The organism is Lactobacillus kimbladii (assembly GCF_014323605.1).
Taxonomy (GTDB): Bacteria; Bacillota; Bacilli; order Lactobacillales; family Lactobacillaceae; genus Lactobacillus; species Lactobacillus kimbladii_B.
In genome coordinates this window covers 173,014-271,692 of record NZ_SCMB01000003.1, presented here as the reverse complement: position 1 = coordinate 271,692, position 98,679 = coordinate 173,014, and the positions used below count along the sequence as shown (strand labels likewise).

The window sequence follows — 98,679 nt, the reverse complement described above, 5'->3', positions numbered from 1 at the left end:
GACGGGCGACCTGCCACGACAATGCGGCCTGCGAGAGTCTCTTTCACATCATGAAGGTTGAGCTAGACTACTACACCTATACCTATCCTACTAAGAAGGCGCTGCAGGAGGCCATGGAAAAATGGATCAAATACTACAATCAAGCTAGAATCAGGCACACGCTAAAAGGCCGCACCCCGATTGAATATCGGAATACGGCCTTAGCAAACATGAATTAATGTTAACGTCCAATTCTAGGGGTTAACTTCAAGGAATCGGCTTTTTTATTTTTGTCAAAATAACTTTTTATGCTAGAATAAAAAAAGATACTTTTTACGTTGTGATCACATGATCCATAAATAACAACTGAATAGCAAATTAAAGAAAAGGAAATATAATGACTGATCAAGTTAAAATTATGATTTTGAGCGGCGTTCGTGAACAAGGAAAAGACATGTTCGCTGTTCAAGTTAATGATGAAATTTTTGTTCTTGATGCTGGTCTTAAATATCCTGACAGCACATTGTTTGGAATTGATCTGGTTATTCCAGATCTAGACTTTTTTGAGCAATATGGTGATCAGGTGGTCGGCATCTTTTTAACACACGGACATGCTGATTCGATTGGAGCTTTGCCTTATATTTTAAGAAAGTATGATATACCTGTTTTTGGGTCACAACTTACAATTGAACTGGCAAAAATAACAGTTAAAAGGGAAAATAAGCGCTGTAAAAACAGTCTCTTCCACGTGATTGATGCTGAAACAGAGATTGATTTTAAAAATGCCAATATTTCATTTTTCCCGACCACTCATTCTATTCCTGATTCACTGGGAATAGATGTACATACTCCTGCAGGAGAAGTTGTTTATACTGGAGATTTTAAGTTTGATCCCTCAGCGGCTCCTAAATACCGTACGGATTTAGACCGCTTAGCAGAAATTGGACAAAAGAAAGTTTTAGCACTTTTAAGTGACTCTTCAAATGCTGAGGCATCTTTGCCCAATGTTGCCGAACAGGAGATTGGGGACTATGTAACAAATGTTTTTCGGAATGCCAAGGGCAGAGTAATCGTCGCTGCCAAAGCATCTAATCTGATTAGAATTCAGGAAGTCTTAAATGCCGCTTATAAAACTGGCAGACGCATTTTGCTGACGGGCAGAGACTTGGCTAAAATAGTCCGTACTGCCATGAATCTTGGTTATTTGAATGTTCCTAAAGGCTTGTTGATGCGTGTTAAAGATTTAAAAGAAACTCCTGATGAAAAAACGGTTATTCTTGAAACCGGTCAAATGGGTGAGCCTTTAAACTCTTTACAAAAAATGGCAAAAAAGCGTCACAGTATGATTACGATTCATAAGGGGGATCTGGTTTTTATTGCTACGACGCCTTCTCATTCAGTAGAGACTATTGTGGCTCAAACTAGCGATATGGTTTATCGTGCAGGTGGTACTGTAATTCAACTAGGTAAAGCAAAACATACCAGTGGACATGCAACGGGTCGTGATTTACAACTGCTTATTGACATTATAAAGCCACAATTTTTAATTCCGGTTATAGGTGAATATCGATTACTGGAAATTCACAAAGATTTGGCAATTAGGGCAGGACTCAAAAAAGATGATATTTTTATTTCAAAAAATGGTGACTGCTTAAGCTATGACTTTAATCAAAAACGGCTTTATTTGACGGATCCTGTTCCCGGAGAGGACACAATGATTGATGGTTCCGGAATTGGTGATGTCGGCAATATTGTTTTACGCGATCGCGAGGTTTTATCTGATGATGGCATCTTTATTGCAGTAGTTACTATTGATCGTCGCAAGAAAAAAATTGTTGCTCAACCGCAGGTTACCAGCAGAGGGTTTGTATACATTAAGGCCAATCAGCAGTTAATGCGCGACAGCATTGAGCTGATTAAAAAGACCATTAATAATAATTTTGAGCACAAAAAATTTGACTGGACAGAGATTAAGCAAGATGTGCGCAATGATTTAGAAAAGTTTCTTTATCGCAAAACAAATAGACGGCCAGTAGTTTTGCCAGTAGTAATGGAGGTAAACCAAAACCGGCATCGGGCTATGCAAAAGAGAAATAGCAAAAATGATGCGCCAAAAAAGGAAATTCATCACCCAGTTGATGTTAATAAAACCGGTCAAAGAATTATCAAGAAAGATAAATGATGACGTCACTGAGTCAAAAAAATTTAATTAATCTGGCCAAAAGAAATGAAGCAAATGGCGATATGGTTCAGGCTATTCAAAATCTTGAAGAAGCTTTAAGGGATGGTCACAGTAACGAAGTTGTTCTTAATTTATGCGATTTCTATCTTAAGAACAAGCAAAGCTATTCTGCCTATGAATTAATTAAAGAAGAAAAAGATCTTTTTACTGATTCGGAAATTTTCGCTGAATATAGTAAAATTTTAAGTGAAAATCATTTTTTAATTGAGGCTTTAGAAGTTAAAAATATTACTGACTATGAATTGCCATATTCGGTAGAAGCAGTTAACTCAACAGTTCAACAGAAAATAATGGTTACTTTTAGGCAAAAAGCTAAACCAACAAAATACGACTACGATCAGCTATTTAAACTTGATTTATCTAACTTTAAAAATTTTGCCCAGAGTTTATTGATTGATCCGAGTTTAAATTTCGCAGTTCGACTAGTTTTATGTGAAGATTTATTCAGGCTCGGTCTAAAAAATAAATTTAAAGTTCTGGTATTAGGGCAAGAAGAGGAATTTATTCCCCGAAAAATAAATTTACTTGAAAAGGAGCCGGTGTATCGTGAAGTTGTTTCTGGCATTGGTTCACGGTACTACCACCAGCCTAGTCAACTTCCAGCTGTGTTAGGCGAAGTTAATTTGATTTTAGGCAGTCTTTATCCTAAACTAAATAAGTATGTTGATGATCCTGACAGTTTTGCTAGTGATATTGCTTCTTATATTGATAATCACGATGGTAGAAGTAATCAAAAGCTGTTTGAGAAAATCGATAATAATATATCCGAATAAAATTGGATGAAATGCCTTTACTTTTTCAAAGTATTTAGTATAATAGCAAAGGACGTTTTCATTAGGCATGGCTCTATGCATTAAAATACTAGGCATTTGCCAATGAAAGTAGTACAATATTCAACAGAGAACTATCCGTTACTTACTCAACGGACTTCTTGCAAATTTACAGGAGGGTCATTTTAATGGCAGAAAAAGAACATTACGTTAGAACAAAGCCACACGTAAACATTGGTACTATCGGTCACGTTGACCATGGTAAGACCACTTTAACAGCGGCTATTACTAAAGTTTTATCAGAAAAGGGCTTGGCTAAAGCAGAAGATTATTCAGAAATCGATGCAGCCCCAGAGGAAAAGGAACGTGGTATTACTATCAATACCGCTCACGTAGAGTACGAAACTGAAAATCGTCACTACGCCCACATGGATGCCCCAGGTCACGCCGACTACATTAAGAACATGATTACCGGTGCTGCCCAAATGGATGGAGCTATCTTAGTTGTTGCCGCAACAGATGGTCCTATGCCACAAACTCGTGAACACATTTTACTTGCTCGTCAAGTTGGTGTTAACTACATCGTTGTTTTCTTGAACAAGACTGATTTAGTTGACGACCCAGAACTGATCGACTTAGTTGAAATGGAAGTTCGTGACTTGTTAACTGAATACGATTACCCAGGTGATGATATTCCAGTTATCCGTGGTTCAGCATTAAAAGCTTTACAAGGTGACAAGGAACAAGAAGAAGTTATCATGAAGTTGATGGACACAGTTGATGAATATATTCCAACTCCTGAACGTCAAACTGATAAGCCATTCTTGATGCCAGTTGAAGATGTCTTCACTATTACTGGTCGTGGTACTGTTGCTTCTGGTCGTATTGATCGTGGTACAGTTAAGATTGGTGATGAAGTTGAAATTGTCGGCTTGGTAGATAAAGTTCTCAAATCAGTTGTTACTGGTTTGGAAATGTTCCACAAGACTTTGGACTTAGGTGAAGCCGGAGATAACGTTGGTGTATTGCTTCGTGGTATCGACCGTGATCAAGTTGTTCGTGGACAAGTTTTAGCTGCACCTGGCTCAATTCAAACTCACCACGAATTTAAAGGACAAGTTTACGTATTGAAGAAAGAGGAAGGCGGACGTCATACCCCATTCTTCTCAGACTACCGTCCACAATTCTATTTCCACACTACTGATATCACTGGTGAAATTGAATTACCAGAGGGTACTGAAATGGTTATGCCTGGCGATAACACAGAGTTTACTGTTAAATTAATCAAACCAGCAGCCATTGAAAAGGGTACTAAGTTCACTATCCGTGAAGGTGGTCGTACTGTTGGTGCTGGTCAAGTTACTGAAATTCTTGACTAGTTCGTTAAAAACAGTTTAAAAAGATGTACTTCTTCATAGAAGTACATCTTTTTTTGCCTAAGTTTGTTTTTTGCGACCGTTTAATGTAAGATAATTTAGTGTGTAAAGATGCAATTTAACTTGACATTGGAGGTATTTAATTAATGTCTGTAAAATGGAATAAGACCGATAAAACTACCGGTGAACTTACTTTTGATATTCCCCAAACTGATGTAAAGCGTGGGCTAGATCAAGCATTTAGGAGGGTAAAGAACAGTTTGCGCGTTCCTGGCTTTAGAAAGGGACATGTTTCGCGCGTGATTTTTGATCAATATTATGGTGAAGAATCATTGTATGAAAATGCATTGAATATTGTTTTACCTGATGCCTATGAGTCAGCACTTAAAGAAGCTGATATTGCGGCTGTAGGTCAACCACAAATTTTACCTGTTTCAATGGAAAAGGGTAAAGATTGGCAAATGAAAGCCACTGTTACTGTTGAACCTGAGGTAAAACTTGGCGAATATAAAGGAATTGAAGTGCCTAAGCAAAATACCCGAGTATATGCTAAAGATATTGATGCTAAACTAAAAGAAGAGCGTGAAAAGAATGCCGAGTTAGTATTGAAGAAGAGTGCAGCAGCTAAGGGTGATACAGTTACCATTGATTATAAAGGAACAGTTGACGGTAAAGCTTTTGATGGCGGTTCAGCAGAGGACTACTCTCTTGAATTAGGATCAAATACATTTATTCCTGGTTTTGAGGATCAATTAATCGGTCACAAAGCTGGCGATGAAGTAGATGTAGTTGTAACATTTCCAGAAGATTATGGTGCAAAAGATTTAGCTGGTAAGGAAGCTCATTTTGCTACTAAAGTTCACGAAGTTAAATCAAAACAGTTGCCAAAATTAGATGATGAATTTGCTAAAGATGTAGATGACTCAGTTGAAACTCTTGATGATTTAAAAGAAAAGATCAAGAAGGACTTAAAGGCGCAAAAGGAAGAAGCGGCACAAGACGAAATTGAACAAGCGGCAATTGAAGGTGCTGTTGCCAATGCTACTATTGATAAAATTCCTGATGCTATGATTCAAGAAGATATCAATACGCAAATGAATCAATATTTAGGAAATATGCAGCGTCAAGGTATTAGCCCTGAGACATATTACAAGATAACTAATACTACAGAAGATCAATTACGTTCACAATTTAGTAAAGAAGCTGAAGAAAGAGTTAAAACTAACCTAGTACTTGAGGCAATTGTCCAAAAAGAGGACATTAAAGCCACCAAAGAAGAAATTGACAAGGAAATAAAAAACTTGGCTAGCGAATATAACATGGATGAAAAAACTGTCCGTAATACTCTGACTGATGATATGCTTTCACATGACATTAATGTTCGTAAGGCTATTAATATTGTTGCTGACAACGCAAAACAAGTTTCTAAATCTAAGACTAAAAAAGACGAAAACAAGTCTGATAAAAAGTAGAGTTTTAAAATCTGAGTAAAAAGGTGGTGTCATACTGCCTTTTTATTTTATAAGCATATAATTCCTATACCACCCGTATTTTATGCTAACCTTAGACCTGTAGATACAAGGAGGAATAGAATGGCATCACAATTTACTGATCAAGAGGTTATTAGATGTTCCTTTTGTGACAAAACACAAGATCAAGTTAAAAAAATGATTGCTGGCAACGGGGTTTATATTTGTAATGAATGTGTAGATTTATCTAAAAAGATTATTGACGATGAGTTGAAATCTGATTCTTTAAAAAAGGCACAAGATTTACCTAAACCAATGGAAATTAAAAAGCAGCTTGACCAGTATGTTATTGGCCAAGAGCGTGCAAAAAAGATTTTATCAGTTGCAGTTTATAATCATTATAAGCGTGTTACACAAATGGATGTGGATTCTTCGACTGAATTGCAAAAATCAAATATTGCTTTGATTGGACCAACTGGTTCAGGTAAAACGTACTTGGCTCAAACTTTAGCCCGTATTTTAGATGTGCCTTTTGCCATAGCTGATGCAACTACTTTAACTGAGGCAGGCTATGTTGGTGAAGATGTTGAAAACATTTTACTTAAATTATTACAGAATGCAGATTATGACATCGAACGTGCAGAACGGGGAATAATTTACATTGATGAAATTGATAAAATTTCTAAAAAGTCTGAAAATGTTTCAATTACTAGAGATGTTTCCGGTGAAGGCGTTCAGCAGTCATTATTAAAAATTTTGGAAGGTACTATTGCTTCCGTTCCACCGCAAGGTGGTCGTAAACACCCTCAGCAAGAATTAATACAGATAGATACCACCAACATTTTGTTTATAGTTGGTGGAGCTTTCGATGGTATCGAACAAATTGTCAAAAGCCGTTTAGGTAAAAAAGTAATTGGTTTTAGTGCTGAAAACGAGCTTAATAAAGTGCAAGATGATTCTTGGACTAAGCATTTAACGACAGGAGATTTGGTCAAGTTTGGACTGATTCCGGAGTTTATTGGGCGTATTCCTATTATTGCTACATTAGATAAGTTAGATAGAAATGATTTAGTTAGAATTTTAACCGAACCTAAGAACGCGCTGGTAAAGCAATATAAAAAATTGATGTCGCTTGATCAGGTTAACTTAGAATTTACCCCAGATGCTTTAAAAGCCATTGCAGATTTAGCCATTGAACGAAATATGGGAGCACGTGGCTTGCGGACAATAATTGAAAATGCGATGATGGGCATCATGTATAAAACTCCTAGTGAGCCTGATATTGAAAACGTTAAAGTTACTGAAGATGTCATTGAAAAAAATGCCGAACCAAACGTAACAAGACGTAAAGAGGATGATCAGGAAAATAATGAAGAAATAAAGGCAGCTAATGATCATTAAAGATAGTTCGTATGCAATCAGTGCTGTACGCGAGGATCAATATCCAACTGATAATTTGCCCGAAGTAGCACTTTCTGGTCGCTCTAATGTGGGCAAGTCGAGTTTAATAAATACATTATTGAATCGCAAAAACTTGGCGCGAACCTCTGCACAACCAGGAAAAACGCAAACCCTTAATTTCTATTTGGTAAATCATGCCTTTTATTTAGTCGATGTACCAGGGTATGGCTACGCCAAAGTTTCACAAAAAAAACGTGAACAGTTTGGTACTATGATTCAAGATTATCTTGAAACCAGGGCAAACTTACAAGGACTAATTATCCTAGTGGATGGTAGACATGAGCCTACTAAAAATGATATAGCTATGTATAATTATGCATTATATCTTAATATACCTATTTTGGTAGTTTGTACTAAAATTGATAAAGTTAAGAAAAGTCAGCAAAATCAGGTGCTTGCCATATTGAAACGAAAACTTGATTTAAATCATGATAACGTTGATGTTCTTACTTTTAGTTCTGTCCAAAAGTTGCATGTTCAAGAAGTGTGGCAATGGATTGAACAAAATCTGTAAAATTTGCAAGAAAAAAATGGTTCTCATTGGAGAACCATTTTTAATTGTCTTTGTCTTTAACTATTTTATCCTTGTTTTTAGCCACTTTTTTCTTTTTGTCATCAGGTACAGTAGCAAATTTATCAAATAGTTTTTCTAACTCGTCTTGTTTTTTAAAAGTTAAACCCATAACAATTTTTCCTTTCTGATTTTATTATAATAAAAAATAAGACTTCAAGCTAGAAAATACAATAATTTATTAGCTTTAAATAAATATAATTATGTAAAATTATTATTTTGTAATTTTAACTTTTCAAAAATCAATTGATAACTAAGCAAAAGCAAATTTAAAACTATGAATTGTATGTTAAAATATGATAGCGAATTTGGGGGAGTGATTTTTTGGCAACTCAGCTGATTGAAAATAAATTAAAACTTTTACCAGCTAAACCAGGCTGTTATTTAATGAAAGATGTAAACGGCAAGGTTATTTATGTTGGCAAGTCGAAAAATCTCAGGAGTCGAGTACGTTCCTATTTCAAAAGTACCCAAGTTGGTAGAAGAGCTGAATTAGTTGAAGATATTCGCGATTATGATATCATCACCGTTTCAACTGATAAAGAGGCCTTTTTGCTTGAAGTTACACTTATTAAGAAATATCAGCCATATTACAATGTGCAGTTAAAACAAGGAACGGGCTATCCATATATTGAAATTACTAATGAACGTGATCCACAAACCAAATTAATCAGTATCATTAGAAAAGATGGTGGTTATTATTTTGGACCGTATCCTAATGTTTATGCTGCACAGGCTACCCTTAAGTTTATTCAAAAAGTTTTCCCTCTGAGGCGGTGCCATGGCAAGCAGGGCAGACCTTGTTTGTATTATCATATGGGACAATGCTTAGGAGCATGTTTTAAAACGGTACCTAAGTCAGTTTATGAAGCTCAAATAAAAAAGATTAAGAGCTTTTTAAACGGTGATATAGGCTGGGTAAAGAAAGATCTTAACGAAAAAATGACAGCTGCCTCTAAAAATCTTGAGTTTGAGCGGGCAGCTGAAATTCGTGATCAGCTTAATTACATTGAAGAAACCGTTGAAAAGCAAAAGATCATTTCGAATGACAATACTCAGCGTGATATATTTAATTTTTATGTTGATAAATCATGGATAGCTATTCAAATTTTCTTTTTACGGCAAGCAAAGTTGCTTAGGAGTGAGACTAGAATGTATCCACTGACAGATACTAATGATCCAGAGGATACTTTTGCATCCTTTATTGTTCAATTTTACGGGCAAAAGAATAGAATACTGCCAAAAGAAGTTTTAATACCTGCCAAAATTGATAATGAGGCACTGAGTGAAGTTTTGCATGTGCCTGTGAGAACACCAAAAAGAGGTCAAAAACGCTCTTTACTAAATATGGCAAAAGACAATGCAAAGCTTAAACTGGATGAAAAGTTTCGCTTATTAGAATTAGGTAATAGAAAAACAAAGGGTGCACAGAAAGAAATTTTTGATTCTTTAGGCTTGCCATATGGTCATATCATTGAAAGCTTTGACCACTCACATATCCAAGGAGCTGATCCGGTTTCAGCCTTAGTTGTTTTTAAAGACGGTGAACCAGATAAAAATTCTTATCGTAAATATAAATTAAAGGGTGAAGTTGAGCATCAAAATGGTGGTGATGAGGTTCGTAATACTCGTGAAGTTGTTCGCAGGAGATATAGCAGACTGCTTAAGGAACATAAACCAATGCCAGATCTAATTTTGATGGATGGTGGTCAAATTCAAGTAGATGCTTGTGAAGATATTCTACGCAATGAGCTGAACCTTAATATTCCAGTTGCTGGTATGGTCAAGGATAATAAACACAGAACCAACCACCTTTTATATGGAGATCCAATTAATGGAGTGCCTTTGAAATTAATACCCTTGAATCCAAAATCTCAAGGTTTCTATTTAATGACACGAATTCAAGATGAAGTACACCGCTTTGCAATCACTTTCCATAGAAGAACTCATGCTAAAAATGCTTTATCGAGCAAACTCGATTCAATTAAAGGGATCGGACCAAAAAGCAGAAATAAGCTTTTACGAAAATTTGGTTCTTTGAAAAAAATTAAAGAGGCCTCAATTGATGAATTACGTTCTGCTGGCTTAACATTGCCCCAAGCCCAGACAGTTAAGTTGACTTTGTAAATATCAATTTTTACCACAATAGTCTAAACTTTTTGTGGTATAGTGGTATAGTAATAAGGTTAAGAAAGACGGAAGGAGAATTTATATGCCCACATTTGTCGATCAAACTAAGATTGAAGTCCAAGCTGGTAAAGGCGGAGACGGCATGGTCGCTTTCCGCCATGAAAAATATGTCCCAAATGGTGGCCCCGCTGGTGGCGATGGTGGTCGTGGCGGTAGTATTATATTTGTCGCTGATAGCGGTTTGAGAACATTAATGGACTTTCGGTACCGCCGTAAGTTCAAGGCAGAAAATGGTGAAGATGGTCGCATAAAATCTCAATATGGTCGAGGAGCTAAGAATTTGTATCTTAAAGTTCCTGTTGGAACGACTGTATATGACTTTGATACCAATGAAGAAATTGGTGATCTAACTGAAAATAAACAAGAATTGGTTGTAGCGCATGGTGGTAAAGGTGGACGAGGCAATATTCACTTTGCAACGAGTGTTAATACTGCACCTGAAATTGCTGAAAATGGTGAACCTGGTGAAGACCGAGTATTGCGCCTAGAACTAAAGGTTTTGGCAGATGTTGGTCTTGTGGGTTTTCCTTCAGTTGGCAAGTCAACATTATTATCAGTTGTCACGAAAGCTAAACCCAAAATAGCTGCTTATTCTTTTACGACTTTAACGCCTAATTTGGGTATGGTTATTTTACCCGATGGTCGTGACTTTTCAATGGCTGATTTGCCTGGTTTGATTGAGGGAGCAAGTCATGGCGTAGGTCTTGGTATACAATTTTTACGTCATATTGAAAGAACAAAGGTGATTTTGCATTTGGTGGCGATGGATCCTGCTAATGGCCGAGATGCGCTTCGAGATTACCAGACAATTCGTCAAGAACTGTTAACTTATGATAAAAATCTAAAAGATAGAAAAGAAATAATTGTCGCAACTCAAATGGATATTTCCGGTGCAAGTGAAAAATTAAAACAATTCAAGAAAGATTTGAAAACGGAAAAAATCCAAGCGCCTGTTTATGCTATTTCAAGTGTGACACATGAAGGAATTGAACAATTGTTGCAGGATACTGCGACCGTAGTAGAGCAAGTAGAAAAAGAACGAGCATTGCAGACGCCTGAACCTGTTCAAGAAGTAAAAGAGTATAAATATCAGGCAAGTCAAAAGAATAATTTTACTATCACCAAACTAGAAGATCATGTTTTTGAGATTAAAGGTAAAAACCTGGAAAGATTAGTGGAGCGAACCAATCTTGATTATCAGGATGGTGTTATGAGATTAGCTCGGAAGCTTAAGAATCTGGGAGTGGATGATGCTCTACGTAAAAAAGGAGCCGTTGACGGCGATGATGTAATAATTGGCTCATTCAACTTTGAATTTGTCCAATAATAAATAGAAAAGTTTTGAAACATGACAAAAAATCGATATATCACAGGATATTCTGGACTTAGAGCTTTGGCAGTAATTGGCGTGATTCTTTATCACTTCGATCCTAATACTTTTGTTGGCGGATATCTTGGCGTACCGATTTTTTTTGTTTTGTCAGGTTACCTGGTTACATGCCAAATACTAAAGGCGTATGATGAAAATGGGTTTTATAATACAAAAAAGTTTTATTGGAGTAGAATTAAAAAAATATATCCGCCATTAATTGCAGTATTGTGGATTTCTGCAGCGTATATAGTTTTATTTCAGCAGAATTTACTTGCCAAACTAAGTCAAATAGTTGTGGCAAACTTGCTTAATATCTATAATTTTTGGCAAATTTTAAATGGGCAGAGCTACTTTGAACGTTTTGCCGCTAACGAATCTCCATTTGTCCATTTATGGACAATGTCAATTAACGGGCAATTTTATATATTGTGGCCATTAGTTATTTTCCTATTAGTAAAATATGGCAAAAAGAGAAAAAATATTTTTAGCATTTTACTAATTTTATCAATACTTTCCGCAATTGAAATGGCAATAATGTTTAAAACCGATGTTAATATCAATCGCATTTATTATGGCACAGACACTAGATTTTTTTCTTTAGGCCTAGGGGCTGCACTGGCTGTGGTTTGGCCATTGAACAAGTTGAAAAGAAATATCAAGCATAATTATTACCTTTTATTAGATATTTTCGGTCTGATTTCTTTTTGTGGAATCATAATTTTATTTCTTTCGCCAATAATGAATGCAGAGAAAGCATTTACCTATTTGGGTGGTATGTTTTTGTTCACGTTGTTTACAACGATACTGGTTGGTATAACTGCTCATCCAGGGAGTCACTGGAATAAATGGTTAACCAACCCTATTTTTAATTGGATTGGCTCAAGAAGTTATGAAATTTATCTTTATCAGTTTCCTATAATGATTTTTTTTGAAGATAAAGTTTCCAATATGGCAGATCATGTTTTGCTTTATCGCTTTATTGAACTAATTTTGATAGTCATTTCAAGTGAGCTTGCATACAGAGTTGTAGAACAACCATTTGGAAAAATATCTTTACAAAAAACAAAAAAATATTTGCAACAACTTCGCGATAAGAAATCAAAAAATTATTTTCAAAAAGTGTGGGCTATTCTTATAGGCTTGATTTTTTTAACTGGTAGCATTGCAATTTTAATTTCTCCTGCTGCACAAGCCCAAAATTTTAATCAAAGTCAATTGGCTCGCAGAATTAGAGCAAATCGCAAACAACAAAGAAAAGACAATAATGCTTTAATCAAGGAATACCAAAAAATTAGTCCCAGAGAACAAAAAAAGGCTAAACTTATAAAAGAAGCTAAACAAGCAGCAAAGAAACATCCAATAAAAAAATCTTTTGAGAAATGTGGTATCTCACAAATTGAAATTCAATTAGCACGTAAAATTGATTTGACTGCTATCGGTGATTCAGTTATGGCTGGCTCTAGCAATGATTTGAAAGATTTGTTGCCTAAGGCTGTGATTGATGCGGCTATTTCACGTCAACTGAATGTTTCGTTCGATTTATTAAAACATTATCAGAATGAGAATGTTTTAGGAAAGAATGTATTAATAGGTTTGGGTACTAATGGTCCATTTAAAATGTCTGATATAGATGATTTAATGAAGCAGTTAGGACATAAAAGACAGGTATTTTGGATAAACACATATGTACCGGCGAAGCCTTGGCAAAATGATGTTAATAATTTATTAAATGAGACAGCGAAAAAATATCATAATTTTATGGTGATTAATTGGTATTCATATGCAAAGAATCATCCAAATTGGTTTTATGAAGATAAAACGCATCCAACACCAATAGGATCAAAGCACTACAGTGCTTTAATTGTTAAAGAAATAGTTGAAAATGCTAAGTATTAGATAGGTAGAGTATGGAGTTACAATTTTTAGGAACTGGAGCAGGGCAACCCTCAAAGAAACGTAATGTATCAAGCATCGCTTTGAAAATGCTTGATGAAATTAATGAAATTTGGTTATTTGATGTGGGAGAAGCCACACAGCATCAAATTTTACGAACAAATATTAGATTGCGTAAAGTCACAAAAATATTCATTTCCCACAATCATGGTGATCATATTTTCGGCTTGCCTGGATTGCTGGCAACAAGATCATTTCAAGGAGATGTTGGTCCCATTACCATTTATGGACCTGCAGGTCTAGAGCAATTTGTTAGAACAGCTTTAAAAATTTCACGTACAAAAATTAGCTATCCTATTAAGTTTGTTGTTTTAGAAAATGGAGGATTAATTTTTCAACAGAATGGTTTTAGAGTATATGCAGAAAAATTAGCCCATCGGGTACCTAGTTTTGGCTATCGAGTGGTTGAAGATGACCGTCCGGGAGAACTTTTAATGGATAAATTAGCGCAATATAATGTACCTAATGGGCCTTTACTTGGTAAACTTAAAAATGGTGAAAAAATTGTTCTAGATAATGGTACTATATTAGATGGAAATGATTTTTTGGGCCCTAACAAAAAAGGTAGAATTATTACTATTATTTATGATACACGTGCTACTCCTGCAATAGCACAACTAGCACAGAATGCGGATGTTTTGGTGCATGAATCTACTTTTGCCGGTAATGAGGCAGATTTAGCTCATTCATATTACCATTCTACGGCAGTTGAAGCAGCGAAGGTTGCACGTGATAATAATGTTAAACGTTTATATTTAAATCATATTTCTGCTAGATATTTAGGAGCTAAAGCCAAAAAGCTGGAAAATCAGGCACAAAAGATATTTGCAAATACAAGATTAGCTAATGATTTTGACCGAATTGTAATTCCGATGAAAGGAGAAAAAGATGAGTGATTCTCTTAGAAATAAAGTAGTTGTAATAACAGGAGCTTCAAGTGGGATAGGCCATTCTATCGCATTGGAAAGTGCTGGCAGAGGAGCAACAGTTATTTTAATTGCCAGAAATAAGGCAAAGCTGGAAAAGGTAGCTTCTGAAGCACATGAGTTGTCAGGAGCTGACTCTTATACTATAGTGACTGACATTAGTCAAAGCGACCAGATAGATGCTGCTTTTACTAAAATTATTAATTTAACTAAGCATGTTGACTATTTAGTTAATTGCGCAGGCTTTGGCAAATTTGAAAATTTTGTAGAGTCAAACCGTCGTGAAGTTACAGCCATGTTTCAAGTTAATGTTTTAGGATTAATGTATTTTAGCCGCTTAGTTGGTCGACTAATGATGGAACAAAAATCCGGACAAATTATTAATATTGGTTCAATAGCAGGTAAAGTTCCTACTGTAAAGTCAGCTGCATATAGTGCATCAAAAGCAGCTGTTATTCAATATTCGAATGTTTTGCGTTTGGAACTAAAACCATTTGGAGTTAAGGTCATGACGGTTAATCCCGGACCGGTTTATACAAATTTCTTTAATATTGCTGATAAGAGTGGGCATTATGCTGAAAGCGTACAAAAATTTGTCATGGATCCGGATGATGTTGCCTGGCAAGTGGTTCATTTCTTTGGTAGTAATAAACGTGAGCTCAATTTACCAGTTAGTTTAGCAATTTTGGCTAAATTATATAACCTGTTTCCAACGATAGGTGATGAATTATCGCTGAAGTTTGCCTCAAGAAAGTAGTGCAGAGTATGAAAAGTAAAACAAAACAGATTAAGCTCATCTTTACATTGATTTTAACCTTACTGGCTGTAATTTTCGTTGTTTTAAATACGAATAATGTTGCCATTAATTTTGGCTTATTTCAGTTCAAATTGCCTTTGATCATTATTTTAGTATTGATGATCATTATCGGAGTTCTAATTGGTTATTTTTGGGGTTCTTATGGTCATAATCAAGACAAGAATAACTAATATAGCTTGATTTATTTGGGATACAATAGTATCATTAACAAACGTGAAGTATTTTGGGTACTTTTAAGTAACCTAAAATCGTAATTCTACAAAAAAGGAGATCAGTTAAATGGCAGTTCCTAAAAGACATACTTCTAAGCAAAAGAAACGTTCACGTCGTGGTCATATTAAGTTAACTGTACCAGCAATGCATTATGATGCAACTACTGGTGAATATCGCTTAAGCCACCGCGTTTCACCTAAAGGATATTACAAGGGTCGTCAAGTTGTTAGTCAAACTAACTCAAATGACAATCAATAATTAAAAGACACCAAAAACGGGTGTCTTTTTTTATTTTAAAAATTAGGCAATTCCCCATCTAGGAAGAGGAAAAGGTGAAATGAAACTCGTATTCTTACATTCAAGTGATATTCATGGCTTTATTTTTCCCACGGACTATCAAGAAAAAAATAGTTATGCTGCTTCTTTTGGATTAAGCAGATTGAGCAGCATAATAAAGCAGCAGCGAAATAAACATGGTGCTGAAAATGTAATTGTGACTGATTCAGGTGACTGTCTTCAAGGCTCACCTTTAGCGGCTTATGTACATGAGTCGAATAGTGATGCCAATTTAAAAGCATTTGCAGATTGCTATAATCTCATCGGGTACGATATCAGATGTTTAGGCAATCATGACTTTAATTTTGGATTAGGCTATTTAAAAAAATATTTAGCTTATAGTAAAGCTACTTTTTTAAATAGCAATATATTGGCTGAAAAAAATGATCTGCCGGCCTTTGGACAAGATTATATCATTATCAATAAAAACGGTATAAAGGTGGGAATTATTGGTATTACTACACAACGGGTACCGTTTTGGGAGCCAGCAGACCACGTTGCAGGATTAAAATTTAAATCTGCTTTTGAGCAGGTTAAGCAAATAACAGCTTTTTTAAGGCCTAAAGTCGATGTCTTGGCTGTGCTTTATCATGGCGGTTTTGAAGCAGATCTTCACACAGGAACACGCAAGGAGCCACAAACAGGAGAAAATGAAGGATATCGTATTTTACAGGAAATTCCTGATATTGATGTAATGCTGACAGGGCATCAGCATCGAAGACTAAATATCGTAGACCATAAAACTGCCATTGTACAACCAGGTTATCGCGGAGAATCTGTCGGTAAAATAGTGTTGGATATCGACCAGCGAAACAAGGAAATAAAAGCAATGTCTACTGAATTGATTGACTCTCAAAACTATGAATCTGATTGTGAAATTAATGCTTCCAGTTTGTCACTGGAACAGAAGGCACAAAAATGGCTTGACCAGCCAATTGCTTATTTAGATGAACCTGCTCTTATTTTAAATGCTGATGAAGCTAGGATTAAGGGTTCACCGTTTATTAATTTATTGCAGGATATGCAATTATATTTTACAAAGGCTGATGTCTCAGCAACAGCTTTGATGAGTGAAACAGCTCAAGGATTTAATAAAAATGTTTCAATGCGTGATATTTTGCTAAATTATCCTTTTGCTAATCAATTATGTATAGTTAAAGTAACCGGGAAAGAACTACGCAATATTGTCGAATATTCACTAAAATTTTTAATTAAGGATAAAAGGGGCAAAATTATGTTTGACCCTCAGTATCGCAATCAGCTTTTTAATTTTGATGTTTTTTACCCGCTTAATTATGAAGCGGATGTTCTGAGACCTGTTGGGAGTCGCTTAACTAAGTTTGAATTAAACGGGCAACCAATTTTAGAGCAAAAAAAGTATCGTTTGGCCGTTAATAATTATCGTGCTATGGGCGGTGGCTTCTACCCTAATTACAATATTAACAAGATTGAAAAAATTCTGGATAAAGATTATGTGGAAATGTTCAAAGAATTTTTGACTAAAAATCATCCAAAGATTAATTTGTCACACAATTATAGTTTTAAGTAAATAAAAAAGTCATTAGGTGAGAGCTAATGACTTTTTTATTTACTTAAGTTTAGAATACTTACTTTTGTCTTTATGAGAATGTGCCGTGATTGTGGGGATAATGGCTGCGAATAACAGACCAAAAATCAAACCAACAATAGCAGCTTCACTTAGATTAAAAACATGTTGGGTTAGAGGAGCGGCAATAAAGCCTACAATTAACATGTAAACAACGCTCCAGCAAATAGTTACGATATAACGACCCATAGCGTTTCCTTCTTTCATACCCTAGAATTTTAACAAATATTATGCAGGTTTTCAATCCAAAAGATAGCTTTTTGGTATACTTATTTATATGGAAGGTGAACTGAATATGAAATACGCTGCATTGCAAAACCTTAGCTCTTTTACCCTTTTAGACAGTCCGATAAAAATCAAAGATTTGCTGACTACTGCAAAGGAATTAGGTTATGAAGCTGTAGGCTTAACTGATATTAACGTAACCTATGGATTAGTTAATTTTTTTGAAGTGGCCCAAAAAGTTGGGATTAAACCACTTTTAGGGATGCAATTAAGGCTAAGTGGATTAATTGACAGTGCTCACCAATATGATCTTATCGCTTTAGCAAAGACTGATGAGGGTTATCGAAATATCTTGCGTTTATCAAGTAGAATTAACCTTTTGACAGACAACAGTAATAAGCAAAAAATTTTAACTATTGCGGATTTGAGCAAGGATTTAAATAATTTGATATTTATTATACCGGCAAATTTGCATAGTGAGTTATTAAACTTGCAGATGCAGAATGAAAGTTTAGGAACAGATTTTTTGCGTCATTTAATTAGCATAATACCTAAATCTAGTTCCTTATATATCGGAGTTTATGGCAGTGAAAGACAAAAAAATTACATACAATATGTCAGAGCGCTATCAAAACAGTTTGATTTACCACTAGTTAGCGTTGAGGATACCTGTTATTTAAAACCTCGCGATCAGTTTTTACGTAAAACTTTACAAGCTATAAAAAAAGGTGAAGTTTTGCAAGATATCACAGACTTAGCTAAACAATCTGGCTCACATTATTTGCCTGCTATTGAGGAATTGAGCGAACGCTATCATAAATTAGGTTTAGATGAAGCTTTAGAAAACACAGAAAAAATCGCCTCTGTCTGCAATGCTAAAATTATATTTCAAACTCCAGTTTTGCCGAAATATAAACAGGATCAATATTCAACTTCCAAGGATTTTCTGCAATTTTTGGCTAAAAAGGGTTTACAAAATCGTTTTGGTCAACGTAAAGTTCCCGCTGATTATCAAAAACAGCTAAATTATGAATTACAAGTAATAGATCAAATGGGCTTTAACGATTACTTTTTGATTGTTTGGGATGTTGTAAACTACTGCCATCGAGTTGGAATTGCGATGGGTCCAGGCAGAGGATCAGCTTGTGGCTCGTTAGTTTCCTATTCTTTAAATATCACAGAGGTTGATCCAATTAAATATAACTTGCTATTTGAGCGTTTTTTAAATCCTGCCAGACACGAAATGCCAGATATTGATTTGGATATACCAGATAATCGTCGTGATGATGTCATAAAATATATGTTTAATAAATACGGCATGGATCATGCTGCTCAGATTCTCACATTTGGGACTTTGGCAGCTAAGCAAGTTTTGCGTGATACTGGCAGAGTATTTGGTCTTCAAGAAATGCAATTAAGTGAGTGGTCTAAAAGCGTACCTTTCGCAAAAGGCAAAATAAGTCTGGCTCAGGCTTATAAAGAATCCAAAAAAATGCAAATGCTGGTGAATGCAAATGACATGAACAAGTTGCTTTATGAAACGGCAAGTGGATTAGAAGGCCTGCCACGCCACTATTCAATCCATGCTGCTGGTTTAGTTCTTAGCGATAATTCTATTGCTGCCATTGCCGGCTTGCAATCAGGACAATTGGGAATACCGATAACTCAGCAAACAAAAAAATATGTAGAATCACTAGGATTATTAAAGATAGATTTTTTAGGCTTAAGAAATTTAACTATTCTTGGTGATACGGAGAAAATGATTCGCGAGCAAGGAAAAAAGATCGATGTTAATCAGATCCCCCTAGATGATCCGGCTACTTTAAGTATTTTTCAAAAGGGTGAGACGGAACTCGTCTTTCAATTTGAATCAGGTGGAATTCGCAATGTTCTGCGTGAATTGCATCCAGATAATTTTGAAGATTTGGTAGCAGTCAATGCACTTTATCGTCCGGGTCCAATGCAGAATATCAAAACTTTTATTGCACGCAAGAAAGGCATACAGAAAGTCACATACCCTGATCCTAGCTTAAAACCAATTTTGTCTTCAACATATGGTGTTTTGGTTTACCAAGAACAAGTTATGCAAACTGCACGAGTTCTGGCTGGCTTTTCTTTAGGAGAAGCCGACATTTTACGCAGAGCAATGTCAAAAAAAGATCAAAAGGTTATTGACCAGGAAAAATCTAAATTTATCAACGGTGCAGTAAAAAACGGCAGGACTGTTCAGGTTGCGACCCGTGTATATGACTATATTGAGCAATTTGCCAATTATGGTTTCAACCGTTCACATGCCGTTGCGTATACGATGATCGCATTTTGGCTCGCATACTTACAAGTTCATTATCCAGCTGAATTTTATGCCTCTATGCTTAATTCTAATATTGGCAATCAAAATAAGGCGAATGAATATATAATGCGCGCTCAAGAGGATGGCGTAAAAATTTTGCCACCTGACATTAACAAAAGTGATTTAGCTTATCAGGTAATTGATGGGCGGATTTTGGTTGGTCTACGAGCAATTAAAGGGGTTAGAATAGATTTTCTTAAAGAAATAATTGCAAAGCGTCAAGCGAAATCTTTTGATTCTCTTAGCAATTTTTTACGTCAGATTGATGTCAAATTTATTAAAGCTAATAGCATTACGAATGTGGTTGAATCTTTAATTAAATCGGGATGTTTTGACCAGCTTAACAAAAATCGGAACGAATTATTACAGAATTGTCCTGAAATAATTGAAAATGTTAAATTGACAGGGGAAAATCTCGCTTTATCAGAAGGGCTAGGTGGTGTTCCCATTAAGCCCGCTAAAGAACCTAGCAAACAAGAAATGGCTTTGATGGAAGAAAAAACTTTAGGCTTTTCTACACTCACTTCTCCATTAATTACCGTTCAAAAATATGCTCAGAAGTTTAATGCTAAATCATTAAATGAGTTTCAAATTCATGAAGACGGAATAGCTGTCGGCAAACTTATGTCATTAAAACTTGTGAGGACCAAAAAGGGTCAAACAATGGCTTTTGGCAGTTTTGCTGATACCACCAATAAGCAGGATATTGTAATTTTCCCTAATGTTTATGATAAAATTCAATCGAATTTAAAGGAGGGTAATATTTATTTATTAGGCGTTAAAGTTCAAAATGATCGTTTCGACTCAAGTAAAAAACAATATATTTTAACTAATTTAAAAGTTGTAAATTTAAAAGAGTAGAGTTTTTTGAGTAAGCGTGAACAAACAGCTGATGTTAACGCTAACATCGAAAAAGACTGTCAAATCAAGAACTTTAATCATTTTTTGTGAGATTTTTTCGTGAAAGAATGTTAAAATTTAGTGGATGTGAGAAATTACACAATAAATCTTGATGAGGTGAATTCATGAAGCGAATTGGAATTTTAACGAGCGGTGGCGATGCTCCTGGCATGAATGCAGCTGTTAGGGCTGTTACCAAAACTGCTATTCATCACGGACTTGGTGTTGTTGGTATTCGTTATGGTTATGCCGGGCTTGTAGCAGGCGACTTTGTTACTTTGACTGCTGAAAATGTTGATCATATGATCAACATGGGCGGTACTTTTCTTTATAGTGCCCGTTACCCTGAGTTTGCACAAAAAGAAGTGCAAGAAAAAGGGGTTGAACAATTAAAGAAGCATGATATTGATACCGTAATTGTTATCGGTGGTGATGGTTCTTATCATGGTGCACTGGCATTGACTCGTTTAGGGATTAACTCTATTGGTTTGCCAGGAACAATTGATAATGATATTCCATACACTGAGTATACTATTGGACTTGATACTGCCTGCAATACGGCAATGCAAGCCATTGATAGAATTCGTGATACTGCCAGCAGTCATCATCGTGTTTTTGTCGTTAATGTTATGGGTCGTAATTGTGGCGACATTGCTATGCGTGTTGGTTTGGCAAGTGGTGCTGATGCAATTGTTGTTCCAGAAAGAAGTTATGACATTAAAGCAATTGCTGAAAGATTAAAGCGCGGTTTTAAAGATGGCAAAGATAATGGTATTATCATATTGGCTGAAGGTGTCATGGATGCCGCTGATTTTAGAACAGAACTTCTAAAATACGGCGAATTCGATTGCAGGGCTAATGTAATTGGTCATATGCAGCGCGGTGGTGCACCAACGGTTACCGATAGGATTAATGCTACAAAGATGGGAAATTATGCGGTTAAGTTACTTCTTGACGGTAAAGGCGGTTTAGCTGTCGGCATGGAGAATGGACAATTAGAAACCCATGATATTCTTGATCTTTTTGATGAAAAGCATGCCAGTGAAGAATCGTTAATTGATATTAATGAAGAAATGACTAAATAATTAGTCGATTTTGGGGAGATTTTTAAATAATGAAGAAAACTAAAATTGTTAGTACCTTAGGGCCAGCTTCAAATGATATTGAAACTATTACAGCTTTGGCTAAGTCAGGCGTAAATGTATTTCGTTTCAACTTTTCACATGGTGACCATGCTGAGCATCTTTCACGAATGAAAATGGTTCGTCAAGTTGAAAAAGAAACTGGCTTAGTACTTGGTATTGCATTGGATACCAAAGGTGCTGAGATTAGAACCACTGATCAAGAAGGTGGCAAGTTTACCATTAATACTGGAGACCAAATTCGTGTGTCGATGGATGATTCTAAGCCTGGTAACAAGGACATGATTCACGTTACTTACGAAGGTCTTTATGGTGATACTCACGTTGGTGGTCACGTTTTAATTGATGATGGTTTAGTTGACTTATTAATTAAAGAAAAAGACGAAGAAAAGAAAGAATTAGTTTGTGAAGCTCAAAATACGGGTGTTATCGGTTCTAAGAAGGGTGTTAATGCACCTGGCGTCGAAATTCGCCTCCCAGGAATTACTGAAAAAGACACTGATGACATCAAGTTTGGTTTAGCTCATGGCATTAACTTTATCTTTGCTTCGTTTGCACGTAAGGCGCAAGACATTCTTGATATTCGTAAGCTTTGTGAAGATGCTGGCTGTGATTATGTTAAGATTTATCCTAAGATTGAATCACAAGAAGGTATTGATAATGCAGATGAAATCTTACAAGTTTCAGATGGTTTAATGGTTGCCCGTGGTGACATGGGTGTTGAAATTCCGTTTATTGATGTGCCATTTGTTCAAAAAGATTTAATCAAGAGGGCAAACGCACTTGGTAAGCCTGTCATTACTGCTACTCAAATGCTTGACTCAATGCAAGAAAATCCTCGTCCAACTCGTGCTGAGGTTTCCGATGTTGCTAATGCCGTTCTCGATGGTACTGATGCGACTATGCTTTCTGGTGAATCAGCTAATGGTTTGTACCCAGTTAAAGCTGTTTCTGCTATGGCAGAAATTGATGAAAGAACTGAACAAGAACTTCTTAAGCGTAATACTCTAGCTCTTCAAAGATTTGAAGAATATAAGGGCTCGAATGTTACTGAAGCTATTGGCGAATCTGTTGTACGGACAGCTCAAGAATTAGGCGTTAAAACCATTATTACTGCAACTAATTCCGGTTATACTGCAAGAATGATTTCCAAGTACCGTCCAAATGCTAACATTTTAGCTTTAACTTTTGACGAGAAGATCCAACACTCACTTGGCATTTCTTGGGGTGTTCAACCTTTGCTTACTGAAAAACCTGCTTCTACTGATGACATGTTCGAAGTAGCAGCTAAAGTTGCTAAAGAACAAGGTTATGTTCAAGATGGTGATTTAGTAATCATTGTTGCTGGTGTTCCTGTTGGTGACTCAGGTACAACCAATTTGATGAAACTACAGATTATCGGCAGCAAGCTAGCTCAGGGACTTGGCGTTGGTAATGGATCTGTTGTTGGTAAAACAGTTGTTGTTAACAGTGCTGAAGAAGCTATTAGCAAGGTTAAAGAGGGAGATATCATGGTTGCCAGAACCACTGATCCTGATTACATGCCTGCAATTAAGAAGGCATCAGGGTTAGTTGTGGAAGCATCAGGTTTGACTTCACACGCTGCTGTTGTTGGTTTGTCATTAGGAATTCCGGTTGTAGTTGGAGTTACTGATGCAACAGAAAAGATTGGCAGCGGTATTACTATTACTGTTGATGCTCGTCGTGGTGCTATTTATCAAGGCGAAGTTTCAAATCTTTAATTAAAAGCAAGAATCAAAATAGCCAGTGATTGTTACTGGCTATTTTTGTTTGTTTTAAAATTTAGGCAAACGAATGGTAAATTTAGATTGACTAATGTCAATTTGTTCCTTTAAAATGATATACTTGTTATCAGATCCCATTCTAGATGTAGGAGAAAAATCATGCTTGGCACAATTGCAACTGGAAAAATAATAGACCAAAACGAAGAATCTTTTTTTGTTCAAATCGACGGCATTACTTATGAACTTAAAAGAAAAGAAATAACACAGGAAGAAAAGCCACAGCTCGGAGATCAAATCAAGGGATTTTTATACGATGATAAGCAGCATAATCGTGAAATGACGCAGTTTTTACCTTTTGCTCAAAAAGACCAATATGGCTGGAGCAAAGTTACCGAAGTAAAATATAATTTAGGTGTTTTTGTCGATATTGGCTTGCCAGATAAAGATGTTGTAATTTCAATGGACGACTTGCCTTATGACAAAGAGCGTTGGCCCCAACCTGAAGATCAGCTTTTGGTTCATCTTGAAACAGATGAAAAAAATCGTATTTGGGCAAAACTGGCGGATGAGAATATTTTTGAACAGTTGGCAGCTCATTTTCCTAGTGATATGAAGAATAAAGATATTTTTGGTACTGTATATTCTGCCCGTGAAGTAGGTGCATTTATAATCACCAAAGAGTATTATTTAGGTTTCGTTCATTCATCACAAATGGCACGTCCCTTGCGTTTGGGGGAGCAATTCAGAGGCAGGGTGATTGGTATCAGCCAATATGGTCGCTTGAATTTGAGTACTCTGCCACGAGCTTTTGAAGAAATTGATGATGATGCACAAATGATTTTAATGAGTTTGCGCAGGAAGAAAGATAAGACTTTGCCTTTTTACGATAAATCTGACGCACAGGAGATTAAAAATTATTTTGGTATCTCCAAATCGGCCTTTAAGAGAGCTTTAGGACACTTACTTAAAGCTAAATACATAAAAGAAGACAAAGATGCTGGTTCCATCTCATTATTAAAAGATCCAGAAGATGCCCAAAATGACTAATTTATCAGAACAAGTTGAAGATTATTTAAGATATAGTCAGGTTGAACGTGGCCTGAGTAATAACACAATTACAGCATACAGACAGGATCTAACTTCATTTATAAGTTTTCTACAAAAGGAAAATTTAACTTCCTGGCCTACTCAAGCTGTTGACATCGATGCTTTTTTGGCAGAACAACGCGATCAAAAAAAGGCCACAAGTTCTATTAGCCGCTTAATTACTAGTTTGCGTAAGTTCTACCAGTGGCTGGTAAGACAGAATATTCAAAAGCTCAATCCAATGCTTGAAATAGATTCACCTAAAAAGCGTCGTACTTTGCCAGTCGCTTTGACAGTTAATGAAGTTAATAATTTGCTTGAACAACCTGATACTAAAAAGCAATTGGGTTTGCGTGATAGAGCCTTACTTGAAACTTTGTATGCAACTGGGATTAGAGTAAGCGAATTAATTAATCTCAAGTTTACTGATTTGCATGAAGAACTGAAACTGGTCAAAGTTTTTGGCAAGGGATCAAAAGAGCGATTAATTCCAATTAGCGAAGTAGCTTTAAGTTGGATAGACAGCTATAAGGAAAAAGTTCGTGATCCATTAATATTAAAAATTGGCAAAAACACTGATTTTATTTTTCTTAATAGCAGGGGAGGCTCTTTAACAAGACAAGCCGTTTGGCAAATTATTAAGCATTATTGTAAAATGGCTGGTATTCAAAAAAATGTTACTCCACATACTTTAAGACATACTTTTGCAACACATTTATTGGAAAATGGGGCAGATTTACGTGTTGTCCAAGAAATTTTGGGACATTCAGATATTAGTACAACTCAAATTTATACAAATTTGTCCCAGAAACATATTTTACAAGTTTATGAAAAAACGCATCCTCGAACATAAGGTGATTAAATGCTAATTGAATGTAAAAATGATAAGGAAAAGGTAGCTATGGGCTTATTATCTTATCTCTCTGATTTTAAAAATCTGGCTAATCTCAAGGATGAAATTCAATTAAATAAAAGTAGTGCCGAGTTTTGCTTATATCTCTATCGTTCAAAGGCTCCTAATTTTATAGGGGTGGTAGGTACACAATCAAGTAAACATTTTGTAATCATTCGTTATATTTCTTTTGCTCCTGATTATCGTAAAGCTAAGTACGAAGCTAAAGCAGTTCAAGAGTTGGCACAAAATAATCCCAGCAAAGTTATTACGGCTGTTCCTGAATATATTTATTTAATTAAGTATCTAAAAAAGGATATAGAAAAATGAGTGATAATCTTACCCTTGAACTGCCTAACTTTGAAGGTCCTTTGGATCTGCTGTTACATTTAATAAAAGTGCAAAAAATTGACATTTATGACATTCCAATAGCTCAAATTACAAGCCAATATCTAGCTTATTTGCACCAAATGCAAAAACTTAATTTAAAAATTGCAGGAGAATATTTTGTTATGTCATCGATGCTTTTGCGAATTAAGTCTCAATCTCTTCTTCCGCAAAATGATTTTACTGAAGAAAATGATGAACAAGAGGATCCAAGAGATGAATTGGTACAGCAGCTTATTACTTACTCGGTTTTTAAAAAAGTTTCAGCATACTTCAAAAAGCGCAATGAGGAAGTCCCAATCACTGCTGCTAAAGAGGAAAGTGCACCAGAAAGCAAAAAAATTCAGCCTTTGCCAAAAGGACAAATTACTTCTACTGAATTAGCTAATACTTTTATTATTATTTTACAAAGACTGAAAATCAGACAGCCTGATATTGTTTCAGTTGAAGTAAAGGAAACTTCCGTCAAAGAAATGAGTACTTTCTTGCAAGAGGAATTGACACGAAACAAGCAGTTAAGTTTTTTTGCCTGTTGTCAAAAAATGAAAACTTTATCTGATGTTATTGGTTTGTTCCTTGCACTGCTTGAACTTTGTAAAAAACAGGAAATTCGGGTAAAACAAAAGAGGATGTTTGGTGACCTGAACTTGGAAAGAGTTGGTAGTAATGATAAGTAAAATGGCGCAGTTAGAAGCGCTATTATATGTTGCCGGCGATAATGGCATTGAAAGCAGCAACTTATGCGAACTTTTGCAGGTTGGCAAACCTGCATTGCGAGAAATAAGCAAAAATTTACGAGAAAAATTACAAAAAAATCCTGATTCAGGGTTACAAATCCAGCATCTCAATGATGTTTACAAATTGACAACTAGACCAGAAGTTAGTAAAACAATCGAAAATTTTTTTCAAAAAGATTTATCAAAGAGCTTAAGTCAATCGGCATTGGAAATACTATCTATTATTGCATATCGGCAACCAATTACACGTGTAGAAATAGATGACATCAGAGGCGTAAATTCGTCTGGGGCTCTGCAAACTTTAATCTGGCGTGGATTAGTTAAAATTAATGGAAAAAAAGATGCGCCGGGTCATCCTAATTTATATGTAACAAGTGAGTATTTTTTGCAATACTTTGGGTACCAAAGTCTGGCTGATTTACCATTAATAGAAGATTTCGAAGATGATAGCATTAATAGTGAAGGTGAAATAGATTTGTTTGCAGCTAAAGGACAAGCTGATAAAAATATTGCAAAAACTCAAAAAGGAGCAAAATAATGGTTTTAGAACGGTTGCAAAAGGTAATTGCTGAGGCAGGAATTGCCTCACGGCGCAAGGCTGAAAAAATGATTTCTGAAGGTCGAGTCACTGTTGATGGCAATGTAGTAACTAAACTGGGTACTAAAGTGGATACTTTTAGTAATATTACGGTTGATGGTGAGCCCATTGAAAGAGAAAGTTTGCATACTTATCTCTTTTACAAGCCTAGAGGAGTGGTCTCAACTGCAAATGATGATAAGGGGAGAAAAACAGTTGTCGATTATTTTAAAGATTTGCCTTATCGACTATATCCAATCGGCAGACTAGACTATGATACTTCTGGATTACTTTTAATGACTAATGATGGTGAACTGGCCAATTTATTGATGCATCCGCGAAACAATGTAGCCAAGGTTTATGTTGCCAAGATTTCTGGAATCCTTACCCTAGATGAAATCAGTCAGCTGAAGCATGGAGTCAAAATTGATCGACATCGCTGTGCTCCTGCAAAAGTTAAGGTTATTAGGACTGATCGTAAAAAGGACAATCAAATAGTGCAATTGACAATTCATGAAGGTCAATATCATCAAGTAAAAAGAATGTTCAAGGCAGTTCACCACCAGGTGGAGAAATTAGCACGCGAGAAATACGCTTTTCTTACACTTGATTCTCTTATTTCAGGAACATACCGAGAATTGTCTCATGAAGAAGTTGACAGATTAAAAAACGTAGATTAGTATAGTATGTGAAATTTGATAAATAAGTTTGTTGTCTTCATGGCAGGGTGAAAGTCCCGACCGGTGGTGTAAGTCCACGACCCACGCAAGTGGTGGAATCTATTGAGATACCGATAGTTAGAGTCTAGATGAAAGAAGACAGACTAAACTAAAAGCCAAGATCTTAAGCTTACTTTTACTCGGTCTGTTGCTAGAAGCAACAGACCGAGTTTTTTTGGAGGTAAGAATTTTGCAAAAAAAAAGCAGAAATAATTTAGTTAATATTTTGGCTTATACTTTAATTGGTACAATTGCCTATGTATTAATGCTTTTGGAGATACCATTGCCAATAACTAGTTTTCTAAAATTTGACTTCTCGGATGTAGTAATTACAATTGGGACATTTTTATTCGGGCCCGGACCTGGTATCTTTATCGCTTTTGTCAGAATGCTGATCAATTTAATATACAAAGGCTTTGCTTTGCCAAGTTTAGTGGGTCAGTCTGCGGCTTTTCTGGCATCAATATCTTTTGCTTTGCCATTTTATTATTTAACAAAAAATATTAGCAAAGACGAAAAGAATTTTTCTAAAAAATATTTAAAACCAATTTTAGGGATTGTTCTCGGTATTATAGCTATGGCATTTGTACTTTCTGTACTGAATGCGTTGGTTTTAACGCCTTTTTATGCGGTTACCACTGTGCCTAATTTGCCGACAATACATGGATATTCTGGTTTGCTTTCTTTTACTGAAAAGGTTTACTTGGGTAAGCTGCTACACATTCCATCAATGAGTGCATATATTTTTGGCATTATAGTTCCATTTAACTTGTTAAAAGGAACAATCAACGGTGTCGTAGTTTATTTATTATTTGAAACTGTTCTGAGAACTTTCAAACCTTTTGTAAGGAAAAATTTTAATCTTAGAAATTAAATCTTAAAAATATTGTAAATCGGTCTAGTAAATGACCGATTTTTTTGTCCACTTAAATGTTAAATATGCTAAAATTAAACAGGTTAGGTAAGGAGGTTTTTCAGATGAATAATAACTCAAAAGAACCATATCAGCATTATAAGCGTCCAAAAAAGCCGAGAGTAGAAACTTATTCTTCCGTATCAAAAGGCTGGATTGCTTTGATAATTCTGATTGTAGTTATTCTTATCGGTCTTGTTCCTGTGGTTCATAATTTGGCATCAAACAATAGTTCAAATGAAAAAGCAGTTGAAGTACGTAAAGCTGCCAGAAAAGAAAATACTAAGAAAAAAGATACTAATAAAAAGGCTACGGTTCAGCCTGTAAAAAGTAAAGAAACCAAAGCCAAGGCTAAACCAAAGACAAAATCATCTAAAAAAACTCCAAAAAAGCCTAAAAAGAAACATGTTGTGATTAAACAATATGTCGTACAAGAAGGGGATTCCTTAACTAGTATTGCCCGCCATTTTAACATTTCAGTTGGCCAATTGGCAGAGTTGAATCAACTTGATCCCAATAGCCAGGTGGATACAGGACAAACTTTACGAATTAGATAATTTAGAAAGGACAGGGACTTAAGTCCCTTTTTTATTGGAATGCAAATAGCAATTGATGGTCCAGCTTCAGCTGGAAAAAGTACTGTAGCAAAAATTATCGCCCATAAGCTTAATTTTACATATATTGATACGGGGGCAATGTATCGGGCTTCGACTTGGATTGCACGAGAAAATAACATTGATTACGGCAATGAAAAAGGTATTTTAACTGCCATTGATCATGAAAAAATTGAATTTAAATTTAAAAATGGTCAGCAAAAAATATATGCCGGTAATAAAGATATTACTCAGGCAATACGTACTCCTGATATTTCTGCCAATGTTTCTCAAGTTTCGGCATTAGCCGGAATCAGGGAAAAAATGGTCAGTCTGCAAAGGCAAATGGCCGGCAAAATGGACGTTGTGATGGATGGACGTGATATTGGAACTACGGTTTTGCCCAACGCTGCAGTAAAGATATTTTTGGTTGCTTCAGTTCATTCTCGCGCTGAAAGAAGAATGCTAGATTTTAAAGAAAGAGGGATTAAAACTAATCAGTCTCTTGAAGAAATTGAGCACGACATTTCAGAAAGAGATTATAAGGACTCACACCGAAAAATTTCACCATTAAAAAAGGCCCAAGATGCTATTGAAATAGACACTACTTCTATGAGTGTTGATCAAGTGGTAAATGCAATTTTATCAGAAATTAAAAAAAGTCAAAAAAAACTATAAAAAAGGGTATAAAACAGTAGAAAAATATCAAACTTTCATTTAAAATTAGAGTATGATATTGGGAGGTAAATAATGTCAGAAAACAGTAATCAATTTTTAGATGCATTAAAGCAAATGCAAGGAGTTGAGGTCGGAGATATTGTAGATGTTGAAGTATTAGACGTTGAAGAAGGTCAAATCGATGTTGGTGTTGAAAATGCCGGTATTGAAGGTGTAATTCCTCGTCGTGAATACACTTCGGATCGCAACGTTGACCTACGTGAAGCAGTTAAGCCTGGAGATAAGCTCAAAGCTTTGGTTTTGAGAAAAGCTGGCGGTGACAAAGAAAACGGAGAATTCTTCTTCTCAGTTACCCGCTTAAAGGAAAGAGAAGCTTACGATGAATTGCAAAAGGACTTTGAGGAAGGCAAGACAATTGAAGGTACAGTCACTTCTTCAGTTCGTGGCGGTTTATTAGTTGATGTGGGTACAAGAGGATTTCTACCTGCTTCATTGATTTCAAATCGTTATGTTTCAGACCTTAAGCCATTTATTGGTAAAACGATGAAACTCAAGATTACAGAGATTGATCCAAGTAAGAACCGTTTAATCCTTTCTCACAAAGACTTAATTGAAGAAGAACGTGAAGAAGCTTTTGATAATGTTGCATCACAATTAGTTGTGGGTGACGTTGTTGAAGGTAAGGTTTCTCGTCTGACTAACTTTGGTGCTTTTGTTGATGTAGGTGGTGTGGACGGATTAGTTCACATCTCCGAGATTTCATATAAGCATGTTGACAAGCCAAGCGATATTTTAAAGGCAGGTCAAGATGTAAAAGTTAAAGTAATTGGTATTGATGATGATAGACATCGCATCTCCCTTTCCATTAAGCAAACTGAACCTTCTCCATTCGAACAAGCTACAGCTGACTTACACGAAGGCGATGTATTTGAAGGTGAAGTTAAGTCTTTAACTAACTTCGGAGCTTTTGTTGAAGTTGCTGATGGTATTCAAGGTTTAGTTCATGTTTCAGAAATATCATATAAACACGTAGACAAGCCTAGTGATGTTTTAAAAGTTGGTCAAAAAGTTAAAGTCAAAGTTTTAAATATTGACCCTAATGAACGTCGCATTTCACTTTCTATGAAAGCTGCTGAACCTAAGAATTCTGATGGTGAAGGAAATCGCTCACATAATTCTTACAATCACAATTCAGTTAACAAGAAGTATATGAATAATGATGACAGTGGCTTTGCTTTAGGTGACATCATTGGTGATCAATTAAAGGATCGTCATTAAATTTAATAAAAAAGCCGACTTTAGAGTCGGTTTTTTTATTTGTAAAAGGAGGCTGAAAAATGGTTTTACCTGTAGTTGCAATTGTAGGACAGCCTAATGTTGGTAAATCAACGCTTTTCAACCGTATTATTAATCAACGTTTAGCAATAGTGGAAGATAAACCCGGGGTTACCAGAGATCGTAATTATGCTCCAGCTGAGTGGTTAGGTCATAAATTTGATTTAATAGATACTGGTGGAATTACCTGGGAAGATAGTAATATTGAAGAAGAAATCAGAGCACAGGCAGAAATAGCAATTGAAGAAGCCGACGTCATCGTATTTTTAACTAATGTTACAAATCATGTTACTGATCTAGATGAACGGATAGCTCAGATGCTTTATCAAACAAAAAAACCGGTGATTTTAGCGGTTAACAAAGCAGATAATCCTGAACAGCGTATGGACATTTATGACTTTTATAGTTTAGGTTTTGGTGATCCGATTCCGATTTCGAGTGTGCATGGTACAGGTATTGGAGATTTGCTGGATCAAATAGTGGCCAGCTTGCCCAAAGACATAAGCTTGAATAATAATGAGCAAATATCATTTAGTGTTATTGGTCGACCAAATGTAGGTAAATCCTCAATTGTTAATCGTCTAGTAGGCGAAAAAAGAGTGATCGTTAATAACGAGGAAGGAACTACCCGAGATGCAGTCGATACTCCATTTAAAACGCAGGATGGCACAAAATTCAGAATTGTAGATACTGCTGGCATAAGGCGTAGAGGAAAAGTTTACGAAAAAACTGAAAAATATTCTGTAATGAGAGCAATGGGTGCCATTGAGCATTCTAATGTTGTATGTTTGGTACTTGATGCAAGTACAGGCATTAGGGAACAGGATAAACATGTTGCAGGATATGCTCATGATGCTGGACGAGGCATCATTATTTTAGTCAATAAATGGGATTTACCAAGGAAAACCAGTAATAGCGGCAAGGACTTTGAACAAACTATTCGAACTGAATTTCAGTATCTTGACTATGCTCCAATCTTATTTGTTTCTGCTAAAACTGGTCAAAATATAGAAAAGATTCCGAAGCTAGTACAAAAAGTTTATCGAAACCAACAACAAAGAATTAAGTCTAGCGTATTAAATGATTTATTATTAGAAGCAAGTAAATTGGTTCCAACACCAATGATTAAAGGCAAGAGATTACGAGTTTATTATATGACCCAGGTATCTATTAATCCGCCGACATTTGTAGTTTTCGTAAATGATCCAGAATTAATGCACTTTTCTTATCAACGCTTTTTGATCAATCAGCTACGTGAAAATTTTGATTTTGACGGAACCCCAATTAAGATAATTGCACGAAAAAGAAAATAGTTTGTATCTACCAAATACATAAAAATCACATTTTTAGTTTAAATTGCTTGTTGTATCAGGGGTTTTGTGCTATTTTGAAATCAAGGAAATAGTGATTTAAATAATCATTTATTCCTTGTTTCTCAATTGAGGAATTAATTAGGAATCTTAAAATAAGATTCAAGTTTCAGGAGGTGATTTCCCAATGGCAAATAAGGCAGAATTAGTCACTGAAGTTGCATCAAAGACAAAATTAACTAAAAAAGATGCAGCTGCAGCAGTTGATGCAATTTTTAGTTCTATCCAAGATGATCTTTCTAAAGGTAAGAAAGTACAATTAATTGGTTTTGGAACTTTTGAAGTGCGTAAGCGTGCAGCCCGTAAAGGACGTAATCCACAAACTGGCAAAGAAATTCAAATTCCAGCAAGTGTTGTACCAGCATTTAGACCCGGTAAAGCTCTTAAAGAAGCTGTTAAATAGCTTAATAGTTTTATCTAAAAAGATGGTGGCTAATTCGCCATCATCTTTTTGTGTGTTATCATTTAAACTGATTAATCGCCACAGTTGGCTAATATAGATAGTAGTAATGGGGGAATGAGAATGAGCTACTCTGAAAAGCTTCTTGATGCAATTGAGCAGCAGGACTTTTCTCAAGAAAAAATATTATTAGAAAAAGCTTTAGAAAAGGATAAGCCTGAAATATTAGCCTCATTGGCAGAAAATTTAGTAGGATTGGGTTTTTCAGATCTGGCAAAAGAAATATATCGCAGTTTAATTGCTCGTTTTCCCCGAGAGGACATTTTCAAAATATATTTAGCAGAGATTTTATTAAATGACGGTAAAGATGAAGATGGTCTTACTTTGCTTTATAATATTGCTCCTGATTCTTCCTCTTATCTTGACAGCTTATTAGTTCAAGCTGATTATTATCAAACAAATGGTTTGATTGAAACGGCCTATAAAAAGCTGTTAGAGGCAGAAAAAATTGCCCCTGATGAGGATGTCGTAAAGTTCGGTTTGGCTGAACTGGATTATCTTAGTGGAAACTACGAACAGGCTCTTAACAGATATCAAGATTTGATAAAACAACATAAAACTTTTAGTGAAGTCAATTTAAACGATCGTCTTTTTCAAACCCTTGCAAAATTAGGACGGTATGAAGAGGCCGGTGAAGTTATTGCCAAAAATTGCAATGACATTCTTGACATTGATAGTAAATATCAGGCTGCGTTAGTTATGTTAGCATTGAACAAAGACGATCAGGCAATTAAATATTTGAATGAAGTAATTGATCAGAGTCCCGATTATGTAAATGCATACCGTTTACTTACTACAGCTTACGAGCATAAAAACAATAATGAGCAGGAATTACGTTCTGCTCAGGCAGGTATTGCATACAATGAGTTAGATCCTGTTTTGTACAAAAAGGGTGCTCAGGCAGCAGTTAAATTGAACGAATTGAATACTGCTGAAAACTTGCTAAAAAAAGGTATTAAAAATATTCCTGAAAGTTTAGATTTACGCACACAATTGTCTAATCTTTATGTTAAGGAAAATAAAAATGATGAAAATATTGCACTTTTTGCCAAAGTTGACGATGAAGATCTGGAAGCTCAAGCTCACTGGAATTTAGCTCTTTCTTACCAAAATTTAGATCAGAGCGCAAAAGCCAAAAGTGAATTTTTACTGGCTTATCCTGAATTTAAAAATAACAGTGCTTTTTTAAAGCAAATGATTCGTTTCTTCAATACTGAGCCAAACTCAAAAGATATCGTCAAAGAATTATTAAACTCTTATTTGAAACTCGAACCTGAGGATACTGAGATACAGGAATTGAATGATGAATTGTTATAATGATTAAAACAATATGTACTTTGATGAAAAAGAAAGTTTTTATGCTTCATTTTTATTATTTATAAGTTTAACGGGCTAATAAATCATTTTAGATTTATTAGCCCGTTGTTTTTATCAGTTCCCACCAAATTAGTTTGATGTGAAGAATCATTTTCTAATCAGAAGGTGATGGCTTTTTTGTTTATAAGTCAAACCCTCTCCTAAGACTTCATGGACTTCAATGACGCTAACAAAAGCATGAGGATCTTCTGCAGCAATCAGTTCTTTTACTAATGGAATTTCTCTTGGTGAAACAACAAGATAGATTACAGGTCGTTTGGTTTTTTTATAACCACCGCGAGCTTCAAGATAAGTAAAACCACGATCTAATTTCAAATCTATCATTTTAGCAATTTGTTGATAATTATCAGAGATAATAAGCAGACCACGTGCAGAATAGGCTCCTTGTTGGACGGCATCCATAACTTTAGAAAGAATAAATGCAGCTACTAAAGTATACATAATATGCTTGAGGTCTAAATATGATAAGGATGATAATAAAATAATCGTGTCGCAGAACAATAAAACTTTGCCAGAAGACATGCCATACTTCATTTGCATAATGCGGGCAATAATATCTGTGCCACCAGAAGTGCCATTATACCGAAAAACTAAACCCAAGCCTATACCAGAAAGGGTTCCAGCAAGTATTGCAGATAGGAAGAGGTCGTGTTCTAAGTTCAATTGATATATAATAGGGGTTAAGCGCCAGAACCACAAGAAAAATGACAGCCAAAGAGTTCCCCAGATAGTATAGGCTAAAAGTCTTTTACCCATAAAACGATATCCAAGAATTATCAATGGAATATTTAATAGCAAAGACGATAAACCCATGTTAATGCCCCAGAAGTGTCTCAAAAGCAAAGTAATGCCACTAATGCCACCATCTGTAAGCCTATTTGGTGCGGAGATCACGTCAAGGCTGAAGCCATAAATCCCACAGCCAGTCATGATCATTATAAGTTCAAAAATAATTCTTTTGTTAATCTTTTTCATGATAATAAAACTTTCTTTATATAAATTGATACTTTAAAATTACCATAAATTAAAAATAAAAACACAGATAAATGAGTTGAGATAATAATGATAAAAATAAACAATTTACCACCAATTTTTACAGCCGCTTTTCCCGTGCTCAAGCAGTTAGAGCAAGCTGGTTATGAAGCATATTTTGTAGGAGGATCGATTCGTGATTTGATTTTAAAAAGACCGATTCACGACATAGATATTGCTACCAGTGCATATCCCGCAGAAGTAAAAAGAATTTTTCCAAAAACTATTGATACAGGAATTAAACATGGTACTGTTACTGTTTTAAATGATGGCGCTAGTTATGAAATTACCACATTTAGAACAGAATCGGGTTATCAAGACTTTCGCCGACCGGATCACGTCACTTTTGTACAAAATCTAGCTGAAGATTTAAAAAGACGTGATTTTACTATCAATGCATTGGCAATGAACAGAACAGGGGAAATAATTGATCTTTTCAATGGCTTGGGGGATTTGCAAAAACATCTTATTAAAGCCGTAGGAGATCCCATGAAAAGATTTCATGAAGATGCTTTGCGGATGATGAGAGCGGTCCGCTTCATGAGCCAGCTTAATTTTGACCTTGAATCTCAAACTAAAGAGGCAGTAAGTGATTTACATCAACTACTGTCCAAAATTTCTGTCGAAAGAATCCGTGATGAATTTGTCAAGATGGGCACTGGAACAAATTCCCGAGCTGCCTTCAAAATCTTTTTACAAACTAAGTTAAGTGAAAGCGTGCCTGATTTTGCTGGTAAAAGTGATTTACTGGCAATTTATCCTAAGTTAAAATTTAACCCCAGTTTGGAAACCAGTCTTTGGTCTATAATTATTATTTTGCTAAAAATTTCAGATAACCAAATAGCTCGCTTTATGCGTGATTGGAAAAATTCAAATGCTATGACAGAAAAAGTCAGAAAAATTGTGGCTCTGTTTGATTTGATTTCTGAAAAATCGCCTTCTGATCTTGAGCTGTTTAATGCCGGTAAAGATATTTTGCTTAACACAATAGACGTGGCGCATATTTTAGGACAGCCGGTCAATTCCGAAGCATTGGTTGATCGCTATACAGCTTTGCCAATTAAGTCAATGTCAGAATTGGCTATTGACGGTCAATTCTTGATTGCAAACGGCATAAAGCCTGGACCAAAATTGGGTCAAATTCTTAATCAAATTAAACAAAAAGTTATTGCAGGAGAGTTAGATAATTCTGAAGATGAAATCCAGGAATATTTGCAGCAAATAAATTAACCTAGACGTAAAGAAGAACAGAAAAAAACATTAAAGTTGATCCTAAAATGACAAACAGGTGCCAAATCACATGAATAAAGGGAATCCTTTTCATTGTGTAGAATAGTGCACCAACAGTATAAGCTACACCTCCGCTAACTAGTAGCCAGAACCCAATGGGGCTGAGTCGTACATACAAATGATTACCTGCTAAAATTACCAGCCAGCCCATAGCAACGTATAAAATAGTGTCTAATATAACGTGTTTGCCACGATTAAAAATGTAGTAGATGATGCCAAATATCGCAATTATCCAAACCAGAGTAAATAACATTATGCCCCATTTGCCACCTATTGCTACAAGGGAAAAGGGAGTATATGATCCTGCAATTAGCAGAAAAATTGATGAATGATCAAAAATTTGAAAAACATTGCGAGCTCGAGTGAAGATGAGACTATGGAAAAGTGTAGAGAAAAGATAAAGCAGAAGCAAACAAGAGCCATAAATAGTGAAAGTAACTATTCTTAATAGACTATGTGTTGAAACGGCTTTGATAATTAAAAGTACTAATCCGGCAACTGCCAGGCAAAAACCAATTCCATGCGTGACAGCACTGAGGATATTATCTACTATGTAATAAGTTTTGGATCTTTGTTCAGGTTCTTGCCAGATTTTTTGCAATTTCATAATGAAACAGTTTGTTCGCTTTCTTTTTTTTGCTAGTTTTTTTGCTATAATAATTATAATTAATACAGTTCACATTCTATCATAAATGAGAACATCAAATCAGAATTGAGGGCGAGTACGTTGTCAGAAATAAAAATTTTGACTGATTCTTCCGCGCAGTTAACGCCGGAGGAAATTAAAAAATATCATATAACCGTTGTGCCTTTATCGGTCACAATCGATGGTGATACTTATCTTGACGGAGTGGAAATAACCAGACAGCAATTTGTCCAAAAAATGAGTGAATCTAAAAAGTTGCCAACTACGAGCCAACCACCTATCGGAACCATGGTTGATACGATTAATGAATTAACTAAAGATGGTAGCGAAGTCATTGGCATATTTTTGGCGAAGGTATTAAGCGGCACAATTGATGCAGCTCGTCAGGCAGTTAAGCTAACTGGTAAATCAGATCTGGTACATATAGTTGACTCTGAATTAACTGATCGTTCTGAAGGATTTCAGGTTTTGGCAGCTGCGCGAGATATTGCCGCTGGCAAAAGTATTCCTGAAATTTTGGCTCATATTGAAAAAATTAAAAAAACTCAGCGTTTGCATTTACTTATTGTCAATTTAGAAAATGTGGTTAAAGGTGGACGGTTAGGTCCTTTAGCTGGTAAAATTGTCAACATGCTTAATATACACATTGAATTGCAAATGCCGAATGGTCATTTGAAAATTGCAAAAAAAGGAAGAGGCAAGAAGTTTTCTTTAGCTTTTGATAAACGCATTTTAGATGAAATTGAGGCCAACAAAGAAAAAATCAAGGAAGTCGGCATCTCATATGTTGCAACGGAAAGCACACCGCAAAAGCTACTCGATTTTGCCCAAAAAATTAAAGATATTAATTCTAAAATTGATGTTTTAGTGCGAGAAACCAGTCCTATTATTGCAACGCATGCAGGGATGGGAGCATACGCAGTTTTGTATTACACGGAGTAAAAATTGGCATATAGAGAAAGCTTTTATCGCTATTTAATGACACAGCGTAATGCTGATTCAAATGATGAAGTTGCGCAGTTTGCAAATAATGCACAAAATGATCAGACTTTTCCCAAGCAAGAGCAAAATTATGAAAAATTATCTGATTATCTTGAGCTTAATGGTGGTTATTTACCAAGCATGAGCATTTTTGATAAAGCATATCAAATGTATCGTGAAAAAATGACGTATTAAATTAGGGCTCCTAATTGCTATGGAGCCCTTTTCGCGTAAGAAAGGCAAAAAATGGTTAATATTCAGTGGTATCCAGGGCATATGAATAAAGCTCGGAATCAACTTGAAGATAAAATGAATTTAATTGATGTCATTGTAGAAGTTTTAGATGCACGAATTCCTCAATCATCACGTAACCCAATGATCGAAAAACTTGTAGGTAGTAAACCACATTTGATTATTCTAAATAAAGCTGATTTGGCAGATCCAGTGATGACTAAAAGGTGGCAGAAAAAGTTTACCACTAAAGGAAAGTTTGTGATGGCTCTGGATTCTCTTCATAATACCAATATGCAAGTGCTCGTGAAGATGATCAAAAAAGCTGCTGCAGCGAAAATTGAAAAATTACAACAAAAAGGTGCATCAAGCCCTGTTATCAGAGTTGCAATTGCTGGTATCCCCAATTGCGGCAAGTCCACAATTATTAATCGTCTTGTTGGTCGCAATGTCACTCAGGTTGGTAATAAACCGGGAGTAACCAAGGGGCAAAATTGGCTCAAAACTGCGGATAATATTCAAATTTTAGATACACCTGGCATTTTGTGGCCTAAATTTGAGGATCAAACAGTTGGATTAAAGCTTGCCGCACTTGGGGCGATTAAGGATACTATTTTTAGCGCTGATGATGTTGCTTTATTTTTATTAGCAAAGTTACGCAAGCACTATTTGAATGATTTAATCAAATTTGCTAGAACTTCCAAAGAAGAAATTCAAAACATTAATGATACTGATCTGTTACTGGCACTAACGGAAGAATATGGCATGCGTGACGATTATGATCGTTTCTCTATGTACCTACTGCAGCGTTTACGTAAAGGAAAAATAGGAAGGGTTACTTTGGATCGGATATGACAATTGGTGAAATAAAAAAATTTCTTTCAAAAGGCCCGGTCAACCCAGAAGATTTGAGTATTTTAGAAAACGATACTCGTGTAGGCGTTCAAAAGCTCTTACTTAGTTATCATAATCGCCAGCAAAAATTAGCCAAGAAAAAGGCTGCATTCACAAAAAGGTTTGCCTATGAGAAAACTTTTTGGGCCAAACAGGAGATCGTTGCAGGGGTAGATGAAGTTGGCAGAGGACCATTAGCTGGTCCTGTTGTGACAGCTGCTGTAATTATTGATGACAATTTTGATTTGACAGATGTTAATGATTCTAAGAAATTAAGTGCCAGTCGCCGCTTGGAATTATACCCTTTAATTTTAAAGGAAGCTGTTAGTGTGGCAGTTGGCATAAAAAGCTCGCAAGTAATTGATGAAATAAATATTTATGAAGCAGACCGTTTAGCAATGGCTGAAGCTGTAATGAATTTAGACGTCAAACCTGATGCTTTGCTGGTTGATGCTATGCAAGTACCGGTTAAATTGCCGCAGGTTCGGTTAATAAAGGGCGACTCAAAATCCAATTCTATTGCTGCTGCTTCCATTGTTGCCAAAGTATTCAGGGATAAATTGATGGCTGACTACGCCAAAATTTACCCTGAATATCATTTTGATGAAAATGCTGGCTATGGCACTCAGGCTCATCTTCAAGCACTTGAAAAATTTGGTCCAACGCCAATTCATCGTAAAACTTTTGCACCAGTGAATTCTTTTTATAAATAAAAAATATGCCTCCTTTTTACGTATTTGTATTTAGGAGGTTTTTTATGAAGACTACCAATTTTCTCTTGCGCTTGAAATTACAAAAAGGCATCGGATATGTTAAGATGTTACGTGTTGCGAGCCAGTTAAAAGTTGCTGATGTTGACATTCAGACTATTAAAAACTTAAATTTGACAAGTAATTTGATAAAAGTCTGTCTAAATGCTTATAATGATATTTATGCGGATAAAATGATCAGAAGAATAGAAAAACAATGTCAGGTTATCAGTTTTTTTGATAAAGAATATCCCGAAAAACTACGTCAAATATATCAGCCACCTTTAATTTTGTTTTTACAAGGAAATTTGAATTTACTTCAGAAAAGAATTGTTACAATTGTTGGTTCACGTCAAGCCACTGGTTACAGTGGCTTAGTTTTGAATAAAATTGTGCCCAATTTAATAAAAGATGACTTTATTATTGCCAGTGGATTGGCTAAGGGTGTCGATGTTATGGCACATAACGCAGCACTGAAATTTAATGGACAAACAATTGCAGTGGTGGGTAATGGTTTAAATTATTTTTATCCTTCGATAAATCAGCAGGTGCAGGAAGAAATTGCTCAAAAAGGTTTACTAGTGAGTGAATATCTACCTGACACTCCACCAAGACCTTATAGATTTCCCCAACGAAACAGAATTTTGGCTGGGATAGCTGAAAGTGTAATTGTTACTGAGGCAAAGCAGAAGTCAGGTTCTCTGATTACAGCAAACTTAGCTTTACAAGAGAATCGTGATATTTACGCTTTACCTGGTCCAATTACCAGTGAGCTGTCTCAAGGACCCAATGAACTTATTCAAGCAGGTGCATATCCAATCACTGATTTTGATTTGCGACTTGAAAGATTTGACAATTAGTAGTTAAATATTCTATTCTCAATGAGTATTTAAAAAAGAATTTAATGAGGAGGCTTTTGATGCCTACTAAATCTAAGCCAAAGAAACGTAAGAAGACACTAGTAATAGTTGAGTCTCCGGCTAAGGCTAAAACAATTGAAAAATATTTAGGACGTAATTATCGTGTAATTGCTTCAAAAGGTCATATTCGTGACTTGCCCAAGTCACAAATGGGAATCGATTTTGACAATAACTATAAGCCAAAATATATTTCTATTAGAGGTAAGGGCGATACTATTAAGGAACTAAAGTCTGAAGCTAAAAAAGCCAAGAATGTATATTTAGCGTCTGACCCGGATCGTGAAGGTGAAGCAATTGCGTGGCATGTTGCTCATGTACTTGACTTGGATCAAAAAGACAAAAATCGGGTCACATTTAATGAGGTAACCAAGGACGCTGTCAAAAATAGCTTTAAAAATCCGAGAACAATTGATATGGACACTGTCAATGCTCAACAAGCTCGCCGTATTCTGGACAGAATTGTTGGCTATTCACTATCTCCTATTTTGTGGGAAAAAGTCAAAAAGGGATTGAGTGCTGGACGTGTTCAGTCAGTCGCATTAAAGCTGGTAATTGATCGTGAAAAGGAAATCAAGAACTTTAAGCCACAGGAATATTGGACTATTGATGCAGAATTCAAAAAATTAAGAAAGACTTTTAATGGTCAGTTTTGGGGTATTAACGGCAAAAAAACTGATTTACCTGATAATGATTCTGTCAAAAAAGTTTTGGCTAAAATTGATAAAAAGAAAAACTTTCAAGTCGCAAATGTTGTTAAACGTGAGCGTCGACGTCAGCCTGCCGCTCCCTTTACAACTTCGACAATGCAACAGGAAGCAAATAAACGTCTGAATTATCGTACCAGAAGAACAATGAGCATTGCCCAGCAGCTTTATGAAGGCATTAGCCTGGGTAAACAGGGTACAGTCGGTTTGATTACCTATATGAGAACTGATTCTAAACGGACATCCCCAATTGCACAGGCGGAAGCCTCTAAGTTTTTAAATGAAAATTATGGCAAAGAATATGCCGCTAAAGGAGCACGCCATTTCAAAAACCAAGAGGATGCTCAAGATGCCCATGAAGCTATCAGGCCAACCAGTGTTTATCGAACTCCAGAGTCTCTCAAATCTGTTTTAACTACTGAACAATATCGTTTGTATAAATTGATTTGGTCCAGATTTTTAGCCAGTGAGATGACTCCAGCTGTTTATGACACAGTAAGAGCTGATATTACGCAAAATGGGGTAATATTCAGAACTACGGGCTCGAAAATGAAATTTGCCGGCTTTACCAAAGTTTATGATAATCAACAGGAAAAAAATGTTGAATTACCTGAATTAAACGAGGGAGATAAAGTTAAGTTAGCCAAGTCTGATAATAAGCAGCATTTCACTATGCCACCTGCCAGATACACAGAGGCCAGCTTAGTTCATTCATTAGAAGAAAATGGTGTTGGTCGTCCTTCAACCTATGCACCGACAATTGATACTATCCAGCGACGCTACTACGTTAAATTAGATGGTAAATCTATCGTTCCCACAGAGCTAGGCGAGATTGTCGATAATTTGATCGAAAAATTTTTCCCTGATATTGTCAACATCGACTTTACAGCGCAACTGGAAAATGATCTTGACGGAATTGAAGAGGGCAAGAAAGATTGGGTCAAAGTAATTGATGATTATTATCATCCCTTTAAAAAAGAGCTGGATAAAGCTGACGCTGATATCAAAAAGGTGCAAATAAAAGATGAGCCTGCCGGTTTCAATTGTGATATCTGTGGTGCGCCGATGGTTATTAAAATGGGACGCTATGGTAAATTTTACGCCTGCTCACGTTTCCCAGATTGTCGCAATACAAAGGCAATTGTAAAAAAGGTTGGCGTTATTTGTCCGAAATGCGGCAAAGGTGACGTGATTGAGAAAAAATCAAAGCGTAACCGCAAGTTTTATGGCTGTTCACGTTACCCTGATTGTGACTTTGTTTCTTGGGACAAGCCTATTAACCGAAATTGTCCTAACTGTGGTCATTTTCTAGTTGAAAAAAGAAATAAAAAAGGACCTGTTGTTCTTTGTCCAAATGGCGATTATAAAGAAGAAACAAGTGCTGAAAAAGATACTGTAGAAAGTTAAATTTATGTTAATATCATCAGATCAGTCATGATTTGATGATATTCTTGTATATAAAGTAAAATAATTTTAGTAAAGGAATATGATCATATGCCAGAAAAAGTAACTGTAATTGGAGGCGGTCTGGCCGGAAGTGAGGCAGCCTGGCAACTAGCAAAGCGTGGAATTGCTGTCGATTTTTACGAAATGCGTCCTAAAAAAATGACCCCGGCGCATAAAACAGACAAGCTGGCTGAATTGGTGTGCACAAACTCAATGCGTTCAAATCAGTTATCTAATGCTGTAGGTTTATTAAAAGAAGAAATGCGTCAGCTTGATTCGCTTATTATGGCAGCTGCTGATCATTCCCAGGTACCTGCTGGTGGAGCATTAGCAGTTGACAGAGAGCAGTTCAGTGATTATGTCACAAGCAAGCTGCTGGCTCTGCCAAATATTAATTTTCATACTGAAGAAATTACCCAGATTCCGCAAGATTGTATTGCAATTATTGCTACTGGTCCCTTGACTAGTGATAAACTGGCCGAAGAGATACAAAAATTTTCAGGCAATGAAAGCCTGCATTTTTTTGATGCAGCGGCACCTATAATTGCTGCTGATTCGATTGATATGGATATCGTCTATAAAAAATCTCGTTATGACAAAGGTGAAGCTGCATATCTAAATTGTCCTATGACAAAGGAAGAATATGAAAGATTTGCTCGGGAATTGGTTAGTGCGGAGACTGCAGAAGTTCACAGCTTTGAAAACAGTGACGTTTTTGAGGGCTGTATGCCGATTGAAGTTATGGCTCAAAGAGGTATGAAAACTATGCTTTTTGGTCCACTTAAACCTGTAGGATTGGAAAATCCAGCTACTGGAAAAACTCCTTATGCAGTTGTTCAGCTTAGACAAGATAATGCCGTAGCCTCAATGTATAACATTGTTGGCTTTCAGACTCACCTAAAGTATGGTGAACAAAAACGGGTTTTTTCTATGATTCCTGGCTTGGCTCATGCCCGTTTTATCAGATATGGCAAAATGCATCGCAACACGTATATGGCTTCTCCAGCTGTATTATCTGCCTCATATGAAGCAAAAAAGCAGCCAGGTCTATTTTTTGCAGGACAAGTGACTGGAGTCGAAGGATATGTTGAAAGTGCTGGCAGTGGTCTGGTTTCAGGGATTAACGCTGCTAGAAGAGCAAGTGGACAAGAACCGGTTGCTTTTCCTAAACTAACAGCTTTAGGATCAATGGCTAATTACGTAACTACTGCTGACATCAAGCATTTTCAACCTATGAATGCCAGTTTTGCATTAATTCCGGGACTTGAAGGTTCCAAAGTGCGCAACAAGAAAGAGCGCCACTTAAAAATCAGCCAGCGTGGTCTAGAATGTCTTAAGGAATTTCAACAGGGAGTGCTGCATTAAGATGGATGCTGGAAAAGACAAACTGATAAAGCTGTTTACCTCATATTTGCGTATTGAACGTCAATATAGTCCCAAAACAATAATGTCTTATCAAACGGATTTGCTGGAAGCAAAAAAATTTTGGCAGGAAAATGGCGGCTTTAATGGTTGGTCAAAAATAAATAGACGTGATGTTGAAATTTTTTTACAAAACTTAACAGAACGCAAATTAGCGCGTTCGACGCAGTCGCGTAAAATGTCTAGCCTCAGGTCGTTTTATCACTTTTTAACTAGACGAAAAATTGTTAAAATAGATCCAGCGCAAACAATTGTTTTGCGCACTAAAGAACGAAAGTTACCCCAGTTTTTTTATGCACCAGAAATGAAACAAGTATTTGACTCTTTAAGTGGAAATGAACCCTTGACTCTACGTAATTTAGCATTAATTGAATTGTTTTATACTACTGGGATGAGGGTTAGCGAAGTAAGCAACTTAACAAGAAAGCAAGTAGATTTAGATTTAAAGATAATTCTGGTACACGGTAAAGGTAATAAAGACAGATACGTTGCGTTTGATGATAAAACTAAAGCCGCGTTAGTTAATTATTTGGAAAATGGTCGCGATCAACTTGTAAAAGGTGATGGCAGTTCAGATTATGTCTTTTTAAATAATAAAGGCAAACCATTAACGGATCGTGGCATCGAGTATATTATGCAAAGGGTTTTTAATAAGGCTGGCATTAATGGTAAGGTACACCCGCACGAATTGCGACATTCATTTGCTACGGCAATGTTGAATAACGGCGCAGATTTACGCAGTGTACAGGAACTTTTGGGTCATGACAATTTATCTACCACACAAATATATACTCACGTGACTATGAGCCACTTACAGGCAAATTATGAAAAATACTTCACTCGCAATGATAAGAAAGATGAGGCAAAAAAATGACAACAATATGTTCAGTAAAATTTAATGGTAAAACTGCAATTGCTGGCGATGGACAGGTAACTCTGGGTGAAAAAGTAATTGCAAAGTCTACCGCTAAAAAGATTAGACGAATTTATCACGATCAAGTTGTAATTGGCTTTGCTGGTGGCGTAGCCGATGCCGTCAGTTTGCAAGACATGCTTGAAGGCAAATTAGAAGCTTTTGGAGGTGATTTACGCAGAGCTGCTGTGGAAATGGCACAAGCATGGCGTAAAGACGCAACCTTGCAAAAGCTGGAGGCCATGCTCATTGCTTTTAACGAAAAAGATCTTTTATTAATTTCCGGCAATGGTGAAGTGCTCGAACCAGATGAAAATGTGGTTGCGATTGGTTCTGGTGGCAACTTTGCTCAGGCTGCCGCCATCGCAATGACTAGACATTCGTCCAATATGAGTGCCAGTGAAATTGCTCATGAGGCTGTTGAAATTGCTTCTGGAATTGATATCTTTACTGATAATCAGATTATAACTGACGAATTGTAAAAACGAGGCAGATAAATAATATGGAAACAAAAACACCAAAGCAAATTGTTAATTTACTTAATGAATACATTATAGGCCAAGATGAAGCTAAAAAGGCAGTTGCTGTTGCTCTTTATAATCGTTATCGCAGAATGCAGCTACCCAAGAAAATGCAGGAAGATATCACACCTAAGAACCTCTTAATGGCGGGGCCCACGGGCGTTGGTAAAACAGAAATTGCCAGAAGATTAGCAGCGATTGTTAATGCGCCGTTTGTCAAAGTAGAAGCTACAAAATTTACTGAAGTTGGTTATGTCGGTCGTGATGTTGAGTCAATGGTGCGCGATTTAGTAAATGAAGCAGTGCGCATGGAAGAAAAGGATCAATTTGATCGTGTTCGCCCTCAGGCAACTAAAAAGGCCAACAAAATTTTAGTACGTTTGCTTGTTCCTGGAGTAAAAAAAGATAAAAGAAAAAATCAGATGCAGGAATGGCAAGATATGATGTCAATGATCATGGCAGGGGGTCAGAACAATGATCAGTCTTCTGCCGCAGACCAAGAAGAAATAACTGATGATGTCCGTAATCAGCGTCTTACTGTGTCAGAGCAGTTAAATAAGGGCTTGCTTGAAAATCGGGAGGTCACTATCGAAGTTGAACAAGCGCCTAAAGTCAATCCTATGGGTGACATGATGGGACAAATGGGAATTGATATGAGCTCAATGCTTAACGATTTGGTTCCTAAAAAGAAAATTAAACGTACTTTAGCAGTTAAAGATGCCCGTGAAGTCTTAATTCAGCAAGAATCCCGTAAGATGATTGATTATGACTCCCTTTATCAAAAAGCTATTGAGCGTACAGCTAATAACGGCATTATTTTTATTGATGAAATTGATAAAATTACTGCTGGCAATAAGAAAACTTCCGGTGAGGTATCACGTGAGGGTGTGCAAAGAGATATTTTGCCAATTGTTGAAGGCTCTACTGTTCAAACTAAATATGGTCCTGTAGCAACTGATCACATACTCTTTATTGCTGCTGGAGCATTTTCTGAATCCAAACCAAGTGATTTAATTCCTGAATTGCAAGGCCGTTTTCCAATTAGGGTTGAACTTAATGCCTTATCCAAAGACGATTTTGTTAAAATTCTCAAGGATCCTGAAGATTCACTTTTAGAGCAATATGTTGCCTTGATGAAAGCTGACGGAATCAAATTAGTCTTTACACAAGAAGCAGTTGATCGGATTGCTCAAATTGCTTATGACGTAAACCAGGGAACTGACAATATTGGTGCCAGAAGATTGTCAACAATTCTTGAGAAGTTGCTGGAAGATGTTTTGTATGAAGGCCCAGATATGTCCATGGGCGAAATTACAGTGACTGAGGCATATGTTAACGAAAAACTTAGTGATATAATAACAAATAAAGATTTAACTAAGTTCATTCTTTAACAAAGGTGATGATTAAGCATGAATTACACTATTAAAAATAGCATCTTACAGGTCAAAATTGCCAGTAAGGGTGCTGAAGTGCAAAGTGTGAAAAGTTTACATAGCGGATACGAATATATTTGGCAGGCTGATCCTGAAGTTTGGAAAAGGCATGCTCCCGTACTTTTTCCCATTGTGGGGAAACTTAAAAATGATGAATATACTTATCAGGGCAAAACCTACCACTTAACTCAACATGGTTTTGCACGAGATTCAGAGTTTAAAGTTGAGCGACATACGGGCGAAAGCATCACTTTTTTGCTAACGGATTCTGCAAAAACCCGAGAGGTTTATCCGTTCAAATTTGAATTGCGTGTGAACTATAACTTGCTTAATAATCTGCTGGAAGAAAATTTTTCTGTCATTAATAAGTCAGATGGTGAAATGATTTTTGGCATTGGTGGACATCCCGGCTTTAACATTCCCACAAGCAAGACTTTGTCTAAGGAAGATTTTTACTTCAGTACTAAGCCTTCTCGTGCGCGCGTTCGTATTCCTCTTAAAGGAGCATTTTTAGACTGGCCTAATCGATCTCTGGCCTCAACTAATAGTTTGATTACCCTAAGTGATCATCTGTTTAAAGATGATGCTTTGATTTTTCAAATGCGTGGACACGACAACCGAGTATCTTTAAGAACAGATGCCAATAATTTTCATGTAAATGTTTGGTTAAGGGATGCTCCCTTTGTAGGCGTGTGGTCACAATATCCTAAGTCTGCAGATTATGTCTGTATTGAACCCTGGTGGGGCATAGCTGATCGCACTGATACTAATCAAAAATTAGAAGAAAAATACGGCATGAATCACATTGAAGCTGGTGGCACTTTTACGGCTGGTTTTAGTATGGCCTTTCATGATCAAGATGAATGAGTATAAAAATAAATTATTTAGGTTGAAAAGAAAGCCTCAAGGCTTTCTTTTTTTACAGTTCCCTATTAACTCAAGAAAAAACCTTCTTGCGAACTAATGTTCTTATGTCTATAATAAAATAGCTAGCTAAACTCGCTAGCCATACTTATTTGATATACAATCATAATTTATGATGTCTTTTCTTATACCAGTACCATAAACCAAAGGGAATGATATTCTCTTGATGGTGCAATAATCGTTTAATATTGCTTCTGTGACGAATAAATAGGATAATCATGATGCAGCCCACGATAATTTCAAGATAAATATCGTGAAAGAAAAAAGTTACAATAAATATTAAGACAACTGCAATTAAACTGGACAGACTGACATAAGACGTGATAAAAACCAATGGTAAGAAAATGAGAGCACAGACGCCAAAGAATTTTAGGTTATAGCCCAAGAAAAGTCCCGCACTGGTTGCTACAGCTTTACCACCTTTAAATTTTAGAAAGATGGAACATGTGTGTCCCAGGATGGCTAATCCCCCTGAAATTAACAAAAAATATTTAGGGGCATTGATATGAAAAATTCTAGGCAAATTTGTGGCTAACGTTCCCTTGAGGACATCAACAATCAAAACCAGACTACCTGCCAGTGGTCCAAAAACGCGAAAAGAGTTAGTGGTTCCGATATTGCCAGAGCCATAATTTCTAATATCTTCTGCAAAAAACACCTTGCCGACGATCACGCCAGTAGGAAACGAACCTATTAAATATGCTAGAATAAATATCAGAATTAAATTTAAATTTATCATGTATATCCTGCTCTCTTAAAGTCTAATGCTATTTTATCAGAGTTTACAAAGTATGAGGATTAAAATAATAAATGATTTTTAACTGGAGGAGTCTATTTGACTAAAACAAGTAAAAAAACAAATTCTTATGATGACTCATCAATTCAGATTCTTCATGGTCTGGAAGCTGTGCGGAAAAGGCCAGGTATGTATATTGGATCAACTGATGTTCATGGTCTTAATCAGCTTATCTATGAAATCGTAGATAATTCAGTAGATGAGGCAATGGCTGGATTTGGTAAAGAAATTGACGTAACGATTCATAAAGATAACAGTGTGACGGTACGTGATTTTGGTCGTGGGATGCCTACAGGCATGCATAAATCTGGTAAGCCTACAATTGAAGTTATCCTGACTGTCTTGCATGCTGGTGGTAAATTTACCGAGCAAAATTATAAAACTTCCGGCGGACTTCATGGAGTAGGTTCCTCTGTCGTTAATGCTCTTTCCAGTTATATGGATGTTAAAGTTATACGGGATGGAATTGCATACGAAGAAGAGTTTAAAGATGGCGGTCATCCCGTTGGCACATTGAAGCGCTTAGGTAAAACTATGGAACCTACTGGTACCACCATTACTTTTAAACCAGATGAAAAAATTTTTTCGACTATTAAATATAAATATGAAACTATTCAGGAACGCATACGTGAGTCGGCTTTTTTGCTTAAAGGTGTGCGCTTTGTCTTAGTAGATGAGCGTGATCCCCAACATCATGATGATTTTAAATATGATGATGGTATTAAAGCTTTTGTCTCCTATCTGAATGAAGGTAAAGATACTTTAAGCGATATTTTTTATTTTTCCGGTAAACAGGACGAAATTGAGGTTGAGTTTAGCGGACAATATAGTGACAGTTATTCCGAAAACTTGGTTTCTTTTGTAAATAATGTGCGTACATCAGATGGTGGCAGTCATGAAGTAGGTGCACGAAGTGGCTTTACTCGTGCTTTTAATGATTATGCCAAAAAACAAGGACTGTTAGGTAAGAAAGACAAAAATATTGATGGCTCTGATTACCGTGAAGGTTTAAGCGCTGTTTTATCCGTTAAAATTCCAGAAGAGTTATTAGAGTTTGAAGGCCAGACCAAGGGCAAACTAGGAACTCCTCAAGCTAGATCAGTTGTTGATGCAATTGTTTATGAAAAAATGTCATATTACCTAATGGAAAAAGGTGAACTGGCACAAGAGCTGGTGAAAAAAGCACAAAGAGCAAGGGATGCTCGTGAAGCTGCGAAAAAGGCTCGTAACGAGAGTAGAAATGGCAAAAAACGTCATAAAAAAGAAGTCCTGTCTGGTAAACTAACACCGGCACAGTCTCGTAATCCAAAAAAGAATGAACTTTTTCTGGTTGAGGGGGACTCTGCTGGTGGTTCCGCAAAGCAGGGACGAGATCGTAAGTTCCAGGCAATATTACCTTTACGGGGAAAAGTTTTAAACACCCAAAAAGCAAAATTGCAGGACATATTTAAAAATGAAGAAATTAACACCATGATTTACACCATTGGTGCTGGAGTAGGTGCTGAATTTAAAGTAGAAGATTCAAATTACGATAAAGTAATCATCATGACGGATGCCGATGATGATGGTGCCCATATTCAGATTTTGTTATTAACCTTTTTCTATCGTTATATGAGGCCAATGATTGAACACGGTAAAGTTTATATCGCTTTACCTCCTCTTTATCGCTTGCAAAAAGGTCGCGGCAAAAAGGCTCAGGTAAAGTACTCTTGGACTGATGAAGAACTTGCTGCCGATGAAAAGAAAATGGGTCGTGGTTATGCTTTACAACGGTTCAAAGGTCTGGGAGAGATGAATGCTGAACAGTTGTGGCGAACAACAATGGATCCAGAAACAAGGCTGCTTATTCGGGTAAAAATTGACGATGCTGCCTTGGCTGAGCGCCGTGTGACTACACTAATGGGTGACAAAGCAGGTGCAAGGCGAAAGTGGATTGAAGAAAACGTTAAGTTCAGATTAGGGGATAATGTTTCAATCCTGGAAGAAGAAAATGAATAAAGAGGTTTTTAATTAATGGCTACAAAAGAACGAATTCGTGAAATGCCCCTTGAGCAAGTCATGGGTGAGCGATTTGGCAGATATTCCAAATATATTATCCAAGAGCGTGCCTTGCCAGATATTCGTGATGGTTTGAAACCAGTGCAAAGAAGAATCCTTTACGCTATGTTTCAAGATAATAATACATATGACAAGCCATTCAAAAAGGCGGCTAAAGCGGTAGGTAATATCATGGGTAATTTTCATCCCCACGGTGACAGTTCCATTTATGGTGCTCTGGTTCACCTTTCTCAAGACTGGAAAATGCGCGAACCACTAATTGAAATGCACGGTAACAATGGTTCAATGGATGGCGATGGTCCCGCTGCAATGCGTTATACCGAATCACGTCTAAGCAAGATTTCCAATATGTTGTTACAAGATATTGATAAAGATACAGTCAATATGGTCTTGAACTTCGATGATACTGAGTATGAGCCAACGGTTTTACCAGTTCGGTTTCCTAATTTATTAGTTAATGGTTCTACAGGTATTTCGGCTGGTTACGCTACCGAGATTCCACCGCATAACTTAGCAGAAGTAATTGATGCTACTATTTATTTGTTAAAGAATCCTGATGCAAGTCTTGATGATTTAATGCATTTTGTTAAAGGCCCTGATTTTCCTACAGGTGCCATTGTTTTAGGACAAAAAGGATTACGTGAAGCCTATGAAACGGGTCGAGGACGCATTCAGGTAAGAGCAAAAAGTTCAATTCAGGAAATTAGAGGCCATCGCGAAGAAATTGTTATTACTGAGATTCCTTTTGCTGTTAATAAAGCTTTGTTAGTTAAAAAGATGGATGAAATTCGTCTTAACAGGGAGATTGATGGCATAGCGGAAGTGCGTGATGAAACTGACCGTCATGGTTTATCAATCGTAGTAGAGTTAAAAAAGGGTGCTGATGCACAAAATATTCTGAATTATTTATTCAAGAATACTGAATTGCAAGTTTCCTATAACTTTAATATGGTTGCCATTGATCATATGACTCCTATGCAAGTTGGTTTAAAGCATATATTGTCTTCGTACTTAGAACATGAAAAAGATGTAGTAATCAAGAGAACCAAATTTGATTTAAATAAAGCTGAAGAGCGTCTTGAAATTATTCAGGGTTTGATTCACGCCATGGATATTTTGGACAATGTAATTAAGGTAATTCGAGCTTCTAAAAATAAAGCAGAGGCAAAGAAAAATATATCAGATAAGTTCAAGTTTACTGCACGGCAAGCAGAAGCAATTGTGTCTTTACAGCTATATAGATTAACTAACACTGACGTTGATGCTTTGGTTAAAGAGCAAAGCGAACTAAACGAAAAAATAGCTCGTTTTAAAGAACTTTTGTCTAATAAAAAGATCTTAGATAAAGAAATAATTAAAGAACTATCGACCGTCAAAAAGGAATTTGGTAATCCTCGACGTACTCAGATTTCTTCCGAAACAGCGAAGATTCAAATTGATGAAAAAGCGCTGGTAGCGGATGAACAAGTGCGTGTTTTAATCAGTCGTGATGGTTACTTAAAGAGGTCGTCTATTCGTTCCTGGCAGTCAAGTGATGATGAGGATAATGGCTTGCCGAGTGGGGATGACGTTGTATTTGAAAAGACCCTGTCAACGTTAACTAATTTATATTTATTCACTGACCGTGGAAATGTCATTTTTAGACCAGTAAATGAATTAGTCGAAACGAAGTGGAAAGAAACTGGTCAGCACCTGTCTCAAGAAATTGGCTTAAACGAAAATGAGAATATCATTCGCGTCTTTGATTTTGAGCAATTAGATCAAAAACTAAACTTTTTAATGGCAACTAATGATGGTTATATAAAACAATTGGAACTAAGTAATCTTCAGCCTACGAGGACTTATCGTTCACGCGCAATTACTGCAATGAAAATGAAAAAATATGACAGTAAGGTTGTTCGTGTTGATTTAATAAAACCTGAAAGTAATAAAGAGGTTATTTTATTTACGCATAAGGCTTATGCTGTCCGCTATGATTTGAGCGAAATTCCTGCATCTGGTGCCAAATCTTTTGGAGTCAAATCTGTGAATTTAAAGGATGAAGACTATGTGGTTTCGTATATAGTCATAAATCCTGATTATCTTGATTTAATTCGGATAGGCATTATTACTCAAAGAGGAGCTTTTAAGCAGTTTAAGGCTGGATTAGTCAATAAGGTATCCCGTGCCAAACGAGGAGTATTAGTTTTAAGGGAGCTTAAAACTAAGCCGCACCGTGTTGCTGCTGTTACTTCGTATGGCCAAGACCATACCCTGCTGATAACAACAACAAGCAGACGGCATATAAAGATTTCGACTTGTGATTATCCTTTGGGTGACAGATATTCTAATGGTTCTTTTGTATTAGATACGACAAGTGACGGTCATCCAGTTAATATAAAATTGGGAAGGCCTTTAAGAGCAGAATAAATTTTTATTTATTTAATGATATTAATAATTTATGGAAGGGCTTCAACAGATTTAAATATTACTTTGACACAAAAGGGTTTTTGATTGATAATAGCATATAAATAGAGCCATATTATTATTAAGATAGAAGGAATAATCTTATGCCTAAAACAGATACAATACTCTCAACCAAATCCCTACATTATTTTTTGCAATTAATTGATACCATGAACTACACTCAAGCTGCTCAAATCCTTGGTATTACTCAACCGGCTTTAACTCAGCAGATAAAGAAAATTGAACATGCAATCGGAACACCCTTGTTTGGACAAATGGGGAAAAAGCTTTATTTGACTGAAGCTGGTAAGCAGTTGCAAACGGGAGCAATTAAGCTGCTCGGGACTATTAACTCTGTTGTTAGCGATATACAGGAGTTTACTCAGGCTGACAAAGGCAATATTGCAATTGGTGTTTTAGAAAGCGTCAATTCTGATCTTCTTAGAAAATTTTTGGTTGAATTTAATAAAAATTATCCCAATATAACTATCAGTGTTTCTTATTTCAATCGTAAAGATCTTTGGTATAATCTTGATAATAATTTGGTTGATTTAGCAATGCTTTATCTTCCCGAAACTACTAAAAGGAGTCAGGCGAATTTACAAAATCAATACGAATTAATGAAAGTTACTCAAGACAAATTAATTATCCTAACTCACGATAGAAGTGTTGAAGCAGGGAAGTCCTATCCAGTTTCTAAGTTTTTAGGAAAGAAGTGGGTTCTTTATCCAGATAGCTTTTATTTAACTCAGATACTTAAGGGCAAGCTCGGTAGTAAGGTGAATGTAAGAAATAGTCTGAATGTTCCTTTAACTTTTACTTCTACCAAGGAGATGGTTGAGACAGCGCAAGACACAGGCTATAATACAATTGTAAGTGACTCTTATTACCGCCTAAATCAAAGTGAAATTAATTTGGTACCTGTATTTTTAAAAGGCATCAAAAAATTCACAATTTCACTTATTTATCGAAAGGGTAAAAAAGAGGTTCCACGTATACAAAACTTTTTGAAAGAATTTAAAAAGTTTTTGGAAGACTGATGTTGCCATATAATCTTGTAAGTTCTTTTGCTGTCAGACAAGAATTTAAAATTTGTTCTGTCAAGAATAGCTTTTATTAGGTAAACTAATTATATAAGTAAAATTTTAAAAAGAGAAAGAGGAAATCTAATGGAAAAAGAATTGGTCTTTGGTCACCAAAATCCTGACACAGATGCAATTGGTACAGCGATAGCTTATTCATATTTGCAGAATAAGCTGGGTTACAACACAGAAGCGGTTGCTTTAGGCGAACCTAATGATGAAACAGCTTTTGCATTAAAGAAGTTTGGTTTTGAAGCACCAAGAGTGATCAAAACAGCAGCAAATGAAGTTAAAGAAGTAATGCTTGTTGATCATAATGAACCGCAGCAAAGTGTATCAGACATTGATCAGGTTACTGTAACTCATGTTGTTGATCACCACAGAATTATGAATTTCAACACCAGTATGCCTTTATTTTATCTTGCTGAACCGGTAGGTTGTACTAGTACAATTATGTTTGGTCTCTATAAGCATTTTAAAGTGGAAATTCCTAAGAATATCGCTGGTATTATGCTTTCCGCCATTATTTCTGATACATTATTGCTAAAATCACCAACAACTACTGACAGAGATAAAAAAGCCGTTAAGGAACTTGCCGAAATTGCTGGTGTAGATTACGAAAAATATGGCTTGGAAGAATTAAAAGCCGGAACTAATATAGCAAGTAAATCAGAAGAAGAACTAATCGATTTAGATGCCAAATCATTTGAATTAAATGGCAAAAATGTACGAGTAGCTCAAATTAATGTGGTTGACTTGCCAGAAGCATTAGAGCGCAAAGAAGCCTTCCTGAAAACTATGAATGAGTCAGCAAATTCAGAAGGCTATGATTTGTTTATGCTGCTTATAACTAATGTACTCGATTCAGACTCAACTGCATTAGTTATAGGTTCAGACGAAGCTTTGGCTTCATTTGAAAAGGCATTTGGAAAAGTTAAAGATTCAGAAATCAACTTACCTGGTGTTGTTTCAAGGAAAAAACAGGTTGTTCCACCATTAACTGAAGCATTTAAGTAATTTAAAAAGCACGAAATAGATTTAACTATTTCGTGCTTTTTTTAATCTTTGTTAATTTCCTTGGCCAAAATAATGAATGATTTACATACTCTTTCAGCTTTGTCAGGTGACATTTTTCTAAGTTCATTAAGAACCTTCTTAATAAATACAGGAGTATTATCTTGATGATTTTCTACTTTAACTTCCTTAAAGCGGTAAGCATTCATGATAATATCTGGTGTAGTGGTATTTAAAGCTCTGGCAATTGAATCGAGCTTTTGAATACTAATGTTTTGATTTTTTGTTCTTTCCAAACGAGAAATAAAGTTAACCGATAAGTCACTTAGTTCAGCGAGATCCTCCTGGGTCAACTTTTGTTCGCGCCGCCTACGGCATATTTCTTTTCCTAAATTTATACTCATGGAATAAATTCAACCCTTTCAAAAAATAATTCCATATTCTATAATAACAGATTAATTATAGAAATAAACAATAAAACAAAAATAATAATGAATAAAACACTTGCTTTTGGCAAAATTATACTCAAACTAAATGTTTTAAACTATACCCCACATAGTATTGTAAGCTATTTTTTGGAAAAATAAAATAAAAAAGCACCAATTAATTAAACTTAAAGTGAAAAAGGAAAGAGTGGCAAATATTATATCAAAGCGTGGATACGCTTGCTAGAGGGGCAAGGAGAAAAGCGCTTAAGTGAAAAATCAAAATCCAATTGTTTTTATATATTTATCTATTATAGAAAACGCTTTTATTTATATTTTTACACTTATAACGTAAAAAGTTTAAATAAATCAAATAATATGAAGAAAATGGTTTAGTAATTATTTAATTTACAAATTTCACAAACAATAAGTATTATTTTGCCTAATGTAAGATACAATTTTTAGTTCAAAAGCAAATTTATGACAATCTAAATAAAAATTAGTTTTACCAATATTACTAATATAATCTAATTAGATATACTTTGATGAAAATAGAGTAGTATCAGAATGTCAGAAATACTTCTTTCATTGATTTTGCTTCGTATAATATATATTATGTAAAGTAAAATAAAAAATTGAAAGAGAGCTTATGAGATTGAGACTAGATTTGCCTTACACAAAAACAATTTTGTTTTGAGATTGTTACAGGTCAATTGAGAGCTCGTTAAAATCAAAATCAATGCATAATTTTTGATCAGTTGTACATTGAATTGTCATTAAGCCTCCTTTGAAACGACTTGAACTTTTTATTGATGAAAGTTTGAGTTGTTTTGTTAATAATACTGAATGCTAAAAAGTCACACTAATATTTTTTATGAAGTCATATACGAATAGTTTTGATAATAGTTGAGTAATAATGGTCAAAATTTCAATTTTAAGTATAAAAAGTCTGCTCGCATAATTTTTTTCAGTTTAAAATATGTGATTGATATTAAACAATTTTTTAGTTGCTTTCATTAAAACTATAATTTTAATGAAAGATATTAAATTAATAAACAAGTTCAACTTTTTTGTATTAGTTGGTTGATTTTTAGCAAAACTGAATATCATCTTTTAGATAAGTTTCAATTAAAGTCGAAATTTCTATTTCAAACTTTTTAAAAGATTTATCCTAAAATATCAAAGCAGTATTTTGTTTAATTAAATGTAATTTTCGCCTTTCCCTCTCCTCTATCCCATAATAAGTATACACGACACAAACATACATTCTAGTTTTGTTTTATAATGAATCATATAACTTAATAATTGAAGCTAGGAGAAATTTATTACGTGGAAACAAAGAAATATTTAGATCTAATTGATGAAGAATTAAATAAAATGCCTGATTTTGTTAAAGAATACAATTTTGGCACAAGTTACTCTTTAGCTACGTCCTATCAGTATCTGACAGAAATCAGAAGATTTTTTGATTGGTTGCGTCATGAAGGTGTTTCAAAAGCTAAAAATAATCAAAATATTGAAACACAAACTTTAGCTCACCTGCAGCGCAATGACATCATGCTTTACATTAATTATTTAGGTCATACCAAGAATAAACAAGGCAACCTGAATTCGCCTACTACAATAAATCGGTCTATTAATGCCCTGAGGTCTCTTTTTAAGTTTTTAACCATTACTGCCGATAATATTAATGGCAAACCATACTTTGAACGCAATGTCATGCTCAAAATTGATTCTCTTAATAATACCAAAACTTTAAACTATCGGGCCCATGTTCTTGAATCGCACATGTACACAGGAAAATTAAAATACCAGTTTTTGGATTTTATTGAAAATAATTATGAATTTAAATGCAATAAACATGCTTTACCAGGATTTAAAGCAAATAAAGAACGCGATATGGCAATTATTGCTTTAATTTTAGGAACTGGAATAAGAGTTTCTGAATGTGCAGGAATTGATTTGCCAGACATTAATTTTAAAAAGGCTACATTGGACGTAACCCGCAAAGGTGGCCAACGAGACAGCGTACCAATTGCTGAATGGACGCTGGTTTACATCAGAGAGTATAAGAAAATAAGAAAGCAACGTTATTTGGCAGTCAAAAGCGATTCAGCATTTTTCCTGACTCGCTGGCATAATAAAACACGTCGGATCACCACGAGCGCTATCGAGAAAATGGTTAATAAATATTCAGCTGCTTTTGGTCACCCGCTCACTCCCCATAAATTACGTCATACAGTGGCTTCTGAACTATATGGAGTAACCAAAGACCAAGTACTGGTAGCTCAGCAACTGGGCCAAAAAGGAACCTCAGCAACCGATTTATATACTCATGTTGATCAAAAAAAGCAGCGTGCTGCATTAAATGAGATTTCAGAGGCAGATAAAAAGAACAGTGATCACAAACAGGCTTGATACAGAGTCTGTTTTTTATTCAAATTTTGTTTGCCAGTTAGGATTTTGATTCGCTTCAAAACACATTTTTATTTCTGCTAAAGAATTTCGTGGCAACGACAAAGGTGGTAAATTATCAAGTTCAAAAAATGAACATTTATCAGTTTCGGTATTCTTTGAAAACTTTCCACCCAAGTCTTTACACAAAAAGATGACATTACATACATTAATAGCTCTTTCAATTCGCTCTTTATCATAAATATTAGTTGAATGGTTATTCACTGCAATAATTTGTTCAACTTCTATTTTATGCCCGGATTCCTCTTCGGCTTCTTTTATACAATTTTCTTTAACAGTTATATTTGGTTCACACCAACCACCAGGCATTGACCATAAATTATCTGTAGTCTCTTTAACCAGTAAGATTTTTTGTTTGCTAAAAATTGCAGCTCTAGTAGAAACTTTAGGTGTCTGGTACCCATCATCACTACTGAACAAGCCTTTAACAACATTTATTGATAGTCCAGTTTTTGCTGCCATCATTTCGGTAGCAATCTTTCTTACTTGTTCGTATCGCTCCCTATCAAAGCGATCATAACCATATTCTATACCGTTTTGAGCAATACTCTGTAACTCTACAGCCCATTTTGTTATTTGATCCATTTGCTTTTTCATACGTATCCTCACATTTCTGTAACAAAAAAAGCAATCTTACAAAAGGTTGCTTTTATTTAGTCAAATCGATTTTATCAATATCAATCATCCATCCAATGGCAAAAGACTTTTCTCCTAGATGCGTGGCAATAACAGGGCTAAATTTCGTAACGGAAATGTTTTGCTCTGGAAATTTTTCTGTTAAAAATGCTTTAGCTTCGTCTACCTGACTGCTGTCATTGGAGTCAATAATAAAGAGCTTGATTTTATCTTTATAAGGCAATTGATCTATTTTTTTTACCGTTAATTTTTTAATTTTGATAAAAGCTCGTTTCATAGAACGAATTTTGTCAAAAGCTACTATATTGCCATCTTTAAAAGTAAGCAGCGGCTTGATATTTAGCATTGAGCCGATAAAAGCACCGGCATTGCTTAAGCGTCCTCCTCTACTTAAATTATTTAAATCATTAACTACGAATATTTCATCAATAGTTGAACGGATCTTTTCGAGTCGAGTTAAAATTGTATCCAGATCAAGACCATTTTTTATCATTTTGGCTGCTGCCAAAACCAAATTTCCTTGTAAGCGAACAGTCATTCTTGTATCAATAGCATGTAAATTATATTTTGGATGATTTTCAGCAATATTACATAATGTTTGATAAAAACCAGAAATCCCGCTGGAAAGTGTAATAGCAATAATGGCTTCATAACCCTTATCATTTAGGCTATCAAAAAGACGAATTAAATCGCCAGTGCTTGGCTGAGAAGTTTTAGGAAAATCTGCTCCCTCTCTCTGCATTTTAAAAAGCTGATCAGAAGTTATATCAACATTTTCCAAATACTCTTTTTTACCTATAATGATTGGAATTGAAACAACAATAATGTTATTTTTTTCTGCCTCTTGTTTTGTTATGGCACTAGTACTATCAGTAACTAAAGCAATCTTCATCTAACTTACCTTTCGCTTTTGTGTGTACAACATACAAGAATTATAGCATAAAAAAATAAGTGTTTCGACCATCAACTATAGTGAACTTTTTCTCTCTGTTTTCTGCACGAGTTTAGCAAAAGTTTGGTCAAATGCTCTTATTTCTTGCTCTGTTAAACCATGCAAAAGTGATGCTTCTATTTCTTTTAAAACATTTCTCAGTTCAGAAATTTTTTTCAACCCCAGATCATTTAACAGAACTGTTTTGCTTGAGTCACTTTCTGACCTTCTAATTGTTACAAAACTCATGGTTTTCTTTTGTTGCAATTGTCTGCTTAATGTTGAAAGTGATATTTTTAATTTTTCAGCTAAATCTCCCATTTTTAAAGCAGTATTACCATTATGGTAAAAATAAAGCAAAATTCTGGTTTGCGAAAGATTTAACCCGCACTTTTTATTTATTTCGTTTTTAATATTTCCAGCAATTGTGCTAAAAGATAAAACGTCCATTTAACTACCTTTTCTGATTAAAACATAACATAAAAATATTTTATAAACTTAAATTTAAGCAATATTAAAAGCATGAAAATGCATAAAAAGCTAAACGAAAAGTTGTGAAACATTCATGCTTAATTGTATAGTAATATTTGCTACTATTATTTTTAGCTTATAAATATTTATATTGATAACTTTAAATCTATATTACCAGTATATCAGTTTTTTGCAATGATTTCTTTAGTTAATCAAAAAATGATTACTATATAATTAGTAGTACTCTATTTTAAGATTATAAATAAAAAATATTTTAAACGAGCACTTATTGCCTAATACTTGGTATAATAGAAAGCGTGTTTTGAGGTGATATTATGGCTTTTGATGGTTTGTTTATACATAGCCTGCTAAATAATGTTAAACCAAAAATAGAAAGTGGCAGGCTTTCCAAAATTTATCAACCATTTGAACAAGATCTAGTGCTAACTTTTAGAAAAGACAGAAAAAATATACAATTGCTATTATCTGCCAATGCTAAGTATCCACGTTTTTATATTACTGAGCAAACTATTGCTAATCCTGATAAGGCACCAACTTTTGTTATGGTGTTACGTAAATATTTAGAAGGCTCAATTCTACAGTCAATTGACCAACTAGGAGTTGACCGTATTGTCGATTTTTATTTTAGTAATCGTAATGAGCTTGGAGATCAAGTTCAGTTAGTCTTATCGTTGGAGCTAATGGGTAGACATAGCAATGTTATTCTTTATGACCAAAAAAATGGACGTATAATTGATTTGCTCAAAAGAATTAATCCTGATGAAAATAGAGTGCGGTTGCTCTTACCCAAAGCTAAATATGAGTTACCTCCCCTTATATCTGGTATTGATGGTTTCAAGATGACGGAAACAGAGTTTAATAAAAGGGCTTTGAATTCTGATCCTGAAAAATTCGCCGGTCAGATTGGGGGGCTTGATCGAGACGATCGTCAAGAACTTGCAGGTTATTTAGAAGACGATTTTTCTTATTCATCTTTTAAAACGTTTATGGGTCAGTTTAATAAAAAAGGTGCTTTTATTCTGAAAACACCAAATAATAAACGGAAAATTTTCCCTTACTTGCCTTACCATCTTAACCTGACTAAAGAAAGTTCTGACTCAGATATTAATCATGCTTTAGATAAATTTTATCAATATCAATCAAATCAGGATTGGGTGAGACAAAAGTCAAGTCAAATTGAACGCGTTGTAAAAAACGAGCATAAAAAATTAACAAAAAAAATAGTTAAGCTCCAAAAGCAATTGGACCAAGCTGAAAATTCTGAAGGCTATAGAATTAGAGGTGAAATTCTTAATGCAAATTTGTCCCAAGTTAAACCGGGAATGACTGAAATTGACCTGCCTAATTATTATGATAATAATCAACCACTAAAAATTAAGCTTGATGCGGCACTCTCTCCTGCTCGAAATGGTCAAAAATATTTCACCAAGTATAAAAAGCTGCGCGATTCAATTAAACACGTTAAAGAACAAATAAAAATAGCTCAAGACAATTTAAATTATTTTGATACTATTCAAACCGCGATCGATAATGCTGAACCACAAGATATCGATCAAATTAACGAAGAATTAATGAATCAAGGCTACATTAAAAAACCCCAGAAACCTAAACGTAAAAAGAAAATCACTGAGAAAAACCTCAATAAATTTCGCATTTCATCTGGTAAAACTGTTTTAGTTGGTAAAAATAATTTACAAAATGATTGGCTCACCTTAAAAAAAGCTAATAAAACTGATATTTGGTTTCATGTTAAAAATATTCCTGGTTCGCACGTTATTTTGCAGTCTGATCAACCAACAGAAAAAGATATTTTAGAAACTGCGGAAATTGCGGCCTATTTTTCTAAAGCTAAAAATTCAGCTCATGTACAGGTTGATTATGTGCAGGATAAAAGAGTAAAGAAACCTAATGGTGCGAAACCTGGTTTTGTAATTTATACTGGACAAAATTCAATTGAAGTAACCCCTGAAAAAGAAAGAGTATTAAGCAAAAGAATAAACTAAAAAACGAGGATGATTTGTTCATCCTCGTTTCATTTTCGCTTTATTGTCAAATTGGCTGTGTAGTTAACGCCAGCGATTCTAGAACACCCAAAATAAGTTCTGTGGTTTCGATACTTGAAAAAACAGGTCTATTCTGATTCAAAACTTCATCACGTATTCTGGTAGCATCGTCACTAGCAGAATCGGATAAGTTAGTAATGTTAATCACCATATCAATTTTGTGTTGTCGTATTTTATCTAACAGACTGTGAGAACCACGACTAATCTTGGAAACAATTCCTGTGGTTATTCCAGCTTCTGCTAAGCCATTAGCTGTACCTTCAGTAGCAATTATTTTGAAACCCAGACGATAAAAACGTTGAGCCAATGACGTAACTTTTTCTTTGTCTTCATCACGAACAGAAATAAAAATTGTACCAAAGTTAGGTATTTTTAGGCCACTGGCTTCATAGCCTTTGTATAAAGCTTTTGCAAGCTCAGTATCTCGACCCATGACGGATCCAGATGACTTCATTTTTGAATCAAACGTATTTTCACTTTGGTAATCAATATATGAGAAAACTGGCATTTTGACAAAAATAAAATTGTTTGAATGCCATAAACCATTTTTACAACCTAAGTCAGGTAAGTTTTTGCCGATAAGCACTTCCGTTGCGCATTTGGCAATATCTTTTCCAATTGCCTTAGAAAGAAAAGCAATATTGTGACCAGCATATGGCTTAATTTGTAGTAAAAAGATTTTCTTTGCAACAATCAAAAAATGTAAGGTAAAAATTCCACGCATATTTATGCGTTTAACTAACTCAATAGCATATTCAGTAAGTAACTTTTTGCCTGTTTTTGTTAAATTTTGTGGCTTAAAAACAGCTATTGAATCTGACGCATGAGAACCTGTTTGTTCCAAATGCTCAATAATACCGGGAATTGTGACATTTTTACCATCTGAAATGGCAGTAATTTCGTATTTATTTCCTTCAATAAAATGAGATAAACTGACCTTGGATAATTGATTTTCCTTTAAATATTTCTTTAAAGCTGGCAAATCATAGACAACAGCAGATTTTTGCTTAACGCCCATATTATTAAATCCGCCAATGAGAATTGGAAATCCATGTTCATTGATAAAATTTTTAGCCTCTGTTTTATCAACTGTTGTTAAAAGTTTATTTTGACCTAAACTTTTTAATGGTTTAGTTAAAACCTGCTCAATCCGATCTTTCGGATTAATGTTTTTACTACCTAATATATTTAAGCCATTTTCTATTAGTTTTTTACATAAAGCATTAATTTCTTTGCCAGAGAACTGAACTAAAACATCTTTTATTTGCTCTTTTTTAGCAATATGTAAGATACTTTCAAGAGTTATAGGTTCTAGATAAACCTTATCTGCCCTTTTATAGCTAATTGCTACAGATTCATCATTATTTGATAATAAAACAGTGGCATAATTATTATTATGTAAAGTATTTATTGCATGACTAATCATGTAGTCAAATTCGCTTGTAACTGAAACTTGTGAAGGTAACATACCGATTACTAGCACTTTTTTAGCTGCAGATAACGCTTGACTTTCATCATGAACTCCATATGAGCCATAGTATGCCTTAACCAACGGCTTAATTGTTCCCGCTGATCCATCTATTTGCTGATAAGCCGGCTTCAAATGTAATTTTATAAGCCTCTTTTCGATCGCATTAATATCAGTATCAGAAAGATCAGAAATTAACGCGTTGCGAAATCCTCTCTTTTTCGCTTCAATCAATAATTCATCTGTTAGATTTCCAGCTGCTAATTTTTGTCCTATCTCCACAATATGTGCCAGTTTTTGAAAATAAACTGGATGAATATGAATAATTCTTTGCAGATCATGATAACTGAAACCTTTAGATATTGCAGCTAAAAGCTTAATTAAATGTGACTCATCGGGATGCTCTAAATCACTTGCTATTTCGTTTTTTTCTTTCGCTTTTTCAGTTTTAAAAATCTTAAGTGATATTTTTAGGTTAACTGTTGATGCAAGACCTTTTAAAAAAGCGGATTCAAAATTCGTTCCTATTCCGATTGCTTCACCACTGGCTTGCATTTTGGCACCTAATAAATAATGGTTGCTGCCGGATTGTGTTAATGACCAGAAAGGCATCCTAACTGCAACTTTATCTAAGGTTGGCTCAACAGCAGCATTGAGACCTGATAAGGGATCTGTTATTTCATCCAAACGGTAGCCGATGGCTACTTTACATACAATATAACCTAAGCTGTACAATCCCACTCTTTTTGACCAAATTGCACTGCGTGTTAACCTGGGTTTTATTGATAAAATTTTTACAGAAAATTTTGTTCCCTCATGTTTGACAGCAAAATGAATATTTAATATTCCAACGATTTTTAATTTGTTGGCAATTACTTTAGCAGTTGCACGAATTTTCTGTACCTGGTCGTTGTTTAGCGTTAAAGCTGGCATTACTGTAGCAGAATCTCCTGCATTAATAGCAACGGACTCAACAGTATCAGCTAAATTGGTAAAGAGTACATTTCCAGAGCTGTCACGAATTATGTTTGCAATGACTTCTTCCCAAGAGGAAAGATCTTCAGACAAATGATAATTGCCAAAGGAAAAACTTTCTGATTGTCTTTCTTTTGTTAGATACTCGTTCAAATCGGAAACGTTGTCAAAAATAATTTGTGTATTTTTGGCTGAAGTATTTTCTTTAATAAGCATTACTGGAAACTGAACTTTTTCAGATAGCTGTTTCTGAATATCAACAGCACTAAAATCAGTTAAATTCCAATATTTATTAGCCTCAATTTGATTTTCAGCCAAAAAAGTATTCATTTTTTGATGATTATCCATTGTGAGAGTTTGCTTGTTCAAGGTCAGCAATCTAACTCCCATTTTTTGCAATATACCATCCTGAACTAGTTCTCGTGTAACTTTTAAGCCTGTAGTTGAGCCATAAGCGGAAATAATAGCACTTGGTTCTTCCATGCGAATTATTCTTTTTAGAAATTCAAGTGTCATTGGTTCAAGATAAACAGTTAGCCCAGATTTTTTGTCAGTAGAAATAGTTGCAGGATTGGGATTAACTAAAACAACTTGAATATCTTCTTCAGAAAGTGCTTGAATTGCATCTTCAACTAGTAAATCAGTTTCAGATACTTTACCAACCAAGGTTGGGCCAGATCCAATGATTAAAACTTTATCTAAGTCATTCTCTAAAGGCATTTTTTACACCATCATCTTTACAAAACTATCAAAAATAGGAAGAGCATCAAGACTTCCAGGAGCACCTTCAGCATTAAAAGCTGTACCAATTACCTTATTGGCTTTATTACTGTAACCAGCTAATAACTCACTGTGGAGATCGTATAATTCTTTTTCCATTTCAAATTGAACGCTGTTTGGCAACACTAATTGATCTATATTCATCGCCACTTGCCAAATCACATTCGTATTTTGGTCAATAATTGGATAATTAATGCCATTATATGATTGAGGTAAAGCAACTAATTCAAAATTAAGAAATTCACTTAAGGCTAAAAAGCCCAGACCAATTCCCCAAAGAGGAATTTTTCTATAAAAAGCTGCCAGAATAGGATTAAGATTCTCTTTGAGTTCGTCTACTTTTCCTGGACCACCAGAAATAATAATTCCTTGCGGTCGCAAATTTTTAATATCAGGTACTGACACGTTATAAGGTAAAACAGTAGCGTTTACTTTTCGTAAAGATAATTCTCTAAGCATAGAATGCTTTAATCCCAGATCGATAATAGCCACAGTTTTACCGACGTTAGGTACCGCATATGCATTTTTGGTTGAAACAGTGACAGACTTGTTTTTAGGCAAAACTAAAGCTTTGATTTGATCAAAAGCATGTTCGTCATTTGTGTCCATGATTGAGGCTTTTATGGTTTTCTCTTTATTTAAAAGATGAACTAGAGCCCTGGTGTCAACGTTATAAATAGCCGGTATGTTTTTTTCCTTTAAAAAAGAAGCTAAATCTTGAAAGTTTTCACTATCTGAAATATTTTGAGCTACATCATTGGCAATAATTCCTTTTACAGTTGGATTAATACTTTCATAATCTATTGCGTTAATGCCATTGCCACCGATCATAGGAGCAGTAAAAACTAAAATTTTACCTGTGTTTGTTGGATCAGTTAAAGCTTCCTGATAACCAAAATTACCAGTTTGAATAGCTAATTCACCTGTAGAAATTATTGAAGCTCCCAATCCCTCTCCCGAAAATGATTGACCATTTTCCAGAATTAAATATCTTTTCATTTAATCACTTTTTTCTCTTAAGTCAGCCAATTGTTGCAGGAAAATTTGTGGAGGTTGCACTTCAAATTCCAGCCATTTGCCTGAATGTGGTTGTTCAAATCCCAAAACCTGAGCATGCAAAAACTGACCATTACCATTTAAGGTATGATGTGGCCCGTACAATGGATCCCCTGCAACCGGATGTCCAATATACGCAAGGTGCACCCTAATTTGATGTGTACGCCCTGTTTCAAGCTGACATTTTATTAAACTATATTTTGGAAACTGTTCTAGAACAGTAAAATGAGTGACTGCATCTTTACCGTTTTCGACTACAGCCATTTTTTTACGATTATAATGATCTCGACCAATCGGAGCTTCTATTGTTCCAGATTTTTCAGAAAAATTCCCGTGGACTATTGCTAAATAAAGTCTTTTATTTGTTTTTTGTGCTAATTGTGTCTCTAAGCTTTCACGCGCAAAAGCGTTTTTGGCCACCATCAATAAACCAGATGTGTCTTTATCAATTCGATGCACAATTCCCGGCCGAAAGCCTTCAGGACTTTCGGCTAAATTTTTTGTATGAAACAGCAAAGCATTGACAAGAGTGTGATCTGGATGTCCAGCAGCCGGATGAACTACCATACCTTGAGGTTTGTTAACAACTATTACATCTTGATCTTCATAAATAATATCAAGCGGTATATCTTCTGGAATTACTGCCAAAGGTTTTAATTTCGGTACATTAACTGAAATTAAATCATTTTTTTGTACCTTATAAGAAGTTTTAACTGCTCTGCTATTGACTAAAATATTTTTATCTTGCACTAATTCTTGGATCCTTGAGCGCGATAAGGATGGAATTTTAGTTGCAAGCACTTTATCGATTCTACCTTTTTCCTCCTGAATTACGAATTGGTATTTATCAGGCATTATTTTTTTCGCTTTCATCAAAAAACAGAAGATAAATAAAAACTAATATTATCCCTACTGTTATTGCAGAATCGGCAATGTTAAAAATATTGAACTGAATAAAATCGACTTGGATCATATCAATGACGTACTTTAGATGAATCCTGTCAATTAAATTACCTATTATTCCCCCAAGAACTAATGAGACTCCTGTACTGAAAAGCTTGCTATGGAATTTTTTAATAAACAGATAATATAAACAGACTATGATAGCAATAATGCTTATTAGATAGAAAAGTCCCATCTGACCAGGAAGAATATTCCAAGCTGCACCTTCATTTTGCACGTAGGTAAACGAAAAAATATGGGAAAGAACTTGGTGTGATTCACCCAGCCTATAATTACCGGCAATAAAAGATTTTAAAGATTGATCGGAGATCACTACTAATAATGAAATAAGTAAATATAAAAATTGCATTGTTATTCTTAAAAAAGACCACTTATTTTGCCGTTGTTGTCAACATCAATATCTAATGCAGCGGGATGCTTAGGTAACCCAGGCATGTCTAAAACATGTCCGGTAGTTATGACAATGAAGCCAGCCCCATTTTTCAAACTAGCGCCTTTAACGTGTAAAGTAAAATCAGTTGGAGCACCTAATAATTTTTGATTATCAGTGAATGAATATTGTGTCTTGGCGATAATTACCGGCAACTTATCCTTGCCCATTTTTTCCAGTTCACGAATATCTTTTTCCGCTTTTTCACTGTATTCTACTTGAGCGGCATGATATATTTTTTGTGCAACTTTAGCAATTTTAGTTTTAACGTCATCATCTTTTTTGTAAGTAGGAATAAGGTGACCACTTTGAGAATTTGCTAAGTCAAGAACTGCTTTAGCTGCTTCTACCCCACCTTTTGATCCCTGTTCATGATAATCTACCACAACAGAGTCAATTCCTTGTTCTTTGATCAGCTTTTGTAAAAGATTAAGTTCATTTTCAGTGTCTGTTGCAAAATGATTAATCAAAACAATAACAGGAATACCATAATTGCGCATATTATTCATATGTCTCTTAAGATTGCCAAAACCGTCGCGTAAAGCAGACAGATTTTCTTTACTTAAGTTATCAGTAGTCCCTTCTGCCTGATATTTCAAGGCTCTCACTGTAGCAACAACAACACTGGCATCTGGCTTTTTATCAAGATGTTCAGAAACAAAGTCCATGAATTTTTGACCACCAAGGTCACTACCAAATCCGGCTTCAGTCAATACATAATCACTTAGGTGTAAGGCCAAATTTGTTGCCATTACTGTATTGGCTCCGTGAGCAATATTGGCAAATGGTCCACCATGAACCAAAGCTGGCGTATGTTCGATTGTTTGAACAAGGTTAGGTTTTAAGGCATTGGAAAGAAGAGCCGCAATTGCACCTTCAAACCCAAGATCCTCAACGAAAACAGGCTGGTCATCAATAGTATAGCCAACGAGCATTAATCCAATTCTCTTTTTCAAGTCATCGATATCAGTCGACAAGCAGAGGATTGCCATTAATTCGTTGGCAACAGTAATGGCGAAACTAGACTTATGTTCAACACCATTAAACTTTGAGCCTTGACCAACGGTAATATTTCTTAAACTGCGATCGTTTACATCAATTCCGCGCTTTAAAAGGATTCTATCCGGATCTAATTTAAGTTCATTTCCCTGATAGATATAATTGTCTACTAATGCTGCTAAAGTATCAATTGCGGCGGTTAAAGCATGCATATCTCCAGTAAAATGGAGATTAATGTCCTCCATCGGAATTACCTGTGCCTGACCTCCTCCAGTTGCTCCGCCCTTTAAGCCAAAAACTGGCCCCATTGACGGTTCTCTCAAAGCAATCATGGTTTTCTGATGTAATTGATTGTTTATGGCATCACCTAAACCTATTGTCATAGTTGACTTACCCTCTCCAGCTGGAGTAGGTGAAATAGAAGTAACCAATATAAGTTTACCAAGGTGCTTCTTAGCCATTATACGCTTTATTGCCTGCCAGTTAATTTTAGCCTTGTCATTGCCGTATGGTTCAATGTCGGTTTCACTTAAGCCTACCTTAGCGGCTATTTCTTTAATGGGTAATGCGTGAGCTTCTTGTGCGATTTGAATATCTGATTTCATTGCGCATGCCTCTTTCTATATTCTTAAATTTTAAAGTCTAACTTTTCATTTTAAATAATATCCTTTTCATATTAGAATTTAGGTCCCACCTTTTAGTTAATCAATTGTCATTATAACAAACATTGATCGATTTTTATGCATTGTCAGCCATAAATTAAGAATTATGTTAAATTTATTCTTCAGGAACATCAAAAAAGGCCACCTCTAGGTATGACTGCCAGGTTTTTTGGGTCATATCATTTTCAGGTATTGGCCTTTTTTATTTTTCAAATCTTAATAAGTAATACTGACCAAATTCTGCAATTTTGATTTTGTAAATTTTAAAAAAATGCCAGTCTATAATAATTGCTGGTTCAGAAGTCAATTTTGCTTTAGCACGAAATGGTAACTTAAATAGTTGATTGGTCCAATATGAATTAAAGTAAGTATGAACTAACAGTATCAAAAAAAGTAAGGCGAAAATTAAAGCCGGCCAATTGAAAACTTTTGTACTCTCATATAAGAAAATAAGACATAAGAAGAGCACAATTAATACCCAGCTAAAATAAATTAATCCACTGCGACCTAGAATAATGAAATGCTTCTTTCTCATAAATGCTCCTTTTCAATACCAAATTTCTGCTTCAAGGTTGCTGTGACCAGTCGTATCGAATAAAGTTTTCATATAATTGCTAAAACGCGGTCTTTGTTTGAGCAAAATTTTAAATTCAGGAGAAGAATATAACTTTTTCAATTGCTCTTTTTCGATATGATTATGTCCAGTAAAATATTGATAATTCATTTCTATAAACAAATGATTTACCTTTTGCAAGAACTCAGATTGTTTGCTCTGCAAATGATCTTTCTTGTTGGAATTCACCTTTAAATTTTTAATCTGAATTTCCTTCAAATAATGGTGAAAATGGCATAAATTTTGATCTTTTAGCTCTCTTTTAGTCAAAAATGGTTTCATATTAAATGTATGACGCTGATATTTAATATGGTCTGGACTTACCTTGATTACACCGTATCCCTGGTCATATGAGCAAAAACTAGAGGTTACTATTTCTATTGCAGGTGTTTTTCCTATTGGTCCAACTATGTTTTGAGCGTGTATATGACCGGAAAAAGCAAGTTTAATATTGAAGTCCTGACATAAGCGGCATAAGAGTTGAGCATTATTCAGGACAAAGCCACGATTTACGGCCTGATTATGAATATATAGATTATGATGCATAAATAAAAGGGGCCTTAGATGGTTTCTTTTGGCATTTTCCAACTGCTTTTTTAACCAGATGATTTCTTCTTCATTTATTTGTCCTTCGGTCGTCGGTGCACCATTAGACTCCTGCTTACCGTAAATATTAGAATCTAGCAGTATTAAAAGATAATGTTGATTTAGTTGAACGCTGTATGCTAATGAATCAGGATCAATGCTCAGTGCGCAGTCATATGAATTTTTAAATATTTCCTGCCAACTTTTTGGACTTATTTGTTGAGCATATAGTTGATTTGGACCTTTAAAAGCCCGGGCCCATCCATCATAAATATCATGATTACCAGGTATGACCAGTAATTTTGTTGCTTTTAAACGAGAAAATATTGCAGCAAATTTTTGTGCTGAAACTAACTCCCCGTTAAAAGTTACATCTCCAGTGACAATTATTGCGGCGGGTTTCTTTTTATTGGCAAAGTCAACAAACGCACGTAAGGCTGTTTCTTGATAAGCCAAATCTTTACCCTGACTAGTATTCTGAATATGCCGAAATGCCTGACCATCATCATGCAAGCTATCAGCAATTAAGTGTGTGTCCGTAATAACCCAAAATTCTGTATTTGATTTCTCAGTAATCATTTTTCTTAGTCCAGTATTGGTAAAAGTCAACTCTTAAATTACCGTTGAACAATTTCCGCTTTTTAGTTGCCTTTTTACCAAAAAATTCTTCAAACTTTGGATCTCCAACTAAATAATATTGACTGAAACTATCGTATTTTAAAAGCGTTTCTCCCATTTGTTGATAAAGATCTTCTGCTGATTTGCGGTCCTTTAATCTTTTTCCATAAGGTGGGTTGGCAATTATGACTCCATTTTCCAAATCTGTAGCAAAATCCTTTACTGCAACTTGCTTAAAATAAATATCTTGCAATACACCAGCATTATTGGCATTTAATTTTGCAATTTCAAGAATAGACTGATCAATGTCACTTGCCCATATAGGTTGTTCAAGTGGTTTGATTTCACTTTTAGCTTCTGCGAGCAATTCCTGATGAATAGAACTGTCAAACCAATCAAAGCCATCAAAAGCAAATTTGCGCCAACTGCCAGGAGCGATGTTTTTACCTATTAATGCAGCTTCAATAGCAAGAGTACCAGAACCTGTCATTGGATCTATAAGAGGATGAGTGCCGTCATATGGAGTTAATTTTAAAAGTCCTGCTGCAAAGTTTTCTTTTAATGGCGCCCCACCGTGTTCAATACGGTAGCCCCTTTTGAACAAGCTGTCTCCAGTAGTATCCAATGAAATTCTGGCAACATCTTTATTGATATGAATGTCAAGAGGATATTCATTACCATTCTCTGGCAAAAAGCCACGACGATGATATTGGTCTGACATTTTATTTACAATCGCCTTTTTCACAATTGATTGGATGCCCGGTTCAGAGTGCAATTTAGACCTGACTGATCTCCCTTTAACAGGAAATTTAGCGTCAATAGGTAGTAACTCTGCCCAGTCAATCTCATACACTTGGTTAAAAAGAGTATCAAAATCTGTTGCTTTAAATTCTTTCAGTAAAATTTTAACTCGGTCCGCGGTTCTTAACCACAGATTAGTTTTGACAATATCTTTTTGCTCGCCTTCAAAAAAAACTCTGCCGTTTTCAGTGCGTGTTTGATAGCCCATTGCCTGCAATTCTTTGGCAACAACGCTTTCAAATCCTACGCCCATAGTTGTATATAGTTGATATTTTCCCATCTTAATTCTTTCTTTTCTTTAAAAAAAGCGTTGAGCCCTTTGAAAAGCTCAACGCTGCCAATGCAAATTTCTGTAAGCCACGTTCTGTTCGGGTATTTGTGGCATAAATACCTTCAGCAGCCATCTATCTTTGCTATATATTAGCAATCCAATCTTTAGTTCATTTCCTTAGATTGAAACGCCCCCACCAAGTTTGGGTTGCACGCTCGCAGGGTTTACCTCGTTCCACCAGAAGCGTTTCCACCTCTGCTACGTCACTGTGGCACTTTTCAGAATATTCATGCATGTCATAATAATGATTTAGCACTTTTTTCGCCGTAATTTAAAATCCTTTAGCTTATTGAGCTAAATACGAACACTACAAGCATCGCAGCTCGTGCGTGCGTGGACTTTCCTCAGCCTGACCTTTTTCCAGGTCAAACCGCGACTGCTCAAAATTTGCACCATTTAAAATTATATCAAAGCTTACTCTTTTTGTAACCCATAAACTCGTTGCTCCAAATTATATACCTTGCGTTCGAGGGTCGAAATGCGTTGAATGATAGCCATATTAGTTGAGCTTTCAGCTGACCCATTTATTGGATTAAAACTCTGAGTAGAACGTTCTTGAGTCGGTGTATATGTCCGCACTGTTTCCTGTGTAGCTACAGGACTTACTCTTTTAGTCTTTTGCGCTTGAATAGATTCTTCTTTATGTTGATCGTCCATCAACTCTCCCTGCAGCTTGCCAATTTGACCATAAAGGTCTTCAATAATTTGTTCAAACGTATCGTAATCAGCAATTACTTTGTCTAAAAAAACATCAACCTCATGTGGATCCAAACCTTTAACCTTTGTTCTAAATTGTTTTTTTAAAATATCCTGAGTGGATAGTTGAATATCATTTAAATCTGCCATGATAATATACAACTCCTTTTTATATCACTTTTATTCTAGCAAAAACTGGACTGGCTTAAAACTAAAATGTTAATTTTAAAACAAAGTTATCTTATTCTTGATATTCGTCATCTTGATTTTCCTGAAATTCTTCTGCTTCATCCTGCAGATCATAAAAATCAATTAATTCTAATGAATATTCTGTCGTTTCTTGGTATTTTTTGATTAAATTATAATCAAACTTGGGCTTTCCAGGATTTTCTGGGTCATAGATCATCAGGGCTCTATCTGTATGCATAAGCATGAAGTTTTGATAATTGCGCAGTTGAACAGGATTTTGGTAAGTTTCTTTTGAAGTGGAAGCAAAAAAATCAACTTGCTGTTTTAAAGAGAGATACTTTTCCTGATTACTTTCATTCCATCTGCTGGCAAATTCCTCATAAGGAACAATGATAGAAACCCTTAAAGAATATTTTTGTCGCAAGTCGATTGCGACCTCACTTGCCCACTGCTCTACACCCAAATTAGCTCCAGTTATTACCCAGTCAAGTTGGTTATTTTCTATTAGGCTTATCATATGTTTTTTTAGAACCATTTTAATAATTTTTATCTTGGGGTCTTTGTCTCCAAATGTATTAAGCTCATAATTACGGTATCCAGTTACCCACAATCTTTGCATAATGAAACAGATAGCTCCTTGTTCAAAAACTTTTTCTTTATTGCTATAATGCTAGCAGGAGTGATATTTATGGTCAAATATCCAACAGGCAGTTCTGCCACTTTTCGCAAATCAAATTATACTTCTCAAGCCAAGCACCAAAAAAGAAGACACAAAAATATTAATTTTTCTGACCGGGGGATGAACCTTGAGCAGATGATTAATGAATCTAATAAATATTATCGTACAAAAGAAATCGCAGTGGTGCATAAAAAGCCAACGCCAGTTCAAATCGTTAAGGTAGACTACCCTAAAAGGTCACGTGCAGTAATAAAAGAGGCCTATTTTCGCCAAGAATCCACTACGGATTATAATGGGGTTTATAAAGGTTATTACCTGGACTTTGAAGCAAAAGAGACCAAAAATAAAACCAATTTTCCTTTAAAAAATTTTCATGAGCATCAAATAATTCACTTGGCAGAATGCTTGAAACAAAAAGGAATATGCTTTACAATAATAAGATTTACAAGCTTAAACCGCTATTTTGTAACTCCGGCAAGTGCAATAATAAAAGCTTGGTGGACTAAAGATAAAAGTTCATTAACGTTAAAAGAAGTCGAAGATTGGTCAATAGAGATTAAGAGTGGCTTTCAACCTAATCTACCATACCTGAAAGCCATAGATTCTTTTATCTCGGATAGGAAAATACACGATGATAAATAAAAATTTAAACTCAAATAATGGACGTGAATCACGTAAGGATTACCGGCAAAGTTTGCCTAAACCATTGTGGCGTAAAATACTTAAGTGGACATTTTTAGGTGTTTTTTTAATTTCAGTAGCTGGTGTAGGTTTGTTTGCCTATTATGCTAAAGATGCTCCAAACATTAGTCGAGCTGATCTTGAAAGTGGCGGATCGTCAGGGTTATACAACACAAATGGCAAATTTATCATGTCCCTTGGTACCGAAAAAAGATTATACGTCAAGGACAGCAAGGATTTGCAACTGCTAAAAGATGCTATTGTATCAGTTGAAGACAAGCGTTTCTACAGAGACAAGCTGGGAATTGATCCTATTCGAATTGCAGGTTCAATGTTAACTAATGCTAAAAGCAAAAACATTTCTGCAGGTGGTTCTACAATTACCCAGCAATTAGTTAAACTGACAAAATTTTCGACTGCTGCTTCCCAAAGAACATTACGCAGAAAGGCTCAGGAAGCATGGCTGGCTATGAGAGTTCAAAGAGAGTACAGCCATAATGAAATTCTGGAATTTTATATCAATAAGGTATATATGAATTATGGTAATACCGGAATTGGCACTGCCGCTAACTATTACTATGGCAAAAAGATTGGAGATTTGGACTTAGCGCAAACAGCCATGCTTGCGGGAATGCCTAATAGACCAACCGTATATAATCCTTATACCTACCCAAAATATGCAAAATATAGGCGTAATATTGTTCTAAAAGCAATGTTAAACAATAAAAAAATATCTCAGGAACAGTATGATGAAGCTAGGAAAGAAAGCATAAAAAAGGGTTTAAAACCTCATAATCAGCGTAAGCAATCTAACTTACGCAAAATTAATGATCCCTATGTAAAGGAAGCAATTGCCGAAGTCAGAGCTAAAGGCTTTGATCCTTTTCGTGACAATTTAAAGATTACCATTAATATGGACCAAAAAGCTCAAAAGAAACTTTATCAATTGGCTAACAGTGGTCTGGTTCCTTTTACTAATGACAAGATGCAAATAGGAGCATCCGTGGTTGATCCAAGTAATGGTCACGTAGTAGCTATACTTGGTGGAAGGCACCTGCCCTCTTCAGTTCAATTGGGTTTAGATCGTGCAGTACAAACCACTCGATCAACGGGCTCTTCGATAAAACCAGTTTTAGATTATGGTCCGGCAATTGAATATCTCAATTGGTCAACAGCAAAAATGTTAGATGATAGCAAGTATGTTTATCCAGGAACGAATGTCCAGCTCTACGACTGGGATAATAAATATGATGGTATGATGACTGTGAGGCATGCTTTGGAACAGTCACGTAATGTTCCCGCAGTCAAAACTTTGAAAAAAGTTGGTGTTAAACGAGCAACAAAATTTGCTGGGAAAATGGATATCAATGTTCCTGAGGACTCAGGCTTGTCAGTGGCGATTGGTGTAAATGCGTCAAGCCTGCAGATGGCTGGTGCTTTTAGTGCATTTGCTACGATGGGAATCTATCATAAACCTCAATTTGTTTCTAAAATCGAAACTCCTGATGGACTTACCAGAAATTATGACTCTGAAGGCATTCGAGTGATGAGCAAGGCTACTGCCTACATGATTACAGACATGTTGAAAGGAGTAATTAAACACGGCTCTGGAACCAACGCACAGATTAGAGGTTTATATCATGCGGGGAAAACTGGTTCTGTTAAATATTCAGAACAGGATTTGGCACGATACCCAGCATACGCTGCAACACCTAAAGACTCCTGGTTTGTGGGTTACACCCCTAGCTATTCAATTGGTGTTTGGACGGGCTATGATAATCTGAAAGATGGTACTATTTCTGGTGTTGGTCAACAATCTGCACAGCTTTTTTATAAGAACATGATGACTTATTTAATGAGAAATAAAGAAAACGTTGATTGGCAAAAACCTGACTCTGTGATTCGGGCTAAAATCGCTAAAAACTCAAATCCACCAGAGGTATCATCTACAGGTGAATGGCAGTTGTTTGTTCGTGGCCATTCTCCTATTGGTATTGTTGATGACAGCAGCGATTATGATGAAGATGATGAAAAAACTAGCACTCATGATTCATCTTCAACTAATACTCAGAGAAGATATTCTGTTCGTCACAATCAAAATGGTTCAACTAGGCAACCTGATAAAAATCAAAGAAAAGCGAAAAATGCAAAAGACAAGAATAAAAACAATATTAGTGAAAATAATTCACAAAATTCAGGTCAAAATAATGAATCTGGCAATTCTGATTCAGGTGCCAGTTCTGATCAAGAGCAAAGACCTAACAAGCCTGGAGGAGAAAGCAACAATTCAACCAATAATGAAAATAATGAACATTAACTAATAAAAACGTCGAAAGATTTTTCGACGTTTTTATTTTTTATTGTTTTTCAGGATAAGGTAAAAAATGAATTCTATTAAAAAAATAAAGGCAAAAAATATTGTTAAAACAGTTAAGGAAATCAATTTTACATACATAGTATTAGGAACACCAGTTCCATCATATGGACGAAGCCATAAGAATAAAGCAAAACCTACAAATAAAATTGCTAAAATAAAATTAGTCGTTTGCCAACCACTCATAGTATAGTCTCCTTTAATATTATTTTGATAAAGAAATTATACTAAACTTTTATTTTTTAAACACTATTTTTCTATTAAATAACTGTAAGGATCATTTTTATCACGCGCTGTCATGGAATAGCGACCAAATAAAATCATTGCGTGATGTGTATGAATCCATTCGTCTTTTGGTAAGATTTCTTCTAACCTTTTTTCTACTTCAAGAGGTTTGGCATTTTGAGGCACTATATGAAATCGTTTAGAAATTCGTGACACATGTGTATCGACTGCTATCGCAGGAATTCCAAATCCCTCTGCTAAAACAACATTAGCAGTTTTCTCACCGACTCCCGGCAAAGAGATTAATTTATTTTTATCTTTTGGAATTTTACCATCATATTTTGAAACTAGAATTTCCGCAGTTTCTTTTAAGTGCTTAGCTTTTGAATGATAAAGCCCAATTTGGGAAATATGATTTTCTATTTCTGGAATTGTTGCCATGGCCAAATTCTTAGGTTTAGGATAATCTTTCATAAATTTTGGCATTACTCGATTTACCATCTTGTCTGTTGTTTGAGCACTCATTAAGACAGCACATAACAAATGAAAATTATTGTCCCAAACTAATTCACTTTTGGCATCAGGATACATTCGGTTGATACACTCTAACACTTTTCTGGCTTCATTTTTACTAAGTAATTTTTCTGCTTTCATTTAGCTGTTCCTCCTCAAAAACTTTTGAACTTCACTACTTGTTTTTAAGTTATGTCTTTGCCAATTCAGCAAAATACGGTCAACGTATTTTAGGCTATATGCTTGAGATAAGACAGCTTCGCGCAAAGCCAACTTAATAATAGCTGGATCGTAGTGATCTACATTGAGCCAGGCAGAAATTTCTTCTCGTTCTATTGGACTTAAATAACGACCAAATTCAATTTCAAACTGCCTTACTAATTGATTTAACGGGGTGTTATCAACAGCCGTTTCTGCCTTTTTAGCAGGCATTTTTTCATTGGCAGAAGAAATTTTATTTTCCAACAGTTGGTCCAGTTTATCATATAACTCATTAAGATTATATTTGTTTCCAATCATGCCGCTCTTGTCAGTTATCTGGTCAATTACAATTAAATTTTTTTCAATTAATTTTTGAATTAAAGCAGTGATTTCTGTAACAGAAAAATTAGTATTAGCCGCAATCTGTTCATTGGTAGGAAAAAAATTGTTTTTTTGGGCAAACATTTCCAATTGGATAATGACCATCATTTCTGCATCGTCAATATTAAGTTGTGGATAATAAGCAAGTAACCCGTTTGATAAAGTAGTGAAACCCATGAAGCGGTAATCATTGTAGCGCATATTAATCTCTCCCTTTAAAAAAGTTGAACTAAATATTTTTTAGTTCAACTTTTAACTATACTATTAACTTTAATTTAAGGTTCTAGACGATTAATCATTCTCGGGAATGGAATAGCTTCACGGACGTGATCTAATTTGCAGATCCAAGCAATAACACGTTCAAAGCCCATACCGAAGCCGGAATGAGGTACACTGCCGTATTTGCGCAAATCTAAATACCAGCTGTAATCATTCTCATTCAAGCCGGCCTCATGAATTTGTTTGAGCAATGTTTCATAATCACTTTCGCGTTCAGAACCACCCATGATTTCGCCATAACCTTCTGGTGCCAAAACATCTGCACATAGGTATTCCTTAGGATTATCAGGATTTTTCTTCATGTAAAATGGTTTAATTGTTGTCGGGTAATTAACAATGAAAAATGGACGATCAAATTTTTCAGAAATGAAAGCTTCGTCAGGAGCACCAAAATCATCACCCCATTTGAAGTCGCGTCCATCGTCTTGCAAAATCTTTACTGCATCGTCGTATGACAAGCGTGTATAGTTACCCTGTGCTGCAGGCTCTAATTTTTGGGGATCACGACCTAAAATTTCTAATTCATATTGACAATGCTTGAGAACTTGACCAGTCACATATGACAAAAAACGTTCTTGCAAATCAAGAGATTCATCCTGATGCATCCAAGCCATTTCTGGCTCCATCATCCAAAATTCAGTTAAATGACGGCGGGTTTTCGATTCTTCAGCTCTAAAAGTTGGACCGAAAGTAAAAATTTTACCGAATGCTTCTGCTCCAACTTCACCATAAAGTTGTCCGGATTGTGATAGATAAGCATCTCCACCAAAGTACTCCGTATGAAATAATTCGGTAGTTCCTTCAGGTGCAGAATGCATAAAGATAGGAGCATCAAATTTTACAAAGCCTTCATTTTCAAAAAAGTCAACCGTAGCTTTGAAAATAGTATTTCTGATGCGCATAATTGCAAAAGGACGTTTACTTCTAAGCCATAAATGTCTGTGGTCAAGCAAAAATTCAATCCCATGTTCTTTGTTGCCGATGGGATAACCTTCGTTGTTAGTAATCAGCTTTAAATCGGAAATTTGAATTTCATAACCAAAATGGGAGCGCTCGTCTTGGTGTACAGTTCCCTGAATATAAAAACTGGCCTCTTGATGCAAAGATTTTGCTATTTCAAAAACTTCATCAGAAACTGCATTTTTACGAACTACTCCCTGAAAAAAGGCTGTACCATCACGTAATTGTAAAAACACTATTTTGCCGCTTGAACGTTTGTCAGTCAACCAAACGTGCATCCGTACTTCCTGGTCAACATGCTTGCGACAATCTTCTATTGAAATTAATTCTGTCATAAACTTTTATTCCACTTTCCTTATCGTAATCAAATTAATGATACCAAAGTTTGATCAATTTAGCGACTTAACCTACTAATTTTCCATCTTTAAAATTATAGAGTTGATAATGATATTCACCGACTATATTTTTAGAGCTTACTTCCCACACGGGTTTATTTTTATACCAGCCCAGATTCACTTCCGTAATTTTTTCGTTAGGTTCTTTTGCACTATATTTATTTCGAATAAGCCCTTCATTTACGCCTTTGCTGGCTGAATAAAGATATGCTTTTTTAGAACCTGGTAAATAGATAAAATAGTAAGTCCTATGGTTCTTAGTTAAGCCTTTAAGTGCATAGCTATTAACACCACGATTTAAATGATAATTTTTTTCCGTATATTTGATAGGTGTTTTTTCGACAGCTATTCTATTAAGCTCACGGATTTCTGAACGTTCGGGATTACCTGCTTTATAAAAAATAACAATGAAGGCAAAGTATAAAAAGATCAGAATTATAAATACCCATGCTAAAAATTTAAATGTTTGCTTTGTATCATCTTGTATCATAGTTTGTTAACTTTTCCTGTATATTACTTAAAGATGTTTTTTTGACTTTAACTGGAACGGCAGCCAGAAAAACAGAACCGTAATCTTTTGACCAGATTCTTGAATCCAGTATTAGGAACTGCCCCCTGTCCTGTTCTCCACGAATTAGCCTGCCCATCCCCTGCTTAAAGCGAATAATTGCTCGTGGCATTGTATCAGCGTGGAAAACATCTATACCTCTGTCAACAAGTTGTCTTTGGCGTAACTTAACTTCCGGTAAATCAGGAGATTCAAAAGGCAATTTAGTTGCTATTACCAAATCAACACCACATTCATGAAAATCAATTCCTTCCCAAAAACTGTCTGCTCCTAAAATAAGTGCTTGTTTGGCAATTGCAAATCTTTTAATAATCCGGTTATTTGAACCAGAGACACCTTGTGCCAAAATTTCATAATCACGTAAACTGGGTGAATTTATAATAGCACTAAAAACATTTTTTATTTGTTCAAGATTTGTCATTAGAACTAAAACATGCTTTTTATTTATCAGATCTTTCTCCAAAATCTGGGTTAGACTTTTATCATATTTTGGATCGTTAATATCGGGGAAGTCAGTCACAGACAATACTTCAAGATGTTTACTCAACTTAAATGTGCTTGTTCCTATATACTTTTGTGGTGCTAAATCAGTTAGGCCGAGTAGTTTAATGATAAAATCAAACCCTTTTCCACTGGTTAAAGTAGCACTAACAAATGATATATGGTCAAAGCGATCATATATTTTATGAAGTTCAGGCGTTGCGTCAAGCATTAACCAACTTAAGTTGGCACTTAAAGGATCTTGCGGATTAGTCAAGGTAATGATAAACCCTTCCGCATCCACATAGGCTTTCTTGTGAAGTAAATCCGATAATTGGTAGCTTTTGGTAATATAGTCATCAAGTTGATCGATTTGATCAGAAACTTCACTTAAAATAGCATCCCTATCAATATTCGAGCTGTCAGTTTCATTGTAAAGCTTAAATAAGATTTGATTTGTGTTTTGTCTGATGCTTTCTAATTTTCGTTGCAATTCTGCTAGTTTAGTTAAAAATTGACTATTCTTTGGAAAAAGATCCATGCCCCTGAAACTGAGAAGCAAGTTGCCATTGGCTAAGCTATTTTGGCTGACTGCTTTCTTCTTCTTAGAACAAAGCAAACGCTGCAAATGATTAATAACTTTGATCAGATCAAGTATTGCTGGATCTAACTTTTCTAAGAGAAAATTAAACTGGACGTCACTACCATACTGGTTAAATATACTGTCATCAGCGTAATAAAGCAAATTGCGCAGATGATTAAGAAGGCCCCACAATGATTCAAATTGAAACGAGTCATTCCTGGAAGTAATCACATTGTCAACAAAACGATGAGCTTCATCAATAACGAGGTAGGGATTCTGCCCCCAAATTGTATCATTATAATGATTAGCCAAATAGGCATGATTTGTGACTAAAATGTCAGCCTGCTCTTGCCTTTGTCTGGCCAAATTCCAGAAATCAACTTCAGCAAAAATACTGCCAACACGAGCATCTCCAGGGTGAGCAATTTGAGCAAATAAGGGAGCCCGATAATTAGTCAGCTGCAATTCATCTAGATCACCCGTCCGCGTTTCAGTTAACCAAACCAGAATGCGCATTTGCAACACTAAAGTTAACTTATTAGGCGTTCCCTGATACAAACTTTGGTAAAAACCATCTAAATCAAGGTAATGGCTGCTGGCCTTTACTTCCTCAGCTTTCAAATCCAACTTGGTTACATTCAGTAATTGGGGAATTTCCTGATCTATTATCTGCTTTTGTAATACTTTGGTGGGAGTGGCAATTACCAATTTTCTGTTTGTGTATAATCGATATGAATATGAAAACAAGTAAGAAAAGGTTTTACCAGTACCATTAGGTGCTTCAATCAATAATGTTTTCTGTTTAGGGTTACTCAAAAACTGTTCAATTCGATTGATGAGGTCTACCTGAGGCTGGCGATAATTAATTTTATTTTTAAATAATTTCTTTTTGTCCGTGTCACTTTTTGGAAAAACATTTGACTGTTGATGTTCAACATTATTAAGTTTTTCTTGTTTTCGTAAAATTATTTGTCGTACTTGCTGATATTGTGAAGATAACGGCCTTTTTTCCTTGCGTGCGTTATCAGCAATGGTAGTGAAAATCCAGGAAGTGTCACGTATTAAACCGTGAGCCAAAGAGCTTAGCGTATTTAAAGTAGCTTGAGGAAGATTTTCAAGTCGTTCAATTATTTTTATTAATAAAACAGCAGTGCCATAAGCATCAGAATCTGCTTTATGAGGGTTTAAATGTCTTATTTGCAGGCGAGTTGTCAAATCGCTTAACTTGTATGACGGTTCAGTAGGAAATGCAATTTTTGCCAGCTCTACCGTATCTATTGCACGATTAGTTAGTGGTTCATAGCCGTGCTGCACTAATTCAAAATTTAAAAATGGCAAGTCAAAATTAACGTTATGAGCTACAAAGACAGTATCTTTCAAGATTTTGACAATCTTGGGTGCATAATAAGCAAAATCTTTTTCTTGAGCCACATCTTTGTTGTGTATATGGGTTAAATTTTGCACCGCTATCGGAATTTCGCGGTGAGGATTAATCATAAAAGAGTAAGTCTTGACAACTTTCATATTCTTAATAATAGCGCAGCCGAACTGAATGATATGATTATTTTCTTCCCGTTGTGTTCCCGTAGTTTCTAAATCCACTACAGCAAAAACGGTATGCTCGAATGATTTCATTTTGTAATTACCCTCCTTTCTGTTAATTTAATTCAACTATTTTGCATGCATCTAACAAAACCAAGTATTTAGCTTTAACTTTTTTGTCAGCAAAAGAATTAAGAGCTCTTTCATAAAGGCGTAGCTGACCTAAATATTTTTGCTTTATGTTTTTGATAGCTAATTCCAAATGAGTTTGATCAATATGATCAGTTTTATAATCAAATAATATTATGCCATCTTTTTCAGTAAAATAACCGTCTATTGTACCATGAATTAAAATTTTTGCGTCTGCATCACTGAAATTATCAAATAGACTATCGGCTGGCAACAGACTCGAAAATTCAATTTCACGGTGCAAGTTTTCTGGTTTTTGCCAAAATTTCTTTGCAAAATCACTATGAACAAACCAATTTATTTTTTCTAAATCTAAACTGGAAACAATATTGTTATTAAGTTTATTTTGCTCAACTAGTTCCTGCACTTCTTCTTTAACCTGGTTGATAGCTCCCGATCCATGATAATCGTAGTATTGCAGGATCAGGTGCATTGCAGTACCAATCTCCGCTCCTGTAAACCGTGTTTTAAACAGAAAATCAGGTTTAGTATCTATAGGCTGCAAGTAACGATTAGTTGAAGAAATTAGGTGCGCATTTTCCAGTTCGGTATCAAGAGGATCGTTAAACGCTTTTTTAATTTCAGATACTGATTGATATGCGGTTGTCTGACTGGCATCTTGAAAAGGATAACTAAAATTAAACAGTTTTTCTGTATATCCTTCTAGTGATGAAATGTCCTCAGTTTTGTTCTCCTCTGGACTAGTATATTCTTGAAGATGAATTTTTTCGCCTTGATATTGGATATAAAGCAATTCCTGACTTGTTTCCAACGCTGAATTTATATCATTAATTTTTTGGCTTAAAAGCTTGTCCCATTTGATTGATGGACCAATCAAACTCATCGGATTTGAAGCGTTAAGCTTACTGCTCAACGTGAGACGTCCATTTTGATCAGCTTCATTTTGCCAATTTTCAATTGTTCGAGGCAGATTTTTTAAATCAGCTACCAAAATTAACTTTTGCTTTGCTCGGGTCATCCCCACATATAAAATGCGCGCTTCTTCTTCTAAGAGTTGTCTCTTCTTGGATATATTTGCAATAGCCTTAACAAGGGTATCAGCACGATAAGGTTTTAGTTTGATAGTTAAACCTACAGAACCAGAATTTATAATATAATTGCCGCTTAAATCCCGCTTTTGAAATTGGTGTTGCAAGCCTAAGTAAAAAACAACCGGAAATTCCAGGCCCTTGGAACTATGAACAGTCATTAAGAGTACGGAGTTACCGGCTTCTTTAGTTAAAAGTGGCTGTGCCAGGTCCTTTTGGCTACGTCTCATTCGCTCGATAAAATTAATAAATTGATACAGACCCTTAAAACCAGCGCTTTCATAGGAAGCAGCTCTTTCATATAAAGCCTCTAAGTTGACTCTGCGCTGCTTGCCATTAGGTAGTGAAGTCATAATTTCAAGCAGGCTGGTTTTTTCATAGATGCTCCATATCAATTCTGAAATTCTATGTGTTGCAGCAAATTTACGCAATTCTTCGAGCTGATTCAAAAAATCTTTTACTTTTTGACTAAGTTCGTCACCCACGGCAACATAAGAAGTTAAAGCGTTGTAAAAACTGGCATTCTGCGTATGAATTCTAATCGTACTGAGTTCAGGTTCTGTAAAATTAAAAAGAGGTGACCTTAATACAGCTACAAGAGGAATGTCCTGATCTGGATTGTCAATGATCCTCAAGTAGTTCATGATTATAGTTAATTCTAAAGTTTGAAAATAATTTTTCGCATCGGTAACCATTATCGGAATATGACTTTTGGCAAACTCTTGCATAATTTCAAGATTATTGCTGCGACTTCTGGTTAAAATAACAATATCACTGTACTTAAAAGGTCTTAAATGACTGCTATTTTGCGAATTTTTGTCATAAATTAACAAATTTTCCTCTGAGAATTTTTTAATACGGTTAATAACCATAGCAATTTCAGCTGAGTCAATATCGTCAGGATCATCTTCTTGACGGTTAGTTTGGTCACTATTTTTTTCATGAATTAGTATTTCAGTCGCATCAGGAAGGTTTGAAGGATAATATTTGGCACCATAAGTCAGCTGACTCTCATTGTTATAATCAATACCTCCAAAATCATCCGTCAAAATATTTTTAAACACTTGATTAACAATAGAAATAACTGGCTTAGAAGAACGGAAATTGTCCGACAATAAAATTCTTTCTTCTTTTGCTTGATTTTCTTTAAGGGTTGCTTCTTGATATTTGTGCAAAAATAAACTTGGTTCAGCTTGCCTAAAGCCATAAATTGATTGTTTAACGTCACCAACCATAAAAAGATTGTTTTGACCATCTTTTTTAATTAATTGCAAAATATTTTCTTGTAGCGGGTTGATGTCCTGATACTCGTCGACCAAAATCTCATTAAATTTATTTTGATAAAAAGTTCGTGCCATTTGGGATGCAGAAGTGTCTTGACTGAGAATTTGGTATGCTAATTGCTCCATGTCACTAAAATCAAGCAGGTTTTCTGCTCTTTTTAACTGATTAAAACGGTCAATCAGTGCCAGTTCTGCTTTCACAATTGCAGCCATTATTTGCTGACCTTTTTGCATCATAGACAATTGCTCTTTTTCGTCAGTAGCATAAAAAGAAACAAAAGTAGTTAAAATCTGTTCCTTTGCTTCTTTTTTAAAATCACAGCACTCATCATAAAAAGCAACAATATCTTCGTCCCAATTTTTTGATCTGCGCATACCGCTTTTGAAAACACTGGCACGCAATTTTTCTCGTTGCTCATCATATGGGCTATCATTTTCCAGATCATGCAAATAGCTGCTAAGACACTTTTCAAACAGGTCAAAAGTTTCTTTTACTTTGTGCAGATCCTTAGTTTCCATTACCGCACTTTGACAAAAATGCTCTAACTTATCAGCGAGATTTTGGAAAAGATTGACTAAATAAGGTTTAATTTCTTTCTGCCACAAAGAAGATTTGATTACTTCTTCCATTTGATATTTTTGGGTCAGCCCTTGCAGCCATTCTCGATAATCAGGCTTAGCCATTGCGTAATTATATAAGTCTAACAATAAATTTTGCGGTGATGCAGCATCCCTGTCACCTGCAAAATTATCATAAAAAGCTATAAAGTCCTTCTCTTTTTTCTCTAAAAATTCTCCTTCAACTTCTTTTAATGCTCTTTCACGCATTAATTCCGCTTGAGAATCGTCAGTTAGTATACTGAAACTGGGATCAATGTCGATTACATAATAAAAACGATGGATTACATCCAAACAAAAGGCATCAATCGTAGAAATATTAGCAGAATCAATTAAATTTAACTGTTGTCTCAGATATGATTTTTTTGAAGACTTCTGCATTTCATTTGATAATACTTCTTTAATCCGTTTTTTCATTTCTGTTGCAGCTGCTTTTGTAAATGTAACTACTAACAGTTGATCAACACTGACACCAGAAAGAATTTCTTTCATTAAGCGCTGTACAAGAACGGTGGTTTTGCCACTACCTGCGGAAGCCGATACTAGTATGTCGCGGCCATGATCATTAATAGCTTTTTCTTGAACGGCTGTAAATGAGGTTTTTCCTTTTTCTTGAACCATTTTTAATTTCCTTCCTTTAGCCGTTTTTTAATCTTTTCCAGTAGTTCATCCCTTTTCAGGCTCCCTACTTGATGATATTTATTTTCTCTCAACATGGCGTCAAAAAAGAAAATATCACGAAAGTCTGAATAAGTTAATGCATTATTTCCATTCCCATATTTATAGGGATTCAGCTTTATTTTTCCTGCTAAAATTTGACTGGAGGCATCTTTAATAAGCTCTTCGTCATATTTCAGCAATAATTCAAGTTCATCACTATTGAAATAACTGCCACCAAACTTTAAAGTTCCATCTTTTGTAGAACTGACTCCGGCATAAATGGAAGAAGTACTGCGTGGTTTATTTAAGTCAGGCTCAGCCGCGAGCATTAATAGCTGGTCATCATTAATTAAACCAGTATATTTAAGTTTAATTTGACCGTCTAAGTTGGCATCTCTGATCTGCAAATTACTGTCATACAACTTATTGCTATTTAGCCTTTCAGTTTGTCTGGTAACCGTTTGGTAAAAAGCACCTAAAAGTGAGAGTGGGTCAGAACCAGCAAAGAATTTGTGGTTTTGCATCAACACATCTAGATATGAAACCATTTGTAAAGAAATACCCTGGTAAAATAACCCTAGATCAAATTTTTTAGCGGAGGACTTATAATCGATTACTTGAGCAATAAATCCGTTTTGATCAGGAACATGAGCTAAATCAACCCGATCTATTTTTCCCCTTAAATTAACGTAATGATTACCTTCTATACCAGGCACTTTAAAGTTAAGTCCTTGCACCTGTTCACCCTTTCCAAAACTTAACTCTGAATATTTAGCACGCAATGGAGTTTTTGCAACTGCATGATGCCAGTTACTTGCTACTTTACTGGTAGTTTTATCAAGACACTTAAATAAAAACTCATTAAATGGGTCATTTAATAATTGCTGATATCTGGCCTCATTTTTCATTTTTGTACGTGCAATTGTAAGTAATTGATTAAGTGTTTCGTCATCAATTTCTTTTAAATCGAGTGAGCGTTCGTTTAGCTCCTTAACTAAGCGATCAAAAGTTTCGTGGAAATAATTGCCAGCTTGTATAGCATCCAATTCATTTTCAAATCTTTTATGAAGGTGTAACCCATATGTCAGAAAATATTCATATGAATTTTCATAAAAAGTTTCCAGCTGAGAAACAGAAGAATTGAGGTTTGAACCGTATAATTTTTGTGCCAGGTCAGGACCGATATTTTGTGGTTCGTTTATAAAATTGCTTCCAGCTATAACTTTAGCTGTTTTTTGCGGTAAAAGTTCAGCCGTTAGCTTTAACAATTCTTTAACATCAATATTATTTTCCGCCCGATTAAGATAGCTTAGATATCCTAAACTTGCCTGTGGATTGGTTATAAAAGATAATAACTGACTAAGTTCTTCAGGTAAATTGTGTTGCGAAAATTCTGGTGCACCCGCAGTTTTAAACCTTTCATAATAAATTGAAGGCTGTACTGTACTACCCTCATCAGTCGCTAAACAATACGACAAATAAACTTTGTCCTGTGCTAAAGCCAAACAATTACCAAATTGGTAGTTTTGATCCCAGTTACTTAGCTGCTGCCTATCTTCAATATAAGAGTCTTCGCCAAAATCTTTTTTTAATTCAGCAAGATTTTCTGTACTTAAAAAGCCGGGAGTATTCTGTATTTGTGGTAAGCCGTTAACCGTTGCCCCCATAATAAAAACCTGCTTGTAGCCACTGACTTGAACAATACCCATTTCGGATAAATTTACAGCATCCAAAGTGGCTGGGATCTGAGAAAAAGTAGCTTCCTTAAAACCGTTAATCAGTACTGCAAAAAAGCCTGCTGGATCAAAATTATCAGGGTTAATTAACAAATAATCATGTAGCAGATTAATTAAAAGATCCCAAACTTGTTCTGACTGCCGGGCTTCTTGTAAAGCACCATCTGCTTGGGCATCAGCACGCCATTTTTCTAATACTTCATTGACTCCATTGATAGTTAAAAAATTAAAAAATATTGTAATAGCTTTTTGGCTATCCTTTTCTTCTTTTAAACTGTTAAAAAGCTGCGTAATTTGTTTGATAAAATATTCTTTTAATTTTTCTATTTTATTTACTTCTTCGGGAATTTTGTCTAATCCTATGACTTCGGCTGCCATATAATCCGCAAAGTTTCTCTGCCATAAATTATGGTTTATGCCATGAGCGAGAACAAAATTTTCCAATTGGTCAACATCATATACATAAGCAGTTTCGTCTTGATACCAGTCGGGTATTATTAAACGGGTTTTCATTATGGCCAGCAAATTTTGGGTCTGAAAAGGCCTCGACAATAACTGAGCGATGTTTTCAATTAAGACCACTAAAGGATGGTACTTCATTTCTTGTTGTAAATCATTAAAGAAAGGAATTTGATTCTGTCTTAAAATTGGGGTTAAATATGTCTCGTATTCATGCAGATTCGGTGCCAGAACTAAAAAATCGCGGTAGCGGTAGTGTCTTAATGCAACCTGCTGGTAAATGGTGTGAGCTACGTAATATGCCTCTGCATATCTGTTATCTGCACGCACGAGTTGGACTTGATTAAGATCACCAATGTTGCTTACGTCTCCAGTCCAAAATTCATTGAGCAACTCTCTTTTAGTTGGTCTGGGATTAATGTTTGTAGTTAATATTTGATGTGGCAAATTATGAGATTTAATATATTGTAATAGTTTATTGATAGTAGTTTGAATGACATAATCGTAATCTCCTGGTTCAGCTTTTGGATTAATCTCACCCAGTTGCGTTTTAAAAGCCAATGTGACGCTATGGGCTTTGGTCATCAATAATTTGACGGTTAGACATTCCTGAAGAGAAAAATGAGAAAAATCGCTAAAGTAAAAGTCTGCTTGATCTAAATTTTTTTGTGTAGCTAAATATTCATTTAACTGCAGCTGTATCTCGTTTGAGGTAGAAAATTTACCTGTGATGGCTTCAATGAATGCTGAATAAATAATTTTAAGATCAGAGATCTTATTTTTGGTTTCAAGCTCAAGAGCATCTTGATCGATATCATCAAGATTCAAATTGCCTTCGCGGATTTGCAGAATTGTATCATATAATTGCTTTATTAAACCCGGATTCAAGTTAGTAGTCTGAAAAAGGTGCAGCTGATCTTTCTTTTGATCAACAATTTTTGCAAGAAGCATTGCTGCAGCTGCATTATCAAGTTCAGTTGGCAAGCCCTTTTTTGCATCTTTTAAGAAAAACCAGGCCAAACGTGAAAATGATAAAACTTGCAGGTTTTTGACAGATTGCTCGATATGGTTTTGCCTGGTAGCCAAGCTATTTATTGCTCTGACTTCTGTGGTAAACTTAATGTGGTTGGGAACAATGACAAAGGTTTTATGATCAGGAAAGTGCTGATAATTTTGTACTGCTTCCTGTAAAATTTTTTCCTGCATGGGATCGGTTTGCCGACCGACTAGAATTTTGATCATTTGTTCTCTTCTCCTTTGTCATTATTTTAGCATAGGAACCAAATCTTTTTACAAACAATAAGGATCTTAAATAAAATGAAATCAAGTTTTTTAGCACACGGAAAAGTTATTCTTATCGGTGAACATTCAGTAGTTTATGGCTATGATGCGTTAGCATTGCCAATCAAATCATTGCATATTAAAACGACTGTTGAACCGGCAGAGCAAATGTGGATGGATACGGCTCATTATCAGGGGCCTTTTTTTATGTCTCCAGCTGAATATGACGGATTAAAATATGTTGTTAAAACTATGCTGACAAAAGCTGCCAGTAAAGAAACTCTGAAAATAACTTATACAGGAGAGATTCCAATAGAACGTGGTTTAGGTTCAAGCGCAACAGTTGCTCTTGCTACAACTAGAGCAATGAATGCTTACTTCAAACTTAAATTAACTGAAAAAGAAATAATGGAAATTACTAACCATGCTGAAATGATTAATCACGGTAAAGCATCAGGTCTTGATGCTGCAACTGTTAATTCAGATTATCTGGTTTTTTTTAATCAAAAAGATGGCCCGAAGTCGCTAAAAGCTAAACTAGACGCAACTTTGCTTATAATGGATACTGGTGAATTAGGAAGTACTAAAAAAGCAGTTAGTCAAGTTCAGGATTTGATAGTAAATGTTCCCGTTGTAAAAGAAAATATCATGGAATTAGGCAAACTGGCTGATGAAACTAAATCAGCATGGTTAAAAAAAGACGCTGAAAAGGTAGGTTCATATTTTAATCGGGCACAAGAGATACTCCATTCATTTAGCCTTTCAACCGCAAAAATTGATCATTTGCAAAAAATTGCTCTTGCAAATGGTGCATTAGGTTTTAAATTATCTGGTAGCGGACTCGGTGGAATTGTAATTGCCTTGTGTCAAAATCATGAAGATGCTGTCAAAATAGCAGATAAATGTCAAAAAATAGCTACGAATAGTTGGATTGAGGAAATATAATTTTTATGGAAAAAACAGTTCGTGCCCATACAAATATTGCGTTGATCAAATATTGGGGCAAAGCAGATTCAGGTTTACGTTTACCTTTGATGTCTAGCTTGTCAATGACACTTGATAAATTTTATACTGACACCAAGATTTCAGATAGTTTAGAAAATCAATTTTGGTTAAATGGTGTCAAACAAAATGGACAAAGCAGCAGCCGTGTTTTTTCTTTTTTAAAATTACTGCAAAAAAAATTTGCTGTGACCGGCAAATTAAAAGTTGAATCATATAATCATGTTCCAACAGCTGCAGGATTAGCTTCTTCTAGTTCAGCATTTGCGGCTTTAGCAGGAGCTTTTTGCCTACATTATGGTTTTAATTTGTCCTCTGTTGAACTTTCCCGTTTGGCTCGTTTAGGTTCAGGATCAGCCAGCAGGTCAATTTACGGTGGTTTCGCCATTTGGCAAAAAGGAAACGATGATGAATCATCTTATGCCTATGCTTTAGATGAAAGGCCTGACATAGATTTGCGATTGCTTGTGGTTGAGCTGAATAACCAGCAAAAAGATTTGTCTTCCACTCAAGGGATGAAACAGGCCCAAACATCGCCCTTTTTTATGCCTTGGATTGCGCGTAACCAAATAGAATTGGAACAAATGACTGCAGCAATTAAAGCAAATGATTTTTCAACTATTGGCAGTTTGGCAGAATTGAATGCTTGTGAGATGCATGCAGTCAATTTAACTGCTCAACCTGGTTTCACATATTTTGAACCCGCAACTATTAAAGCAATCAAACTTATAGCTGATTTGCGTAGCCAGGGTATAGAATGTTACTTCACAATAGATGCCGGACCTAATATAAAAATCTTAAGTCAATTAAAAAATGTAAAAGATATTACTAATAGGTTTGTATCCGAATTTCATAATGTTAACATAATAAATGCAAGTTTTGGTCCAGGTATTTCATGTCTGAACTAATTAATATAAATTAATTGATTAGGAGATTTAATTCTTTTGATAACAGAACAAGCACCCGGAAAATTATACATTGCTGGTGAATACGCGGTACTGGAACAGGATTGTCCCGCTATCTTAGTCGCAGTTAACCAGTTTATCCGTGTTTCAATTATTAAGTCAAAATCAGGAACTGGATTAATCCATTCTAAACAATATTCTCAAAGTTCGATTCATTGGGTCAGACGGGGAGCCAAAATGGTAATCGACAACCGTGATAATCCTTTTGAATATATTTTGGCCGCCATTTCTTACACGGAACGTTTTTGTTTAGAGCAAAAAGTCAAGATGAAAGTATATGATTTATATGTTAATTCTGATCTAGATTCTTCTGATGGCAAAAAGTATGGTTTAGGTTCAAGTGCTGCTGTGACTGTAGCCACAGTTAAAGCAATACTGCGTTTTTATAATGTGTCTTTCAGTAACGAATTAGTTTATAAACTGTCAGCTATTTCGCATTATTCTGTGCAAGGTAATGGCTCAGCGGGTGATATTGCTGCCAGTGTTTATGGTGGCTGGATTGCTTTTCAAACTTTTGATAAGCAATGGCTTGCTGATGAATTAGCACACAAATCTTTATCTGAAGTACTGAATGAGGCTTGGCCTGGATTGAAAATTCAGCTTTTGACCCCTCCTGCTGGTCTTAAATTAATGATTGGTTGGAGTCAAAAACCTGCATCCACCTCAAGACTAGTTGATGAAACTAATGCCAATAAAGCCGCTTTAAATGGTCAATACCAGGAATTTATCAGGCTTTCGCGTAAATGTGTTCTCAAAATGATTGCCGGATTTGAGCATAATGATATTCAGTTAATCAAAAAACAAATTCGCGTTAACCGTAAGCTTCTGCAGCATTTTGCGCAAATAAATCAAATTGCTATTGAGATACCGCGTCTTTCTAAACTAATTAACATTGCAGAATCATTTGGTGGTGCAGCTAAAACTTCAGGTGCTGGCAACGGAGATTGTGGCATAGTAATTGCAGACAGGAATACAGATACTGCTTTTCTTGAAGATAAATGGCGGCAAAACGGTATAATGCCTTTGGACTTTCGTGTACACCAAATTCGGGTTGTTGATTAGGGGAAAATTATGTCAATTAGATCTAATCGTAAAGAAGAGCATTTGGATTTGGCACAAAAATTTTATCAAAATGAAAAACCAAATAGTTTTGATAAAATGCACTTAGTACGCCCTGCATTACCAGAAACTAAAGTTGATCTCCGAACCATACAAACTACAATCTTTGGTAAAAAGATTGCGGCCCCCTTTTTCATTAATGCTATGACTGGTGGATCTCACAGATCTTATCTGATTAATAAAGAATTAGGTCGAATAGCCGAAAAAACAAATATTGCATTAGCATTAGGTTCTGCCAGTATTTTAACTAAAGAACCTGATTTACTAGATAGCTTTTTGATTGCAAGACAACAAGATCCTGATGGCGCTTTAATAGCAAATGTTAATGCAAAGACTTCAGCCGAACAAGCTGAAAAGATTGTGACAGAGCTAAAAGCTGATGCATTGCAAATACACCTAAATGTGGTACAGGAAATAGCTATGCCAGAGGGAGATCGAGATTTTTATTGGCTTGATAACTTAAAAGAGCTGCGTCAGAAAGTAACAGTTCCAATTATTATAAAAGAAGTCGGTTTTGGACTAGACAGAGACACAATTCGTTCATTAAAAAATGAAGGCTTTGGATTTTATGACGTCGCAGGAAGTGGCGGAACCAATTTTGCTCAGATAGAAAATGCCCGTAATACTAATAATGTTTCTTATTTAAATAATATTGGCTTACCTACCGTTATTTCGAGTTTAATGGCAGCCAAAGAGCAAGTTGAATTTACTGTTTCCGGTGGTGTACGCAACCCGTTAGATGTTTTTAAGGGGCTTTGCTTAGGTGGAAAATTTGTCGGAATTTCTAATGTGTTTTTACAGGCATTAATTAAGCATGATGCAGATTACCTGCAAAACCTTATTGAAGAGTGGCAAAATGAACTTGCTAGTCTTCTTGCAATTTACGGTCAAAACGATCTCTCTGGTCTAACCAAGATTGATAAATATTATGACTTTTCACTAAAAACTATTATCGATCAGTTATTATAAATAAAAATGAGTACCATAAATTTGTCGGATTTTGGTACTCATTTTTATTTTGACAATAATTTAATTTAATAAACGCCATATTTCCTTTTGAACAGCGCTATCATTACTGGAACCTATGATGTGGTTGGCAGCTTTTTTGGCACTCGGAAGAGCTGTTCCAGTAGCATAACTACTGCCTGCATATTTTAACATTCCCACATCGTTACCACTATCGCCAAAAGATACCATTTCCTTTGGACTAATCTTGTATTTGCTGCCCAAATATTGCAAACCTCGTGCTTTATTCATGCCTTTTGTCGACATATCTATTGATGTCGCTGAACCGGAAACAAAACCAATTTGCGGATATTTCCGCTTAAGTTCTTCTAAAAGTTTAACCATTCTATTTTCTGGAACGTCAAAAGTGACCTTAAAAACTTGATCATCCAGATGATTAAAATTCTCAACAACTGTCAGTTTTTCATAATATTTTTTTAAGTCCATTGCATATTCAGGACCATCACTTTTTAAAATATATGCACTTGCAAGACCAGAAACCGTTACTTTTTCATCATATTCTTGGATGATTTGTAAAATCGTGAGCCAGTCTTCTTCAGAAAGGCACTCAACATGAATTACTTGCCTGCCTTGAGCTACGAGTGCCCCATTATCAGCAATGTAATAAAGCTGATTAGCTACTTGGGGAAATCGGGAGTATAAATTTTCAAATTGGTTTCCACTTGCAACTACAAATTTTATTCCTCTTTTTTGCATTATTTGGAATTCTTGCAAAAATAACTCTCGATCATAAGTTTTTTGGTCAGTTAGCCAAGTTCCGTCCATATCAGTAGCGATTAATTTAATCATTCTTTTTTCTTTCTCTAAATTCGTAATCCTTTGGGATAATAGTTTTTAATAATATGATTGCTTACTTTGCCAAAGCCTAAAATAAAATGTTTAAAGCTGACAAGAATAAATCCAGTTTCATCTGAATCAGTTCTAATAGCTTCTCCATGCAAATATTTGAAATAATTACTGCTACTTAAGTCAATTACCCTATTTTGCTCTTGTGCTGCTAAGACCATAGCCAGCTGATGTCCAGGTTCAAAGCGTTTTTTCTTTAGAATACCCAACTCAATACCATTGGATAAAATTTTAAGATGGGAAGCAGAATTAGTGCTTAGTGCGGGAATAAAAACGTGATTATTATGAACTTGACATTTAAACTGCCAGTTCTCAATTGCAGATGGTAAATTAAATCTATCTAGCACGCTTGAAATCAAATGCATATCAGATTTGGTTAAAGCACTTTTAAGTTGCTTCTTATGATCTGACTTCTTACCTGTCGAACCAGAAGATTGGGCATTCTTTTTTCCTTCTAACCTTAACTTTGCTACATACTGTCCCTCTCCAATATTGGCAGTAGGCCAAAATCGTGCAGTTTTAGCCAACTCAATATTATTATCTGACCATTCTGGATGACCTTGGTCAATATATTGTTCATCTATTTTTAGTGGCAATATTGTAAAACCAAAAGTTTTAGTTAGCCAAGAAACTATTTGTTCATTTTCTTCTGGAGCAAAAGTACAAGTTGAATAAATTAGTTCTCCACCTGGTTTAAGCATTTGAACTGCAAAAGACAGAATTTCTTTTTGCCGTTGCTGACAAAAAAGCACGTAATCCTGTGACCAATATTCAATAGCTTTAGGGTCTTTGCGAAACATACCTTCACCACTGCATGGAGCATCAACCAATATTTTATCAAAATACTGTGAAAAATATTTTGTTAATTTTTCTGGTTTTTCACTTGTGACTAGTGCATTTGTTATTCCCCAACGTTCTAGATTTTCGCGTAGTATTTTTGCTCGACTAAGCGAAATTTCATTTGCAAGCAAGAATCCTTGGCCTTTTAGTTGTACGCCAACCGCAGTGCTTTTCCCACCAGGGGCAGCACATAAGTCTAAAATCTTTTCCCCAGGCTGGGCTTCAAGAAAAAAAGCAGGAAACATTGCAGCAGGTTCTTGTGAATACACTGTCCCACTCACCCATTCAGGATCTTTTCCACTTATTTTGCCATAATAGGCATTTGGTATTAGCGGAATTTTTTCATTATGATCATAAGAAAGGGTTTGATTTTCTTTTAATGAATTGATTCGATAAGCATTTTTAGAATTTTCATTTATTGCTTTAAAAAGATGGTCAGCTTTACTCTTACCTAATAGCTTTGTATATTTTTTGATGAAATCTTCAGGCAGTTTTGGCATTATTTTTTTCCTTTCGTAATAAGTGCAGAATGCTTAAGGCGTAAAAAATAGAAATTATTACCCAACTTGTCATTAAAAGCCAAATTAAGTGTTGTGGCTTGGAAACGAATTTTCGCGAGATCAAAAAGAAATATGCACCAAAAGTAACTACAAGTTCTACAAGCAAAATTCTAATCCCATGATTGATTAACCAATTGTGTAGTAGACTGCCCTTCAAATTTGTCTGCTGAACTGTTTTCCAATCCATAAATGCCAAAATTATATTACTTGCTGAAGCAATTAACAAAAAAATTAAGATAAATAAAATTTCACGAATAATTGAAAACTGATGTATTTGATGATTTTTGACAAAAACTGGTGTTTTTGCTTTTACTCCATAATGCTTAGCGATTTGTTGAATTACTTTATTTGAACTGTCTATTATGATCTGATAATCACGCAGTTTAAATTTGCCAGTTGGTTGTTTCGGACTAGCAGTCAAATAATAGCCGTTTTGCTTCATTTGACGATAATGCTTTAAAGTTCCTATAACCGTATAATATTTTTTGTTTATGTAAACATACTCATTTCCTTGCGCCTTTAAAGTCGGAACTTTTGCGTTTAAACCAAGTACAGCAAAAGAAACTTGACCTTTAAAGTCATCTTTTGTGAAGTACCTTCCTGATTCAGTCGGTAGTTTTAGCACATTATGATTTGACCATACGAGAGTTTGATTTTTCTTGGCTTTGGATGTCATATGAACTTGAATTTTATTATGAGGATATCTTTTTTTCAAATAGGTCAAGAAAG

84 protein-coding genes, 1 other RNA gene and 1 riboswitch (1 of these 86 only partly in view) are annotated in these 98,679 nt (G+C 35.4%); of the genes, 55 read left to right on the top strand and 30 right to left on the bottom strand.

What is annotated here, in order from left to right:
• From ERK18_RS06425 to yihA, 7 genes are all read left to right on the top strand, one after another.
• The coding region (locus ERK18_RS06425; RefSeq protein WP_187154761.1) for an IS3 family transposase at positions 1-218 on the top strand (218 nt) is incomplete at its 5' end.
• A gap of 158 nt (positions 219-376) precedes the next feature.
• Positions 377-2,161, top strand: a complete 1,785-nt coding sequence (locus ERK18_RS06420; RefSeq protein ID WP_187154760.1) for a ribonuclease J — start codon at positions 377-379, stop codon at positions 2,159-2,161.
• Positions 2,161-2,994: a tetratricopeptide repeat protein gene (locus tag ERK18_RS06415; RefSeq protein ID WP_187154759.1), complete on the top strand. Its 834-nt coding sequence runs from the start codon at positions 2,161-2,163 to the stop codon at positions 2,992-2,994. Before ERK18_RS06420 ends, ERK18_RS06415 begins: the two co-directional genes overlap by 1 nt.
• 185 nt (positions 2,995-3,179) lie before the next feature.
• Positions 3,180-4,370 carry an elongation factor Tu gene (gene tuf, locus ERK18_RS06410; protein WP_045928030.1) on the top strand — a complete coding sequence of 397 codons (1,191 nt, stop codon included), beginning with the start codon at positions 3,180-3,182 and terminating at the stop codon, positions 4,368-4,370.
• Positions 4,371-4,513: 143 nt separating this feature from the next.
• Positions 4,514-5,839 (top strand): trigger factor, encoded by a 1,326-nt coding sequence (gene tig, locus ERK18_RS06405; RefSeq protein ID WP_187154758.1) that lies wholly within the window; start codon positions 4,514-4,516, stop codon positions 5,837-5,839.
• 120 nt (positions 5,840-5,959) lie between these two features.
• Positions 5,960-7,237 (top strand): ATP-dependent Clp protease ATP-binding subunit ClpX, encoded by a 1,278-nt coding sequence (clpX, locus tag ERK18_RS06400; protein ID WP_187154757.1) that lies wholly within the window; start codon positions 5,960-5,962, stop codon positions 7,235-7,237.
• On the top strand, positions 7,227-7,811 hold the full coding sequence (gene yihA, locus ERK18_RS06395) for a ribosome biogenesis GTP-binding protein YihA/YsxC (RefSeq protein WP_187154756.1): 585 nt from the start codon (positions 7,227-7,229) through the stop codon (positions 7,809-7,811). Before clpX ends, yihA begins: the two co-directional genes overlap by 11 nt.
• 40 nt (positions 7,812-7,851) lie before the next feature.
• On the opposite strand, the gene ERK18_RS09535 is transcribed toward yihA, so the two are convergent.
• The gene (locus ERK18_RS09535; protein WP_261982447.1) at positions 7,852-7,980 is read right to left on the bottom strand and encodes an SPJ_0845 family protein; all 129 of its coding nucleotides are present in this window, start codon (positions 7,978-7,980) and stop codon (positions 7,852-7,854) included.
• A gap of 212 nt (positions 7,981-8,192) precedes the next feature.
• Here ERK18_RS09535 and uvrC point away from each other — a divergent pair, with 212 nt between their 5' ends.
• From uvrC to ERK18_RS06355, 8 genes are all read left to right on the top strand, one after another.
• Positions 8,193-9,995: an excinuclease ABC subunit UvrC gene (uvrC, locus tag ERK18_RS06390; protein ID WP_187154755.1), complete on the top strand. Its 1,803-nt coding sequence runs from the start codon at positions 8,193-8,195 to the stop codon at positions 9,993-9,995.
• 85 nt (positions 9,996-10,080) lie between these two features.
• Positions 10,081-11,385, top strand: a complete 1,305-nt coding sequence (gene obgE / locus ERK18_RS06385) for a GTPase ObgE (protein WP_187154754.1) — start codon at positions 10,081-10,083, stop codon at positions 11,383-11,385.
• A 21-nt stretch (positions 11,386-11,406) separates the two neighbouring features.
• Complete coding sequence (locus tag ERK18_RS06380; RefSeq protein ID WP_187154753.1) at positions 11,407-13,326, top strand: acyltransferase family protein; 1,920 nt, start codon at positions 11,407-11,409, stop codon at positions 13,324-13,326.
• Positions 13,327-13,337: 11 nt separating this feature from the next.
• Complete coding sequence (gene rnz / locus ERK18_RS06375; RefSeq protein ID WP_187154752.1) at positions 13,338-14,279, top strand: ribonuclease Z; 942 nt, start codon at positions 13,338-13,340, stop codon at positions 14,277-14,279.
• Positions 14,272-15,066: an SDR family NAD(P)-dependent oxidoreductase gene (locus ERK18_RS06370; RefSeq protein ID WP_187154751.1), complete on the top strand. Its 795-nt coding sequence runs from the start codon at positions 14,272-14,274 to the stop codon at positions 15,064-15,066. Before rnz ends, ERK18_RS06370 begins: the two co-directional genes overlap by 8 nt.
• An 8-nt stretch (positions 15,067-15,074) precedes the next feature.
• Positions 15,075-15,296 carry a lipopolysaccharide assembly protein LapA domain-containing protein gene (locus ERK18_RS06365; protein ID WP_034979276.1) on the top strand — a complete coding sequence of 74 codons (222 nt, stop codon included), beginning with the start codon at positions 15,075-15,077 and terminating at the stop codon, positions 15,294-15,296.
• Between the two features lie 109 nt (positions 15,297-15,405).
• Entirely contained in the window at positions 15,406-15,597 is a 192-nt protein-coding gene (gene rpmF, locus ERK18_RS06360; RefSeq protein ID WP_034979275.1) for a 50S ribosomal protein L32, read from the top strand.
• A 79-nt stretch (positions 15,598-15,676) separates the two neighbouring features.
• On the top strand, positions 15,677-17,224 hold the full coding sequence (locus ERK18_RS06355) for a bifunctional metallophosphatase/5'-nucleotidase (protein WP_187154750.1): 1,548 nt from the start codon (positions 15,677-15,679) through the stop codon (positions 17,222-17,224).
• Positions 17,225-17,263: 39 nt separating this feature from the next.
• Here the strand turns inward: ERK18_RS06355 and ERK18_RS06350 are convergent, their stop codons facing one another.
• Positions 17,264-17,470: a YjzD family protein gene (locus ERK18_RS06350; protein WP_034979269.1), complete on the bottom strand. Its 207-nt coding sequence runs from the start codon at positions 17,468-17,470 to the stop codon at positions 17,264-17,266.
• Between the two features lie 106 nt (positions 17,471-17,576).
• Between ERK18_RS06350 and ERK18_RS06345 the strand changes: the two genes are divergently transcribed.
• From ERK18_RS06345 to ERK18_RS06270, 16 genes are all read left to right on the top strand, one after another.
• Positions 17,577-20,717, top strand: a complete 3,141-nt coding sequence (locus ERK18_RS06345) for a DNA polymerase III subunit alpha (RefSeq protein WP_187154749.1) — start codon at positions 17,577-17,579, stop codon at positions 20,715-20,717.
• Between the two features lie 164 nt (positions 20,718-20,881).
• On the top strand, positions 20,882-21,841 hold the full coding sequence (gene pfkA, locus ERK18_RS06340; RefSeq protein ID WP_045928041.1) for a 6-phosphofructokinase: 960 nt from the start codon (positions 20,882-20,884) through the stop codon (positions 21,839-21,841).
• Positions 21,842-21,870: 29 nt separating this feature from the next.
• Positions 21,871-23,640, top strand: coding sequence for a pyruvate kinase (gene pyk / locus ERK18_RS06335; RefSeq protein WP_109586247.1), 1,770 nt, complete (start codon positions 21,871-21,873; stop codon positions 23,638-23,640).
• Between the two features lie 162 nt (positions 23,641-23,802).
• Positions 23,803-24,690, top strand: a complete 888-nt coding sequence (locus ERK18_RS06330) for a CvfB family protein (RefSeq protein WP_187154748.1) — start codon at positions 23,803-23,805, stop codon at positions 24,688-24,690.
• Entirely contained in the window at positions 24,683-25,582 is a 900-nt protein-coding gene (xerD, locus tag ERK18_RS06325) for a site-specific tyrosine recombinase XerD (protein WP_122052362.1), read from the top strand. Before ERK18_RS06330 ends, xerD begins: the two co-directional genes overlap by 8 nt.
• A gap of 9 nt (positions 25,583-25,591) precedes the next feature.
• Positions 25,592-25,951 carry a reductase gene (locus ERK18_RS06320; RefSeq protein WP_187154746.1) on the top strand — a complete coding sequence of 120 codons (360 nt, stop codon included), beginning with the start codon at positions 25,592-25,594 and terminating at the stop codon, positions 25,949-25,951.
• Complete coding sequence (locus ERK18_RS06315) at positions 25,948-26,685, top strand: segregation and condensation protein A (protein WP_187154745.1); 738 nt, start codon at positions 25,948-25,950, stop codon at positions 26,683-26,685. Before ERK18_RS06320 ends, ERK18_RS06315 begins: the two co-directional genes overlap by 4 nt.
• Positions 26,675-27,283: an SMC-Scp complex subunit ScpB gene (scpB, locus tag ERK18_RS06310; RefSeq protein WP_045928047.1), complete on the top strand. Its 609-nt coding sequence runs from the start codon at positions 26,675-26,677 to the stop codon at positions 27,281-27,283. Before ERK18_RS06315 ends, scpB begins: the two co-directional genes overlap by 11 nt.
• Positions 27,283-28,002, top strand: coding sequence for a pseudouridine synthase (locus tag ERK18_RS06305; protein ID WP_187154744.1), 720 nt, complete (start codon positions 27,283-27,285; stop codon positions 28,000-28,002). The genes scpB and ERK18_RS06305 overlap by 1 nt, the downstream gene beginning before the upstream one ends.
• 29 nt (positions 28,003-28,031) lie before the next feature.
• Positions 28,032-28,146, top strand: a riboswitch (FMN riboswitch).
• Positions 28,147-28,228: 82 nt separating this feature from the next.
• Positions 28,229-28,915, top strand: a complete 687-nt coding sequence (locus tag ERK18_RS06300) for an ECF transporter S component (protein ID WP_187154769.1) — start codon at positions 28,229-28,231, stop codon at positions 28,913-28,915.
• 104 nt (positions 28,916-29,019) lie between these two features.
• A complete protein-coding gene (locus ERK18_RS06295) occupies positions 29,020-29,511 on the top strand; it encodes a LysM peptidoglycan-binding domain-containing protein (RefSeq protein ID WP_187154743.1) in 492 nt (163 codons plus the stop codon).
• 39 nt (positions 29,512-29,550) lie between these two features.
• Complete coding sequence (gene cmk, locus ERK18_RS06290) at positions 29,551-30,225, top strand: (d)CMP kinase (protein ID WP_045928050.1); 675 nt, start codon at positions 29,551-29,553, stop codon at positions 30,223-30,225.
• A gap of 72 nt (positions 30,226-30,297) precedes the next feature.
• Positions 30,298-31,503, top strand: a complete 1,206-nt coding sequence (gene rpsA / locus ERK18_RS06285) for a 30S ribosomal protein S1 (protein WP_187154742.1) — start codon at positions 30,298-30,300, stop codon at positions 31,501-31,503.
• A 59-nt stretch (positions 31,504-31,562) separates the two neighbouring features.
• Positions 31,563-32,873 (top strand): ribosome biogenesis GTPase Der, encoded by a 1,311-nt coding sequence (gene der, locus ERK18_RS06280; protein ID WP_187154741.1) that lies wholly within the window; start codon positions 31,563-31,565, stop codon positions 32,871-32,873.
• Between the two features lie 184 nt (positions 32,874-33,057).
• Positions 33,058-33,333 (top strand): HU family DNA-binding protein, encoded by a 276-nt coding sequence (locus ERK18_RS06275; protein WP_034979230.1) that lies wholly within the window; start codon positions 33,058-33,060, stop codon positions 33,331-33,333.
• A gap of 120 nt (positions 33,334-33,453) precedes the next feature.
• Positions 33,454-34,707: a tetratricopeptide repeat protein gene (locus ERK18_RS06270; protein ID WP_187154740.1), complete on the top strand. Its 1,254-nt coding sequence runs from the start codon at positions 33,454-33,456 to the stop codon at positions 34,705-34,707.
• A gap of 147 nt (positions 34,708-34,854) precedes the next feature.
• Here ERK18_RS06270 and ERK18_RS06265 read toward each other — a convergent pair whose 3' ends face one another.
• Positions 34,855-35,742 carry a YitT family protein gene (locus ERK18_RS06265; protein WP_187154739.1) on the bottom strand — a complete coding sequence of 296 codons (888 nt, stop codon included), beginning with the start codon at positions 35,740-35,742 and terminating at the stop codon, positions 34,855-34,857.
• A gap of 87 nt (positions 35,743-35,829) precedes the next feature.
• On the opposite strand from ERK18_RS06265, the gene ERK18_RS06260 reads away from it, so the two are divergent.
• A complete protein-coding gene (locus tag ERK18_RS06260; protein WP_109586255.1) occupies positions 35,830-37,029 on the top strand; it encodes a CCA tRNA nucleotidyltransferase in 1,200 nt (399 codons plus the stop codon).
• A gap of 1 nt (position 37,030) precedes the next feature.
• On the opposite strand, the gene trhA is transcribed toward ERK18_RS06260, so the two are convergent.
• Positions 37,031-37,696, bottom strand: coding sequence for a PAQR family membrane homeostasis protein TrhA (gene trhA / locus ERK18_RS06255; protein WP_187154738.1), 666 nt, complete (start codon positions 37,694-37,696; stop codon positions 37,031-37,033).
• A 120-nt stretch (positions 37,697-37,816) separates the two neighbouring features.
• On the opposite strand from trhA, the gene ERK18_RS06250 reads away from it, so the two are divergent.
• The 11 genes from ERK18_RS06250 (at position 37,817) to ERK18_RS06200 (ending at position 48,816) form a co-directional block, all read left to right on the top strand.
• Positions 37,817-38,677 carry a DegV family protein gene (locus tag ERK18_RS06250; protein WP_187154737.1) on the top strand — a complete coding sequence of 287 codons (861 nt, stop codon included), beginning with the start codon at positions 37,817-37,819 and terminating at the stop codon, positions 38,675-38,677.
• A 3-nt stretch (positions 38,678-38,680) separates the two neighbouring features.
• Positions 38,681-38,911 carry a YozE family protein gene (locus tag ERK18_RS06245; protein ID WP_034979215.1) on the top strand — a complete coding sequence of 77 codons (231 nt, stop codon included), beginning with the start codon at positions 38,681-38,683 and terminating at the stop codon, positions 38,909-38,911.
• 51 nt (positions 38,912-38,962) lie between these two features.
• Positions 38,963-39,802 carry a ribosome biogenesis GTPase YlqF gene (gene ylqF, locus ERK18_RS06240; protein ID WP_187154736.1) on the top strand — a complete coding sequence of 280 codons (840 nt, stop codon included), beginning with the start codon at positions 38,963-38,965 and terminating at the stop codon, positions 39,800-39,802.
• Positions 39,799-40,554: a ribonuclease HII gene (locus tag ERK18_RS06235; protein ID WP_045928056.1), complete on the top strand. Its 756-nt coding sequence runs from the start codon at positions 39,799-39,801 to the stop codon at positions 40,552-40,554. Before ylqF ends, ERK18_RS06235 begins: the two co-directional genes overlap by 4 nt.
• A gap of 44 nt (positions 40,555-40,598) precedes the next feature.
• Positions 40,599-41,450 (top strand): DNA-processing protein DprA, encoded by an 852-nt coding sequence (dprA, locus tag ERK18_RS06230; RefSeq protein ID WP_045928057.1) that lies wholly within the window; start codon positions 40,599-40,601, stop codon positions 41,448-41,450.
• A 59-nt stretch (positions 41,451-41,509) separates the two neighbouring features.
• Positions 41,510-43,621, top strand: a complete 2,112-nt coding sequence (gene topA / locus ERK18_RS06225) for a type I DNA topoisomerase (protein ID WP_187154735.1) — start codon at positions 41,510-41,512, stop codon at positions 43,619-43,621.
• A gap of 87 nt (positions 43,622-43,708) precedes the next feature.
• A complete protein-coding gene (gene trmFO, locus ERK18_RS06220; protein WP_187154734.1) occupies positions 43,709-45,025 on the top strand; it encodes a methylenetetrahydrofolate--tRNA-(uracil(54)-C(5))-methyltransferase (FADH(2)-oxidizing) TrmFO in 1,317 nt (438 codons plus the stop codon).
• A gap of 1 nt (position 45,026) precedes the next feature.
• Positions 45,027-45,956 (top strand): tyrosine recombinase XerC, encoded by a 930-nt coding sequence (gene xerC / locus ERK18_RS06215; protein ID WP_187154733.1) that lies wholly within the window; start codon positions 45,027-45,029, stop codon positions 45,954-45,956.
• Entirely contained in the window at positions 45,953-46,477 is a 525-nt protein-coding gene (gene hslV / locus ERK18_RS06210) for an HslVU peptidase proteolytic subunit (protein ID WP_045928061.1), read from the top strand. The genes xerC and hslV overlap by 4 nt, the downstream gene beginning before the upstream one ends.
• Positions 46,478-46,497: 20 nt before the next feature.
• A complete protein-coding gene (hslU, locus tag ERK18_RS06205) occupies positions 46,498-47,907 on the top strand; it encodes an ATP-dependent protease ATPase subunit HslU (protein ID WP_187154732.1) in 1,410 nt (469 codons plus the stop codon).
• Between the two features lie 18 nt (positions 47,908-47,925).
• A complete protein-coding gene (locus ERK18_RS06200; RefSeq protein WP_187154731.1) occupies positions 47,926-48,816 on the top strand; it encodes an aldose 1-epimerase family protein in 891 nt (296 codons plus the stop codon).
• Positions 48,817-48,976: 160 nt separating this feature from the next.
• On the opposite strand, the gene plsY is transcribed toward ERK18_RS06200, so the two are convergent.
• Positions 48,977-49,612, bottom strand: coding sequence for a glycerol-3-phosphate 1-O-acyltransferase PlsY (gene plsY, locus ERK18_RS06195; protein ID WP_034979190.1), 636 nt, complete (start codon positions 49,610-49,612; stop codon positions 48,977-48,979).
• A 96-nt stretch (positions 49,613-49,708) separates the two neighbouring features.
• On the opposite strand from plsY, the gene parE reads away from it, so the two are divergent.
• The 4 genes from parE (at position 49,709) to ERK18_RS06175 (ending at position 56,271) form a co-directional block, all read left to right on the top strand.
• The gene (gene parE, locus ERK18_RS06190) at positions 49,709-51,667 is read left to right on the top strand and encodes a DNA topoisomerase IV subunit B (RefSeq protein WP_187154730.1); all 1,959 of its coding nucleotides are present in this window, start codon (positions 49,709-49,711) and stop codon (positions 51,665-51,667) included.
• 15 nt (positions 51,668-51,682) lie between these two features.
• Positions 51,683-54,136, top strand: a complete 2,454-nt coding sequence (parC, locus tag ERK18_RS06185; RefSeq protein ID WP_187154729.1) for a DNA topoisomerase IV subunit A — start codon at positions 51,683-51,685, stop codon at positions 54,134-54,136.
• A 140-nt stretch (positions 54,137-54,276) separates the two neighbouring features.
• Positions 54,277-55,212: a LysR family transcriptional regulator gene (locus ERK18_RS06180; RefSeq protein WP_187154728.1), complete on the top strand. Its 936-nt coding sequence runs from the start codon at positions 54,277-54,279 to the stop codon at positions 55,210-55,212.
• Between the two features lie 129 nt (positions 55,213-55,341).
• Entirely contained in the window at positions 55,342-56,271 is a 930-nt protein-coding gene (locus ERK18_RS06175; RefSeq protein WP_187154727.1) for a manganese-dependent inorganic pyrophosphatase, read from the top strand.
• Positions 56,272-56,312: 41 nt separating this feature from the next.
• Here ERK18_RS06175 and ERK18_RS06170 read toward each other — a convergent pair whose 3' ends face one another.
• On the bottom strand, positions 56,313-56,672 hold the full coding sequence (locus ERK18_RS06170) for a helix-turn-helix domain-containing protein (RefSeq protein WP_034979176.1): 360 nt from the start codon (positions 56,670-56,672) through the stop codon (positions 56,313-56,315).
• Between the two features lie 1,350 nt (positions 56,673-58,022).
• Between ERK18_RS06170 and xerS the strand changes: the two genes are divergently transcribed.
• Positions 58,023-59,111 (top strand): tyrosine recombinase XerS, encoded by a 1,089-nt coding sequence (gene xerS, locus ERK18_RS06165; protein ID WP_187154726.1) that lies wholly within the window; start codon positions 58,023-58,025, stop codon positions 59,109-59,111.
• Between the two features lie 15 nt (positions 59,112-59,126).
• On the opposite strand, the gene ERK18_RS06160 is transcribed toward xerS, so the two are convergent.
• From ERK18_RS06160 to ERK18_RS06150, 3 genes are all read right to left on the bottom strand, one after another.
• Positions 59,127-59,765 (bottom strand): NUDIX hydrolase, encoded by a 639-nt coding sequence (locus ERK18_RS06160; RefSeq protein ID WP_261982445.1) that lies wholly within the window; start codon positions 59,763-59,765, stop codon positions 59,127-59,129.
• 52 nt (positions 59,766-59,817) lie between these two features.
• Positions 59,818-60,696 carry a DegV family protein gene (locus ERK18_RS06155; protein WP_187154725.1) on the bottom strand — a complete coding sequence of 293 codons (879 nt, stop codon included), beginning with the start codon at positions 60,694-60,696 and terminating at the stop codon, positions 59,818-59,820.
• A gap of 75 nt (positions 60,697-60,771) precedes the next feature.
• Positions 60,772-61,185 carry a MarR family winged helix-turn-helix transcriptional regulator gene (locus ERK18_RS06150; protein WP_187154724.1) on the bottom strand — a complete coding sequence of 138 codons (414 nt, stop codon included), beginning with the start codon at positions 61,183-61,185 and terminating at the stop codon, positions 60,772-60,774.
• A 356-nt stretch (positions 61,186-61,541) separates the two neighbouring features.
• Between ERK18_RS06150 and ERK18_RS06145 the strand changes: the two genes are divergently transcribed.
• Positions 61,542-63,230 carry an Rqc2 family fibronectin-binding protein gene (locus ERK18_RS06145; protein WP_187154723.1) on the top strand — a complete coding sequence of 563 codons (1,689 nt, stop codon included), beginning with the start codon at positions 61,542-61,544 and terminating at the stop codon, positions 63,228-63,230.
• 46 nt (positions 63,231-63,276) lie between these two features.
• On the opposite strand, the gene ERK18_RS06140 is transcribed toward ERK18_RS06145, so the two are convergent.
• From ERK18_RS06140 to ERK18_RS06095, 10 genes are all read right to left on the bottom strand, one after another.
• On the bottom strand, positions 63,277-66,453 hold the full coding sequence (locus tag ERK18_RS06140; RefSeq protein WP_187154722.1) for a carbamoyl phosphate synthase large subunit: 3,177 nt from the start codon (positions 66,451-66,453) through the stop codon (positions 63,277-63,279).
• Between the two features lie 3 nt (positions 66,454-66,456).
• The gene (locus tag ERK18_RS06135; protein WP_187154721.1) at positions 66,457-67,512 is read right to left on the bottom strand and encodes a carbamoyl phosphate synthase small subunit; all 1,056 of its coding nucleotides are present in this window, start codon (positions 67,510-67,512) and stop codon (positions 66,457-66,459) included.
• Positions 67,513-68,424, bottom strand: a complete 912-nt coding sequence (locus ERK18_RS06130; RefSeq protein ID WP_187154720.1) for an RluA family pseudouridine synthase — start codon at positions 68,422-68,424, stop codon at positions 67,513-67,515.
• Positions 68,417-68,881, bottom strand: coding sequence for a signal peptidase II (gene lspA / locus ERK18_RS06125; RefSeq protein ID WP_187154719.1), 465 nt, complete (start codon positions 68,879-68,881; stop codon positions 68,417-68,419). Before lspA ends, ERK18_RS06130 begins: the two co-directional genes overlap by 8 nt.
• A gap of 8 nt (positions 68,882-68,889) precedes the next feature.
• Positions 68,890-70,566 carry a formate--tetrahydrofolate ligase gene (locus ERK18_RS06120; protein WP_187154718.1) on the bottom strand — a complete coding sequence of 559 codons (1,677 nt, stop codon included), beginning with the start codon at positions 70,564-70,566 and terminating at the stop codon, positions 68,890-68,892.
• Between the two features lie 604 nt (positions 70,567-71,170).
• Positions 71,171-72,400, bottom strand: a complete 1,230-nt coding sequence (locus ERK18_RS06115) for a metallophosphoesterase (RefSeq protein WP_187154717.1) — start codon at positions 72,398-72,400, stop codon at positions 71,171-71,173.
• The gene (locus ERK18_RS06110) at positions 72,390-73,520 is read right to left on the bottom strand and encodes a THUMP domain-containing class I SAM-dependent RNA methyltransferase (RefSeq protein WP_187154716.1); all 1,131 of its coding nucleotides are present in this window, start codon (positions 73,518-73,520) and stop codon (positions 72,390-72,392) included. Before ERK18_RS06110 ends, ERK18_RS06115 begins: the two co-directional genes overlap by 11 nt.
• Before the next feature lie 68 nt (positions 73,521-73,588).
• Positions 73,589-73,959: RNase P RNA component class B (gene rnpB, locus ERK18_RS06105), an RNA gene on the bottom strand.
• A gap of 26 nt (positions 73,960-73,985) precedes the next feature.
• Complete coding sequence (locus tag ERK18_RS06100) at positions 73,986-74,417, bottom strand: DivIVA domain-containing protein (protein ID WP_187154715.1); 432 nt, start codon at positions 74,415-74,417, stop codon at positions 73,986-73,988.
• 91 nt (positions 74,418-74,508) lie between these two features.
• Entirely contained in the window at positions 74,509-75,075 is a 567-nt protein-coding gene (locus ERK18_RS06095; protein ID WP_187154714.1) for an SLOG family protein, read from the bottom strand.
• A gap of 69 nt (positions 75,076-75,144) precedes the next feature.
• Between ERK18_RS06095 and recU the strand changes: the two genes are divergently transcribed.
• Complete coding sequence (recU, locus tag ERK18_RS06090) at positions 75,145-75,777, top strand: Holliday junction resolvase RecU (protein ID WP_187154767.1); 633 nt, start codon at positions 75,145-75,147, stop codon at positions 75,775-75,777.
• Positions 75,767-78,133 carry a transglycosylase domain-containing protein gene (locus tag ERK18_RS06085; RefSeq protein WP_187154713.1) on the top strand — a complete coding sequence of 789 codons (2,367 nt, stop codon included), beginning with the start codon at positions 75,767-75,769 and terminating at the stop codon, positions 78,131-78,133. The genes recU and ERK18_RS06085 overlap by 11 nt, the downstream gene beginning before the upstream one ends.
• Positions 78,134-78,166: 33 nt before the next feature.
• Here the strand turns inward: ERK18_RS06085 and ERK18_RS06080 are convergent, their stop codons facing one another.
• From ERK18_RS06080 to ERK18_RS06045, 8 genes are all read right to left on the bottom strand, one after another.
• Positions 78,167-78,376, bottom strand: a complete 210-nt coding sequence (locus tag ERK18_RS06080; protein ID WP_187154712.1) for a DUF3923 family protein — start codon at positions 78,374-78,376, stop codon at positions 78,167-78,169.
• Between the two features lie 63 nt (positions 78,377-78,439).
• A complete protein-coding gene (gene nth / locus ERK18_RS06075) occupies positions 78,440-79,069 on the bottom strand; it encodes an endonuclease III (protein ID WP_187154711.1) in 630 nt (209 codons plus the stop codon).
• Positions 79,070-79,711: a DnaD domain protein gene (locus tag ERK18_RS06070; RefSeq protein WP_187154710.1), complete on the bottom strand. Its 642-nt coding sequence runs from the start codon at positions 79,709-79,711 to the stop codon at positions 79,070-79,072.
• A 74-nt stretch (positions 79,712-79,785) separates the two neighbouring features.
• A complete protein-coding gene (asnS, locus tag ERK18_RS06065; RefSeq protein WP_187154709.1) occupies positions 79,786-81,084 on the bottom strand; it encodes an asparagine--tRNA ligase in 1,299 nt (432 codons plus the stop codon).
• Positions 81,085-81,151: 67 nt separating this feature from the next.
• Positions 81,152-81,634, bottom strand: a complete 483-nt coding sequence (locus tag ERK18_RS06060) for a hypothetical protein (protein ID WP_109586282.1) — start codon at positions 81,632-81,634, stop codon at positions 81,152-81,154.
• Positions 81,621-84,410, bottom strand: a complete 2,790-nt coding sequence (locus tag ERK18_RS06055) for a helicase C-terminal domain-containing protein (RefSeq protein WP_187154708.1) — start codon at positions 84,408-84,410, stop codon at positions 81,621-81,623. The genes ERK18_RS06060 and ERK18_RS06055 overlap by 14 nt, the downstream gene beginning before the upstream one ends.
• 22 nt (positions 84,411-84,432) lie before the next feature.
• A complete protein-coding gene (gene addA / locus ERK18_RS06050) occupies positions 84,433-88,077 on the bottom strand; it encodes a helicase-exonuclease AddAB subunit AddA (protein ID WP_187154707.1) in 3,645 nt (1,214 codons plus the stop codon).
• A 2-nt stretch (positions 88,078-88,079) separates the two neighbouring features.
• On the bottom strand, positions 88,080-91,553 hold the full coding sequence (locus ERK18_RS06045) for a PD-(D/E)XK nuclease family protein (protein WP_187154706.1): 3,474 nt from the start codon (positions 91,551-91,553) through the stop codon (positions 88,080-88,082).
• A gap of 75 nt (positions 91,554-91,628) precedes the next feature.
• Between ERK18_RS06045 and mvk the strand changes: the two genes are divergently transcribed.
• Genes mvk through fni form a run of 4 tightly spaced genes read left to right on the top strand, consistent with a single transcriptional unit; the run spans position 91,629 to position 95,647 of the window.
• Complete coding sequence (gene mvk / locus ERK18_RS06040) at positions 91,629-92,537, top strand: mevalonate kinase (protein WP_187154705.1); 909 nt, start codon at positions 91,629-91,631, stop codon at positions 92,535-92,537.
• Between the two features lie 5 nt (positions 92,538-92,542).
• Positions 92,543-93,502: a diphosphomevalonate decarboxylase gene (gene mvaD, locus ERK18_RS06035; RefSeq protein WP_122052403.1), complete on the top strand. Its 960-nt coding sequence runs from the start codon at positions 92,543-92,545 to the stop codon at positions 93,500-93,502.
• 36 nt (positions 93,503-93,538) lie between these two features.
• Positions 93,539-94,621 (top strand): phosphomevalonate kinase, encoded by a 1,083-nt coding sequence (locus ERK18_RS06030; RefSeq protein WP_187154704.1) that lies wholly within the window; start codon positions 93,539-93,541, stop codon positions 94,619-94,621.
• A gap of 9 nt (positions 94,622-94,630) precedes the next feature.
• The gene (gene fni / locus ERK18_RS06025) at positions 94,631-95,647 is read left to right on the top strand and encodes a type 2 isopentenyl-diphosphate Delta-isomerase (RefSeq protein WP_187154703.1); all 1,017 of its coding nucleotides are present in this window, start codon (positions 94,631-94,633) and stop codon (positions 95,645-95,647) included.
• Between the two features lie 60 nt (positions 95,648-95,707).
• On the opposite strand, the gene ERK18_RS06020 is transcribed toward fni, so the two are convergent.
• The 3 genes in view from ERK18_RS06020 to ERK18_RS06010 are tightly spaced (at most 14 nt apart) and all read right to left on the bottom strand, a layout consistent with a single transcriptional unit that may run on beyond the window.
• Entirely contained in the window at positions 95,708-96,493 is a 786-nt protein-coding gene (locus tag ERK18_RS06020; protein WP_187154702.1) for an HAD family hydrolase, read from the bottom strand.
• A gap of 14 nt (positions 96,494-96,507) precedes the next feature.
• The gene (locus tag ERK18_RS06015; RefSeq protein WP_187154701.1) at positions 96,508-97,890 is read right to left on the bottom strand and encodes an RsmF rRNA methyltransferase first C-terminal domain-containing protein; all 1,383 of its coding nucleotides are present in this window, start codon (positions 97,888-97,890) and stop codon (positions 96,508-96,510) included.
• On the bottom strand, positions 97,874-98,679 hold the 3' portion of the coding sequence (locus tag ERK18_RS06010) for a hypothetical protein (RefSeq protein WP_045928096.1). The gene runs 169 nt beyond the window's last position; only the last 806 of its 975 coding nucleotides appear in the window; its start codon lies off the right edge, out of view — the gene reads right to left on this strand; it ends in the stop codon at positions 97,874-97,876. Before ERK18_RS06010 ends, ERK18_RS06015 begins: the two co-directional genes overlap by 17 nt.

What these genes read in the sequence shown, in the direction of transcription:
- ERK18_RS06420 (WP_187154760.1), top strand. Translation starts at nt 377, where the DNA reads ATGACTGATCAAGTTAAAATTATGATTTTGAGCGGCGTTCGTGAACAA.
- ERK18_RS06415 (WP_187154759.1), top strand. Translation starts at nt 2,161, where the DNA reads ATGACGTCACTGAGTCAAAAAAATTTAATTAATCTGGCCAAAAGAAAT.
- tuf (WP_045928030.1), top strand. Translation starts at nt 3,180, where the DNA reads ATGGCAGAAAAAGAACATTACGTTAGAACAAAGCCACACGTAAACATT.
- tig (WP_187154758.1), top strand. Translation starts at nt 4,514, where the DNA reads ATGTCTGTAAAATGGAATAAGACCGATAAAACTACCGGTGAACTTACT.
- clpX (WP_187154757.1), top strand. Translation starts at nt 5,960, where the DNA reads ATGGCATCACAATTTACTGATCAAGAGGTTATTAGATGTTCCTTTTGT.
- yihA (WP_187154756.1), top strand. Translation starts at nt 7,227, where the DNA reads ATGATCATTAAAGATAGTTCGTATGCAATCAGTGCTGTACGCGAGGAT.
- ERK18_RS09535 (WP_261982447.1), bottom strand. Translation starts at nt 7,980, where the DNA reads ATGGGTTTAACTTTTAAAAAACAAGACGAGTTAGAAAAACTATTTGAT.
- obgE (WP_187154754.1), top strand. Translation starts at nt 10,081, where the DNA reads ATGCCCACATTTGTCGATCAAACTAAGATTGAAGTCCAAGCTGGTAAA.
- ERK18_RS06380 (WP_187154753.1), top strand. Translation starts at nt 11,407, where the DNA reads ATGACAAAAAATCGATATATCACAGGATATTCTGGACTTAGAGCTTTG.
- rnz (WP_187154752.1), top strand. Translation starts at nt 13,338, where the DNA reads ATGGAGTTACAATTTTTAGGAACTGGAGCAGGGCAACCCTCAAAGAAA.
- ERK18_RS06370 (WP_187154751.1), top strand. Translation starts at nt 14,272, where the DNA reads ATGAGTGATTCTCTTAGAAATAAAGTAGTTGTAATAACAGGAGCTTCA.
- ERK18_RS06365 (WP_034979276.1), top strand. Translation starts at nt 15,075, where the DNA reads ATGAAAAGTAAAACAAAACAGATTAAGCTCATCTTTACATTGATTTTA.
- rpmF (WP_034979275.1), top strand. Translation starts at nt 15,406, where the DNA reads ATGGCAGTTCCTAAAAGACATACTTCTAAGCAAAAGAAACGTTCACGT.
- ERK18_RS06355 (WP_187154750.1), top strand. Translation starts at nt 15,677, where the DNA reads ATGAAACTCGTATTCTTACATTCAAGTGATATTCATGGCTTTATTTTT.
- ERK18_RS06350 (WP_034979269.1), bottom strand. Translation starts at nt 17,470, where the DNA reads ATGGGTCGTTATATCGTAACTATTTGCTGGAGCGTTGTTTACATGTTA.
- ERK18_RS06345 (WP_187154749.1), top strand. Translation starts at nt 17,577, where the DNA reads ATGAAATACGCTGCATTGCAAAACCTTAGCTCTTTTACCCTTTTAGAC.
- pfkA (WP_045928041.1), top strand. Translation starts at nt 20,882, where the DNA reads ATGAAGCGAATTGGAATTTTAACGAGCGGTGGCGATGCTCCTGGCATG.
- pyk (WP_109586247.1), top strand. Translation starts at nt 21,871, where the DNA reads ATGAAGAAAACTAAAATTGTTAGTACCTTAGGGCCAGCTTCAAATGAT.
- ERK18_RS06330 (WP_187154748.1), top strand. Translation starts at nt 23,803, where the DNA reads ATGCTTGGCACAATTGCAACTGGAAAAATAATAGACCAAAACGAAGAA.
- xerD (WP_122052362.1), top strand. Translation starts at nt 24,683, where the DNA reads ATGACTAATTTATCAGAACAAGTTGAAGATTATTTAAGATATAGTCAG.
- ERK18_RS06320 (WP_187154746.1), top strand. Translation starts at nt 25,592, where the DNA reads ATGCTAATTGAATGTAAAAATGATAAGGAAAAGGTAGCTATGGGCTTA.
- ERK18_RS06315 (WP_187154745.1), top strand. Translation starts at nt 25,948, where the DNA reads ATGAGTGATAATCTTACCCTTGAACTGCCTAACTTTGAAGGTCCTTTG.
- scpB (WP_045928047.1), top strand. Translation starts at nt 26,675, where the DNA reads ATGATAAGTAAAATGGCGCAGTTAGAAGCGCTATTATATGTTGCCGGC.
- ERK18_RS06305 (WP_187154744.1), top strand. Translation starts at nt 27,283, where the DNA reads ATGGTTTTAGAACGGTTGCAAAAGGTAATTGCTGAGGCAGGAATTGCC.
- ERK18_RS06295 (WP_187154743.1), top strand. Translation starts at nt 29,020, where the DNA reads ATGAATAATAACTCAAAAGAACCATATCAGCATTATAAGCGTCCAAAA.
- cmk (WP_045928050.1), top strand. Translation starts at nt 29,551, where the DNA reads ATGCAAATAGCAATTGATGGTCCAGCTTCAGCTGGAAAAAGTACTGTA.
- rpsA (WP_187154742.1), top strand. Translation starts at nt 30,298, where the DNA reads ATGTCAGAAAACAGTAATCAATTTTTAGATGCATTAAAGCAAATGCAA.
- der (WP_187154741.1), top strand. Translation starts at nt 31,563, where the DNA reads ATGGTTTTACCTGTAGTTGCAATTGTAGGACAGCCTAATGTTGGTAAA.
- ERK18_RS06275 (WP_034979230.1), top strand. Translation starts at nt 33,058, where the DNA reads ATGGCAAATAAGGCAGAATTAGTCACTGAAGTTGCATCAAAGACAAAA.
- ERK18_RS06270 (WP_187154740.1), top strand. Translation starts at nt 33,454, where the DNA reads ATGAGCTACTCTGAAAAGCTTCTTGATGCAATTGAGCAGCAGGACTTT.
- ERK18_RS06265 (WP_187154739.1), bottom strand. Translation starts at nt 35,742, where the DNA reads ATGAAAAAGATTAACAAAAGAATTATTTTTGAACTTATAATGATCATG.
- ERK18_RS06260 (WP_109586255.1), top strand. Translation starts at nt 35,830, where the DNA reads ATGATAAAAATAAACAATTTACCACCAATTTTTACAGCCGCTTTTCCC.
- trhA (WP_187154738.1), bottom strand. Translation starts at nt 37,696, where the DNA reads ATGAAATTGCAAAAAATCTGGCAAGAACCTGAACAAAGATCCAAAACT.
- ylqF (WP_187154736.1), top strand. Translation starts at nt 38,963, where the DNA reads ATGGTTAATATTCAGTGGTATCCAGGGCATATGAATAAAGCTCGGAAT.
- ERK18_RS06235 (WP_045928056.1), top strand. Translation starts at nt 39,799, where the DNA reads ATGACAATTGGTGAAATAAAAAAATTTCTTTCAAAAGGCCCGGTCAAC.
- dprA (WP_045928057.1), top strand. Translation starts at nt 40,599, where the DNA reads ATGAAGACTACCAATTTTCTCTTGCGCTTGAAATTACAAAAAGGCATC.
- topA (WP_187154735.1), top strand. Translation starts at nt 41,510, where the DNA reads ATGCCTACTAAATCTAAGCCAAAGAAACGTAAGAAGACACTAGTAATA.
- trmFO (WP_187154734.1), top strand. Translation starts at nt 43,709, where the DNA reads ATGCCAGAAAAAGTAACTGTAATTGGAGGCGGTCTGGCCGGAAGTGAG.
- xerC (WP_187154733.1), top strand. Translation starts at nt 45,027, where the DNA reads ATGGATGCTGGAAAAGACAAACTGATAAAGCTGTTTACCTCATATTTG.
- hslV (WP_045928061.1), top strand. Translation starts at nt 45,953, where the DNA reads ATGACAACAATATGTTCAGTAAAATTTAATGGTAAAACTGCAATTGCT.
- hslU (WP_187154732.1), top strand. Translation starts at nt 46,498, where the DNA reads ATGGAAACAAAAACACCAAAGCAAATTGTTAATTTACTTAATGAATAC.
- ERK18_RS06200 (WP_187154731.1), top strand. Translation starts at nt 47,926, where the DNA reads ATGAATTACACTATTAAAAATAGCATCTTACAGGTCAAAATTGCCAGT.
- plsY (WP_034979190.1), bottom strand. Translation starts at nt 49,612, where the DNA reads ATGATAAATTTAAATTTAATTCTGATATTTATTCTAGCATATTTAATA.
- parC (WP_187154729.1), top strand. Translation starts at nt 51,683, where the DNA reads ATGGCTACAAAAGAACGAATTCGTGAAATGCCCCTTGAGCAAGTCATG.
- ERK18_RS06180 (WP_187154728.1), top strand. Translation starts at nt 54,277, where the DNA reads ATGCCTAAAACAGATACAATACTCTCAACCAAATCCCTACATTATTTT.
- ERK18_RS06175 (WP_187154727.1), top strand. Translation starts at nt 55,342, where the DNA reads ATGGAAAAAGAATTGGTCTTTGGTCACCAAAATCCTGACACAGATGCA.
- ERK18_RS06170 (WP_034979176.1), bottom strand. Translation starts at nt 56,672, where the DNA reads ATGAGTATAAATTTAGGAAAAGAAATATGCCGTAGGCGGCGCGAACAA.
- ERK18_RS06160 (WP_261982445.1), bottom strand. Translation starts at nt 59,765, where the DNA reads ATGAAAAAGCAAATGGATCAAATAACAAAATGGGCTGTAGAGTTACAG.
- ERK18_RS06155 (WP_187154725.1), bottom strand. Translation starts at nt 60,696, where the DNA reads ATGAAGATTGCTTTAGTTACTGATAGTACTAGTGCCATAACAAAACAA.
- ERK18_RS06150 (WP_187154724.1), bottom strand. Translation starts at nt 61,185, where the DNA reads ATGGACGTTTTATCTTTTAGCACAATTGCTGGAAATATTAAAAACGAA.
- ERK18_RS06145 (WP_187154723.1), top strand. Translation starts at nt 61,542, where the DNA reads ATGGCTTTTGATGGTTTGTTTATACATAGCCTGCTAAATAATGTTAAA.
- ERK18_RS06140 (WP_187154722.1), bottom strand. Translation starts at nt 66,453, where the DNA reads ATGCCTTTAGAGAATGACTTAGATAAAGTTTTAATCATTGGATCTGGC.
- ERK18_RS06135 (WP_187154721.1), bottom strand. Translation starts at nt 67,512, where the DNA reads ATGAAAAGATATTTAATTCTGGAAAATGGTCAATCATTTTCGGGAGAG.
- ERK18_RS06130 (WP_187154720.1), bottom strand. Translation starts at nt 68,424, where the DNA reads ATGCCTGATAAATACCAATTCGTAATTCAGGAGGAAAAAGGTAGAATC.
- lspA (WP_187154719.1), bottom strand. Translation starts at nt 68,881, where the DNA reads ATGCAATTTTTATATTTACTTATTTCATTATTAGTAGTGATCTCCGAT.
- ERK18_RS06120 (WP_187154718.1), bottom strand. Translation starts at nt 70,566, where the DNA reads ATGAAATCAGATATTCAAATCGCACAAGAAGCTCACGCATTACCCATT.
- ERK18_RS06115 (WP_187154717.1), bottom strand. Translation starts at nt 72,400, where the DNA reads ATGATTACTGAGAAATCAAATACAGAATTTTGGGTTATTACGGACACA.
- ERK18_RS06110 (WP_187154716.1), bottom strand. Translation starts at nt 73,520, where the DNA reads ATGGGAAAATATCAACTATATACAACTATGGGCGTAGGATTTGAAAGC.
- ERK18_RS06100 (WP_187154715.1), bottom strand. Translation starts at nt 74,417, where the DNA reads ATGGCAGATTTAAATGATATTCAACTATCCACTCAGGATATTTTAAAA.
- ERK18_RS06095 (WP_187154714.1), bottom strand. Translation starts at nt 75,075, where the DNA reads ATGCAAAGATTGTGGGTAACTGGATACCGTAATTATGAGCTTAATACA.
- recU (WP_187154767.1), top strand. Translation starts at nt 75,145, where the DNA reads ATGGTCAAATATCCAACAGGCAGTTCTGCCACTTTTCGCAAATCAAAT.
- ERK18_RS06085 (WP_187154713.1), top strand. Translation starts at nt 75,767, where the DNA reads ATGATAAATAAAAATTTAAACTCAAATAATGGACGTGAATCACGTAAG.
- ERK18_RS06080 (WP_187154712.1), bottom strand. Translation starts at nt 78,376, where the DNA reads ATGAGTGGTTGGCAAACGACTAATTTTATTTTAGCAATTTTATTTGTA.
- nth (WP_187154711.1), bottom strand. Translation starts at nt 79,069, where the DNA reads ATGAAAGCAGAAAAATTACTTAGTAAAAATGAAGCCAGAAAAGTGTTA.
- ERK18_RS06070 (WP_187154710.1), bottom strand. Translation starts at nt 79,711, where the DNA reads ATGCGCTACAATGATTACCGCTTCATGGGTTTCACTACTTTATCAAAC.
- asnS (WP_187154709.1), bottom strand. Translation starts at nt 81,084, where the DNA reads ATGACAGAATTAATTTCAATAGAAGATTGTCGCAAGCATGTTGACCAG.
- ERK18_RS06060 (WP_109586282.1), bottom strand. Translation starts at nt 81,634, where the DNA reads ATGATACAAGATGATACAAAGCAAACATTTAAATTTTTAGCATGGGTA.
- ERK18_RS06055 (WP_187154708.1), bottom strand. Translation starts at nt 84,410, where the DNA reads ATGAAATCATTCGAGCATACCGTTTTTGCTGTAGTGGATTTAGAAACT.
- addA (WP_187154707.1), bottom strand. Translation starts at nt 88,077, where the DNA reads ATGGTTCAAGAAAAAGGAAAAACCTCATTTACAGCCGTTCAAGAAAAA.
- ERK18_RS06045 (WP_187154706.1), bottom strand. Translation starts at nt 91,553, where the DNA reads ATGATCAAAATTCTAGTCGGTCGGCAAACCGATCCCATGCAGGAAAAA.
- mvk (WP_187154705.1), top strand. Translation starts at nt 91,629, where the DNA reads ATGAAATCAAGTTTTTTAGCACACGGAAAAGTTATTCTTATCGGTGAA.
- mvaD (WP_122052403.1), top strand. Translation starts at nt 92,543, where the DNA reads ATGGAAAAAACAGTTCGTGCCCATACAAATATTGCGTTGATCAAATAT.
- fni (WP_187154703.1), top strand. Translation starts at nt 94,631, where the DNA reads ATGTCAATTAGATCTAATCGTAAAGAAGAGCATTTGGATTTGGCACAA.
- ERK18_RS06020 (WP_187154702.1), bottom strand. Translation starts at nt 96,493, where the DNA reads ATGATTAAATTAATCGCTACTGATATGGACGGAACTTGGCTAACTGAC.
- ERK18_RS06015 (WP_187154701.1), bottom strand. Translation starts at nt 97,890, where the DNA reads ATGCCAAAACTGCCTGAAGATTTCATCAAAAAATATACAAAGCTATTA.